At 69.3% G+C, this 88,123-nt stretch carries 80 protein-coding genes, 3 tRNA genes and 1 pseudogene; 50 read left to right on the top strand and 34 right to left on the bottom strand.

Annotation, left to right across the window (positions count from 1 at the left end; all coding sequences use genetic code 11):
• Window positions 1-213: 213 nt before the first annotated feature.
• Complete coding sequence (locus tag OTB19_RS16830) at window positions 214-531, bottom strand: cupin domain-containing protein (RefSeq protein ID WP_267799043.1); 318 nt, start codon at window positions 529-531, stop codon at window positions 214-216.
• Between the two features lie 87 nt (window positions 532-618).
• Between OTB19_RS16830 and OTB19_RS16825 the strand changes: the two genes are divergently transcribed.
• The 5 genes from OTB19_RS16825 to OTB19_RS16805 all read left to right on the top strand — a co-directional run bounded on the left by OTB19_RS16825 (window position 619) and on the right by OTB19_RS16805 (window position 4,299).
• Window positions 619-999 (top strand): phage holin family protein, encoded by a 381-nt coding sequence (locus tag OTB19_RS16825; RefSeq protein WP_267799042.1) that lies wholly within the window; start codon window positions 619-621, stop codon window positions 997-999.
• 11 nt (window positions 1,000-1,010) lie between these two features.
• The gene (locus OTB19_RS16820) at window positions 1,011-1,511 is read left to right on the top strand and encodes a low molecular weight protein-tyrosine-phosphatase (protein WP_267799041.1); all 501 of its coding nucleotides are present in this window, start codon (window positions 1,011-1,013) and stop codon (window positions 1,509-1,511) included.
• Window positions 1,433-2,665 (top strand): cystathionine gamma-lyase, encoded by a 1,233-nt coding sequence (locus tag OTB19_RS16815; protein WP_420716849.1) that lies wholly within the window; start codon window positions 1,433-1,435, stop codon window positions 2,663-2,665. Before OTB19_RS16820 ends, OTB19_RS16815 begins: the two co-directional genes overlap by 79 nt.
• Window positions 2,666-2,841: 176 nt before the next feature.
• Complete coding sequence (locus OTB19_RS16810) at window positions 2,842-3,747, top strand: LysR family transcriptional regulator (RefSeq protein ID WP_267799039.1); 906 nt, start codon at window positions 2,842-2,844, stop codon at window positions 3,745-3,747.
• Between the two features lie 72 nt (window positions 3,748-3,819).
• The gene (locus OTB19_RS16805; RefSeq protein WP_053683995.1) at window positions 3,820-4,299 is read left to right on the top strand and encodes an NUDIX domain-containing protein; all 480 of its coding nucleotides are present in this window, start codon (window positions 3,820-3,822) and stop codon (window positions 4,297-4,299) included.
• Window positions 4,300-4,332: 33 nt separating this feature from the next.
• On the opposite strand, the gene OTB19_RS16800 is transcribed toward OTB19_RS16805, so the two are convergent.
• Together OTB19_RS16800 and OTB19_RS16795 are read right to left on the bottom strand one after the other, a co-directional pair.
• On the bottom strand, window positions 4,333-5,520 hold the full coding sequence (locus OTB19_RS16800) for a globin domain-containing protein (RefSeq protein WP_420716848.1): 1,188 nt from the start codon (window positions 5,518-5,520) through the stop codon (window positions 4,333-4,335).
• 141 nt (window positions 5,521-5,661) lie between these two features.
• The gene (locus OTB19_RS16795) at window positions 5,662-6,312 is read right to left on the bottom strand and encodes an HAD family hydrolase (RefSeq protein ID WP_267799038.1); all 651 of its coding nucleotides are present in this window, start codon (window positions 6,310-6,312) and stop codon (window positions 5,662-5,664) included.
• A gap of 241 nt (window positions 6,313-6,553) precedes the next feature.
• Here OTB19_RS16795 and OTB19_RS16790 point away from each other — a divergent pair, with 241 nt between their 5' ends.
• The 3 genes from OTB19_RS16790 to OTB19_RS16780 all read left to right on the top strand — a co-directional run bounded on the left by OTB19_RS16790 (window position 6,554) and on the right by OTB19_RS16780 (window position 9,178).
• Window positions 6,554-7,450 (top strand): GNAT family N-acetyltransferase, encoded by an 897-nt coding sequence (locus tag OTB19_RS16790; RefSeq protein WP_267799037.1) that lies wholly within the window; start codon window positions 6,554-6,556, stop codon window positions 7,448-7,450.
• Between the two features lie 17 nt (window positions 7,451-7,467).
• Window positions 7,468-7,932, top strand: a complete 465-nt coding sequence (locus OTB19_RS16785; protein ID WP_267799036.1) for a GNAT family N-acetyltransferase — start codon at window positions 7,468-7,470, stop codon at window positions 7,930-7,932.
• 70 nt (window positions 7,933-8,002) lie between these two features.
• Window positions 8,003-9,178 (top strand): winged helix DNA-binding domain-containing protein, encoded by a 1,176-nt coding sequence (locus OTB19_RS16780; protein WP_267799035.1) that lies wholly within the window; start codon window positions 8,003-8,005, stop codon window positions 9,176-9,178.
• A gap of 11 nt (window positions 9,179-9,189) precedes the next feature.
• Here the strand turns inward: OTB19_RS16780 and OTB19_RS16775 are convergent, their stop codons facing one another.
• A complete protein-coding gene (locus OTB19_RS16775; RefSeq protein ID WP_267799034.1) occupies window positions 9,190-10,572 on the bottom strand; it encodes a serine hydrolase domain-containing protein in 1,383 nt (460 codons plus the stop codon).
• 376 nt (window positions 10,573-10,948) lie between these two features.
• On the bottom strand, window positions 10,949-11,419 hold the full coding sequence (locus tag OTB19_RS16770; RefSeq protein ID WP_267799033.1) for a DIP1984 family protein: 471 nt from the start codon (window positions 11,417-11,419) through the stop codon (window positions 10,949-10,951).
• Between the two features lie 131 nt (window positions 11,420-11,550).
• On the opposite strand from OTB19_RS16770, the gene OTB19_RS16765 reads away from it, so the two are divergent.
• A complete protein-coding gene (locus tag OTB19_RS16765; RefSeq protein WP_267799032.1) occupies window positions 11,551-12,336 on the top strand; it encodes a DUF6193 family natural product biosynthesis protein in 786 nt (261 codons plus the stop codon).
• Between the two features lie 78 nt (window positions 12,337-12,414).
• Here OTB19_RS16765 and dnaB read toward each other — a convergent pair whose 3' ends face one another.
• Window positions 12,415-13,896: a replicative DNA helicase gene (gene dnaB, locus OTB19_RS16760; RefSeq protein WP_267799031.1), complete on the bottom strand. Its 1,482-nt coding sequence runs from the start codon at window positions 13,894-13,896 to the stop codon at window positions 12,415-12,417.
• Between the two features lie 435 nt (window positions 13,897-14,331).
• On the opposite strand from dnaB, the gene OTB19_RS16755 reads away from it, so the two are divergent.
• A complete protein-coding gene (locus OTB19_RS16755) occupies window positions 14,332-15,669 on the top strand; it encodes an MATE family efflux transporter (protein WP_267799030.1) in 1,338 nt (445 codons plus the stop codon).
• Between the two features lie 225 nt (window positions 15,670-15,894).
• On the opposite strand, the gene rplI is transcribed toward OTB19_RS16755, so the two are convergent.
• The 4 genes from rplI to rpsF form a co-directional block, all read right to left on the bottom strand.
• Window positions 15,895-16,341: a 50S ribosomal protein L9 gene (gene rplI, locus OTB19_RS16750; RefSeq protein WP_053683975.1), complete on the bottom strand. Its 447-nt coding sequence runs from the start codon at window positions 16,339-16,341 to the stop codon at window positions 15,895-15,897.
• Window positions 16,342-16,359: 18 nt separating this feature from the next.
• A complete protein-coding gene (gene rpsR, locus OTB19_RS16745) occupies window positions 16,360-16,596 on the bottom strand; it encodes a 30S ribosomal protein S18 (protein ID WP_003956534.1) in 237 nt (78 codons plus the stop codon).
• Between the two features lie 43 nt (window positions 16,597-16,639).
• Window positions 16,640-17,239 carry a single-stranded DNA-binding protein gene (locus OTB19_RS16740; RefSeq protein WP_267799029.1) on the bottom strand — a complete coding sequence of 200 codons (600 nt, stop codon included), beginning with the start codon at window positions 17,237-17,239 and terminating at the stop codon, window positions 16,640-16,642.
• A 71-nt stretch (window positions 17,240-17,310) separates the two neighbouring features.
• Window positions 17,311-17,601 (bottom strand): 30S ribosomal protein S6, encoded by a 291-nt coding sequence (rpsF, locus tag OTB19_RS16735; protein WP_004950685.1) that lies wholly within the window; start codon window positions 17,599-17,601, stop codon window positions 17,311-17,313.
• Between the two features lie 251 nt (window positions 17,602-17,852).
• Between rpsF and OTB19_RS16730 the strand changes: the two genes are divergently transcribed.
• From OTB19_RS16730 to OTB19_RS16720, 3 genes are all read left to right on the top strand, one after another.
• Window positions 17,853-18,167 carry a hypothetical protein gene (locus OTB19_RS16730; protein WP_053683972.1) on the top strand — a complete coding sequence of 105 codons (315 nt, stop codon included), beginning with the start codon at window positions 17,853-17,855 and terminating at the stop codon, window positions 18,165-18,167.
• A gap of 130 nt (window positions 18,168-18,297) precedes the next feature.
• Complete coding sequence (locus OTB19_RS16725; RefSeq protein ID WP_053683970.1) at window positions 18,298-19,416, top strand: lipid II:glycine glycyltransferase FemX; 1,119 nt, start codon at window positions 18,298-18,300, stop codon at window positions 19,414-19,416.
• A 73-nt stretch (window positions 19,417-19,489) separates the two neighbouring features.
• Window positions 19,490-20,521, top strand: coding sequence for an alanine racemase (locus OTB19_RS16720; protein WP_267799028.1), 1,032 nt, complete (start codon window positions 19,490-19,492; stop codon window positions 20,519-20,521).
• A gap of 10 nt (window positions 20,522-20,531) precedes the next feature.
• Here the strand turns inward: OTB19_RS16720 and OTB19_RS16715 are convergent, their stop codons facing one another.
• Window positions 20,532-21,992: a glycosyltransferase family 87 protein gene (locus tag OTB19_RS16715; protein ID WP_267799027.1), complete on the bottom strand. Its 1,461-nt coding sequence runs from the start codon at window positions 21,990-21,992 to the stop codon at window positions 20,532-20,534.
• 88 nt (window positions 21,993-22,080) lie between these two features.
• The gene (locus OTB19_RS16710; protein WP_267799026.1) at window positions 22,081-24,732 is read right to left on the bottom strand and encodes a transglycosylase domain-containing protein; all 2,652 of its coding nucleotides are present in this window, start codon (window positions 24,730-24,732) and stop codon (window positions 22,081-22,083) included.
• A gap of 272 nt (window positions 24,733-25,004) precedes the next feature.
• Here OTB19_RS16710 and OTB19_RS16705 point away from each other — a divergent pair, with 272 nt between their 5' ends.
• The 3 genes from OTB19_RS16705 (at window position 25,005) to OTB19_RS16695 (ending at window position 28,147) form a co-directional block, all read left to right on the top strand.
• Entirely contained in the window at window positions 25,005-25,607 is a 603-nt protein-coding gene (locus OTB19_RS16705) for a PadR family transcriptional regulator (protein WP_267799025.1), read from the top strand.
• A 49-nt stretch (window positions 25,608-25,656) separates the two neighbouring features.
• Window positions 25,657-26,739, top strand: coding sequence for an inositol-3-phosphate synthase (locus tag OTB19_RS16700; RefSeq protein ID WP_267799024.1), 1,083 nt, complete (start codon window positions 25,657-25,659; stop codon window positions 26,737-26,739).
• 139 nt (window positions 26,740-26,878) lie between these two features.
• Entirely contained in the window at window positions 26,879-28,147 is a 1,269-nt protein-coding gene (locus tag OTB19_RS16695; protein ID WP_267799023.1) for an MFS transporter, read from the top strand.
• 66 nt (window positions 28,148-28,213) lie between these two features.
• On the opposite strand, the gene OTB19_RS16690 is transcribed toward OTB19_RS16695, so the two are convergent.
• Window positions 28,214-29,656 carry a CCA tRNA nucleotidyltransferase gene (locus OTB19_RS16690; protein ID WP_267799022.1) on the bottom strand — a complete coding sequence of 481 codons (1,443 nt, stop codon included), beginning with the start codon at window positions 29,654-29,656 and terminating at the stop codon, window positions 28,214-28,216.
• A 186-nt stretch (window positions 29,657-29,842) separates the two neighbouring features.
• Here OTB19_RS16690 and OTB19_RS16685 point away from each other — a divergent pair, with 186 nt between their 5' ends.
• From OTB19_RS16685 to trxA, 7 genes are all read left to right on the top strand, one after another.
• Window positions 29,843-32,110, top strand: a complete 2,268-nt coding sequence (locus OTB19_RS16685; RefSeq protein ID WP_267799021.1) for a DUF6049 family protein — start codon at window positions 29,843-29,845, stop codon at window positions 32,108-32,110.
• A gap of 48 nt (window positions 32,111-32,158) precedes the next feature.
• Window positions 32,159-34,336, top strand: a complete 2,178-nt coding sequence (gene murJ, locus OTB19_RS16680) for a murein biosynthesis integral membrane protein MurJ (protein WP_267799020.1) — start codon at window positions 32,159-32,161, stop codon at window positions 34,334-34,336.
• A gap of 117 nt (window positions 34,337-34,453) precedes the next feature.
• Window positions 34,454-36,184 (top strand): protein kinase family protein, encoded by a 1,731-nt coding sequence (locus tag OTB19_RS16675; RefSeq protein ID WP_267799019.1) that lies wholly within the window; start codon window positions 34,454-34,456, stop codon window positions 36,182-36,184.
• A gap of 164 nt (window positions 36,185-36,348) precedes the next feature.
• A complete protein-coding gene (gene sigM, locus OTB19_RS16670) occupies window positions 36,349-37,047 on the top strand; it encodes an RNA polymerase sigma factor SigM (protein WP_267799018.1) in 699 nt (232 codons plus the stop codon).
• The gene (locus OTB19_RS16665) at window positions 37,044-37,982 is read left to right on the top strand and encodes an anti-sigma factor family protein (RefSeq protein ID WP_267799017.1); all 939 of its coding nucleotides are present in this window, start codon (window positions 37,044-37,046) and stop codon (window positions 37,980-37,982) included. Before sigM ends, OTB19_RS16665 begins: the two co-directional genes overlap by 4 nt.
• Before the next feature lie 124 nt (window positions 37,983-38,106).
• Window positions 38,107-39,066, top strand: coding sequence for a thioredoxin-disulfide reductase (gene trxB / locus OTB19_RS16660; protein WP_053683943.1), 960 nt, complete (start codon window positions 38,107-38,109; stop codon window positions 39,064-39,066).
• A 54-nt stretch (window positions 39,067-39,120) separates the two neighbouring features.
• Window positions 39,121-39,465 carry a thioredoxin gene (gene trxA / locus OTB19_RS16655; RefSeq protein WP_053683941.1) on the top strand — a complete coding sequence of 115 codons (345 nt, stop codon included), beginning with the start codon at window positions 39,121-39,123 and terminating at the stop codon, window positions 39,463-39,465.
• Window positions 39,466-39,550: 85 nt separating this feature from the next.
• On the opposite strand, the gene OTB19_RS16650 is transcribed toward trxA, so the two are convergent.
• The 9 genes from OTB19_RS16650 to rpmH all read right to left on the bottom strand — a co-directional run bounded on the left by OTB19_RS16650 (window position 39,551) and on the right by rpmH (window position 45,997).
• On the bottom strand, window positions 39,551-40,174 hold the full coding sequence (locus tag OTB19_RS16650) for a GNAT family N-acetyltransferase (RefSeq protein ID WP_267799016.1): 624 nt from the start codon (window positions 40,172-40,174) through the stop codon (window positions 39,551-39,553).
• Between the two features lie 90 nt (window positions 40,175-40,264).
• Complete coding sequence (locus tag OTB19_RS16645) at window positions 40,265-41,353, bottom strand: ParB/RepB/Spo0J family partition protein (RefSeq protein WP_267799015.1); 1,089 nt, start codon at window positions 41,351-41,353, stop codon at window positions 40,265-40,267.
• The gene (locus OTB19_RS16640; RefSeq protein ID WP_324290525.1) at window positions 41,350-42,438 is read right to left on the bottom strand and encodes a ParA family protein; all 1,089 of its coding nucleotides are present in this window, start codon (window positions 42,436-42,438) and stop codon (window positions 41,350-41,352) included. Before OTB19_RS16640 ends, OTB19_RS16645 begins: the two co-directional genes overlap by 4 nt.
• Before the next feature lie 285 nt (window positions 42,439-42,723).
• On the bottom strand, window positions 42,724-43,440 hold the full coding sequence (gene rsmG / locus OTB19_RS16635) for a 16S rRNA (guanine(527)-N(7))-methyltransferase RsmG (protein WP_267799014.1): 717 nt from the start codon (window positions 43,438-43,440) through the stop codon (window positions 42,724-42,726).
• A gap of 110 nt (window positions 43,441-43,550) precedes the next feature.
• Window positions 43,551-44,060, bottom strand: coding sequence for a protein jag (locus tag OTB19_RS16630; protein WP_053683933.1), 510 nt, complete (start codon window positions 44,058-44,060; stop codon window positions 43,551-43,553).
• A gap of 14 nt (window positions 44,061-44,074) precedes the next feature.
• Window positions 44,075-45,181, bottom strand: a complete 1,107-nt coding sequence (yidC, locus tag OTB19_RS16625; protein WP_267799013.1) for a membrane protein insertase YidC — start codon at window positions 45,179-45,181, stop codon at window positions 44,075-44,077.
• A 3-nt stretch (window positions 45,182-45,184) separates the two neighbouring features.
• Complete coding sequence (gene yidD / locus OTB19_RS16620; protein WP_078950077.1) at window positions 45,185-45,466, bottom strand: membrane protein insertion efficiency factor YidD; 282 nt, start codon at window positions 45,464-45,466, stop codon at window positions 45,185-45,187.
• The gene (gene rnpA, locus OTB19_RS16615) at window positions 45,463-45,837 is read right to left on the bottom strand and encodes a ribonuclease P protein component (RefSeq protein ID WP_267799012.1); all 375 of its coding nucleotides are present in this window, start codon (window positions 45,835-45,837) and stop codon (window positions 45,463-45,465) included. The genes yidD and rnpA overlap by 4 nt, the downstream gene beginning before the upstream one ends.
• Before the next feature lie 22 nt (window positions 45,838-45,859).
• Window positions 45,860-45,997 (bottom strand): 50S ribosomal protein L34, encoded by a 138-nt coding sequence (gene rpmH, locus OTB19_RS16610; RefSeq protein WP_008741645.1) that lies wholly within the window; start codon window positions 45,995-45,997, stop codon window positions 45,860-45,862.
• Window positions 45,998-46,363: 366 nt separating this feature from the next.
• Between rpmH and dnaA the strand changes: the two genes are divergently transcribed.
• The 11 genes from dnaA to OTB19_RS16555 all read left to right on the top strand — a co-directional run bounded on the left by dnaA (window position 46,364) and on the right by OTB19_RS16555 (window position 60,817).
• On the top strand, window positions 46,364-48,166 hold the full coding sequence (gene dnaA, locus OTB19_RS16605; RefSeq protein WP_267799011.1) for a chromosomal replication initiator protein DnaA: 1,803 nt from the start codon (window positions 46,364-46,366) through the stop codon (window positions 48,164-48,166).
• 902 nt (window positions 48,167-49,068) lie between these two features.
• On the top strand, window positions 49,069-50,199 hold the full coding sequence (gene dnaN, locus OTB19_RS16600; RefSeq protein ID WP_267799010.1) for a DNA polymerase III subunit beta: 1,131 nt from the start codon (window positions 49,069-49,071) through the stop codon (window positions 50,197-50,199).
• 179 nt (window positions 50,200-50,378) lie between these two features.
• Window positions 50,379-51,254, top strand: coding sequence for a phosphogluconate dehydrogenase (NAD(+)-dependent, decarboxylating) (gnd, locus tag OTB19_RS16595; RefSeq protein WP_053683925.1), 876 nt, complete (start codon window positions 50,379-50,381; stop codon window positions 51,252-51,254).
• A gap of 100 nt (window positions 51,255-51,354) precedes the next feature.
• Window positions 51,355-52,491 carry a DNA replication/repair protein RecF gene (recF, locus tag OTB19_RS16590; protein ID WP_267799009.1) on the top strand — a complete coding sequence of 379 codons (1,137 nt, stop codon included), beginning with the start codon at window positions 51,355-51,357 and terminating at the stop codon, window positions 52,489-52,491.
• Entirely contained in the window at window positions 52,488-53,063 is a 576-nt protein-coding gene (locus OTB19_RS16585) for a DUF721 domain-containing protein (protein ID WP_385647186.1), read from the top strand. Before recF ends, OTB19_RS16585 begins: the two co-directional genes overlap by 4 nt.
• Before the next feature lie 458 nt (window positions 53,064-53,521).
• A complete protein-coding gene (gene gyrB / locus OTB19_RS16580) occupies window positions 53,522-55,585 on the top strand; it encodes a DNA topoisomerase (ATP-hydrolyzing) subunit B (RefSeq protein WP_324290524.1) in 2,064 nt (687 codons plus the stop codon).
• Between the two features lie 40 nt (window positions 55,586-55,625).
• Window positions 55,626-58,238: a DNA gyrase subunit A gene (gene gyrA, locus OTB19_RS16575; protein ID WP_324289494.1), complete on the top strand. Its 2,613-nt coding sequence runs from the start codon at window positions 55,626-55,628 to the stop codon at window positions 58,236-58,238.
• An 87-nt stretch (window positions 58,239-58,325) separates the two neighbouring features.
• Window positions 58,326-58,874: a DUF3566 domain-containing protein gene (locus tag OTB19_RS16570; protein WP_420716847.1), complete on the top strand. Its 549-nt coding sequence runs from the start codon at window positions 58,326-58,328 to the stop codon at window positions 58,872-58,874.
• 153 nt (window positions 58,875-59,027) lie between these two features.
• Window positions 59,028-59,101 (top strand) — tRNA-Ile (locus tag OTB19_RS16565).
• A 145-nt stretch (window positions 59,102-59,246) separates the two neighbouring features.
• Window positions 59,247-59,381 carry a DLW-39 family protein gene (locus OTB19_RS16560; RefSeq protein ID WP_208809277.1) on the top strand — a complete coding sequence of 45 codons (135 nt, stop codon included), beginning with the start codon at window positions 59,247-59,249 and terminating at the stop codon, window positions 59,379-59,381.
• 122 nt (window positions 59,382-59,503) lie between these two features.
• The gene (locus tag OTB19_RS16555) at window positions 59,504-60,817 is read left to right on the top strand and encodes a hypothetical protein (protein ID WP_267799006.1); all 1,314 of its coding nucleotides are present in this window, start codon (window positions 59,504-59,506) and stop codon (window positions 60,815-60,817) included.
• 69 nt (window positions 60,818-60,886) lie between these two features.
• Here OTB19_RS16555 and OTB19_RS16550 read toward each other — a convergent pair whose 3' ends face one another.
• Together OTB19_RS16550 and OTB19_RS16545 are read right to left on the bottom strand one after the other, a co-directional pair.
• Entirely contained in the window at window positions 60,887-62,284 is a 1,398-nt protein-coding gene (locus OTB19_RS16550) for a serine/threonine-protein kinase (protein WP_267799005.1), read from the bottom strand.
• 83 nt (window positions 62,285-62,367) lie between these two features.
• Window positions 62,368-62,916 (bottom strand): helix-turn-helix domain-containing protein, encoded by a 549-nt coding sequence (locus OTB19_RS16545; RefSeq protein WP_267799004.1) that lies wholly within the window; start codon window positions 62,914-62,916, stop codon window positions 62,368-62,370.
• Window positions 62,917-63,076: 160 nt separating this feature from the next.
• Between OTB19_RS16545 and OTB19_RS16540 the strand changes: the two genes are divergently transcribed.
• Window positions 63,077-63,149, top strand: a tRNA-Ala gene (locus tag OTB19_RS16540).
• A 524-nt stretch (window positions 63,150-63,673) separates the two neighbouring features.
• Here OTB19_RS16540 and OTB19_RS16535 read toward each other — a convergent pair.
• Window positions 63,674-64,531: an Eco29kI family restriction endonuclease gene (locus OTB19_RS16535; protein WP_267799003.1), complete on the bottom strand. Its 858-nt coding sequence runs from the start codon at window positions 64,529-64,531 to the stop codon at window positions 63,674-63,676.
• A 122-nt stretch (window positions 64,532-64,653) separates the two neighbouring features.
• On the opposite strand from OTB19_RS16535, the gene OTB19_RS16530 reads away from it, so the two are divergent.
• Complete coding sequence (locus OTB19_RS16530) at window positions 64,654-65,964, top strand: DNA cytosine methyltransferase (RefSeq protein WP_267799002.1); 1,311 nt, start codon at window positions 64,654-64,656, stop codon at window positions 65,962-65,964.
• A 77-nt stretch (window positions 65,965-66,041) separates the two neighbouring features.
• Window positions 66,042-66,764, top strand: coding sequence for a very short patch repair endonuclease (locus OTB19_RS16525; protein ID WP_267799001.1), 723 nt, complete (start codon window positions 66,042-66,044; stop codon window positions 66,762-66,764).
• A gap of 150 nt (window positions 66,765-66,914) precedes the next feature.
• Here the strand turns inward: OTB19_RS16525 and OTB19_RS16520 are convergent, their stop codons facing one another.
• Window positions 66,915-68,270, bottom strand: a complete 1,356-nt coding sequence (locus OTB19_RS16520) for an MFS transporter (protein ID WP_267799047.1) — start codon at window positions 68,268-68,270, stop codon at window positions 66,915-66,917.
• A gap of 332 nt (window positions 68,271-68,602) precedes the next feature.
• On the opposite strand from OTB19_RS16520, the gene OTB19_RS16515 reads away from it, so the two are divergent.
• Window positions 68,603-69,082 (top strand): MarR family winged helix-turn-helix transcriptional regulator, encoded by a 480-nt coding sequence (locus tag OTB19_RS16515; RefSeq protein WP_267799000.1) that lies wholly within the window; start codon window positions 68,603-68,605, stop codon window positions 69,080-69,082.
• 127 nt (window positions 69,083-69,209) lie between these two features.
• Complete coding sequence (locus tag OTB19_RS16510; protein ID WP_267798999.1) at window positions 69,210-69,722, top strand: LysM peptidoglycan-binding domain-containing protein; 513 nt, start codon at window positions 69,210-69,212, stop codon at window positions 69,720-69,722.
• A 107-nt stretch (window positions 69,723-69,829) separates the two neighbouring features.
• Here OTB19_RS16510 and OTB19_RS16505 read toward each other — a convergent pair whose 3' ends face one another.
• Entirely contained in the window at window positions 69,830-70,519 is a 690-nt protein-coding gene (locus tag OTB19_RS16505) for a DUF5324 family protein (RefSeq protein WP_267798998.1), read from the bottom strand.
• A 175-nt stretch (window positions 70,520-70,694) separates the two neighbouring features.
• Between OTB19_RS16505 and OTB19_RS16500 the strand changes: the two genes are divergently transcribed.
• Together OTB19_RS16500 and OTB19_RS16495 are read left to right on the top strand one after the other, a co-directional pair.
• Window positions 70,695-71,246: a peptidylprolyl isomerase gene (locus OTB19_RS16500; protein ID WP_267799046.1), complete on the top strand. Its 552-nt coding sequence runs from the start codon at window positions 70,695-70,697 to the stop codon at window positions 71,244-71,246.
• Between the two features lie 186 nt (window positions 71,247-71,432).
• The gene (locus OTB19_RS16495) at window positions 71,433-72,314 is read left to right on the top strand and encodes a rhomboid family intramembrane serine protease (protein ID WP_267798997.1); all 882 of its coding nucleotides are present in this window, start codon (window positions 71,433-71,435) and stop codon (window positions 72,312-72,314) included.
• A gap of 152 nt (window positions 72,315-72,466) precedes the next feature.
• On the opposite strand, the gene crgA is transcribed toward OTB19_RS16495, so the two are convergent.
• Entirely contained in the window at window positions 72,467-72,721 is a 255-nt protein-coding gene (gene crgA / locus OTB19_RS16490; protein ID WP_267798996.1) for a cell division protein CrgA, read from the bottom strand.
• 91 nt (window positions 72,722-72,812) lie between these two features.
• Here crgA and OTB19_RS16485 point away from each other — a divergent pair, with 91 nt between their 5' ends.
• The 6 genes and pseudogenes from OTB19_RS16485 (at window position 72,813) to OTB19_RS16460 (ending at window position 76,800) form a co-directional block, all read left to right on the top strand.
• Window positions 72,813-73,589: a DUF881 domain-containing protein gene (locus tag OTB19_RS16485; RefSeq protein WP_267798995.1), complete on the top strand. Its 777-nt coding sequence runs from the start codon at window positions 72,813-72,815 to the stop codon at window positions 73,587-73,589.
• The gene (locus OTB19_RS16480) at window positions 73,558-74,310 is read left to right on the top strand and encodes a class E sortase (protein WP_267798994.1); all 753 of its coding nucleotides are present in this window, start codon (window positions 73,558-73,560) and stop codon (window positions 74,308-74,310) included. Before OTB19_RS16485 ends, OTB19_RS16480 begins: the two co-directional genes overlap by 32 nt.
• Window positions 74,311-74,389: 79 nt before the next feature.
• Window positions 74,390-74,566 carry a hypothetical protein gene (locus OTB19_RS16475; RefSeq protein WP_030011120.1) on the top strand — a complete coding sequence of 59 codons (177 nt, stop codon included), beginning with the start codon at window positions 74,390-74,392 and terminating at the stop codon, window positions 74,564-74,566.
• Window positions 74,563-75,201, top strand: coding sequence for an aminodeoxychorismate/anthranilate synthase component II (locus OTB19_RS16470; protein ID WP_267798993.1), 639 nt, complete (start codon window positions 74,563-74,565; stop codon window positions 75,199-75,201). Before OTB19_RS16475 ends, OTB19_RS16470 begins: the two co-directional genes overlap by 4 nt.
• 143 nt (window positions 75,202-75,344) lie before the next feature.
• Window positions 75,345-76,019: pseudogene (locus OTB19_RS16465) on the top strand (class E sortase); the annotation flags it as partial.
• Between the two features lie 43 nt (window positions 76,020-76,062).
• Window positions 76,063-76,800 (top strand): class E sortase, encoded by a 738-nt coding sequence (locus tag OTB19_RS16460; protein WP_267798992.1) that lies wholly within the window; start codon window positions 76,063-76,065, stop codon window positions 76,798-76,800.
• A gap of 182 nt (window positions 76,801-76,982) precedes the next feature.
• Here the strand turns inward: OTB19_RS16460 and pknB are convergent, their stop codons facing one another.
• The 6 genes from pknB to OTB19_RS16430 form a co-directional block, all read right to left on the bottom strand.
• Window positions 76,983-79,010: a Stk1 family PASTA domain-containing Ser/Thr kinase gene (gene pknB / locus OTB19_RS16455; protein ID WP_267798991.1), complete on the bottom strand. Its 2,028-nt coding sequence runs from the start codon at window positions 79,008-79,010 to the stop codon at window positions 76,983-76,985.
• A 192-nt stretch (window positions 79,011-79,202) separates the two neighbouring features.
• The gene (locus tag OTB19_RS16450; RefSeq protein ID WP_267798990.1) at window positions 79,203-80,663 is read right to left on the bottom strand and encodes a peptidoglycan D,D-transpeptidase FtsI family protein; all 1,461 of its coding nucleotides are present in this window, start codon (window positions 80,661-80,663) and stop codon (window positions 79,203-79,205) included.
• Window positions 80,660-82,084, bottom strand: coding sequence for an FtsW/RodA/SpoVE family cell cycle protein (locus OTB19_RS16445; RefSeq protein WP_267798989.1), 1,425 nt, complete (start codon window positions 82,082-82,084; stop codon window positions 80,660-80,662). The genes OTB19_RS16450 and OTB19_RS16445 overlap by 4 nt, the downstream gene beginning before the upstream one ends.
• A 31-nt stretch (window positions 82,085-82,115) precedes the next feature.
• Window positions 82,116-83,573 (bottom strand): PP2C family protein-serine/threonine phosphatase, encoded by a 1,458-nt coding sequence (locus OTB19_RS16440; protein ID WP_267798988.1) that lies wholly within the window; start codon window positions 83,571-83,573, stop codon window positions 82,116-82,118.
• 144 nt (window positions 83,574-83,717) lie between these two features.
• Complete coding sequence (locus OTB19_RS16435) at window positions 83,718-84,215, bottom strand: FHA domain-containing protein FhaB/FipA (protein ID WP_053675567.1); 498 nt, start codon at window positions 84,213-84,215, stop codon at window positions 83,718-83,720.
• Window positions 84,216-84,225: 10 nt separating this feature from the next.
• Window positions 84,226-85,071: an FhaA domain-containing protein gene (locus tag OTB19_RS16430; RefSeq protein ID WP_267798987.1), complete on the bottom strand. Its 846-nt coding sequence runs from the start codon at window positions 85,069-85,071 to the stop codon at window positions 84,226-84,228.
• A gap of 291 nt (window positions 85,072-85,362) precedes the next feature.
• On the opposite strand from OTB19_RS16430, the gene OTB19_RS16425 reads away from it, so the two are divergent.
• The 3 genes from OTB19_RS16425 to OTB19_RS16415 all read left to right on the top strand — a co-directional run bounded on the left by OTB19_RS16425 (window position 85,363) and on the right by OTB19_RS16415 (window position 88,001).
• A tRNA-Leu gene (locus OTB19_RS16425) sits at window positions 85,363-85,445 on the top strand.
• A 226-nt stretch (window positions 85,446-85,671) separates the two neighbouring features.
• A complete protein-coding gene (locus OTB19_RS16420) occupies window positions 85,672-87,333 on the top strand; it encodes a sensor histidine kinase (RefSeq protein ID WP_267799045.1) in 1,662 nt (553 codons plus the stop codon).
• 8 nt (window positions 87,334-87,341) lie between these two features.
• Window positions 87,342-88,001, top strand: coding sequence for a response regulator transcription factor (locus tag OTB19_RS16415; protein ID WP_324289622.1), 660 nt, complete (start codon window positions 87,342-87,344; stop codon window positions 87,999-88,001).
• Window positions 88,002-88,123: the final 122 nt, after the last annotated feature.

The following is an 88,123-nucleotide window of genomic DNA, read 5'->3' as shown; positions in this document are numbered from 1 at the left end:
CCCACCGTGTGCCGGACCGAAGCCGGGTCGTCCGAGGACCGCTTCCCGCAGGATGCCTGCGCGCTCACACAGCGTCACCAATCCAGCCACGCCCAACCGGCAAAGGACCTGCGACGCGCTGCACTAGGAGGCCACGACTTCGAACGGGGCCCCGCGAGCCCCCGGAACCCCCTGATCCGACCCCTAGGGGGATCAGGGGCCCGACCCTCGCCTTCAGCCCTCCGGCGGGGAGAACACCACCAACACCTTGAGCGGCTCGGTGATGTGGTGGAACCTGTGCGGCACTCCGGCCGGCACGTAGACGACGCTGCCGTTGGCCACCGTCTCCGTCTCCTCCCCGACCGTGATCGAGGCCCGGCCGCTCACCACGTAGTACACCTCGTCCTGCCGGTGCGGCTGCTGCGGGTCGCTCTGCCCCGCGTCCAGCGCGTACAGACCGACCGACATGTTCCGCTCCCGCAGGAACTGGAGATAGGCGCCGTCGTTGGCGGCCCGCTCCGATTCGAGTTCATCCAGCCGGAAGACCTTCATCGTTCCTCTACCCCTTGCTCCGTGGTGCCGCGGGATCCGCTGATCTGCCGATGTCCCGCCAGGATCTTCTCTGCAACGATCGGGCACATGACGAATTTCGTAATCAAGACGCTCGCGAACGCGGCGGCCCTGGCCGTCGCCATCTGGTTGCTGGCCGGCATCACACTCGACGACGGCAGCAGCACGGGCCGACGCGCGATCACCCTGATCCTGGTCGCCCTGGTCTTCGGCCTGGTCAACTTCATCGTCAAGCCCGTGGTGAAGTTGCTCTCACTCCCCTTGTTCGTCCTCACCCTCGGCCTCTTCACCCTCGTCGTGAACGCCTTGATGTTGCTGCTGACCTCCTGGCTTGCCAAGCAGTTCGACCTCAGCTTCCACGTCGACGGCTTCTGGACCGCCCTCGTGGGTGGTCTGATCATCTCCATCGTCTCCTGGGCCGTGAACCTGGCCCTGCCCGACAAGAACTGAACGGACGGCCCATGTACCGCGTGTGCTTCGTCTGCACGGGCAACATCTGCCGCTCTCCCATGGCCGAGGCCGTTTTCCGCGCCCACGTCGCCGAAGCGGGGCTCGCCCACCGGATCGCGGTGGACAGCGCCGGCACCGGCGGGTGGCACGAGGGCGACGGCGCCGACCCGCGCGCCATATCGGTGCTGGAGGCCGCCGGGTACGCGCTGGACCACCGGGCCCGACAGTTCCAGGCCTCGTGGTTCGAGCGACTCGACCTCGTCATCGCACTCGACGCCGGTCACCTGCGGGAGCTGCGGGCGCTCGCCCCCACCCCCGAGGACGCCGCCAAGGTGCGGCTGCTGCGTTCCCACGACCCCGATGCCCGCGCCGTGCGGGACGACGGACCGGACGTACCGGACCCCTATTACGGCTCTCTCGACGGTTTCGAGGAATGCCTGGAACTGGTCGAGGCCGCGAGCCCCGGCCTGCTGAACGCCGTACGCGCGGCGGTAAAGGAGCCCAGCCCGTGAACGATCCGCACACCCCCGGAACCGACGGGTACGGCGACGGCACCCGGGCCGTCCGCGCCGGCCTGCCCGAACCCGTCAAGAACGAGCCGACCCTGCCCGGGCCGGTGTTCGCCGCGCACTTCCACCTGCCCGGCGACGTCGAAGGCCCGTACACCTACGGCCGCGACACCAACCCCACCTGGACCCTGCTGGAGAGGGCCATTGGGGAACTGGAGGCGCCCGGCCGCAGCGGTGTCGAGACGATCGTCTTCGCCTCCGGCATGGCCGCGATCTCCGCCGTCCTGCTCTCCCAGGCACGCACCGGCGACACCGTCGTCCTTCCCGACGACGGCTACCAGGCCCTGCCGCTGCTCCGCGAGCAGTTGGAGGCGTACGGAATCCACGTGCGCACCGCCCCGACCGCAAACGAAGCCCAGCTGGCCGAGCTCGAGGGGGCCCGGCTGCTGTGGATCGAGACCCCCTCCAACCCGGGACTCGACGTGTGTGACGTACAGCACCTCGTGGCCGCCGCGCACGCCGGCGGAACCCTGGTCGCCGTCGACAACACCCTCGCCACGCCGCTCGGGCAGCGGCCCCTGGAACTCGGCGCGGACTTCTCCGTCGCCAGCGGCACCAAGGGACTCACCGGCCACGGCGATCTCCTCCTGGGCTACGTGGTGTGCCTCGACCCCGATCTCGCGGCGGCCGTCCGCCGCTGGCGCAAGATCGTCGGTGCGATCCCCGGTCCCATGGAGGCCTGGCTCGCCCACCGGTCCCTCGCCACCATCCAGTTGCGCGCCCAGCGTCAGTGGGCCAACGCCCTGGCCGTCGCCGAAGCGCTCGCCGACCGCGGCGACGTGAGCGGACTGCGCTACCCGGGCCTCCCCTCGGACCCGTCGCACAAGACGGCGGCCCGACAGATGCAGGGCTTCGGCTCGGTGGTCTCCTTCACCTTGGCGGACCGCGAACGGGCGGAACGCTTCATGGCCGCCCTGCGACTGGTCGAGGACGCCACGAGTTTCGGGGGAGTACGGTCCACGGCCGAGCGGCGTGGACGGTGGGGCGGCGACGCCGTGCCGGAGGGGTTCATCCGCTTCTCCGCCGGGGCCGAGGACACCGAGGACCTGGTCGCCGATGTGTTGCGGGCCCTCGACTCCGCCGGTCAGGGCCACTGAACGGCAAGGAGAAGGCGGTCCGAGCCTCCCCCCTGGTGGCTCGGACCGCCTCGGGTTCCATGTGCGAAGAACCACGTCGACAAGGCTAGTTGACTGTCTGTCAGAGTCCAATCACGGTAACGACAGGGGCCTATCGGGATATTTATAGTTGAAGGCCCCCACCGAGAGGGGCCCTCATGGACCTGGCCCTGCTGCGTACCTTCGTCGCCGTGCACCGAGCGGGCTCGTTCACCCGCGCCGCCACGCTCCTCGGGCTGTCCCAGCCGGCCGTCACCTCACAGATACGCACCCTCGAACGCCAACTGGGGCGACCGCTGTTCCACCGCCGCGCCCGGGGAGTCACCCCCACGGCCGTCGGGGACGAACTCGCGCACAAAGCCGCCCCGCACCTGGACGCGCTGCTCCGGATCGCCGAGACCGAACGGGAGGCAACCGGGGGCTTACGCACGCTGCACGTCGCCGGGCCTCCCGAGTTCCTGAGCCTGCGCGTGCTCCCCGCCCTCACACCGCTGGTCGGTCAGGGTCAGACCCTGCGCACCGCCCTGAACCCCGACGCCGAGGAGAACCTCGACGGCCTGGCCTCAGGACAGCACGACCTCATCGTCACGACAGCTCGGCCGCGCGGCTCCCTGTTCACCGCCACCGCCCTCTGCGACGAGGAACAGGTCCTGGTCGCGGCTCCCTACTGGGCCGCACTCGTCGATCCGGAACCGCTGCGCGAGAAGGGGGCCGGCGCGAGCGCCGCCCTCGACGGCATCCCCGTGGTCGAGGTCCACGAGAGCCTGCCCCTCGTCACCCGCTACTGGGCCGCCGTGTTCGACAGCCTGCCCGACACCGCCGCCACCGTGATCGCACCCGACCTGAGGGCGGTGCTGGAGTGCGTCCGCGCCGGCGCGGGACTCGCCGTCCTGCCCCGCTACCTGTGCCAGGACGCCCTCGACAGCCGTCGGATCGTCTCGCTGCTGGAGCCCGCCGTGCCACCCCTGCGCACCTGGTTCCTCGTCGTACGCACCGGGAGCCTGGCCCTCGCCCATCTCGCCCGGGCCCACGACCAGCTCCTGCACTCGGCCGCGGACTGGTGAGCCGCTCCGCCCGGAACCGTCCGTTTCCCGGGCCCGCGTTTCAGAAGCGGAAGTCTGGGCCACTCTTCTCCCATGACCGAACGCCCCGTGGTCAAACGCACCGCCCGCGCGATCCTGCTCGACGGTGACGACCTGATCCTCATCAAGCGCACCAGGCCCGGCGTCGACCCGTACTGGCTCACCCCAGGCGGTGGAGTGGAGTCCTCGGACGCCACCGTCGTCGACGCCCTCCATCGCGAGGTCCACGAAGAACTCGGTGCGAAGATCACCGATGTGGTCCCCTGCTTCGTCGACACCGTCGAGCACATTGCCGATGGTGGCGTCACCGGCGTGAAGGTGCAGCACTTCTTCGTCTGCCACCTCGAATCCATGGACCCGGACCAACGCCACGGCCCCGAGATCGACGAGCCCGAAGGTGAATACGAGATCGTCCGCGTGCCGTTCAGCCGGGTCGGCATCGCCGCCGTGCATCTCGTCCCGCTGTCCCTGCGCCACTACCTCGACGGCAACATCGAAGGCGTGCGCGCCATGCACGCCGCCGACCTGGGCTGAGCCCCTCGACGAGCCGGCAGGCGTCCCGCGGTCTCAGCCCCCGACGCCCGCCAGCTCCTCCACGGCGTCGTAGCGGATCCGCTCCCCGGGAATCCCGATCCGCTTGAGCGCGTCCACACCACTGCGGATCATCGCGGGCGGGCCCGAGATGAACGCGTCGTACGAACTCCACGGCCCGTGCTCTCCGACCGCCTGCGGCAGTTGTCCGTCCAGCCCGCCGCCGATCACGGGACGCACCGACAGCCAGGGGTGCGAGCGCTGCAGTCCGAGCAGGGTGTCCTTGTCGTACAGGTCGTGATCACTGCGCGCACCGAAGAAGACCTCCATCGGGCGTCGTTCCCCGTGTTCGGCCACGTCCTCGATCAGTGCCTTGATCGGGGCGATCCCCGTACCGCCGCCCAGGCACAGCATCCCGTTGTCGGTCGTGTGGTCCACCACCATCGAACCGGCCGGAGGGCCCAGGCGCAGCACGTCGCCCGGCCGGGCGTGCCGTACCAGGGCGTTGGAGACCCAACCCGCCGAGACGGCCTTGACGTGGAAGGACAGCAAGCCGTCCGCGCGCGGGGCGGAGGCGAAGGAGTAGTGCCGCCACACCCGGGGCCACCACGGGGTCTCCAGGCTCGTGTACTGCCCGGCGACGAACGGATACGGCTGGTCGGGCCGGACGGTCAGCACCGCGATGTCCGAGGTGCGCAGGTCGTGGGAGACCACTTCCGCGTGCCACCAGGCCGGTGCCTTGATCTCGTCCTCGGACGCCGCGTCGATCATGATCTGGGAGATCGCCGTGTACGCCCGCACCCACGCAGCCTCGGTCTCCGGCCCCCACGTCAGCTCGGCGTAGCGGGCCAGGGCACCCAACAGCGCCTCGCCCACCACGGGATAGTGGCCCGCCATCGTGCCGTACTTGCGGTGGCCGGTGCCCAGGCGGCGCAGATACGGGCCGAGCACATCCGGGTCGTCAATGTGCTCGGCGGCGGTCAGCAGGGCTTTCAGCAGGCGGTCGCGTTGGGTGTCCATGGCCACGGGGAACATGCCCCGCACCTCGGGGTGCCCGGTGAACACGAGGGCGTAGAAGTACGAAGTCACTCGGTCGGCGACGGGCGCGATCTCCGCCAGGGTCCGGCGGATGAGCACGGCATCGGGGGACGGCTCGACCTCACCTTCCCCGGACGGTATCCGGCCCGTCCGCCGTCTTGCCGATCTGGTGGACGGAGCGTCCATGCGGTGCCTCGCTTCGAGAATCTCGGTAGGTCTGCACACGCCACGGCCTCGAATCCGTGGTTCCGGGCTTCACAGCGTGCCGGCCACCCAAGAGCACTGCGCGGGAATGGGGAAATTCCGAGTCTCGAACCCCCTTTCCCCTTAAGATGCCTGAACTCCCGGGCGCGGCGACCCCAGAAGCTGGTAAGCCTCGCGGAGATCCCGACCCTCATAGACGTACGTCGCGCGTTCCGCCAGATACGGCCTGGCATTGACCGCCACGGACCTCGGCACCGCCTCGAAAAGCACCGCGTCGGTCAAGGAATCCCCGTAGGCCACGCAGTCACTCCGGGTCACCCCGAACCGGGCGCACAGTCGGTCCGCGACATCGACCTTCAGCTCGGGCGTCAGGATCCCCGCCACATCCAGGGGCCGGGTGAACGGCACCTCCGGATAGAGCGAGCCGTGCGCGGCGTCCGCGCCCCACTCCAGCAGCAGTTCCACGAAGAAGGACGGTGACAGGGAGATCACCGCGCAGTGGTCCCCGCGCTCCCGGATCTCCTGCCAGACCTCCCGGATCCCCGCCAACCACGGCGAACCGTCGAAGGCGGCCCTGACGTGCTCGGACGTCAATCCCGACCACAGCGCGTGGGCGGCGACGGAAAACTCGTGCGGTCCGATCTCACGCGCGGCGAACGCTCGCTCAAGCTCGGCGATCTCCTCGCTCACGCCGAGTTGCCGGGAGATCTCCACCGGCGCGGCCGACCCGTACATCAGGGTTCCGTCGAGATCGAAAAGGTGGAGAAGCTTCATAGCGGTCGAGGCTAGCCGGTGTGTTTCACGTGAAACACCGTGTTTCACGTGAAACGAACTCCGTCGTCGCCGGAATCGCGCCACGTTTCACGTGAAACATCGAGCCGTTTCACGTGAAACATCCGCGCCCGGCCCGGACGGCACCGCTCGCCGGCGCCCGCTCCCGCGCTCCGCGTCCTCACGTGAGCCGATTCCCGGAATCCTCTGGACTCCCCACCGACTCATGATCCAGTCTGGTCGGGTGACACCACCACAGCTCACCGACCTGCCGATCCGCGCGCTGGCCATGGACGATCTCCGTCGCTGCGCCGACCTCTCCGAGGACCGCGGCTGGCCCCGCGAGGAGCACAAATGGGGGCTGCTCCTTGCCGCCGGGGACGGCTACGGCATCGACGCCCCCGACGGGCGCGGCCTCGCCGCGGCCTGCGTGGTCACCCGATACGGCGGTACCTCGGCCGCACCGGACCTCGCCGCCATCGGCATGGTCCTCGTGGCCGACCGGTACGCACGTCAGGGCATCGGCCGCCGCCTCATGACGCACGTCTGCGACCACGTTCTCCAGGGCATCGCGCTCACCCTCCACGCCACCCCCTACGGCCGACCGCTCTACGAGGAGCTCGGTTTCGACACCACGGGCCGCGCCGAGATGTTGACGGGCACCTTCCGTGCGGAGCCGCCGACGGCCAGGGGTTCCGGCGCCGGAAAGACCTCGATCAGGCCCGCCACCGCCGAGGACATCGGGCGGATCATCGGGCTGGACAGCGAGGTGTTCGGCACCGATCGCATGCACATGATCACGCGGCTGCCCGCTTTCGCGGATCGACTGCTCGTCGCCGAGGACGGCTCCGGCGAACTCATCGGCTACGCGGCCCTCTGGCCCAACATGGAGACCCATGTCATCGGCCCGTTGATCGCCCGGGACACCCTCGTGGCCCAGTCGCTCGTGACAGCGCTGGCCGCCACCACCGAACGCCCCCTGCGCACCGATGTCGACGTTCGCCACAACGAGCTCCTCGCCTGGCTGAAGGACCGCGGACTCGCCTCGATCGCCTTCAACGCCGTCATGACCCGCGACATCCCCGGTCTCCCCGGTGACTGGGCCCGGCGCTGGGCACCGCTCACCGTCGCCGCGGGCTGAGGAAGGAACCACCACACATGACCGACACCCCCGCCGAACTCACCATCAGGGCGGCCACCGAGGCCGACCTGCCTGCCATCGTCGCCATGCTCGCCGATGACCCGCTGGGGGCGACCCGTGAGTCCCCGGACGATCTCGCCCCGTACATCGCGGCCCTCAAGCACATCGACGGCGACCTCAACCAGCGGTTGGTGGTCGCCGTACGCGAGGACCGGGTCGTGGGCACGCTCCAGCTCACCATCGTCCCGGGACTCTCCCGCAAGGGAGCCTCGCGCTCCATCATCGAAGGCGTGCGCGTCCACGCCGACGAACGCGGCAGCGGTCTGGGCACCCGTTTCATCGAGTGGGCGATCGAGCAGTCCCGTCTGGACAACTGCCAGTTGGTCCAGCTCACCTCGGACGTGACGCGGGTCGACGCCCACCGCTTCTACGAGCGGCTCGGGTTCACCGCTTCCCACGTCGGATTCAAGCTCCAACTCTGACGGACCGGACCGGACCGGACCGCACCGAATGGCCGGGCCGTCCGCGGCGGTCCGGCCTACGATCGGGAGGATGAGCCCCAGCCTCCCCCTCGTCACCACCGCCGAGCGCCGCCACCGGCTCGGCCGTCGGCACCGGCTGGCTCCCTCGGCCCGCGCCACCCGCGTGCACGAAGCCGCGGACGCCGTCGTGGCCCTGCACGCCACCGACGCCGCGACCGTGTTCCTGTCGGCCCGCGCCCGCCTCACCGGGGTGGGTGCCGCGGCCGTCGAGCAGGCGCTGTACGAGGACGTGAGCCTCGTACGGCTGCTGAGCATGCGCAACACGCTCTTCGCCGTCTCCGCCGAGCTGGCCCCTTACGTGGACGCGTCCACGGCCCGGGGGATCGCCGCCAAGGAGCGCCGCACCTTCCTCAAGCACCTCGACGAGGACGGCCAGGGTCTCGACGCGGACTGGCTCGCCCGCGTCGAGATGGCCGCGCTCGACGCCCTCGATCGGCTCGGCCCCTCCACCGGCAGCCAACTCTCCGCGGCCGTGCCCGCTCTGCGGCAGAAGATCACCGTGGGCCGGGGCAAGAAGTACGAGACCGAGACCGGTGTCGCCACCCGCGTCATCAGGCTCCTGGCCGCGGACGGCCGGATCCGCCGTGACCGCCCGCGCGGCTCCTGGACCTCCGGCCAGTACCGCTGGGTCCACACCGACCTGTGGCCGGCCGTGCCGGCCGCCGAGGCGCGCGCCGAGATCGCCCGCCGCTGGTTGCACGCGTACGGGCCGGCCACCGAAACCGACCTCAAGTGGTGGACCGGCTGGACCCTCACCGACGTACGCAAGGCCCTGGTCGTCGTCGGCCCCGACCACGTCCGCCTCGACGACGGCACCGGCGCCCTCGTCAGCCCCGGTGACCTCGGACCCGAGCCGGCCGTCGAGCCCTGGGCAGCGCTGTTGCCCGGGCTGGACCCGAGTGCCATGGGCTGGGCCGACCGCGGCTTCCACCTCGATCCCGCCCACCGGAGCGTCCTGTTCGACTACGCGGGCAACATCGGCCCCACCGTCTGGTGGAACGGCGAGATCATCGGCGGTTGGGCCCAGCGACCCGACGGCGAGATCGTCTGGCGGCTGCTGGGCGATCCCGGCCGCGCGGCCGGTGAGGCGGTCACCACCGAGGCCGCCCGCCTCTCGGAATGGATCGGCGACGCGCGCATCACCCCCCGCTTCCGCACTCCACTGGAACGAGAGCTGGTGGCATAGGTCCGGGGTGCTCAGCCGATGCCTCGCCAACCCTGCGGGTCCACCCCGCCGGGCACCGGAGCCTGGGCGTCGTACGGCTCCCGCGTGAACACGAAGGAGCCCAGGTCGAGATGGCTCACGGAACCGTCCGCCCCACGTACCGCCCGGAGCGTCTCCCCCGCGTAATAGCCGTTGAGGCCCGTCCAGCTCCCGTCCGACTCGGCGCGGAAGCGAGCGGTACGACCCGTCGTCCCGACCGGTGCCAACTCCAGGATTCCGTCGGCGGTCAACCGGACCACCTGGGCCGAGGTACCCCAGTACCAGGGGCCGCAGAGGTCCAGCGCCACCGGATCGGCCTCGCGGAAGGGCCGCCACGGCTCCGGGAACCGGGGCTCCGCCTCCGCCACGATCGCCACCAGGTCCACGGCCACCGTCGTCGCCGACAGGCCCGACGTGCAGTTGGCCAGCACCACCGCCGCCACGTCGTCCGTCTCGCTCAACCACAGCCCCGCGACGAAGCCGGGCAGCGACCCCCCGTGCCCCACGAGTCTGCGCCCGGAGCCGTCCATCAGCTGGAGTCCGAACCCGTAACCGGGCTCGGCGACACCCTCCGTCGGGGCGGCCGATGTACGCATCTCCCGCAGCGACTCGCTGCTCAGCACCCGCTCGTCACCCCGCACGAGGAACATCGCGAACCTGGCCAGGTCCCGCGTCGTGGACCAGAGTTGGCCCGCCGAGACCATCAGACCCAGGTCCTCCGACGGTTCGGGCATCATCACGTCCGCCCACGGATGGACCGCCCAGCCCCCCGCGTGCGGAGCCTTCGGCGCCGCCGTCGTACGGTCCAGCCCGAGCGGCTCCAACACCTCGGCCCGGAGCGCCTCCTCCCACGACATCCCCCGCAGGGCCTCCACCAGGGATCCCAGCAGCGTGTAGCCCGGGTTCGAGTAGTGGAACCGGGTGCCGGGCTCGTGGAGCAGGGGCCGCTCTCCCAGGACGTCGGAGAGCCCAGGGCGCAGGGCGGCCGGAGTCCGCTCCCACCACTCACCCGGTGTCTCGGCGGCCAACCCCGCGGTGTGTGCCAACAGTTGCCGCACCGTCACCTCGCCGACACCCGTCCCCGGCAGGTACTTCTCCACCGGATCCCCGAGGCTCAGCAGACCCTCGTCCCGCAGCCGCATCACCAGCACGGCGGTGAACGTCTTGGTGATCGAACCGATCCGGTACTGCACGTCCCCATCGGGGCCATGGCCCTCGACACTCGTACGAGACCCCTCCCAGACCACCTCACCACCCCGAGCGACGGCCGCCACGACCGAGGGGGCGCGCCCGTCGCGCTGGGCGACGGCGATCCGGTGCCTCAGCGCGCGTCGGGTGGCGGCAAGCAGTTCCAGGTCTTTGGAAAAAGTGTCCATGATCCTCAGGCTCTCAGGCCATGCGCCCCGCGTGCGCGTCATTTCCCGTGCTCCCGCTCCACCGGCCGACACACCTTCCGCCCGGTAGGTCACGCGGCGCTCGTGCGGCCGACCGCAAGGACCGACCGCACGACCGACCGCCACGATGTGGAAAACCCCGAACCCGCCCTCACCGCTTCGGATCTGCACGTGGTGATGTGCCGTGCGATGTGCACCATTACCTGTACGCGGTGCTGAGCTGCGCCGTCGATGGGGAGTCGAACCCCCGCGTTGCTCTCCACGCGCCAGGCGTGGGCCGGAAAACCGCCGGCCCTCGGTGTGTGCACGCCTCCGAAGCGACTACCTGCTCCACATCGCCCTCACTCGCCGGACCCGCTCAGTCCAGCAGGTCGACCGCCCAGTTCGCCCGCTGGATCCGCACGTCCAGCTCGCGAATGTCCCGGGCCAGGGCGTCCGCCCGGCCGCGCAGTTCGGCGACCGGGAGCGCGGAGAGCATCATCAGCTCGGAACGGAGCTGGCGGCCGTATCCCCGTTCGCCCGTGCCCGCCGCCGCGTCCGCCGCGGCGTTGACCACCGAGTGCCGCAGCCGCAGGACGTCCCGGCGCGCGAGCGCGTCGGTGATCGTTCCGTCAGGTCCCATGTCCGCTGCCGCGTTGGTCCGGTTGATCCGCCGGATCAGCGCTTCGAGGGCGTCCAGTACCTCGCCGGTCTCGGCCAGCAGCCGCGCCGCGTCCTCGGCGGGCGTCTCGCCCTCCTGGTACCGCGCGTTGCCGACGACCCGCGCGCGCAACTGCTCCACGCGACGCGTGGCCTCAGCGCGTTCCGCCAGTGCCTCTCCGAGCTTCACCGTCCGCACCTCCCATCGTTCACGAGTTCGGGCGATCATACGTTGCCCCGGTTCATACCCATCTGGAATTTTCCCGGGTGGATATTCCCAAGTGACGGCGAACCTCTCGGCATCGGCGGGAGACTCGGGCGGTGACTTCGAACTCTGCCGACCCGAGCTGCCGCGAGCCGTCGCCCATGGAGCCCGATCCGTATCCGGACCTGATGTCCGCCGGCGGCCTCGCCGCAGCGCTGGAGGCGGTGGCCGCCGAGCTGGCGCTCCCCTGGGGTCCGGTCCTGGTGAAGGAATCGGATCCGTTGCGATCCGCGGGCGTCGCGAGCGAGGTCGTCGGCCGGGAGACGTGCTGGGTCACGCTGGGTTCCGCGGAGCGACAGTTCATCCTCAGTGGGTGGTGCAGGGGAGTTCGACTGATCTCGGGCTCGACCCCGGACCTCGCGGAGATGGCCTTGGCCCTGGAGGGTTGGCGAAACGGCGCGACGCTCGGGGAGATCCACGAGGCGGCCCCGTTCGTCACGGTCACCGAACTGGCACGGGCACACGAACGCGGCCCCGCCGACGCCGTCGCCGTCGGGTGGCGCCTGCTCCTGGAAGGTCTGCGGCGAAAGGAAGACCTGTTCTACTACGCGCGATCGACCCTGAGGATCGCCGAGGCCGCTTACGCCGAACCGAAGTTGCGCCGGCTCTATCCGTTCACCAGCCACCGGTCCCTGCACTTCACGACGTGCGTCGGGATTCCGTACTCACGGGACGTACCGCACGTCGATCCCCTGAGCGACGGCCGGTACCGGGTGTACGCGCCGTCCCGCCGGAGCGTGATCGGCGAGGCCCACACCCCGGAGGCAGCCGTCGCCCTGGTGGTCTCCGGCCTGCCGGCCGGCTGCGGACCTGCGGTCGCCGGCACATCCGGGGATCGGTGACGGCAGACGACACCGGCGACAGGTGTCCGCTGGGACGCCGGGGGAACGGCGGGGACGAGCCCGCCGCACCCCTGCGGATCACGTGTTGGCCATGTCCACGAAGCGCGAGTAGTGACCCTGGAAGGCCACGGTGATGGTGGCGGTGGGGCCGTTACGGTGCTTCGCCACGATCAGGTCCGCCTCGCCGGCACGGGGAGACTCCTTCTCGTACGCGTCCTCGCGGTGGAGCAGGATCACCATGTCCGCGTCCTGCTCGATCGAGCCCGATTCACGCAGGTCGGAGACCATCGGCTTCTTGTCGGTGCGCTGCTCGGGACCACGGTTCAGCTGGGAGAGCGCGATGACCGGCACCTCGAGCTCCTTGGCCAGCAGCTTCAGGTTTCGGGACATGTCCGAGACCTCCTGCTGACGGCTCTCGGGGCGGCGCGAGCCACCCGATTGCATCAGCTGGAGGTAGTCGATGACCACGAGCGACAGGTCGGCGCGCTGCTTGAGCCGGCGACACTTCGCCCGGATCTCCATCATCGACAGGTTGGGGGAGTCGTCGATGTACAGCGGCGCGGCGGACACGTCCGGCATGCGGCGGGCCAGCCGCGTCCAGTCGTCGTCGGTCATCGTGCCCGAGCGCATGTGGTGCAGCGCCACGCGGGCCTCGGCCGAGAGCAGGCGCATCGCGATCTCGTTGCGGCCCATTTCGAGGGAGAAGATGACGCTCGGCAGGTTGCTCTTGATGGAGCAGGCGCGGGCGAAGTCCAGCGCGAGCGTCGACTTGCCCATGGCGGGTCGGGCCGCGATGACGATCATCTGGCCGGGGTGCAGGCCGTTGGTCAGCGAATCCAGGTCGGTGAAGCCGGTCGGAACTCCCGACATCTGGCCGCTGCGCGAACCGATCGCCTCGATCTCGTCGAGGGCGCCTTCCATGATGTCGCCGAGCGGCAGGTAGTCCTCGGAGGTGCGCTGCTCGGTGACAGCGTAGATCTCGGCCTGGGCGCTGTTGACGATCTCGTCCACATCGCCGTCGGCCGCGTATCCCATCTGCGTGATCTTCGTGCCGGCCGCGACGAGGCGCCGCAGAACGGCTCTCTCGTGGACGATCTCGGCGTAGTACTCGGCGTTGGCCGCCGTCGGCACGGACTGGACCAGCGTGTGCAGGTACGAGGCGCCGCCGACCTTGCTGATCTCGCCGCGCCGGGTCAGCTCCGCGCCGACCGTGATCGGGTCGGCCGGTTCGCCCTTCGCGTACAGGTCGAGGATGGCCTGGTAGATGGTCTCGTGGGACGGCCGGTAGAAATCGTGGCCCTTGATGACCTCGACCACGTCGGCGATGGCGTCCTTCGAGAGCAGCATGCCTCCAAGCACCGACTGCTCGGCGTCGAGGTCCTGCGGCGGAACGCGCTCGAAGCCGCCGCCCCCACCGTCCCAGGAGCCTCCCTCGCGGCTCTGGTCCTGCTGGTCGTCCCCGCGGCCGCGACCCTCTCCCTTACGGCGCGAGCGGGCGGGCAGACGGTCACCTGGACCGCTGTCGGCCCAGGGGTCGTCCATGGGCTCGGGCATGCTCACCGGGCCGCCTCCTCCCGTCCGCTGCGCGGACCTCGCCGTGTCACTCTTTCTACGACACGGCTCTGACATTTGGGGTACCCGAATCGGCTGTCGGCACGTCGGGGCAACGCACCACGGTAGGGCCGCGAGCGACCTCAGCCAATCTTGTTATCCACAGGGTGTGTGGATGAGATGTGGACGACGGCGCCAATGCTGTGGGTAACTGCCTCCAAGCTGTGTACGGACCGGGGGACGACGCTGTGGACAAAATCACCCGACCACCCCCCACACCCACTCTGAGCTGCGATTTCTTGCCGATCTAGCCGTGGGGAAGAAATTTCTTCGCCACTGTCTCAAGATCGCCCCCAATGGGGTGGGAAGAACACCCAAGTCAGCGCTTCGGTAAGGATCCAAAGACCCTTGCATCCATTACCTGTGGAAGATTAGATTGAGCACATGACACAGGCCTCCACAGCGCCGAAGGCTGCGCCGAGACGACACGACCGCGAGATCCTCGCCTTGGCAGTCCCCGCGTTCGGAGCCCTCGTCGCCGAACCCCTCTTCCTGATGGCCGACAGCGCCATCGTGGGACACCTCGGCACACCTCAGCTGGCCGGTCTGGGCGTCGCCGCCGCCCTGCTCACCACCGCCGTGAGCGTCTTCGTCTTCCTCGCCTACGCCACCACCGCGGCGGTCGCCCGCCGGGTGGGCGCGGGGGATCTCCCGGCGGCGATCCGCCAGGGCATGGACGGCATCTGGCTCGCGCTGCTGCTGGGCGCCGCCGTCGTCGCCGTCGTCCTGCCTGCGGCCCCCTGGCTGGTCTCCCTCCTGGGAGCCTCCGACAACGCGGCCCCGTACGCGATCACCTACCTGCGGATCTCCGCCCTCGGCATTCCCGCGATGCTCATGGTGCTGGCCGCCACCGGTGTCATCCGCGGCCTCCAGGACACCCGCACCCCGCTGTACGTCGCCATCGGCGGGTTCACGCTCAACGGCGTCCTGAACGTCGCTCTCGTCTACGGGGCCGGTTTCGGCATCGCCGGCTCCGCCTGGGGCACGGTCATCGCCCAGTGCGCCATGGCCGCCGCCTACCTGGTCGTGGTGGTGCGGGGAGCCCGTCGGCACGGCGCCTCCCTGCGCCCCGACCCGGCGGGGATCCGAGCCTGCGCGCAGGCAGGTGTACCGCTGCTGGTCCGCACGCTGTCGCTGCGTGCGGTCCTGATGATCGCCACCGCCGTGGCCGCGCGGCTCGGCGACGCCGACGTCGCCGCCCACCAGATCCTGCTCTCCCTCTGGAGCCTGCTCGCCTTCGCCCTGGACGCCATCGCGATCGCCGGTCAGGCGATCATCGGCCGCTACCTGGGAGCCGGGGACACCGAGGGTGCCAAGGCGGTCTGCCGGCGGATGGTCCAGTGGGGGATCGTCGCGGGCATCGTCCTGGGACTGCTGGTCGCCGTGGCCCGCCCGGTCTTCATCCCCCTGTTCACCGGTGACACGGCGGTCGAGTCCGCCCTGATGCCCGCGCTCCTGGTCGTGGCGCTCTCCCAGCCGGTGTCGGGCATCGTGTTCGTCCTGGACGGAGTCCTGATGGGGGCCGGAGACAGCCGCTACCTGGCCTGGGCCATGCTGCTGACCCTCGCCGTGTTCGCCCCGGCCGCTCTCCTCGTCCCGGCCCTCGGAGGAGGCCTGACGGCCCTCTGGTGGGCCATGGCCCTGATGATGCTGGTCCGCATGGTGACGCTCCAGCTCCGCGCCCGCTCGGGCCGCTGGCTGGTCGCCGGGGCCACTCGCTGAGCCACCGGCCGCCGAGTCCATCAGGGTCCACCGATGGACGGTGTTTCACGTGAAACATCAGCACGCACCGCTTCGCTTGTTTCACGTGAAACCGTGAAACACCGCGTTTCACGTGAAACATCGCGCCGCTCGTCCCCCGCCACGCCCGGCCATTGGCCACAGTGGACGTCCGGAAACGATGAAGGGCCGCACCCCCAAGGGGGTGCGGCCCTTCATGCGCAGCACTTAGGCGGCGACGACCTCGACGCCCACGTTCGCGAGGACCTCGGTGTGCAGACGCACGGAGACCTGGTACGAACCGAGGGTCTTGATCGGCGAGCCCAGCTCGACGCGGCGCTTGTCGACCTTCGGGCCACCCGAAGCCTCGATCGCCGTGGCGATGTCGGACTGCGTGACGGAACCGAAGAGACGGCCGGCGTCACCCGAGCGGGTGGCCAGACGGACCTTCACGCCTTCGAGCTTGGCCTTGATCTCGTTGGCCTGCTCGATGGTCGCGATCTCGTGGATCTTGCGGGCGCGGCGAATCTGCGCCACGTCCTGCTCGCCACCCTTGGTCCAGCGGATCGCGAAGCGACGCGGGATCAGGTAGTTGCGAGCGTAGCCGTCCTTGACGTCAACGACGTCACCTGCGGCACCGAGGCCATTGACCTCGTGGGTCAGGATGATCTTCATTGTTCGGTCACCCTTTCCTTATCGCGCGGTGGACGTGTAGGGCAGCAGCGCCATCTCACGGCTGTTCTTGACGGCCGTGGCGACGTCACGCTGGTGCTGCGTGCAGTTGCCGGTGACGCGGCGGGCACGGATCTTGCCGCGGTCGGAAATGAACTTCCGCAGCATGTTCGTGTCCTTGTAGTCCACGTACACGGTCTTGTCCTTGCAGAACGCGCAGACCTTCTTCTTAGGCTTGCGCACAGGCGGCTTCGCCATTGTGTCTCTCCTGTGTGATCAAGAAGTGGGGGTTCGAGCTGCCCTAGAAGGGCGGCTCGTCCGAGTAGCCACCGCCGGAGCCGCCGGAGCTTCCGCCCCAACCGCCCCCGCCGCCGCCCTGCTGCGCCTGGCCACCGGCCGGCGCGCTGGACGACCACGGGTCGTCGGAGGGAGCTCCGCCGCCCTGCGGCGCGCCGCCACTGGGGGCTCCGCCCCAGTTGCCACCGCCGCCACCCTGCTGCTGACCGCCGCCGCCGTATCCACCCTGGCCACCGCGACCGCTGGTCTTGTTGACCTTGGCCGTGGCGCTCTTCAGGCTGGGGCCGACTTCCTCGACGTCCAGCTCGTAGACCGTGCGCTTGACACCCTCACGGTCCTCGTACGACCGCTGCTTCAGCCGGCCCTGCACGATGACGCGCATGCCCCGCTGAAGGGACTCGGCGACGTTCTCCGCCGCCTGACGCCAGACCGAGCAGGTCAGGAACAGGCCTTCGCCGTCCTTCCACTCATTGGTCTGCTTGTCGAAGATGCGGGGAGTGGACGCGACACGGAACTTCGCGACCGCCGCACCCGAGGGGGTGAAGCGCAGCTCGGGGTCGTCGACGAGATTGCCGACGACCGTGATGACGGTCTCGCCTGCCATGGATGAACCTCTCGGCGGGGATTGCTGCTGGGCTGCTGTGCTACTCGGTCCCGATTACCGCTGACCGAAGTTCAGTGGGTCTCGGGGCGAAGGACCTTGGTCCGGAGAACCGACTCGTTCAGGTTCATCTGTCGGTCAAGCTCCTTGACGACCGCAGGCTCGGCCTGAAGGTCGATGACCGAGTAGATGCCCTCGGGCTTCTTCTTGATCTCGTAAGCGAGACGACGACGGCCCCAGGTGTCGACCTTCTCGACCTTTCCGTTGCCCTCACGGACGACGGAGAGGAAGTTCTCGATCAGCGGGGAGACAGCGCGCTCCTCGAGATCGGGGTCGAGGATGACCATCACTTCGTAGTGACGCATGTGGAACCCACCTCCTTTGGACTCAGCGGCCACGGTCGTTCCGTGGCAGGAGGGTCGTGATGCGTACGCACGGCATCCACAGAGCAGACACCGCGCAGACCGTACAGACTACCTGCTCGACTCCTTCCGGTTGAAATCCGGCGGGAGAGGGCCACACTCTGTATGCATCGGGTGTGCTCGGTGCTATGCCCCCGGCTCCGCCGGAGGAGGCCCCGCAGCACCGCTCTGCTTCAGCCAGGAGGTGCCTTCCGATGGCACAGGCAACGCGGCCCCAGTCCGCCATCTCGCTCTTCGCGACCGACGGCAAGCCCCATCCGCTGCAGGACACCCTGCTGGCGGCCACCCTGATCCTCGGCGCCGTGGCGTTCGTCACGGGCTTCTTCGACAATCTGCACCTGCTCAGCTCGTGGACCGGGCTGGTCGGGATCCTCACGGGCGCCTACGGACAGTTCATCTCGGTGACGACACGCGAGCGCTTCGCGCTGATCATCGGGCTTGGCGCCTCGGCCATCGGCTTCTACCTCGGCATGGCGCACGGCGGTCTCTTCGGCGGCTGGCTGAGCTGATCGGGTTACCTCCGCCACAAGGGCACCGGCCGTCGGCGGCCGGTGCCCGGCCCGTCCCCCAGAAGGGTGGTGCCCCCGTCGCAGTAGGCTTCGCGCCATAGCCAGCGAAGCCGCCGGAGGAGCACCCCGCATGAGCCTGTCCCTGAGGACCATCAGCCGAGAGCAGCATCTGGGTTTCCTCCAGAGCCTGCCCTCCGCTAGCCACTGCCAGGTCCCGGCGTGGGCCGACGTGAAGAACGAGTGGCGCTCCGAGAACCTCGGTTGGTTCGACGGATCCGGCGAACTCGTCGGTGCCGCACTCGTGTTGTACCGCCAACTGCCCAAGGTGAAGCGGTACCTCGCCTACCTCCCCGAGGGCCCGGTCATCAACTGGTACGCCCCGAATCTGGAGGAGTGGCTCCAGCCGATGCTGAGCCACCTCAAGCAGCAGGGCGCCTTCACCGTGAAGATGGGTCCGCCCGTCGTCATCCGTCGCTGGAACTCGGCGGCCATCAAGGCGGGCATCCAGGACCCCGACGTCAAGCGCCTGCGTGACGTGGAGGCCTCGGTGATCGAGCCCCGCGCCTTCGAGGTGTCCGACAAGCTGCGCCGCATGGGCTGGCAGCAGGCCGAGGACGGCGGCGCCGGATTCGGCGACGTCCAGCCCCGCTACGTCTTCCAGGTACCGCTGGCCAACCGCTCGCTGGACGACGTCCTCAAGGGCTTCAACCAGCTGTGGCGCCGCAACATCAAGAAGGCCGAGAAGGCCGGCGTCGAGGTGGTCCAGGGCGGCTACGACGACCTGCCGACCTGGCAGCACCTGTACGAGATCACGGCCGAGCGCGACAAGTTCCGCCCGCGTCCGCTCAGCTACTTCCAGCGCCAGTGGACGGCCCTCAACTCCGAGGACCCCAACCGGATGCGGCTGTACATCGCGACGCACGAGGGCGAGCCCTTGGCCGCGGCCACGATGATCACCGTCGGCCAGCACGTCTGGTACTCGTACGGGGCGTCCGCCAACCACAAGCGCGAGGTGCGGCCCTCGAACGCGATGCAGTGGCGCATGCTCCGCGATTCGTACGCGCTCGGCGCGAGCGTCTATGACCTGCGCGGCATCAGTGACACGCTGGACGAGAACGACCACCTGTTCGGTCTGATCCAGTTCAAGGTCGGCACGGGCGGCGAGGCCGTCGAGTACGTCGGCGAGTGGGACTTCCCGCTCAACAAGGTGCTGCACAAGGCGCTCGACATCTACATGTCCCGCCGCTGACCCGCACTTTCGCCCCACCCCCATACACAGCACCGCTGTACCAAGCGGCTTTCCAGAGAGGCTCCGGACGGGCATGGCGCTCACGCTCTACGTCGACACCGCGCGCTGGCGTGCGCACCAGAAGCAGGTCGCTGACCGGTTCCCCGGGTTGATCCCGGTCTGCAAGGGCAACGGCTACGGCTTCGGCCACGAGCGGCTCTGCGAGGAGGCGACCCGGATGGGCGCCGACATCCTCGCCGTCGGGACGACCTACGAGGCCGCGAACATCAAGGACTGGTTCGGCGGTGACCTGCTCGTCCTCACCCCGTTCCGGCGCGGCGAGGAGCCGGTGCCGCTGCCGGACCGGGTGATCCGCTCGGTGTCCTCCGTGGACGGGGTCCGCGGTCTGGTCGGCGCCCGCGTGGTCATCGAGTGCATGAGCTCGATGCGCCGCCACGGAGTCTCGGAGCAGGACCTGGGCCAGCTCCACTCCGCCATCGAGGACGTCCGCCTGGAGGGCTTCGCCCTGCACCTGCCGCTGGACCGCCCCGACGGCTCGGACGCCGTCGAGGAGGTCATCGGGTGGATGGATCGGCTGCGCGCGGCCCGGCTGCCGCTGCACACCATGTTCGTCAGCCACCTCAAGGCCGAGGAGCTGACGCGGCTCCAGCAGCAGTTCCCGCAGACCCGTTTCCGGGCCCGCATCGGCACCCGACTGTGGCTGGGCGACCACGAGGCGACCGAGTACCGCGGCGCCGTCCTCGACGTCACCCGCGTGGCCAAGGGCGAGCGGTTCGGCTACCGGCAGCAGAAGGCCGCGTCCGACGGCTGGTTGGTCGTCGTCGCCGGCGGTACGTCGCACGGAGTGGGTCTGGAGGCCCCCAAGGCCCTGCACGGGGTGATGCCGCGTGCCAAGGGCGTCGCGCGCGCGGGTCTGGCCACCGTGAACCGCAACCTGTCCCCGTTCGTGTGGGCGGGCAAGCAGCGCTGGTTCGCCGAGCCGCCGCACATGCAGGTGTCGATCCTGTTCGTGCCCTCGGACGCGACCGAGCCGAAGGTGGGCGACGAACTGGTGGCGCACCTGCGGCACACCACCACGCAGTTCGACCGGGTGTTGGACGCCTGATCCGTTCCGGTCAATGACCGGGGTTCTGACCCCAGTCGACCCGCTGTCCCTCCGAGGGCGTCGCCTTGTGCGGCGCCCTCGCCGCGTCCGACAGCACGAACACGTCCTCGGCCCTGTCCAGGACGCCTCCCGAGGGATCGTCCGATCCGTCGCGGCGCACGACGTCGCGCTCGGGCAGCAGGATGTCCCGTACGACCACGGCGCAGAGGTAGAGCGTCGCCAGCAGGTGGGCGGCGATCGCCACCTGGTAGCCCTCCACGGGCAGGCCCTGGTGCTTGTCCCCGCTGGAGGTGTAGGCGAGGTAGAACCAGATCCCGAGGAAGTAGACGACCTCGCCGGCCTGCCAGATCAGGAAGTCGCGCCAGCGCGGCCGGGCCAGGGCGGCGAGCGGGACGAGCCACAGGACGTACTGCGGCGAGTAGACCTTGTTGGCCAGGATGAAGGCGGCGACGACGAGGAACGCCAGCTGGGCGAAGCGGGGGCGTCGGGGGGCCGTCAGGGTGAGGAGCGCGATCCCGCCGCAGAGCAGCAGGGTCAGACCCGTGGCGTAGGTGTTGGCGTCCTCCAGGGGGTTCCCGGAGCGCTGGGAGATCAGCAGCCAGACCGAGCCGAAGTCGATGGGCCGCTCCTGGCTGAACGTGTAGAACTTCGTCCACCCGTCCCAAGCGAAGATCATGACGGGCAGGTTCACCACGAGCCAGGCGCCGACCGTGCCGAGGAAGGCACCGGCGAACGCGCGCCATTTCCCGGCACGCAGGCAGAGCACGAAGAGCACCCCGAGCAACAGCACCGGGTAGAGCTTGGCCGCGGTGGCCAGACCGATGAAGACACCGAAGAGCACCGTCCGCCCGCGGGACCACATGAGCATCGCAACGGCGGTCAGGGCGAGGGCGAGCAGATCCCAGTTGATCGTCGCCGTGAGCGCGAAGGCGGGCGCCAGGGCCAGCAGCAGCGCGTCCCACGGCCGGCGGCGGTGGGTGCGGGCGACGCACACGGCGATGATCGCGGCGCAGACCATCAGCATGCCCGCGTTGACCATCCAGTACATCTGTTCGCGATGCTGCATGGAGCCGCTGCCGGGCGTCAGCCAGGAGGCCACCTGCATGAAGAGCCCGGTCAGCACCGGGTACTCCAGGTACTCCATGTCACCGGTGAGCCGGTCCCAGTAGGGGACGAGACCGTCGGAGAAGCCGCGTACGACGTACAGGTGCGGGATGTCGGAGTAGCAGGCGTGCGTGTACTGCGAGCCGGCCCCCCGGAACCACGCCCACTCGTAGCAGGGCAGTTTCTGCGCCATGCCCAGCGCGAACATCCCGAGGGCCACGAGGACCACCACCCGTACCGGGGTCAGCCAGTGGCCGCCCAACCGGGCATGGCGGCCCAGCGGGCCGCCGATGAGCTCGCTGCCGGCCGCGGCGACCTCGTCCTGCTGGGTGGGCAGTACGGGCCGGTCCTCGTGCACCTTCGTCATGCGCTCATCCTGCCGTACCGGGCCGGGCACGGACGAGGGCCGCCGCACGGTGTGCGACGGCCCTCGTCGAGCAGTGGTGGCGGACCGGTCAGCCGCCGACACCGGTGGTGGTGCCCCAGCTGCCGCCGCCCGGACGGCCCGGCCTGCCCGTGGTGGACGGGGACGGGTCTCCGCCTGCCCCGCCGTCGGATGCCCCGCCGGCTCCCGCGCCACCTCCGTTGTCGCCGCCGTTCCCGCCGCCGATCAGGCCACCGATGTCGTTGCCGTTGGTGGTGCCGCCGTCGGGGTCCCCCTCACACACCTGCCAGGGACGGCAGGTCGGCTTGTCGTCGCTCTTGGAGGGGGACGGCGACACCTTGGGCGGGGAGCTCGACGGGGAGGGCGAGGGCGAGGGGGAGGCCGAGGGGGAGGGCGCCGGAGGCGTGGGAGTCGGCGCCCCGGAGGCGTGGGCGATCACGCCGATCTCGTCGGGCTCCGGGAACTGCTTGATCGGCACCCCCTTGAGGGCCGCGCGCATGTACTCGGTCCAGATCACGGTCGGGATGTCACCACCGTGGATGGAGTCGATGCCTCCGACGCCGTTCATGGACTGCAGCGCCTGCCCCTTGGCGTTGGGGTCGCTGCGGAACAAGGTGACGGCCGTGGACAGTTCCGGGGTGTAGCCGACGAACCAGGCCGACTTGTTCTTGTCGGTGGTTCCGGTCTTGCCGGCGGCGGGCCGCTCCAGCTTCTTGGCCTTGATCGCGGTGCCGTTCTGGACGACGTTCTCCAGGACCTTGGTGATGTTGTCCGCGATGGCATTGTCCATGGCCCGCTGCGGCTTGGGAGCCTCGAAGCCGGGAAGCTCCACGCCGTCCTTCTTCACGCTGGTCACGGAGAACGGCTCGTGATGCGTGCCCGAAGCGGCGAAGGTGGCGTACGAGTCGGCCATCCGGATCGCGCTCGGGGTCGAGGTTCCCAGCGCGAACGAGGCGTTGTCGTTCGGATCCATCGAGTCTTCGAGGATGCCGGTGGACTTGGCCACCTCGCGGACCTTGTCGTGGCCGACGTCGAAGACGAGCTGGGCGAACGGGACGTTGATGGAGCTTTCCATCGCCTTGTTGAGGGTCACGTACCCGTAAGGCGTGGTGCTCTCGTTCTTCTGCTTGAACGGCTCGCCATTCTTGCCGCGCAGGGGCTTGCCCGCACGGTTGTTGATCACGGTGAGGTCGTCGGCCTTGTACTTGCTGTCGACCGAGATCCCCTCACCGTCGGAGTTCTGGGTCCCGTACTCCATCGCGGCCGCCAGCACGTACGGCTTCCAGGTCGAACCGACCGGGACGCCCTGGGTGTCGGCGTTGTTGGTGAAATGCTTCTTGTCCATGCCCGGCCCGCCGTACAGGGCCACGATCGCCCCGGACTTCGGGTCCACCGACGCGGCGCCGAACTGGACGTGGGTGTCGGTGTTGGGCCGGTGCTTCTCGTCGAGGAAGTCCTTGCGGGTCTCGTCGACGGCCTTGGACAGGGCCTCGACCTTCGCCTTGTCGAAGGTGGTGCGGATCTGGTAGCCGCCCAGGGCCATCTTGTCCGCGCTGATGTGCAGCTTCCTCATCATGTACTGCTTGGCCGTCTCGACCAGGTAGCCGGTCTGGCCCGACAATCCGCGCGCCTGCTCCGACTCGACGCGCGCGGGGAACTCCGTGTACTTGGCGCGCTCGGCCTGGTCCATCCGACCCACGACGACCTCGCGGTCGAGCACCCAGGCCCAGCGCTGGCGGGCGCGTTGTTCGTTGAGCTCGGGGGTGGCCGCCGTGCCGAGGCCGCCGTCCGGGTTGTACAGGTTCGGCCCCTTGAGCACGGACGCCAGGAAGGCGCTCTCCGAGGGGGTCAGGTTCTTGCAGTCCTTGCCGAAGTAGGCGCGTGAGGCGGCCTGGATGCCGTAGGCGTCGCGGCCGTAGTAGGCGGTGTTGAGGTAGCCCGCGAGCACCTCGTCCTTCGGCGCGGTGAGACCGAGCCTTATCGAGATGAAGAGCTCGGTCACCTTCCGCTTGAGCGTCTGCTCGGAGTCCAGGAAGTTGTTCTTCACGTACTGCTGCGTGATGGTCGAGCCGCCCTGGGTGGAGCCGCCCTTGGCCATGTTCACCACGGCCCGGGCGATGCCCATCGGGTCGACGCCCTTGTCCGTCTCGAAGGACTCGTTCTCCGCGGCGATGACCGCGTTGCGCATCGAGAGCGGGATCTCGTCGATCTGCACGATCTGGCGGTTCATGGAACCACCGGTCGCGACCATCTGACTGCCGTCGGCCCAGTAGAAGACGTTGTTCTGCGCCTGGGCCGCCTTGTTGGCGTCCGGCGTGCTCACCATGGCGATACCGATGCCGGCGCCCGCGATGATCACCGCGAAGAACCCCAGCGTGGTGCCGCTCACGAGCTTCCAGGACGGGACGAACCGTTTCCACCCGTACCTGTCGGACCGGGGGTAGTTGACGAGCCGGCGGTTCGGGGGGTTCGCGCCGGTTCCGGATCTGCCCGGCCGGCCGTCACCTCGACCGCGCCCGGCCGAACCTCTCTGGGCGGCTCTTCGGGCCTCGCCCCGGCTGCGGGAGGGGGACTGCTCCGCGTACGAAGCGCTGGGAGACGCCGCGCGGGCGTCATGCCCCGCCCCGGCGCCGCGGCCAGGGCGCTGCTGCGCGGGCCGGCGGGACGCGGCGCGACCGCCGCCCTGGGCTTGCTGCGGCGGTTTACGGCGATGCTCGCTCATCGAACGACTACTCCTCGGGCAGGCGAGTGGCCTGGCAGCGGCGGTGCATTCCGGTTCCCCCCGGTGTCATGCCGCACAGACTACGCACGGTCAAAACCCAATCAGTGCCGAAGTTCACCCCAAATCAGGCAACTTGCGTACGTCGAATTAGTGATGTGACGCCGGTCACCACGTCACCCCTTGTCGCCGGGGGCCACCCGTTCTATCGTCTGGATGTATCGAGTCGATACATCAGCTCGACATAAACTCAGGGGCAGAGGAGAGGCAGGCGGATGAGCAGGCGCTCAGGCATCCTCGAATTCGCCGTCCTCGGCCTGCTTCGCGAGTCCCCCATGCACGGCTACGAGCTCCGCAAGCGGCTCAACACCTCGCTGGGGGTGTTCAGGGCGTTCAGCTACGGAACCCTGTACCCCTGCCTCAAGACGCTCGTCGCCAACGGCTGGTTGATCGAAGAACCGGGCAACGCCCCGGAAGACGCTCTCGCCGCTTCACTCGCAGGGCGCCGCGCCAAGATCGTCTACCGGTTGACGGCAGCAGGTAAGGAGCACTTCGAAGAGCTCCTCTCCCACACCGGCCCGGACACCTGGGAGGACGAGTCCTTCGCTACCCACTTCACCTTCTTCGGTCAAACCGAACGAGAAGTGCGCATGCGGGTGCTGGAGGGTCGCCGCAGCCGGCTGGAAGAGCGTCTGGAGAAGATGCGCGCCTCGCTCGCCCGTACACGGGAGCGGCTCGACGACTACACGCTTGAGCTGCAGCGCCACGGCATGGAATCCGTGGAGCGCGAAGTGCGCTGGCTGAACGAGCTCATCGAGAGCGAGCGGGCGGGACGGGATCAGAGACGACCCGGTCCGTCCGACGAAACTGCAAAGTGAGGCCTGCATCTCGCAGGCCTCGTCCGAGAACAAACAGGGAGCAACCGGAATGGGTTCGGTTCGCGTAGCCATCGTCGGCGTAGGCAACTGCGCCGCCTCGCTGGTGCAGGGCGTCGAGTACTACAAGGACGCCGACCCGGCGGCCAAGGTCCCCGGTCTGATGCACGTCCAGTTCGGCGACTACCACGTGAGTGACATCGAGTTCGTCGCCGCGTTCGACGTCGACGCGAAGAAGGTCGGCCTCGACCTCTCGGACGCCATCGGCGCCAGCGAGAACAACACCATCAAGATCTGTGACGTCCCGAACGCGGGCGTGACCGTGCAGCGCGGCCACACCCTGGACGGCCTGGGCAAGTACTACCGCCTGACGATCGAGGAGTCCGCCGAGACTCCGGTCGACGTGGTCCAGGTCCTCAAGGACCGCGAGGTCGACGTCCTGATCTGCTACCTGCCCGTCGGCTCCGAGCAGGCGGCGAAGTTCTACGCGCAGTGCGCCATCGACGCCAAGGTCGCCTTCGTCAATGCTCTTCCGGTCTTCATCGCCGGCACCAAGGAGTGGGCGGACAAGTTCACCGAGGCCGGTGTCCCGATCGTCGGCGACGACATCAAGTCGCAGGTCGGCGCCACCATCACGCACCGCGTGATGGCGAAGCTGTTCGAGGACCGCGGTGTCCGTCTTGAGCGCACCATGCAGCTCAACGTCGGCGGCAACATGGACTTCAAGAACATGCTGGAGCGTGACCGCCTCGAGTCGAAGAAGATCTCGAAGACGCAGGCCGTCACCTCGCAGATCCCGGACCGCGACATGGGCGAGAAGAACGTCCACATCGGCCCGTCCGACTACGTCGCCTGGCTCGACGACCGCAAGTGGGCCTACGTCCGCCTCGAAGGCCGCGCCTTCGGCGATGTTCCGCTGAACCTCGAGTACAAGCTCGAAGTGTGGGACTCCCCGAACTCCGCCGGTGTCATCATCGACGCCCTGCGCGCGGCGAAGATCGCCAAGGACCGCGGCGTCGGTGGCCCGATCCTGTCGGCTTCGAGCTACTTCATGAAGTCCCCGCCGGTGCAGTACTTCGACGACGAGGCCTACGCGAACGTCGAGAAGTTCATCAAGGGCGAGGTCGAGCGCTAAACCGCTCACCGCGTCCGCGCGGCGCGAAGCGAAGCGAAGCACCAAGATCCTTCCGGACACCTGGTCTTCGGCTGCTCTTCCACCGAGGGTCCCCGGGCAATGTGCCCGGGGACCCTCGGTGTGTGTGACCCTTTCCCTCATGCCCGTCGTACGTGATCTGCGCGTACTCCTGCGCCTGAGGGATTTCCGCAACCTGCTCGCCGTACGGCTGTTCTCCCAGGCCGCCGACGGGGTCTACCAGGTCGCACTCGCCACCTACGTGGTGTTCTCCCCGGAGAAGCAGACCTCGCCCGCGGCCATCGCCTCGGCCATGGCGGTACTGCTGCTGCCCTACTCGGTGATCGGCCCCTTCGCCGGAGTGCTGCTGGACCGTTGGCGGCGACGCCAGGTCTTCCTCTACGGCAACCTGCTGCGGGCCTTCCTCGCCTGTGTCACCGGCGTGCTGATCGTCGCGCACGTCCCCGACTGGCTGTTCTACGCCTCGGCTCTGTCGGTCACCGCCGTCAACCGCTTCGTCCTGGCCGGACTCGCCGCCTCCCTGCCACGGGTCGTCGGCCCCCACCAGTTGGTCACCGCGAACGCCCTCTCGCCCACCGCCGGAACCCTCGCGGCGACCGCCGGCGGCGGCCTGGCCTTCCTCGTACGGCTGCTGGCCGTCGAGTCCAACGCCCTCGTGGTGCTCCTCGGCGCCGCGTTCTATCTCTGTGCCGCGCTCGTCTCCCTGCGACTGGCCGTCGATCTCCTCGGCCCGGACCAGCCCCCCGGGCGGGTCCACCCCTCCATCGGCGAGGGGGTGGCCCTCACGGTGCGGGGCATGGCCGAGGGCCTGCGTCACCTCGCCGGCCGCCGGGACGCCCGCCTGGCGCTCACCGCGATGACGATGATGCGCTTCTGCTACGGCGCGCTCCTGGTGATGCTGCTCATGCTCTGCCGCTACTCCTGGTCGGACAACGAGTCCGATGGGCTGGCCCTCCTGGGGATCGCGATCGGGGTCTCCGGCGCCGGGTTCTTCGCGGCCGCCCTCGTCACGCCCTGGATCGTCGAACGTCTGGGCAACCTCGGCTGGATCACCGTCTGCGCCGGGACGGCGGCGCTGCTCGTCCCGGCACTCGGTCTGTTCTTCGCCGTCGGACCGATGCTCGTCGCGGCCTTCGTCCTGGGACTCGCCACCCAGGGCGCCAAGATCTCCACCGACACCGTCATCCAGTCCCGGGTGGACGACGAGTTCCGCGGTCGGGTCTTCTCCGTCTACGACGTGCTCTTCAACGTCGCCTTCGTCGGCGCGGCCGCCGTGGCCTCGCTCATGCTTCCCGCGGACGGGCAGTCCGTCACCCTGATCGTGAGCGTGGCCCTGCTCTACGGCCTCACTGCGGCGCTGCTGCGACACCAGGAGCGACGTTTCACGTGAAACATCAGGGGGCGATGGGTCGGGGCGGTCGATGTTTCACGTGAAACATCGACCGCCCCGGACGCCTCAGGCCTGGCCGGCCCACCACTCCTTGAGCGCCGTGACGGCGGCGTCACGCTCCATCGGACCGTTCTCCAGCCGCAGCTCCAACAGGAACGCGTAGGCCTTGCCGATCACCGGGCCGGGCCCGACGCCCAGCACATGCTGGATCTCGTTGCCGTCCAGGTCGGGCCGGATCGAGTCCAGCTGCTCCTGCTCCTGAAGCTGCGCGATGCGCTCCTCCAGACCGTCGTAGGTACGGGAGAGCGCGTTGGCCTTGCGCTTGTTCCGGGTGGTGCAGTCGGACCGGGTCAGCTTGTGCAGCCGTTCCAGCAGGGGACCGGCGTCGCGTACGTAGCGCCGCACGGCCGAGTCGGTCCACTCCCCGTCCCCGTAGCCGTGGAAGCGCAGGTGCAGCTCCACGAGCCGGGACACGTCCTTGATCATGTCGTTCGAGTACTTCAGCGCGGTCATGCGCTTCTTGGTCATCTTCGCTCCGACCACCTCGTGGTGGTGGAAGGAGACCCGGCCGTCGCCCTCGAACCGGCGGGTGCGCGGCTTGCCGATGTCGTGCAGCAGGGCGGCCAGACGCAGAACCAGGTCCGGGCCGTCCTCCTCCAGGTCGATCGCCTGCTCCAGCACGATCAGCGAGTGGTCGTAGACGTCCTTGTGACGGTGGTGCTCGTCACTCTCCAGCCGCAGGGCGGGCAGCTCGGGGAGCACCCGGTCCGCCAGCCCGGTGTCCACGAGCAGACCCAGACCCTTGCGGGGGTGTGCGGACAGCAGCAGCTTGTTCAGCTCGCCCTGCACCCGCTCCGCCGAGACGATCTCGATCCGCTCGGACATCTCCTTCATCGCCGCCACGACCTCCGGAGCGACCTCGAAGTCCAGCTGCGCCGCGAACCGGGCCGCACGCAGCATGCGCAGCGGGTCGTCCGAGAAGGAGTCCTGCGGGGTGCCGGGGGTGCGCAGAACGCCCTCCCGGAGGTCCTCCAGGCCGCCGTGCGGGTCCACGAACACCTTCTCGGGCAGCGCGACCGCCATGGCGTTCACCGTGAAGTCCCGGCGGACCAGATCCTCCTCGATCGAGTCGCCGTAGGAGACCTCGGGCTTGCGCGAGGTCCGGTCGTAGGACTCCGAGCGGTAGGTGGTCACCTCGATCTGGAAGCCTAGTTTCTGCGCTCCCACGGTGCCGAAGGCGATGCCCACGTCCCAGACCGAGTCGGCCCACGGCCTGATGATCTTCAGGACGTCCTCGGGGCGGGCGTCGGTGGTGAAATCGAGGTCGTTGCCGAGACGCCCGAGCAGCGCATCGCGAACGGACCCTCCGACCAGGGCGAGGCGGAAGCCGGCCTCCTGGAATCGGCGGCCGAGTTCGTCGGCGACAGGGGCGACCCGCAGCAGTTCACTGACCGCGCGGCTCTGCACCTGACTCAGGGCACTGGGGCTGTCTTCATTGGCGTTCGGCACAACAGAAAAGGGTACGTGGCCCGCCCGCCCCGGGCCGCCGCGTTTTGCGGCCACCCCGCCCCACACCGGCCCGGAGGCGGAGCCGATCATGTGGAGCAAGGCGCGGCACTCGCGCACAGCGGGCCTCGTTACCATGCGTGGACGCACAAAGGACGACCACTGACACTTCGAGGACGGGCGAAACGCGTGGCCGAGGCGGCAGAAATCCAGGGGGCGGTTCCGGCCCCTGCCCGGCGCCGCTGGCTGCGGCGGGCAGTCGTCATGCTCGCCGGGACACCGGTGCTGGCCGCTCTGGTCTATGCCCCCGCCCCGCCGGCCCAGGCGGCCGAGTCCCCCGTGGACGTCCAGCTGAGCGAGGTGGCACCCAGCGCTCCGGTCAAGACCGACACGCTGACCATTTCGGGCACCGTGGTGAACAACGGCAGCGAACCGATCAAGGGCGCACACGTCGGTCTGCGGGTCGGTCCCGTCGTCGGGGACCGCTCGGCGATCGACGACATCGCGGACCGCAGCGGCTTCCGGCCCGGCACCGATCCGGCCGAGATCGATCCCGCCTTCGCCGTGAAGATCGACTCGCTACCGTCCAAGGTCAGCCGGGAATTCACGATCAAGGTCCCGGTCAACAAGCTGGACCTGGGCAAGGACGGCGTGTACCAGCTCGGCGTCTCCGTGTCCGGTGAGACCGCCGGCCAGCCGTACGAGCAGGTCCTCGGCATCCAGCGGACCTTCCTCCCGTGGCAGCCCGAAGCCGCGGCCAAGCGCTCCAACCTCAGCTACGCGTGGCCATTGATCTCCACCACCCGTGTGACGGCGGAGACCGGCTCGGACGAGACCCAGACCCCGGTCTTCATCGACGACTCCCTCGCGGCCGAGCTGGGACCCGCCGGCCGGCTCGGGCAGATGGTCTCGCTCGGCAAGGACCTCCCCATCACCTGGGTCATCGATCCCGACCTGCTCTACACGGTCGACGCGATGGCCAAGGGTTACCGGATCCGCAACCCCGACCCTGCCGGGAAGCCCCTCCAGGGCAAGAACAAGGCCGTCGCGGAGAAGTGGCTGAGTGATCTCGAAACCGCGGTGCAGGGCAAGAAGGTCGTCGCGCTGCCCTTCGCCGACCCCGACATCGCCTCCCTCGCCCATCACGGCAAGGACGTGTCGGGCACCCTGGGCCAGCTGAGGCCTGCCACCGACAAGGCGAAGCAGGCCGTCGAGACGGTCCTGCACGTCACCCCGTCCACGGACTTCTCCTGGCCCGTGGACGGAGCCATCGACCCCTCGATCGTCAATGTCGCCACCTCGGCCGGTGCGCACAACGTGCTCACCCGCAGCGACAGCCTCCAGGAGAACGGCTCCCTCGGCTACACGCCCTCGGCCGCCCGCCCCATCGGCGCGGGCACCACGGCCGTCGTCGCCGACGCCCAGCTCTCCACGGCCTTCCAGGGCGACATGCTCAGCGCCGGGAACTCCACCCTCGCCGTGCAGCGGTTCCTCGCGCACACCCTGGCCCTCAACCTGCAGAACACCGAGGAGCAGCGCAGCTTCGTCGTCACCCCGCAGCGGATGCCGTCCGTGAGCCAGGTGGGAACGATGGCCGCAGCCCTGCGCGGGCTCCAGAACGGGCGCTGGGCCCAGCCCTCCGACCTGGAGGCCGCGGCGGCCGCCAAGCCCGACCCGGGCGCGGCCACGCAGGTCCCCGGCGCCGGCCAGTACCCGGAGTCGTTGAGCAAGCAGGAACTGCCGGTCTCGGCGTTCGAGAAGATCCGCACCACGCAGAACACCCTCGACCACTTCAAGGTCATCCTGGCGGCGCCGGAACGCGTGGAGATCCCGTTCGGGAACACCACCAACCGGGAGATGTCCACGTCCTGGCGGGGCCGGCCCGAAGAGGCCCGCGTGTACCGGGACCAGGTACAGGAGTATCTGCTCGGCCTGACCGAGAAGGTCAAGGTCATCCCCAAGTCGGACGCCACCCTGTCCGGACACAGCGCGACCATCCCGGTGAGTGTCCAGAACAGCCTGGTCCAGGACGTCCACAACCTGGTCCTGCGGGTGCGGTCGGCCAACCCGACCCGTCTGATGTTCGACGACAGCGGTGTCGCCGAGCAGGAGGTCACCGTCCAGGCCGACCACAGCCAGACCCTGAAGTTCACCGCCAACGCGACCGCGAGTGGTCCCGTGGAGGTCACCGCGCAGCTCTTCACCAAGCAGGGCGTGCCCTACGGCAAGGAGCGCAAGTTCACGGTCGAGGCGACCGAGGTCACCCCCACCGTCATGCTCGTCATCGCAGGTGGTGTGCTTCTCCTCGTGCTGGCCGGCATCAAGATGTATGCCAGTCGCAAGCGCGTGGCGGCCCGTACCGCGGCCGAGGAGAGCACGCAGCCGAGTGACGAGTCCCCGGACACCGAACCGCAAAGCACCGGCGGGTCCGGCGCGGGTGAGACAGTGGACCGTTGATGCGATGCCGTGGCCGGTCGGGCCTGGGGACGATGAGGTGGGGTTTCGATGAACGCGCCGTACGACGGTGACCGCGCGCAGGGCACTGGTGGGCCGTCGCCCGCGCAGGGCGCTGCTCCGGGTACCCCGGTGCCCGGGCAGGTTCCCCCGCCCGCACCCGCGCCGGATCACGACCCGTATGTCCAGGATGCCTACGACTACGACCCGTACCGGTCGCAGGACCTGTCCGCACAGGACCCGGTCACCGAGGTCATGTACGACCGGGCCTCTCACCCCCCGCCGCCGCCGGGTACCTACCAGGAGGCCGGACCGCTCTACGCGGCCCCGCAGGCGCCCTCCCACGGCCCGGATCCGCGTGTCTGGGCCCAGACCCCGCCGCCCGAGCCGGACGGTCCGTCCCGCCACATGCCGTACGGGGACCACGCCACAACCACCCGGTTCGTCGGTGTCGACTCGCTCGTGACCGAGACCGCGGACGACCAGCCGGCCCCCGACGCCTTCGCGCACCTCTACCGGGACCAGGAAGCCGTCCCGCGGACGGTCACCGAAGAGGCGCCCGTCGCGACCCCGGCCCCGACCAAGCCCGCCGGGAAGGCCTCCGGCCTGCTCAAGTCCAGCGCGCTGATGGCCGCCGGCACGATCGTCTCCCGCATCACCGGTTTCCTGCGCACCCTCGTGATCGGCGGCGCCATCGGCGTCGTCACCCTGAACGACACCTACCAGGTCGCCAACACCCTGCCGACGATGATCTACGTCCTCGTCGGCGGCGGTGCGCTGAACGCCGTCTTCATCCCGCAGCTCGTCCGCGCGATGAAGAACGACGAGGACGGCGGGGAGGCGTACGCCAACCGGCTGCTGACCCTGGTCATGGTCCTGCTGGGCGCGGTCACCGTCATCTGCGTGCTCGCCGCCCCGGTGTTCATCACGATGATGTCGCCGACGATCGCCGACAACCCGGACCGGATGGACGTCGCGGTCTCCTTCGCCCACTACTGCCTGCCCACCATGTTCTTCATGGGCGTGCACGTGGTCCTCGGTCAGATCCTCAACGCCCGCGGCCGGTTCGGCGCGATGATGTGGACTCCGGTCCTCAACAACGTCGTCGTCATCGCCACGTTCGGCGCCTTCATCTGGGCGTTCGGCGGATTCACCTCCACCGGCATGAACGAATCCGGCATCACCCCCGAGGGCGTGCGCCTGCTGGGTCTGGGCACCCTGCTCGGCCTCGTGGTCCAGTCCCTCGCGATGATTCCGTACCTGCGCGACGCCGGATTCCGGCCCCGCCTGCGCTTCGACTGGAAGGGCCACGGGCTGGGCAAGGCCGCGGGCCTGGCCAAGTGGACGTTCTTCTTCGTCCTCGCCAACCAGATCGGTCTCGTCGTCGTCACCCAGCTCGCCACCTGGGCGGGCGAGGTCGCCGCCAAGCAGGGCCACGGCGGTACCGGCATCACCGGCTACAACTACGCGCTGCTGCTGTGGCAGATGCCCCAGGCCATCATCACCGTCTCGGTGATGACCGCGGTCCTGCCGCGCATCTCCCGTTCCGCCCACGACGGCGACGCCGCCGCGGTCCGCGACGACATCTCCTACGGTCTGCGGACCTCCGCCGTCGCGATCGTGCCCTGCGCCTTCGCGTTCCTCGCGCTCGGCGTCCCGATGGCCACGCTGCTCTACGCCGGCTCCGGCGCGGACGACGCCCAGAACATCGGCTTCATCCTCATGGCCTTCGGCCTGGGCCTGATCCCGTACTCCGTGCAGTACGTCGTCCTGCGTGGCTTCTACGCCTACGAGGACACCCGGACGCCCTTCTACAACACGGTCATCGTCGCCGCCGTGAACGCGGGCGTCTCGGTCATCGCCTTCCTGGTCCTCCCCGAGCGCTGGGCCGTCGTCGGCATGGCCGCCGCCTACGGCCTCGGCTACGCGGTCGGTGTCGGCGTGGCCTGGCGCCGGCTGCGCACCCGGCTCGGCGGTGACCTCGACGGCGCCCACGTGATGCGCACCTACACCCGTCTCATCGGAGCCTGCGTCCCCGCCGCCGCCGTGGCGGGTGCCGTGGCGTACGGGGTCACCCAGTGGCTGGGCAACGGAGCCGGCGGTTCCCTCGCGGCGCTGGTCACCGGCTTCATCGCCCTGGCTGCCGTCTTCCTCGTCGCCGCGAAGCGGATGCGCGTCGAAGAGCTCAACTCGATGGTCGGAATGGTCCGCGGACGTTTGGGTCGCTGATGCGCACAACCGTCGGGCCCCATCGCGTGTCGTGCATAGCGTCGGACTGTGGGCACAATTGGCATGGCTTCGCAGACTGGCCGACAGCGCGCAACGGATGGGGAGGCAGGGACGACGGTGGCGGAACGTAGCACAGCTGCCGTCGACGTGGCCGACAACGGCGGCGACGAGCCGTCGGCCGCAGAGGCGGCCAAGGCCACGGCCGACGGGGTGGACACGCAGAACGGACGAGCCGCGGACAGTTCCATGCCCGAAACGGATGGCGAACGCATCAACCCGGCCCCGGTGGCCGCACCCGGACTCCACAGCGGCCACAAGCTCGCCAGACGCTACCGGCTCGAAGAGTGCGTCACCCGTCTGGACGGATTCAGCAGTTGGCGCGCGATGGACGAGAAGCTCCGCCGCGCCGTGGGCGTCCACCTGCTGCCCGCCGACCACCCCCGGGCGCGGGCCGTCCTGGCCGCCGCCCGTTCCTCCGCCCTGCTCGGTGACCCCCGGTTCGTCCAGGTCCTCGACGCCGTGGAGGAGAACGACCTCGTCTACGTCGTCCACGAGTGGCTGCCCGACGCCACCGAGCTGACCTCGATCCTCGCGCTGGGACCGCTGGAGGCCCACGAGGCCTACCAGCTGGTCAGCCAGGTCTCCCAAGCCATGACCGCCGCGCACCGCGAGGGCCTGGCCCATCTGCGGCTGACGCCCAGCGCGATACTGCGCACCTCCTCGGGCCAGTACCGGATCCGCGGGCTCGCCGTGAACGCCGCCCTGCGCGGCATCACCAGCGACACCCCGCAGCAGGCCGACACCGAGGCCGTCGGCGCGCTCCTGTACGCCGCCCTCACCCAGCGCTGGCCCTACGAGAACGACGCGTACGGCCTCGCGGGCCTACCCAAGGGCGTCGGCCTGATCGCTCCCGACCAGGTACGCGCCGGCGTCCACCGGGGCCTCGGCGAGCTCGCCATGCGGGCCCTCGCCAACGACGGGGCCACGGCCTCCCGCCAGGAGCCCGCCTTCACCACCCCGGAGGAGCTGGCCAAGGCCGTCGCGGCGATGCCCCGCATCCGGCCGCCGGAGCCCGCCTTCACGGCGCCGCCCGAGTACCAGCACACCACCTACCAGCAGGGCAGCTACGGACGGCCCACGCCCACGGGCCTGCCGACCGTCCAGAGCCACTCCGTCACGCCCCCGCCGCCCCCGTTGCAGAGCCGCACCGGCCGCGCCCTCAAGTGGAGCGTCGCCGCCCTGCTGATCGTCGCGCTCGGTCTGGGCAGCTGGCAGCTCGCCGACACCCTCCTGGACCGCTACAACAAGGGCGGCAACAACGGTGGCGAGACCGACACACAAACGGACACGACCGACGACAACCCGAAGAAGGCGGAGCCGGCCAAGCCGCTCAAGATCACGCAGGCTCAAGTGATCACCTTCGGCGGGTCCGGGGTGAAGCCCGAGACGGCCGGCAACGCCGTCGACGGTGACGCCTCCTCCGCCTGGATCACTCCCCGCTACCAGAACTACCCCAAGTTCGGGAACCTCGAAGAGAACGGCAGCGGCATCGTCGTCGACCTCGGGAGCGTCCAGAACGTCTCCGAGATCGACGTGGACTTCTACGTGGCCGGACAGCGCGCCGAGATGCGCGGCGCGGCGCCGGAGGCTTCCGCACCCGACTCCCTGTCCGCGTTCCCCCAGCGGATCACCAAGCTGGAGAAGGCGAACAAGAAGCTCCAGACCACCTTGGACACCCCGGTTCGAACCCGCTACGTGCTGATCCACATCACGGAACTGCCGGACGACGGAACGGGCGGGTACCGCGGTGGCATCAGCGAGATCAAGGTCCTCGGCCGCCCCTCCTGAGCCCCACCCCCACACGACGAAGCCGCCGCACCGAAAGGCCCTCCACCCCTTCGGCAGCGCGGCTTCCTCATGTGGGCCGCGACCCGCGCACCTCCCCGATCACCCGGGGGCCCTCGTGCTCGACCGACGCAGGCCCTAATCTCCATCCCGGAAGGGAGCGAGGTGTGACGCACGAAGCAACGGCCGACGGCCACAGCGACCAGGAACTCCTGGCCCTGCACGTCGACGGGGACCCCGACGCCTTCGGCGAACTCGTACGCCGTCACCGCGACCGGATGTGGGCCGTCGCCCTGCGCACCCTCGGCGACCGCGAGGAAGCGGCCGACGCCGTGCAGGACGCCCTGGTCTCCGCCTATCGGGCCGCCCACACCTTCCGGGGGGACTCGGCCGTCACGACCTGGCTGCACCGGATCACCGTGAACGCCTGCCTGGACCGCGCCCGCAAGGCTGCCACCCGCAAGACCTCCCCGCTCGACGACACGGAGCGGCTGGAGCGGCTCCTGGAGCCCCACGAGTCCGCGGAGGCCCCTGCGGAGCGCCAGGACCTCCATCGCGAGCTGCTGGCCGCCCTCAGCACCCTCCCGGCCGATCAGCGGGCCGCGCTGGTCCTCGTCGACATGCAGGGATACCCCGTCGCCGAGGCCGCCCGTCTCCTCGACGTGCCGACGGGCACCGTGAAGAGCCGCTGTGCGCGGGGCCGGGCGAAACTCGTCCCGATGCTCACTCATCTGCGCACGAATGCCGGGGATAACACCGCCACCGAGCGGGGAAGGAACCGGACGCCGGGCACATCCGTCCCACCAGCGGCAGACCCCCGGCATCCAGACCCAGACGCAGTGAAGGGCGGAGGTGGACGTCCGTGAACCCCCCAACCGGCACGATCCGGCACCCGGACGTCTCGGAGATCTCCGACCTGACCGAAGGACTGCTCTCGCCGTCGCGCACCGCCGAGGTACGCCGGCACCTCGACACGTGTGCCCTGTGCGCCGACGTCCGTGCCTCCCTGGAGGAAATCCGCGCCCTGCTCGGCACGCTTCCCGGCCCCGCCCGGATGCCGTCCGACGTCGCGGGCCGGATCGACGCGGCTCTCGCCGCCGAAGCGCTGCTCGGCTCCACGGCGCACCGCGCCGAGCCCGCCCAGATGCCCGACCACACGCGCGACAACGCGAGCGACAGCGTTGTTTCACGTGAAACAACGCCCTCCCGGGTCCCCGGATCCGAGGCCCGCCGACCCGGCGGTCACCCGGCCGGCCCAACCGGACCCGGCCGTCGCCGCGCACGCCGCCGGATCGCTGTCATCGCCGGGCTGGCCGGAGCGGCGGCCTGCGCCCTCGGAATCCTCCTCGTCAACGGACTCGACGGCACGCGCCCCCAGAGCACCGCCGGTCGCAGCGACGCGGCGACCTCGACCGGCCGATCCGACGAGGGCACCTACACCGCGCAGGGGCTCCAGGACAGCGTCCGGCAACTGCTCGCCTCGGGGAAGCAAGACCCGGGCGTACAGGGGGAGAAGAACAACACGTACGGAATGGAGAACGCTCCTCCTTCCGGGGTGGCGCCCTCCGACCGGCGGGCCGCGCCGGTCCCCCCGTGCGTACAGGCCGCCACCGGCCGGCCGGACACCCCGATCGCCACCGAACGCGGCACCTACCGGGGCACCGACGTGTACCTCGTGGTCCTTCCGCACCCCGGTGACCTCGCCAGGGCGGACGCCTACCTGGTCGACGCCGGCTGTGGTGACACCGCCGCGGCGGCCCCGGGGAAGCCCCTCCTGACCAGGACCTACCCGCGGACCTGAAACGTTCGGGACGGCATGGGGAAAAGTGGGGAATGCGCGCGCCGTAGGATCCGTTGGGTGGGGTGAAGGTCCGCACCGGCCCCCGGTAGGCAGCACGCAGTCCGCAGAGACGAGGAAAGAACCCGTGAGCGACGTACGAAACGTGATCATCATCGGCTCCGGGCCGGCCGGTTACACGGCCGCCCTGTACACCGCACGCGCTTCGCTCAACCCCTTGGTCTTCGAGGGAGCCGTCACCGCCGGCGGTGCGCTCATGAACACCACCGAGGTCGAGAACTTCCCCGGGTTCCAAGACGGCATCATGGGTCCTGACCTCATGGACAACATGCGCGGTCAGGCCGAGCGCTTCGGCGCCGAGCTGGTCCCCGACGACGTCGTGGCCGTGGACCTCACCGGCGACATCAAGACCGTCACCGACACCGCCGGTACCGTGCACCGCGCCAAGGCCGTCATCGTCACCACCGGTTCCCAGCACCGCAAGCTCGGCCTGCCGAACGAGGACACCCTCTCCGGCCGCGGAGTCTCCTGGTGCGCCACCTGTGACGGGTTCTTCTTCAAGGACCAGGACATCGCCGTCGTCGGCGGCGGCGACACCGCGATGGAGGAGGCGACCTTCCTCTCCCGCTTCGCCAAGAGCGTCACCATCGTCCACCGTCGTGACAGCCTGCGCGCCTCCAAGACCATGCAGGACCGCGCCTTCGCCGACCCGAAGATCAAGTTCGCCTGGGACAGCGAGGTCGCCGAGATCCACGGCGAGCAGAAGCTTTCCGGTCTCACCCTGCGCAACACCAAGACCGGTGAGACCTCCGAGCTGCCCGTGACCGGCCTCTTCATCGCCGTCGGCCACGACCCGCGTACGGAGCTGTTCACGGGGCAGTTGGACCTGGACGACGAGGGCTACCTCAAGGTCGCCGCGCCGTCCACGCGCACCAACCTCACCGGTGTCTTCGGCGCCGGCGACGTCGTGGACCACACCTACCGTCAGGCGATCACCGCCGCCGGCACCGGCTGCTCGGCCGCCCTCGACGCGGAGCGCTTCCTCGCCGCGGTCGCGGACGCCGAGAAGGCCCACGCGGCCGTCTGATCCAGCACCACCCCACACCCCGCACACCCCGCAGAAGGAAATAAGGAGGCCGCTGTGGCCGGCACCCTCAAGACCGTGACCGACGCCAGCTTCGATCAGGACGTCCTGGCCAGTGACAAGCCCGTCCTGGTGGACTTCTGGGCCGAATGGTGCGGCCCGTGCCGCCAGATCGCCCCGTCCCTGGAGGCCATCGCGGCCGAGTACGGCGACGAGATCGAGATCGTCAAGCTGAACATCGACCAGAACCCGGACACCGCCGCCAAGTACGGCGTCATGTCCATCCCGACCCTGAACGTCTACCAGGGTGGCGAGGTCGTCAAGACCATCGTCGGTGCCAAGCCGAAGGCCGCCATCCTGCGCGACCTCGATGGTTTCGTGACCATCAAGCCCGTCGGCTGATCCACTGCTTGTTTCACGTGAAACGGGGCCGCCCCCTCAAAGGGGCGGCCCCGTTCGCATACCCGGTTCACTTCACATACCCGGTTCACAACGGGCGCAGTGCCGGCTCCTTGCGCGCCCGGGCCCCGCCCAACAGCCGGTCCAGCGCCAGCTCCACGTCTTCCTTCCACGACAGCGTCGACCGCAGCTCCAGCCGCAACCTCGGGTGCGCCGGATGCGGCCGTACCGTCTTGAAGCCCACCGACAGCAGATGGTCCGCCGGCAACAGACAGGCCGGGCGTTCCCAGCGTGCGTCCCCGAACGCCTCGATCGCCCGGAAGCCCCGCCGCAGCAGATCCTTCGCGACCGTTTGGACCATGACCCGCCCCAGGCCCTGGCCCTGGTATCCGGGCATGATCCACGCCGTGATCAACTGCACCGCGTCCGGAGACACCGGGCTGGTGGGGAACGAAGCGGCCCGCGGCACGTACGCCGGTGGCGCGTACAGCACGAAGCCCACCGGCACCTCGTCGACGTAGACCACCCGACCGCACGAGCCCCACTCCAGCAGGACGGCGGAGATCCACGCCTCCTTCTCCAGCTCCGGAGTACCCGCCTTCACGGCGGCCTCACCGGTGACCGGATCGAGCTCCCAGAACACGCAGGTGCGGCAACGTCGGGGCAGGTCCTGGAGGTTGTCCAGCGTGAGCGGCACCAACCGACGACCCATACACGCATCGTATCCGCTGCGACAAAAGGGCGGGTCGTACCGGACACCCGGCACGACCCGCCCCTCGGCTCCGCTGTCGAAGCCCTGCTTCTACTCCCCGGAGAGCCCCTGGTCGAGCACCCGGCCCTCGCCCGGTGCGAGCGTCCCCAGAATCCGCTCCAGATCCTCCATCGAGGCGAACTCGACGGTGATCTTGCCCTTCTTCTGGCCCAGGTCCACCTTCACCCGGGTCTCGAACCGGTCCGACAGCCGCGTCGCCAACTCGCTGAGCGCCGGCGCCACCCGGGCACCCGCCCGAGGACCCTTCGGCTTCACACTGCTCGACGGCTCCGAGCCCATCAGCGTCACGATCTCCTCGACCGCGCGCACCGACAGCCCCTCGGCCACGATCCGGTGTGCCAGCTTGTCCTGGACCTCGGAGTCCTCCACGGACAGGAGAGCCCTCGCGTGACCGGCGGACAGGACACCCGCCGCCACCCGCCGCTGCACCGAGGCGGAAAGCCTCAGCAGCCGCAGCGTGTTCGACACCTGCGGACGCGAACGCCCGATCCGGTCGGCCAGCTGATCGTGCGTGCAGTTGAAGTCCTTGAGCAGCTGGTCGTACGCGGCCGCCTCCTCCAGGGGATTGAGCTGCGCCCGGTGCAGGTTCTCCAGGAGCGCGTCCAGCAGCAGCTTCTCGTCGTCCGTGGCCCGGATGATCGCCGGGATGGAGTCCAGCCCCGCCTCCCGGCACGCCCGCCAACGCCGCTCGCCCATGATCAGCTCATAGCGACCCGGCGCGGACTGCCGCACCACCACCGGCTGGAGCAGGCCCACCTCCTGGATGGAGGTCACCAGCTCCGCCAACGCGTCCTCGTCGAACACATCACGGGGCTGCCGCGGGTTCGGCACGATCGCGTCCATCGGAAGTTCCGCGAACGTCGCCCCGGCCACCTCATTGGCCGGCGGCGCCGCCTGCTCCGGCACACGCACCGGCGCGGCCGCCTCCGAGGTTTCACGTGAAACATCGGCCTGCGCCAGCGCCGCGAGCTTCGCCGCCGCGATACCGCGATCGGACGTCAGCACCTGCCCGGCCGCCTGAGGCGTCGAACCTTCCTCGGCCGCCGGTGTCCTCTCCTGCGGAGCTGCGGGAATCAGCGCGCCGAGCCCCCGTCCCAGCCCCCTACGTCGCTCACTCACTGGATCCCCTCCGCCATGCTCTGCGTGCTGTTCGTGCCCGCGCCCAGATGGGCATGCTGGGCGTCGTAATGGATTCCGGCCCCCCGCAGCGCGATCTCCCGCGCGGCTTCCAGGTAGGAAAGGGCTCCGCTGGAGCCCGGGTCGTACGTGAGAACCGTCTGACCGTAGCTCGGGGCCTCGGAGATGCGCACCGAGCGCGGGATGCTGGTCTTCAGCACCTCCTTGCCGAAGTGCGTGCGCACCTCGTCCGCCACCTGCGAGGCCATCCGCGTTCTGCCGTCGTACATGGTCAGCAGGATCGTGGAGACGTGCAGTGTCGGGTTCAGGTGGGCCCGCACCAGATCGACGTTGCGCAGCAGCTGCCCCAGACCCTCCAGCGCGTAGTACTCGCACTGGATCGGGATCAGTACCTCGGCGCCCGCGACCATCGCGTTCACCGTCAGCAGCCCCAGGGAGGGCGGGCAGTCGATCAGGATGTAGTCCAGCGGCTGCTCGTACGCCTGGATCGCCCGCTGGAGCCGGCTCTCGCGAGCCACCAGCGACACCAGCTCGATCTCCGCACCCGCCAGGTCGATCGTCGCCGGGGCACAGAACAGGCCCTCCACGTCCACCACCGGCTGAACGACCTCCAGCAGGGGCCGGCTGTCCACGAGCACGTCGTAGATGGACGGCACGTCCGCGTGGTGGTCGATCCCCAGCGCCGTGGAGGCGTTGCCCTGCGGGTCGAGGTCGATCACCAACACCCGCGCACCGTGCAGGGCCAGCGAGGCCGCCAGATTCACGGTCGTGGTGGTCTTGCCCACGCCGCCCTTCTGGTTCGCCACCACCATGACCCGCGTCTGCGCGGGTCGGGGCAGGCGTTCACCCGCACGGCCCAGCGCGTCGACCGCGATCTGGGCGGCTCGACCGATGGGTGTGTCTTCGTTGTCCACCAGGGGGGACGATGTTTCACGTGAAACATCCTCGCCCGGCGATTCAGAGCGGGGACCAGGGACCGGATCGGCCATCGGCCCCGCGAGGTTGGCGTCGGACCGCACGGTGTCACTCTCCTCGACATCAGGCTCGCGATGAACAGAGCCTGCCATGTCACCGGGGCCGCGAACCAGCGGGGCCCGAACTCCTGTGGATGAATCCACCGATGTGGACAACTCCGTCCCCCCTGCGGCCTTGCGTTCGCGAGGGGACGCAGCCGCACGACCGCGGCTGATGATTCCGTGCAGCAGAGAGCGACGTTTCACGTGAAACACGATGCCCGGACGGAGTCTCAAGCTCCCTCCGACACTCCGGCGCCCCTGCCGATAGGCCCCCAACACGCCTGAAATCCCCGCAGTACTCACGGGGATTTCAGTGATCGGTGGCGCTCGGCGTGGTCAGCGGCGCCGGCGCGTACGGCTCGTCCGGGCGGCCTTGGCCCGTTTGGCCGCGAACCTCACCCCACCGGGGCTCTCACCCACCTCGACCCGCACGACCGTCGACAGGGGGTCCACGACACCCTCGCCCACGTGCAGCACCGAGGTCTTCACCACACCGAGCTTCGCCAGCGCGACCTTCGCCGCCACCAGCTCCTCCTCGGCGGTGTCACCCTTGAGCGCCAGCATCTCTCCGTACGGGCGCAGCAGGGGGACACCCCAGCCGGCCAGCCGGTCGAGCGGGGCCACCGCGCGCGCCGTCACCACGTGCACGGGCTGCACCTTGCCGAGGACCTCCTCGGCCCGGCCGCGCACCACGGTGACGTGGTCGAGGCCCAGCAGTTCCACGGCTTCCTGGAGGAAGTTCGTCCGACGCAGCAACGGTTCCAGCAACGTGATCTTCAGATCCCGGCGCACCAGCGCCAGGGGGATGCCGGGGAGGCCGGCGCCGGAGCCCACATCGCACACGGTGACGCCCTCGGGCACGACCTCGGAGAGGACCGCGCAGTTCAACAGGTGCCGCTCCCACAACCTGGGCACCTCACGCGGGCCGATCAGACCGCGCGTGACTCCCGCGTCCGCCAGCAGCTCCGCGTACCGCACGGCTTCCGGGAAAAACTCGCCGAATACCGCACGCGCCTCTTCGGGCGCCGGGGGAAGCTCAGCTGCCTCCGTCACGGGGACCGTCCTTCCGTACAGAACTCACTCTTCGAACAACGGGCACTGCCAGGCTTACAAACATCGGCCCCGCCTGCGACACAGGCGGGGCCGACCTCACGCTCTTCCGGTCAGGCCGGGAGTACGACGACGAAGCGCTGCGGCTCCTCGCCCTCGGACTCGCTCTTCAGACCGGCGGCCGCCACGGCGTCGTGGACGACCTTCCGCTCGAAGGGGGTCATGGGAGCCAGCTTCAGCGGCTCACCGGAGGCCTTCACGTCCGCCGCGGCCTGGGCGCCGATCACGGCCAGCTCCTCGCGCTTCTTCGCGCGGAACCCGGCGATGTCCAGCATCAGCCGGCTGCGGTCCCCGGTCTCGCGGTGCACGGCGAGGCGGGTCAGCTCCTGAAGGGCTTCCAGTACCTCACCGTCGCGGCCCACGAGCTTCTGCAGGTCGCGGGCGGAGTCGCTGACGATCGACACCGCGGCGCGGTCCGCCTCGACGTCCATGTCGATGTCGCCGTCCAGGTCGGCGATGTCCAGCAGGCCCTCGAGGTAGTCGGCCGCGATCTCACCCTCCTGTTCGAGGCGGGTCAGGGTGTCGCCGCCCTCAGCGGCGGCGGTGGTGGTGCCTTCCGTCACGGGAGGGGCTCCTTCTACTTCTTGGAGGGCTTGCTGGGGGGCGTCTGACGCTTCGACTTCGTCTGCCGCTTCGGCTGCTGCCGCTTGGTCGCGACACCGCCGCTCGCCGCGTCCTCATCGGCCGTGGCCTCAGAACTCTTGATCACGGAGCCGTCCGCCTGCGCGGCCATGCCCTGCTTCGTCAGCGCGGTGATGAACTTGCGCTCGTTGTCGTTGCGGTCCGGGCCCTTGGCCACGATCGCGGCGACGATCTTCTTCTTGCCCCGGCCCTTGATGGCACCGTGCGTGGTGACGTGCTTCACCAGGCGGGTCAGGTACTGGTCCTGGGCCTTGCTTCCCGGCGTCGGGTTCTGGTTGATCACGTACATCTGCTGGCCCATGGTCCACAGGTTCGTGGTCAGCCAGTAGACGAGGACACCGACGGGGAAGTTGATGCCCATGACGGCGAAGATCACCGGGAAGATGTACATCAGCATCTTCTGCTGCTGCATGAACGGCGTCTTGACCGAGAGGTCGACGTTCTTCTGCATCAGCTGGCGCTGCGTGTAGAACTGCGACAGCGACATCATCACGATCATGACCGCGGTCACGACGCGAACGCTGGTCACCGAGGCGTCCAGGCTGGCGATCTTCTCGGCGCTGTCCGTGAACTTCGCGGCGAGCGGGGCTCCGAAGATGTGCGCCTTCTGGGCGCTCACCAGCAGCGACTCGTTGATGTAGCCGATCGGCTTGCCGTTGGCGATGTTCGCGAGCACGTGGTAGAGCGCGAAGAAGAACGGCGACTGCGCGAGGATGGGAAGGCACGAGGAGAGCGGGTTGGTACCCGTCTCCTTGTACAGCTTCATCATCTCTTCGGACTGACGCTGCTTGTCGTTCTTGTAGCGCTCCTGGATCGCCTTCATCTTCGGCTGGAGCGCCTGCATGCCACGCGTCGACTTGATCTGCTTCACGAAGAGCGGGATCAGGCAGATACGAATCAAGATCACCAGGGACACGATGGACAGGCCCCAGGCCCATCCACTGTCGGCGCCGAAGATCGCGCCGTACACCGTGTGGAACTGGACGATGATCCATGACACGGGTGTGGTGATAAAGCTGAACAGACTGGCAATCGTGTCCACTAATCAGGCTCCTTGAGCATTGCGAGATCTACGCAACGCACTGCGCAGCTGCTCGTGCCAACGCGGGCGTTTCCGGGGTGGGACATGATCCACACCACCCGGGGACCACGGATTGCACCGCAGGATCCGCCAGGCGGTCAGAACCGTCCCCTTCACCGCACCATGCCGGTCGATGGCCGTGAACCCGTAGTGCGAGCACGAGGGGTAGTAACGGCACACCGGCCCGAGCAGCGGACTGATCGTCCACTGGTACAGCTTGATCAAAGCGAGCAGCGGGTACTTCATCGAGCCGCGCCTCCCAGTAGCCGCTGCAGGGCGGCATCCAGGTCACGGGCCAGCTCGTCGAGGCCGGCATCACCCGAACCGGGCAAGGCCCGCACCACCACCAGGCTACCGGCGGGGAGCTGAGGGAGCCGTTCGCGGACAAGATGGCGCAAACGGCGCTTGACCCGGTTGCGTACGACAGCGTTGCCGACAGCCTTGCTGACGACGAAACCCGCACGCGTCGAGGGATCGATCTCCCCCGGCTCGTGCGGGTCCGTTGCACCGCTGGTACGTAGGTGTACGACGAGAAGCGGGCGTCCTGCCCGCCGGCCCCGTCGTACCGCGCTCGCGAAGTCCTCGCGCCGCCTCAGCCGATTTTCGGGAGACAGCACGACGTCACGACCTGCGTGTGGGTTACGCGGAAAGGGCGGCGCGGCCCTTGCCGCGGCGGTTCGCGAGAATCGCGCGGCCGGCACGGGTACGCATCCGCAGGCGGAAGCCGTGGGTCTTGGCACGACGGCGGTTGTTCGGCTGGAAGGTGCGCTTGCTCACTCGGGGGCTCCAGAGAATGAATCGTTGTGGCGGGACATCGCCTGGCTGTCACCGTGCGCCCACGAAGGAGATGAAACTCGCGTGTTCGCCCGAGTGGCACCGCTACATGATCACTGTGTGTGATCTTCGCCCATCGGTAGGCAGGCGGCAGCAGCCATCGACAACTCGACCTCGTCACGGTACGCGCGGCTACGCCATCCGGTCAAACCGAGCCTCGGTGGCCCCACACTGTGCACAGGCTGTGGACAACGACTTGAACCCTACCCACCGGCCTGACTACCGTTGCCTGATCCCGGATTTTTTTGTCCCGACCGTCCCAAAGAACCACACATTCGTGGGACCGGGACCTGTGAGAGAGCGTGCTCTGTGGCTGACGTACCTGCCGATCTTGCCGCAGTGTGGCCACGCGTGCTCGAGAAGCTCCTCGGAGAGGGGCAGCAAGGTATCGAGCCGAAGGACAAGCAGTGGGTCGAACGCTGCCAGCCCCTCGCGCTCGTCGCCGACACCGCCTTGCTCGCCGTCCCCAACGAATGGGGCAAACGCGTTCTCGAAGGTCGCCTCGCGCCGCTCATCAGTGACGCGCTCAGTCGCGAGTGCGGGCGCCCGATCCGGATCGCGATCACGGTGGACGACTCCGCCGGCGAGCCGGCGCCCACCCCCTCCTCCCAGCAGCGCGAGTCCTACGAGCCGTACGGCGGCCAGCGCCCCGGCGGCCACACCGGTCATACGGGTCACAACGGTCCCGGGGGCCACACCGGTCCCAGCGACGACCAGTTGCCGACCGCCCGGCCCGCCTACCCGGACTACCAGCAGCAGCGCCCCGAGCCCGGCGCCTGGCCCCGCGGTGGTCAACAGGACGACTACGGCTGGCAGCAGCCCCGTCTCGGCGGCTTCCCCGACCGTGACCCGTACGCCTCTCCCCAGCCCGGCTACCTCCAGCAGTCCGAGCCCTCGGGATACGACCAGGGCGGCTACGAGCAGCAGAAGTACGAGCAGTCCTCGTACGAGCAGCAGGACTCGCACCAGCAGCACGGGTACGAACGACAGCAGTACGAGCAGCCGCAGCAGCGCCAGATCCCCAACCGGCCGGCGCCCTCGGCCCCGTCCGGCGGCTCCACCTCGGGCCCGCTGGAGCCGACCGCCAGACTGAACCCCAAGTACCTCTTCGACACCTTCGTCATCGGCGCCTCCAACCGCTTCGCGCACGCCGCCGCGGTGGCCGTCGCCGAGGCGCCGGCGAAGGCGTACAACCCCCTCTTCATCTACGGGGAGTCGGGGCTCGGCAAGACGCACCTGCTGCACGCCATCGGGCACTACGCACGGAGCCTCTATCCCGGTACCCGGGTGCGCTACGTGAGCTCGGAGGAGTTCACCAACGAGTTCATCAACTCCATCCGCGACGGCAAGGGCGACGCCTTCCGCAAGCGCTACCGCGAGATGGACATCCTGCTGGTCGACGACATCCAGTTCCTCGCGAGCAAGGAGTCGACGCAGGAGGAGTTCTTCCACACCTTCAACACGCTCCACAACGCCAACAAGCAGATCGTGCTGTCCTCCGACCGGCCGCCCAAGCAGCTGGTCACCCTGGAGGACCGGCTGCGCAACCGCTTCGAGTGGGGCCTGATCACCGACGTCCAGCCGCCCGAGCTGGAGACCCGCATCGCGATCCTGCGCAAGAAGGCCGTACAGGAGCAGCTCAACGCCCCGCCGGAGGTGCTGGAGTTCATCGCCTCACGCATCTCGCGCAACATCCGTGAGTTGGAGGGGGCGCTGATCCGGGTCACCGCGTTCGCCAGCCTCAATCGGCAGCCGGTGGACCTGGGCCTGACGGAGGACGTCCTCAAGAACCTGATCCCGGGCGGAGAGGACAGCGCGCCCGAGATCACCGCCTCCGACATCATGGCCGCCACCGCGGACTACTTCGGGCTCACGGTCGACGACCTCTGCGGCTCCTCGCGCAGCCGGGTCCTGGTCACCGCCCGACAGATCGCCATGTACCTGTGTCGGGAGCTCACCGACCTCTCCCTCCCCAAGATCGGGGCGCAGTTCGGCGGCCGCGACCACACCACCGTCATGCACGCGGACCGCAAGATCCGCGCCCTGATGGCGGAACGGCGCTCCATCTACAACCAGGTCACGGAGCTCACCAACCGCATCAAGAACGCCTGACGCCGGCTCTCCGGAGCCGTGCGCGGGCCCCACGAAGGTCCCGTGAGGGCCCCTCAAACCCGTTTACAGGGCGCTCCCGGACCACAGCGGGGGCGCCCTTCTTCGTCCGTGCGCCCCTCCCCTGTTCGAATACGCCCCCAACGGAGCGCGTCATCCACAGATTGGCTGACTTTCTTCCGTCCACAGCCTGGGGACAGGTTCCGTCACCCACAATCTGTCCACAGGAGTGCAGGTTGAGGGGCCATCAGCGCAGCTCAGCCGCCTGTGGAATTGTGCGCAAAGGCCATCCACAGCCTGTGGGCAAAGAAAATATCCACAGCCCCGTCCACCTCTCTGTCCACCGCCGACCCACAGGTTCCCGCATCCTGTGCACAGGGGTGGAGGACTTCTCCACACCGTTGTCCACTGTTCGGCAACGAGGAGCCCCCTGTCACCGTCCGGAGTGAAAGCGGTCACACGGAAGTCGACGTTTGGTCTGTGGAGTACTGGGGAAAAGCTGGGGACACACCTGTGGAGTAGTGAGGGTCATCTGGGGATGGCCTGTGCAGAACTTTTCGTTCTCCACAGAGACACCGTGTTGTCCACCGGTGTCGCCCACAGGGTGTGGGGATAAAAAACGCGGGCTGACCTGCGAGAACGGGCTTATCCACCGTTTCCACAGGCCCTACTACTACCCCCATAGAGAGTTAGCTCGGATTCGGTTTTCAAGCAGGTCCTGTGCACAACTCGGAGGACAGCCGCCCCGACACCTCGCTTCCGACTTGACCGCCGGCAGCAACGAGTGTCGGCGCCGTACGTCAGACTGGTCCCCGGCATCGAGGCCTCGGTCCGTCGGGACAGCGAGCCATCGAGCCGACGACGAAGGCCGGCAGACGAGCGAGCAACAGCAGGAGGCGGTTCCGGTGAAGATCCGGGTGGAGCGCGACGTACTCGCGGAGGCGGTGGCTTGGGCGGCCCGCAGCCTCCCGGCCCGGCCGCCGGTGCCCGTTCTCGCGGGCCTGCTGCTGAAGGCCGAGGAGGGCACCCTGTCGCTCTCCGGCTTCGACTACGAGGTCTCGGCCCGCGTCTCCGTCGAGGCGGACGTCGAGGAGGACGGCACCGTCCTGGTCTCCGGCCGGCTGCTCGCCGACATCTGCCGGGCCCTCCCGAACCGCCCGGTGGAGATTTCCACAGACGGTGTACGGGCGACCGTGGTCTGTGGCTCCTCGCGATTCACACTCCACACCCTGCCTGTGGAGGAATACCCGACGCTGCCGCAGATGCCGACCGCGACCGGCACCGTGCCCGGCGAGGTCTTCGCCTCCGCCGCGGCCCAGGTCGCCATCGCCGCCGGCCGTGACGACACGCTGCCCGTGCTGACCGGTGTCCGCATCGAGATCGAGGGCGACCGCGTCACCCTGGCCTCCACCGACCGCTACCGCTTCGCGGTCCGCGAGTTCCTCTGGAAGCCGGAGAACCCGGACGCCTCGGCCGTGGCCCTGGTGCCCGCCAAGACGCTCCTGGACACCGCCAAGTCCCTGACCAGCGGCGACACCGTCACCCTGGCCCTGTCGGGCTCCGGCGCCGGTGAGGGCCTCATCGGCTTCGAGGGCGCGGGCCGCCGCACCACCACCCGGCTGCTCGAAGGCGACCTGCCGAAGTACCGCACGCTCTTCCCGACGGAGTTCAACTCCATCGCGGTGATCGAGACGGCGCCCTTCGTCGAGGCCGTCAAGCGCGTCGCCCTGGTCGCCGAGCGCAACACCCCGGTTCGCCTGAGCTTTGAGCAGGGCGTGCTGATCCTGGAGGCCGGCTCCTCCGACGACGCACAGGCTGTGGAGCGCGTCGACGCGAAACTGGACGGCGACGACATCTCGATCGCCTTCAACCCGACCTTCCTGCTGGACGGTCTGAGCGCGATCGACTCGCCCGTCGCGCAGCTCAGCTTCACCACGTCGACCAAGCCGGCGCTGCTCAGCGGCCGCCCGGCGATCGATGCGGAGGCCGACGAGGCCTACAAGTACCTGATCATGCCGGTGCGCCTGTCCGGTTGAGTCCGTCCCGTCGGGCCCGGCCTCGCCACCGCGAGGCCGGGCCCGACGGCGTCCGGCGCCCGCCCCGGGGCGTCCGTGGCGCCCCGGGGCGCGGCCCGGCGTAGGCTCGGATCCCGGGGCGGACCCCGATACTCCAGGGCCCCCGGCACAGACGGCCACAACGCTTAAGGAACCACCTGATGGAGCTTGGTCTCGTCGGTCTCGGCAAGATGGGCGGCAACATGCGCGAGCGCATCCGCCGCGCAGGCCACACCGTCATCGGATACGACCGCAACCCTGACCTCGCCGATGTCCACAGCCTGCGGGAACTCGTGGACAGCCTGCAGGCCCCCCGCGTGGTGTGGGTGATGGTCCCGGCAGGTGCGGCGACGCAGTCCACCATCGACGAGCTCGGCGAGCTGCTCTCGCCCGGCGACGTCGTCGTGGACGGCGGCAACTCCCGCTGGACCGACGACGAGAAGCACGCCGAGGAGCTCAAGGCCAAGGGCATCGGCTTCGTCGACTGCGGCGTCTCCGGCGGCGTGTGGGGCCTGGCGAACGGCTACGCGCTGATGTACGGCGGCGACAAGGACCACGTCGCCGCGGTCCAGCCGGTGTTCGACGCCCTCAAGCCCGAGGGCGACTTCGGCTCCGTGCACGCGGGCAAGGTCGGCGCCGGCCACTTCGCGAAGATGGTCCACAACGGCATCGAGTACGCCATGATGCAGGCCTACGCCGAGGGCTGGGAGCTGCTGGAGGCGGTGGACTCGGTCACCGACGTCCGCGAGGTGTTCCGGTCCTGGCAGGAGGGGACGGTCATCCGTTCCTGGCTGCTGGACCTCGCCGTGAACGCGCTGGACGAGGACGAGCACCTGCAGCAGCTGCGCGGCTTCGCGGCGGACTCGGGCGAGGGCCGCTGGACGGTCGAGGCTGCCATCGACAACGCCGTGCCGCTGCCCGCGATCACCGCGTCGCTGTTCGCCCGCTTCGCGTCCCGTCAGGACGACTCCCCGCAGATGAAGATGATCGCCGCGCTGCGCAACCAGTTCGGCGGCCACGCGGTCGAGAAGGTCTAGCCGGCAAGGCCCGGTGGCCGGCGCGGCCGTGCCACCGGGCCGCACCAGACGACCACAGCACCACAGCGAGAAGCAGGAAGCCGGGGGAGGTCGGCGCCATATGCACGTTTCGCATCTCTCACTGGCCGACTTCCGCTCGTACGCCCGGGCCGAGGTTCCCCTCGGTCCGGGCGTCACCGCTTTCGTGGGCCCGAACGGTCAGGGCAAGACCAACCTGGTCGAGGCCATCGGCTATCTGGCCACCCTGGGCAGCCACCGGGTGTCCTCGGACGCCCCGCTGGTCCGAATGGGCGCGGAGCGGGCCGTGATCCGGGCCGCCGTCACCCAGGGCGAACGGCAGCAGCTCGTCGAACTGGAGCTGAACCCGGGCCGCGCGAACCGCGCCCGGATCAACCGGTCCTCGCAGGTCAGGCCCCGGGACGTGCTGGGGATCGTCCGGACGGTGCTGTTCGCGCCCGAGGACCTGGCGCTGGTCAAGGGCGACCCCGGTGAGCGCCGCCGCTTCCTCGACGAGCTGGTCACCGCCCGCTCGCCCCGCATGGCCGCCGTCCGCTCCGACTACGAACGCGTGCTGAAGCAGCGCAACACCCTGCTCAAGTCGGCGGCCATGGCGCGCCGGCACGGCGGCCGGTCCATGGACCTGTCCACCCTCGACGTGTGGGACCAGCACCTCGCCCGCGCGGGCGCGGAACTCCTGGCCCGGCGCCTCGACCTGATCGCCACCCTGTTGCCGCTGGCCGACAAGGCGTACGAACAGCTCGCGCCCGGCGGCGGACCGCTCGGGTTGACGTACAAGTCCTCGGCCGGCGAAGCGGTGGACAGCGGCGAGGCGCGCACGCGAGAGGCCCTGTACGAGGTCGTCCTGGCGGCGCTCGCCGACGTGCGCAAGCAGGAGATCGAGCGGGGCGTGACCCTGGTGGGGCCGCACCGCGACGACGTGCTGCTGCGGCTCGGCGAGCTGCCGGCGAAGGGCTACGCGAGCCACGGCGAGTCCTGGTCGTACGCGCTGGCGCTGCGCCTGGCCTCGTACGAGCTGCTGCGCTCCGAGGGCAGCGAGCCGGTGCTGATCCTCGACGACGTGTTCGCGGAGCTGGACAGCAGGCGCCGGGAGCGGCTGGCCGAACTGGTGTCCCGGGGGGAACAGGTCCTGGTGACCGCGGCGGTGGACGACGACGTCCCGGGGGTGCTGGCGGGCACGCGGTTCGGGGTGTCCGGCGGTGAGGTGACCCGACTGTGAGCGATCACGAGAAGAGCCCGGGCGAGAAGAGCCCCGGGGCGAAGCGGCCGGAACAGAAGCAACCGGAGCGCAAGGTCCCGGAACCCTCCGGGGTGGACCTGGCGCGACAGGCGCTGGCGGCGGCGCGCGAACAGGCTCGGGCCCGCGGCAACGCGGCGACGGGCAGGAAGCGGCAGCAGCAGCCCGGCCTGCGGTCCGGCGCCCGCGCCGACGGCCGGGACCCGATGCCGTTGATGGCCGCGCTGGACCGGCTGCGCACGGAACGCGGCTGGGAGATGCCGATGGCGGTGGCGGGCGTCATGGAGCGCTGGTCGGAGATCGTCGGCCCGGAGATCGCCGCGCACTGTGAACCGGAGCGGTACGAGGACCGTGAGCTTCATGTGCGGTGTGACTCCTCGGCATGGGCGGCGCAGCTGAAACTGCTGGCTCCGCAGCTCGTGGCGCGGCTGAACGCCGAGCTGGGGCAGGGCACCGTACGGATGATCAAGGTGTCGGGTCCGGGTGGCCGGCCGAAGCGGCACGGGCCGTGGCGCGCGCCGGGCAGCACGGGGCCGGGCGACACCTACGGGTGAGCGACGGTCACCCGCGGGCGACCGGTGATGCCGCGGGCTGCCGGGTCGGCCGCGGGCGGTCCCCTCGCGCGCCCGCGCGGCGCCCGACCGCTCGGGTGATCACGGCGCGGAGACGGTCCGGCGACGGGCGGGTTTCGGCCGGGTCGGGGCGGGTGCCCGAACGGCCCCGCGGGCGCTTCCGCGGGTGGTGTCCCTCACCGTAGCGAGAGGTTGACAGGCCGAAGCGCTCAATGCCCGTGTGAGCCTCTTTGAGCCCCTCCCCGGATATGGGGAGTCGGAGAGAGAGGGTTCAGGGCGGCACATGCGGACTCAGGTACCCGCAAACCCCCATTCAGGTCCGTGGTACCGGTAGACTGAACCGAATCCCGCGCGTTCGCGGGATTCAGCTGATACACGCTGACAACGCAGATCGACGCAGCCGCTCCTGCTTGCATGCCTGCTGGCCCGGAGTACGGCCTGTGCTGTGCCAGAAAGGGCGCTTCGTGGCCGATTCCGGCAACCCCAACGAGAAGAACGAGTCCACAGTCGGCGAGAACGGCGAGGTAACCGCCTCGTACGACGCCAGCGCGATCCAGGTTCTGGAGGGCTTGGACGCGGTCCGCAAGCGTCCGGGCATGTACATCGGCTCGACCGGTGAGCGCGGGCTGCACCACCTTGTCTACGAGGTTGTGGACAACTCGGTCGACGAGGCCCTGGCCGGGCACGCGGACACCATCGACGTGACGATCCTCGCCGACGGCGGTGTGCGGGTCATCGACAACGGCCGCGGCATCCCGGTCGGCATCGTGCCGTCCGAGGGGAAGCCGGCCCTCGAGGTCGTGCTGACGGTCCTGCACGCGGGCGGCAAGTTCGGCGGCGGCGGCTACGCCGTCTCCGGCGGTCTGCACGGCGTGGGCGTGTCCGTCGTGAACGCCCTGTCGACCAAGGTCGCGGTCGAGGTCAAGACGGACGGTTACCGCTGGACCCAGGACTACAAGCTCGGTGTTCCGACGGCGGCCCTCGCGAGGAACGAGGAGACCGACGAGCACGGCACGTCGGTGACGTTCTGGGCCGACGGCGACATCTTCGAGACGACCGAGTACTCATTCGAGACGCTCTCGCGCCGCTTCCAGGAGATGGCCTTCCTCAACAAGGGCCTGACCCTGACGCTGACGGACGAGCGCGAGTCGGCGAAGGCGACCGTCGGTGCGGACGACCCCGACGCGGACGTGGTCGAGCCCCCCGCGCGCACGGTGAAGTACTACTACGAGGGCGGCATCGTCGACTTCGTGAAGTACCTCAACTCGCGCAAGGGCGAGATGATCCACCCGACCGTCATCGACGTCGAGGCCGAGGACAAGGAGCGCCTCCTCTCGGTCGAGATCGCGATGCAGTGGAACTCGCAGTACACCGAGGGTGTCTACTCCTTCGCCAACACGATCCACACCCACGAGGGCGGAACGCACGAGGAAGGCTTCCGTGCGGCCCTGACGGGTCTGGTGAACCGTTACGCGCGCGAGAAGAAGCTGCTCCGCGAGAAGGACGACAACCTCGCCGGCGAGGACGTCCGCGAGGGTCTGACGGCGATCATCTCGGTCAAGCTGGGCGAGCCCCAGTTCGAGGGCCAGACGAAGACCAAGCTGGGCAACACGGAGGCCAAGACCTTCGTGCAGAAGGTCGTCCACGAGCACCTCAACGACTGGTTCGACCGCAACCCGGTCGAGGCCGCGGACATCATCCGCAAGTCGATCCAGGCCGCCACGGCCCGCGTCGCCGCCCGCAAGGCCCGCGACCTCACCCGTCGCAAGGGCCTGCTGGAGTCGGCCTCGCTGCCCGGCAAGCTGTCCGACTGCCAGTCGAACGACCCGACCAAGTGCGAGATCTTCATCGTCGAGGGCGACTCGGCCGGTGGCTCCGCGAAGTCCGGCCGCAACCCGATGTACCAGGCCATCCTGCCGATCCGCGGCAAGATCCTGAACGTCGAGAAGGCCCGTATCGACAAGATCCTCCAGAACACCGAGGTCCAGGCGCTGATCAGCGCCTTCGGTACCGGTGTGCACGAGGACTTCGACATCGAGAAGCTCCGCTATCACAAGATCATCCTGATGGCGGACGCCGACGTCGACGGCCAGCACATCAACACCCTGCTGCTGACCTTCCTGTTCCGCTTCATGCGGCCGCTGGTCGAGGCCGGGCACGTCTACCTCTCGCGCCCCCCGCTGTACAAGATCAAGTGGGGTCGCGACGACTTCGAGTACGCCTACTCCGACCGCGAGCGCGACGCCCTCGTCGAGCTCGGCAAGGGGCAGGGCAAGCGGATCAGGGAAGACTCGATCCAGCGCTTCAAGGGTCTGGGCGAGATGAACGCCGAGGAACTGCGCATCACCACCATGGACGTGGACCACCGCGTGCTCGGCCAGGTCACCCTGGACGACGCCGCGCAGGCCGACGACCTGTTCTCGGTGCTGATGGGTGAGGACGTCGAGGCCCGACGCTCCTTCATCCAGCGCAACGCCAAGGACGTTCGGTTCCTCGACATCTGAGTCGGCTCAGCTGACCGCCTGAAAGGACTTCTGACCAGCAATGGCCGACGAAACCACCCCCACCGCGGAGAACTCCGCGGAGGAGCAGCCCGTCATGCGCATCGAGCCCGTCGGGCTCGAAACCGAGATGCAGCGCTCCTACCTCGACTACGCGATGTCCGTCATCGTCTCCCGCGCACTGCCCGACGTACGGGACGGCCTCAAGCCGGTCCACCGTCGTGTGCTGTACGCGATGTACGACGGCGGCTACCGGCCCGAGAAGGGCTTCTACAAGTGCGCCCGCGTCGTCGGTGACGTCATGGGCACCTACCACCCGCACGGCGACAGCTCGATCTACGACGCCCTGGTCCGTCTGGCCCAGCCGTGGTCGATGCGCATGCCGCTCGTGGACTCCAACGGCAACTTCGGCTCCCCGGGCAACGACCCGGCCGCCGCGATGCGCTACACCGAGTGCAAGCTGATGCCGCTGGCCATGGAGATGCTCCGGGACATCGACGAGGAGACCGTCGACTTCCAGGACAACTACGACGGCCGCAACCAGGAGCCGACGGTCCTGCCGGCGCGCTTCCCGAACCTTCTGGTCAACGGCTCGGCCGGCATCGCCGTCGGCATGGCCACCAACATCCCGCCGCACAACCTGCGCGAGGTCGCCGCCGGTGCCCAGTGGGCACTGGAGCACCCCGAGGCCTCCCACGAGGAGCTCCAGGACGCGCTCGTCGAGCGGATCAAGGGCCCGGACTTCCCGTCGGGCGCCCTCGTCGTGGGCCGCAAGGGCATCGAGGAGGCGTACCGGACCGGGCGCGGCTCCATCACGATGCGCGCGGTGGTCGAGGTCGAGGAGATCCAGAACCGCCAGTGCCTGGTGGTCACGGAGCTCCCGTACCAGACCAACCCCGACAACCTGGCGCAGAAGATCGCCGACCTGGTGAAGGACGGCAAGGTCGGCGGCATCGCCGACGTCCGCGACGAGACCTCCTCGCGGACCGGCCAGCGCCTGGTGATCGTCCTCAAGCGCGACGCCGTCGCCAAGGTCGTGCTGAACAACCTGTACAAGCACACCGACCTCCAGTCGAACTTCAGCGCCAACATGCTGGCGCTCGTCGACGGAGTGCCGCGCACCCTGTCGATCGACGCGTTCATCCGCCACTGGGTGACGCACCAGATCGAGGTCATCGTCCGGCGCACGCGCTTCCGGCTGCGCAAGGCGGAGGAGCGCGCCCACATCCTGCGCGGTCTTCTCAAGGCGCTGGACGCGATCGACGAGGTCATCGCCCTCATCCGGCGCAGCAACACGGTCGAGATCGCCCGTGAGGGCCTGATGGGCTTGCTGTCGATCGACGAGATCCAGGCGAACGCCATCCTGGAGATGCAGCTCCGCCGCCTGGCGGCCCTGGAGCGGCAGAAGATCGTCGCCGAGCACGACGAGCTCCAGGCCAAGATCAACGAGTACAACGCGATCCTGGCCTCCGAGGAGCGCCAGCGTCAGATCGTCAGCGAGGAACTGGCGGCGATCGTCGAGAAGTTCGGCGACGACCGGCGTTCCAAGCTGGTCCCCTTCGACGGCGACATGTCCATGGAGGACCTGATCGCCGAAGAGGACATCGTCGTCACGATCACCCACGGCGGCTACGTCAAGCGGACCAAGACCGAGGACTACCGCTCGCAGAAGCGCGGCGGCAAGGGCGTGCGCGGCACGAAGCTGAAGCAGGACGACCTGGTCGACCACTTCTTCGTGTCCACCACGCACCACTGGCTGCTGTTCTTCACGAACAAGGGCCGCGTCTACCGCTCGAAGGCGTACGAGCTCCCGGACGCCGGCCGTGACGCGCGCGGGCAGCACGTGGCGAACCTGCTGGCCTTCCAGCCGGACGAGAAGATCGCCCAGATCCTCGCGATCCGCGACTACGAGGCGGCGCCCTACCTGATCCTGGCCACCAAGGGCGGCCTGGTGAAGAAGACGGCCCTCAAGGACTACGACTCGCCCCGTTCGGGTGGTGTAATCGCCATCAACCTCCGCGAGACGGAGGACGGCAGCGACGACGAGCTCATCGGCGCGGAGCTGGTGTCCGCCGACGACGACCTCCTGCTCATCAGCAGGAAGGCGCAGTCGATCCGCTTCACGGCGACGGACGACTCCTTGCGGCCCATGGGACGCGCGACGTCCGGCGTGAAGGGCATGAGTTTCCGAGGCGGGGACGAACTGCTCTCCATGAGCGTGGTGCGGCCGGGTACGTTCGTGTTCACCGCGACCGACGGCGGCTACGCCAAGCGGACGGCAGTGGACGAGTACCGCGTCCAGGGTCGTGGTGGACTGGGCATCAAGGCGGCGAAGATCGTGGAGGATCGCGGTTCGCTCGTCGGCGCGCTGGTGGTCGACGAAACGGACGAGATTCTCGCCATCACGCTCAGCGGTGGTGTGATTCGTACGCGAGTCAACGAAGTCAGGGAGACCGGCCGTGACACCATGGGCGTTCAGCTGATCAACCTGGGTAAGCGCGACGCCGTGGTCGGCATCGCGCGCAACGCGGAGGCCGGTCAGGAAGCTGACGAGGTCGACGAGATCGAGAACGAGATCGGGACCGAGGCGGCCGACGGACAGGCCGCCGAGGCCGCCGAGGGCACGCAGCCCTCGGCTGGGGAGCACGAGGAGTAAGTCGTGAGTGGAGCCGCGGGCGCCGGACCGGCCAAGACTGGAGCGAACGGTGCCCGTGGCCCCGCCGCGGACTCCCAGGGGGGAACCGTGACGGATACCCGAGGACCGCAGCCGAAGTCGCCGACGGACGCCGGTCAGAACCGGGACGGTCAGCCCTACCAGCCCCCGCAGGCCTACTCGGCGCCCTCGGGCCCGGGGGCGGCGCGCGGGAGCCAGGGCGGGGACGCGCAGCGCCGGCCGCGCACCGGGGCCCGTACGGCGCCCCGGACGCGCAAGGCGCGACTGCGGGTGGCCAAGGCCGACCCGTGGTCGGTGATGAAGGTCAGTTTCCTCCTGTCGATCGCGCTGGGCGTCTGCACGGTCGTCGCGTCGGTGGTGCTGTGGATGGTCATGGACGCGATGGGCGTCTTCTCGACCGTCGGCGGCACGATCAGCGAGGCGACCGGCTCGAACGAGAGCAACGGGTTCGACCTCCAGTCGTTCCTCTCGCTGCCCCGCGTGCTGATCTTCAGCTCGGTGATCGCGGTCATCGACGTGGTGCTCATGACGGCGCTGGCGACGCTCGGCTCGTTCATCTACAACCTGTCGGCGGGCTTCGTCGGGGGCGTCGAGCTGACGCTGGCCGAGGACGAGTGACCGACCGGTTCGAGGGTCCGCCCACCGGCTGACTGACCTGCGGGGACGCCCATCCGGCGTCCCCCGGGTCGACCACCGCGGGGCCCCCGGGAACGGATTTTGGACCTACCGGGTGTGTGCGCTAACCTTCAGGAGTCAGCGCGCAGCGCGGATGGGGCTATAGCTCAGTTGGTTAGAGCGCATCCCTGATAAGGATGAGGCCACAGGTTCAAATCCTGTTAGCCCCACAGTGTCGAAGACCCCCAGGCCCCCGGCCTGGGGGTCTTTGTCGTTGGGCCAGTTGAGGCGTTCCCAGATAACCGATCGGTATCGGTCGGTGTGTATTGTTGGGCGCCAGAAGTCCCCAACGTCAACGAAAGACGAGGTCGCGCGGTGAAGAAGCTGCTCCTGGTCGCACTGGCCGCCATCGGCGGGCTCCTCGTGTACCGCCAGATCCAGGCGGACCGTGCCGAGCAGGACCTGTGGACGGAGGCAACCGACTCCGTGCCTTCTGGTTCTGGCGTGTGAGACCCACGATTGATCCCATGAAGCCCCGGCTGCCGCTGCTGCCGGGGCTTTGTGCTGTTCTGTGACGAAAACTTGCGGTATGCAAAGATTTGGCTTGCGCTAGCAAACTCGGGGTGCGTGTGATGGATCGGGGACGTCAGGTACGGAGCGTCGTGCTGGCGGGGGCCGCCGGGCTGGGGCTCGTGGCGGCACTTCCGGGGGCCGCGTGGGCGGCGGGCCCGGCGCCGCAGCCGGTGCCGACGTACCGCGCGGCGGACGGGGCGAAGCAGGTGGAGGGCAGGCCCTCCACCGCGGACACCGCGCCGCTGGAGACCGGGACGGTCTACGAGGACACCATCGGCCCGGAGGAACGCTTCTACCAACTCCGGCTCGACGCCACGTCCGACGTGTACGTCTCCGCGGTGGTCCGGCCGCCCGCCGGCGCCAAGGTCGGCTACAGCGACGGCATCGAGGTCGAGATCATCTCCGGCGCGGGGACCCGCTGCCCCGGCTACGCGCGGGCCGGCTTCGGCGCCGACCCCGTCCCGGTGAGCGCGGCGGCCGTCCGGCGGGTCAAGGAGGACGGCGAGTGCCAGCCCGCCGCCACCTACTACGCGAAGGTCACGCGCACCGCGGCCAAGGACTCCGACCGGGGGCGGTGGCCGGTCGAACTCCTCGTCCTGCGCGAGCCGGCCCTCGGTGGCGGCTCCCCCACGGTCGCGCCCAGCGTCTGGCCCTCGGCCTCGCCCACCCTGCCCGGCGGCGCCTCGCTCGACCGGACCGGCGGCACCGGCTTCAACGACGCGCGCGCCCTCGGAACGGGGGTGTGGCGCGACGACCTGCGGCCCGGACAGACCCGGTACTACCGCGTCCCGCTGGACTGGGGACAACAGTTGGGGATCGGCGCGGAGATCGCGGCCGCCCGGATGACGAAGGAGTACGGCTCGGCGTCCGACGGCCTCACGGTCTCGGTCTACAGCCCCTACCGGGCGCTCGTCGACTCCAAGGACGCCTCCTACGACGGCAAGCAGGCCGGGGTCACGCTGCCCAAAACGGCTCCGGTGGCGTACGAGAACCGTTTCTCCGACGACGCCGAGATGCGCGGGACGCGGGTGGCCGGCTGGTACTACGTCGCCGTGACGCTGGGCGGGAAGGTCGGGGAGTTCACCGAGGACGTCGTGCCGGTGCCGCTGACCCTGCGGATGGACGTCCTCGGCACCCCCGGGAAGGCGCCCGTGTACCGGGAGAGCCTGGGCGCGGCCGGGTTCGGGGTGGACGCAGCCGACCGCACCGCCGCCAAGGAGGGGCTCACCGGGCCGGAGGCCGCCGCGGCCGAGGACACCCGTTCGGTGATGCGGGCGGTGGCCACCGGAGGCTTCGGGGCGGGAACGGCGCTGCTGCTCGTGCTCGGCGGATGGATCCTGCTGTCCCGGCGGGGCGGGGCGGGACGCCCGTAGCTTCAGGGGCGTTCGGGGGCGTTCGGGGGCGTTCGGGGGGACGGAGGGGCGCGGGCGGGCGCGGGTGGCTCAGACGCGGGTCAACGCCCAGACGCCCACCGCGAAGCAGAGGAGCGCGGCGGCGAGGACGGCGGCCGTGACCTTGGCCGGGGGCGGGGGGATCCGGAAGGCGCGGGACGTCGCCGACACGGGCGCGGCCCGGTCGGTGGGTGTGGTCGGTGTGGTTGGTGAGGTCGCTGCGGGATGCGCCGGTGCCTCGGCGCCGAGCGGGGTGGTGACCGGCTCGGGCGCGGCCGGCGGGGGCAGGTGGAAACTGCCGGTCCCGGAGGGGCCGTACGCCGTCGGGGGCGGCCCGAACGCGTCGAGGGGCGCGCCGTACCCGGCGGGGGCCGACGTCGGGGTGGGAGCGGGCGTCGGGGCGTGGGCGGGTGCGGCCGTGGCCGACGACGGGGTCGGGCCCGGCGGCCGGAACGGGGGCGGGGGCAGGGCGCCCGCGCGCGGGTCCGTCGGAGTGGTCCCCGCGGGCCCCGGACGCGCGGGCGGGACCACGGCGGCGGTGGGTCCCTCGGGGGTCACCGCGGCGGTGTTCTGCGGGCCGTGGGGGCCGAAACCGGCCGGGAGCGGGCCGAGTTGGTCGAACACCTCCACCGGGTCCTCGTCCGGAGCGGCGGGTGGAAGCAGCTCCACGGCCTCGGCAAGGGCCTTGCGTGCCCCTGTGGCGGTCTTGAACCGGCTCTGGGGGTCCGGTTGGAGGAGGTTCGCGATGACGTCCCACAGGGGCGCGGGGACGCCTTCGGGGGCGTCGGGGGTGCCGTGCGCCAAGAAGTGCTCCACCAGGGCCTGGGCGTCGGGCTTGCGCCCCTGGAGCAGGTACAGGGCGACCAGGCCGGTGGCGAAGAAGTCGGCGGGGAAGTCGGGCTCCGCGCCGAGGAGTTGCTCGGGGGCGAAGTAACCCGGCGTACCGACGACGTAGTCGGTCTCGGTGAGTCGCGGCTCACCCTTGCGCATGGAGATGCCGAAGTCGGACAGCCGCAGGTGCGGCCGCCCGGTTCCGGTGGCCGCCATCAGTATGTTGGCCGGTTTGATGTCACGGTGGACGACGCCCTCCGCGTGCACCGCCGCCAGGCCCGCCAGGAGCTGGTCGAGGAGCGTGCACACGAACCGGGGCGGCAGGGCGCCGTAGTCCCCGATCACGTGGGCGAGCGAGCCCCCGGCGACCAGGTCCATGGTGAACAGGACCTTGTCGTCGTCCGCCGCCCAGCTGGCCGGCGCGAGCACGTGCGGATGATCGATCCGCAGGGCCTGCTCGCGCACGAACCGCAGCAGGGTGTGGGCGTCGCTCTGCAGGAGGACCTTCGCGGCGACGTACCGACGACGACGGTGGTCCCAGGCGCGCCAGACGGCGCCCGCTCCACCCCGACCGATCGGGTCGATCAGTTCGTACCGGCCCGCGAAGACCTCACCCATCGCTGTGCCCGTCCCCCGTCGTCCTCTGTCGTCCGTGGCCTGCCGTCGGCCGTCGAGCGTCGTCGTCTGTCGTCTGTCGTGACTCAGTTCTGGTGCGACTCGTAGTGCGCCACCGCGTCGGCGGTGCGACCCGCTCCGTACACCCGGAGGAACTCTGCCAGTTCCGGATGGCTGGGGACGAGGGTCTCCGCCGCGTCGATGATGTCCCCGGCCGCCGAGACCGAGCGCAGCAGCGACTGGATCTCACGGACGACCCGCTTGACGGTGGGCGCGCCCGAACTGGACGTCGTCTGGCCGCTGTTGCTGAGGACGGATCCCCCCTGGGTCTTCTTGATCTCGTCCATCCGGTCGGTGGCCTCCGCCGCGCTGACGCTTCCGTCGGCCACCTGGCCGGCGAGGTCCTGGAGGGCCTGGACCCGCTGGACCACGGCCGGGTTGCCGATCTTGGCGCGCTGGCCGCTCATCAGCTGGGACAGCATCGGCGCCGAAAGCCCGAGGACGGCAGCGAGGCGAGCCTGGTTCAAGCCGAGGTCATCTATGAGTCGGCGGAAGAGCGCCCCCAACGGCTCCCCGTACCAACTGCGCTGAAGCTCTCTGGCTCTGGCCGTGGCCTCTTGCTGTACAGCGTCCACTCTTACTACTCCCCTTCGCTGGTGCGAACCTCGCGAGCATCTTACGGAGAGTGGTCGCGGGGCGGGAGTCCCTATCATTTTGCGGGATGAGGGGGTACACCCGGTACTCTGTTCTGCGGAACGACCACTCCTTCTCCGGGAGAGGCCGTGTCCACTTTTCGGGGCCTTAGCTCAGTTGGTAGAGCGCTGCCTTTGCAAGGCAGATGTCAGGAGTTCGAATCTCCTAGGCTCCACCCTCAAAAGACCTTCCTGACCTGCGGAAACGCAGATCGGGGAGGTCTTTTTTCATGCCCCTGGCGGGGTGGATAGGCAGGCGCGGAGCCCGGAGGGTCCTGGTCACGCAGGGGATCTGCTCATACCTGTCTCTTTGTTGGGCGCGCTTCCCTCGCCACCGGCACCCCTCGTCAGTCGCGGCCGAGGAAGGCGGTGCCGCCGTCCTCGGCCTGCGGAGCCCCAGTTCGTAGCCAGTCTGTCGAGGAAGGACAGCAAGCGGCCGTAGCGGAGGTCACAGCCTCGACCTGGGCGCAGTATCGAAGCCAGTTGGACGGCATCGCCACTACTCCGGACCCGCTCCACGATCACGAGGAACGCGTCCATCGCCCCTGAGCCCACCTATGACCCTGGCCCATGGTCGCGGTACCCGCCACCTTCAAGATCATCCTCGTGCCGCGTGGCAACTCAGCACCGCGTAACGCGAAGCGCCCCCATCCCGACATCAAGCCGAGGCAGGGGCACCACGGTCGTTCCGAGTCGGTGACTACAGCTCGTCATCCTCATCGTCTTCGGAATCCTCGTCGGCGTCGTCAGCCGCCTTCGCTGCCGGCTGTGCCTCAAGTACCTCATCGCCACGGTAGTAGCGCCAGGCGCTCGCGTAGTCCGTGTGACGGTCGTCATACATGATCGTGTACCCCATCAGGGCGCTGATCTGCCACGAGTCGGGAAGAGCCTTGGCGACGAGTTCGAACACGCCATCCGCTGTAATATCGCTGTCAGGAAGCGCTATGGCGACCTTCTTGAAATGCGCCGACTCCATGTAGCGGAAGTTGTAAGGCAGGCCCTGCTTTATCCGCTGGAGCAGGTCGAAAAGAGACTGCTCCCCGGGCGTTAGCCCCTCAACCGCGCGACCAAGGTCGATTGGGAACAGCATGTCGAAGTGGTTGGCTTTGAGGACTGTCCTGTCCCGATTTCGGCCAGGGTCCTTGTTGCCGAACCCGTTTGCATTCCAGGGGATATGGCCAGATGCCTTGTACTTCTTGATGAGCAACTTTTCCGGGGCGACTGCGGAGAAGTCTTCGGCTACGTACAGACACTTGAAAGTCATCTCGTCAATCGAGATATTACGTCGCCCGGAAATCTTGCGCAGGTGGTTGCCCAGGCGTGATGAAAGAGGCTTATCGGCCTTGCCTACGTATACCAATTTCCGATCGGGCCCATGGTGAAGCTGGTAGACACCGGATCGGCTTTGGAGCTTCTCTACCTTGGCGCGTTCGTCCAGCTCGTCAAGGTTGGCCTGGGTGAGAGGCGCGGGGGTCAGTTTGTCCAAAGCTTCTGCCAGCTGATCACCGAGCGCCCTTGTGATGCTGAGGCGGAATTGATCGCTGAACTGGCCGGTCATTTAAGCACCCATCTTCCGCGAAACACGTGATCACGGTCACTCTAACCGGTGGTTCTGGGGTGCATGCGGGCTAATTGGCGGGATGTACCACATGATCAACAACTCCGCGGTACGCTTTACTCATGTCTGAGCTGCGAGAAGAGCGCCAAGAGGTGGGGACGTGTGTCGAGCTGTTCGCCGGTGGTGGGGGGCTCGCGATGGCTGTGCACGCTGCGGGGTTCCGTCCGCTCCTGGTGAACGAGTACGCCAAGCGGGCGTGCGAGTCCCTCACGAAGAACCCGCCCAACCCCGATGAGCCGGAGAAGCGTTGGCCGCTCGTGCCGGGCGACGTGCGTGAGGTCGACTTCAAGCTTCTCGTGACGGACGAGGTCGACGTCCTCGCCGGTGGACCGCCCTGTCAGCCGTTCAGCCTCGGCGGAGTCGCCAAGGGTATGGAAGATGAGCGGAACATGTTCCCGGAGATGTTCCGTGCTATTCGGGAGATGAGGCCCAAGGCCGTCATCTGTGAGAACGTTCGTGGTCTGCTTCGACCCTCATTCAAGCCGTATTTTGACTACATTCTCAATGAAATGCGACTGCCCTTCGTCGAGCGGCACAAGGATCATGCCTGGGAAGAACACAATGAGATCCTTGAAAAGCTGCTCGCAAACGAATCAGTTGATCCGAAGATGCGCTATGACGTCAAGGAAGTGGCCGTCAACGCAGCTGACTATGGAGTTCCCCAGATTCGCCAACGCGTGATCATCGTCGCGTTCAGGGCCGACCTGGATGTTGATTGGGATAATTACCTGCCAAAGCAGGAATATTCCGAAGAAGCCATGATTCATTCCATGCGGGAGGGTGGGCCATACTGGAAGCGACACAAGGTCTCTCCCGAGGTCCGCAAGCGTGTTATCGACAACCTTCCCGAACTCGACTACGAGAACAAGAAGGTCAAGGCGAAACTCGAAATGAAGCCGTGGCGCACGCTGCGGGACGCCATCGCGGGAATCGACGAGAACGAGGGAAATCCCCTTCCGTCCGTTCCCGAAGTGGCGGTCAAGAACAAGATCGAAGTGGGCGGCATCGCCGATCACATCGGTTGGCCCGGAGCTCGTATGTACGCCGGGCACACCCCGAACCTGTTGGACCGGCCCGCGAAGACCGTGAAGGCGGGCGTGCATGGAGTGCCCGGTGGGGAATCCGTCATGCAGCTTGACGACGTCAACTTTGCCAACTTCGGGGGCGGAACCGGATACCGATACATGACCGTGCGCGAGACTGCACGGGTCATGACGTTCCCCGACCATGTCGTTCTCGAAGGTCCGCGCGGCGAGAAGATGCGCCAACTGGGCAACGCCGTGCCGGTCAAGCTCGGGAAGGCGTTCGCGGATGCCGTGGCCAACGCCCTCGCGTCGGTTGGAGCCCTGGAGGCCCCGGAGAAGCGCAAGTGACCGAAGCCACGAACGATCGGCAGAGGCGTTGGAACGAGCGGATGCCTCCCGATAGGGCGTGGAAGCCACGAGCGGGGATGAACAGGGAGGCACGCGCGGCCGAACAGGACCGAGCCGCCGGCGGTCGCCACACGCGAGCGGTGGATGTCGGTGAAGGACGGTACGCTCGCGCCTCGGTCGCGCTGCGCCTCTACCGCAGCACTCGTCGAATCCGCGCCTACCTTCGGTGGTCGCAAAGCGGTGAGACGCGAGAGCGCTACGTCGGAGAAGTGGACGCCGAGACCCGCGCCGCCAACCTGGCGCAAGCGTGGGTGATGGCGCGTACCGCTGGATACGTGACTCCCGAGACCGTGCCGCCGGGCTCGTGGGCGTCGTCGCCGGCCTCCCGCGCGGTCATGTCCGCGAACAAGGGGCGGGACACGAAACCGGAGCGTGTCCTACGTTCCGCTCTATACCGCAAGGGACTCCGCTATCGCGTCTCGGCGAGGCCTATCGCGGACCTTCGGCGTACGGCCGACGTCGTATTCACCAAAGCCAGAGTGGCTGTGTTCGTCGACGGCTGTTACTGGCACGGCTGCCCCGAGCACTATCGACCCGCGACCAAGCGAGCCGAATTCTGGCAAGCGAAGATCGCAGGGAATCGGGCCCGCGACGCCGACACGAACGCGGCGCTGAACGCGCAGGGGTGGACTGTCGTGCGGATCTGGGAACACGAAGATCCGGAGATGGCAGCTGAGCGGATCAACCAAGTTGTTCGAGAACGGGTGGCGGACTCCCATCGCCAGGCGAAGGCAATGTAACGGAGCCCGTCAATATCGGAACTTAGATGAGCGCGCCTGCGACCCCGGATGGGAACCTACTGGGCTCCCACCCTCAAAGGCCTCCCTGACCTGTCGAAACGCAGGTCAGGGAGGCCTCTTTCCGTGCCCGCTGCGAGGTCGGTCACAGCACTAGAGGGTGCGGGTCCCGGGGGATCTCGGGAGGGTGGCGGTCAGGGCGAGGGACGTGAGGAGCAGGGTCGCGCCGGTGGCGAAGGCCAGGTGGTAGCCGCCGGTGAGGGCTGCGGCCGGGGTGTGGCCGGCCGCGGCCAGGGTCTCGGTCCGGGAGGCGGCGAGGGTGGACAGGACGGCGACGCCGAGGGCCATGCCGATCTGTTGGGTGGTGTTGAACAGGCCCGACGCGAGCCCCGCGTCCCCGTCCCCGGCGCCGGACATGCCGAGGGCGGTCAGCGCCGGCAGGACCAGGCCGCCGCCGGAGATCAGGAGCATCACCGGGAGCAGGTCGCTCACGTAGTCGGCGTCCACGGGCAGTCGGACGAGCAGGAGCAGGGCCAGGGCGAGCAGCGCGAGACCGGCCATGAGCACGTTGCGGGGCCCGAACCGGGAGTTGAGCCGGGCCGAGACGCCGAGTGAGACGGCGCCGATCATCACGGCGGCGGGGAGCATCGCGAGTCCGGTGTCGGAGGCCCCGTAGCCCAGGACCTTCTGCATGTGGAGGGCGATCAGGATCTGGAAGGAGAACAGGGCGCCCATGACGAGGATCTGGATCAGGTTGGCGCCGACCACGGCGCGGGAGCGCAGGACGCGCAACGGCATCAGCGGGGTGCGGGCCTTGGCCTGACGCAGGACGAAGGCGCCGAGGAGGGCCAGGGAGAGCGATCCCGCGCCGAGGGTGTGGGCGGAGGACCAGCCCTGTTCCTCCACCTTGACCACGGCGTAGATCCCGATCATCAGCCCGGCGGTGACCAGGGCGGCGCCGACGACGTCCGCTCCGGCGCGCAGGCCCAGACCGCGGTCGGGGGGGAGCGCGGGCAACGCGAGGAGCAGCGCGGCGAGTCCGACGGGCAGGTTGATGAAGAAGATCCAGTGCCAGTCGAGGGCGTCGGTCAGCACACCGCCGACGACCTGCCCCAGGGAGGCGCCGACGGCACCGGTGAAGGAGAAGACGGCGATGGCCTTGTTGCGTTCCCGGGCCTCGGTGAACAGCGTGACCAGGATGCCGAGGCTGACGGCCGACGTCATCGCGCTGCCGACGCCCTGGAGGAAGCGGGCCGCCGTCAGCGTCGCGGGGGAGTCGCAGACGCCGGCGAGCAGCGAGGCGGCGGTGAAGACGGTGGTGCCGACGAGGAACATCCGCTTGCGGCCGAGGAGGTCGCCGAGTCGGCCGGCGAGCAGCAGCAGGCTGCCGAAGGCGATCAGGTAGGCGTTCACGACCCAGCTGAGGCCCGCGGGGGTGAAGCCGAGGTCGCTCTGGATGGCGGGCATCGCGACGGTGACGATGCTGCCGTCGAGGACCGTCATCAGCATGCCGGTGGATATCACGGCGAGGGCGGTCCAGCGGGAGCGCAGACCCCGGGTGGGCGCGGTGTGGGAGGGGGTGACGGCGGCGGTGTCGGCTTCGCGGTCCTCGCCGGTGCGGGTGGCGGCGGTAGTGGGCGCGGGGGGTGTGGTGGGGGTGGTGGCGTCCGTGGGCGTGGGCATCGGGTCCTCCAGCTCGGGTCCGGCTCGGGTTCGGGTCGCATCCGGCTCGGTGCGGGGCCTGTTGGCGCGGGGCGGGTTGGTGCGTGGCGATGATTGGACCGTAACAGATGGTTCCGTTGCAGACTATTTACTTCGGACCGGATTGTTAAAGTGGATCCATGACTGCCATGGCGCCCACCCGGACCGAACCCGACCTCTCCTACCTCCTGGACCACACCAGTCACGTCCTGCGCACCCGCATGGCGGCGGCCCTCGGCGAGATCGGTCTGACCGCCCGCATGCACTGCGTCCTCGTGCACGCGGTGGGCGAGGAACGCACGCAGATCCAGCTCGCGGAGATCGGCGACATGGACAAGACGACGATGGTGGTGACCATCGACGCCCTGGAGAAGGCGGGCCTGGCGGAGCGGCGGCCGTCCACCAAGGACCGCAGGGCGCGGATCATCGCCGTCACCGAGCGGGGCGCGCAGGTCGCCGAGGAGAGCCAACGGATCGTCGACGGGGTGCACCGCGACGCGCTGGCCGCCCTGCCCGCGACCGCCCGCGACGCCCTGCTGCACGGATTGAAGCTGCTCGCCGACGGCCCCCTGAACGCTCCCTCCGAAGGCCCCCGCCCGGCCCGCCGCGCCCGTCAGTAGACCGGAACGCCCGGGCCCCGGGGTGTCCCCCGGACGGCTCAGTCACCCGGCCGGTCGGCGCCGGGTGACCGAGAGTGGAGGGAGGCACTGTGCCAGGGGGCGACACCACGCCGGAGGCGTACACACCATGGGAATCTTCGACTTCCTGAAGTCCGACAAGAAGAAGGCGCACGACGCCGCCGAGACGGCGAAGGAGCAGGTGGAGCAGCAGGCGGCGGCGAAGCCCGCCACCCCGGACGCGCGCAACGACCTCGGCGGGAAGTACACCGACGCCGCCGCGGCCACCAAAGCGGCCGCCGACCGGATGGCTGCCGCCGCTCCCCCGAAGCCCGCGCCGGCTCCCCCGCGGCCCGCCGCCGCGATGCCGCCGAAGCCCCCTGCGCCCGGACCGGTGGCGCACCACACGCCCACCCCCGCGTCCGCCGCGCACAAGGCGGTCCCGTCGGCGCCCATGCCGAAGCCGGCGCCCGTCGCGAAGCGGATGTACACCGTCAAGTCCGGCGACTCGTTGTCCGCGATCGCCCGCCGCGAGCTCGGCAACGAGGCCCGTTGGCGCGAGCTCTACGCCATGAACCGGGGAGTCGTCGGCTCCAACCCCGACCTGATCCACCCGGGGATGGTGCTCACCCTCCCCAACTGACCGCGGGGTGACGGACAGGGCGAAGGGGCCCGGATCGGATCGATCCGGGCCCCTTCGCCCTGTCTTCCGTACGGCTCGCGCTCTTGCCGTACGGCTCGCGATTCCCGCTACTGCTGGTCGTCGCCGGCCGAGCGGGCCTCTTGCTCCTTGGCCGCCAGCTCGTCGTCAAAGCTCGCCGGAGCGGAGTCGCGGGCCGACAGCTCGGTGGCCGCCGGCGGTTCGACGAGCCAGTCCGGGTTGGACTGCCGGTCCCACCACTTCCAGGCCGCGTACGCCCCGCCGGCGACGACGCCGACCAGCAGAACGCCCTTGAAGACCCGGCCCGTGCGGGCTCGGCGCTTCTGGCGTCGCACCAGCTTGCGCACTTCCTCCGCCGACACCTGGCCGCGCAGGGCGGCGAAGGCGGCGGTCGACCGGGAAGCGGCCTCCTCGGCCACCGGCTGCGCCGCGGCGAGCGCGCTTTCGAGTCGCGGCTGGGTGTACTCGGCTGCCTGTCGCGCGGCTCGTCGGGTCTGCTTCACCGCCTTCGTCGCGGCCCGGTCCACGTTCGGCGGCACGTGGGAGCGCGCCGCCTTGATGTGGGGGTGCAGATGGGAGTCGTACGTCGTACGGGCGTGCCGGGCAGCCTCGCCGGCCGCGTACGAAATCTTGGGCGCCAGCAGCTCGTTCGCCTCTTGCGCATAGTGCACAGCGGCGTCCTTGGCGGTTCCTGCGTACGGCGCCACCACTTCCGCTGCGTGCCGCATGCTGTCCCTGGCGCTCTCGGCTGCCGCGTGCACGCTGTCCTTGCGGGTCACGGGGTTCCTCCTCCTCGGTGGCGGACACAGTTCACCTTTCCACCCTTTGTCGGATCATGCCTGCCTTACCGTCGACCGGCATGCGTGACAGGGCATCCGAGTGGAGGATTTCTGTGCGTGGAAGCACCCCGTGGGAGTATCTGTACCGACAGTGATGACTATGGAAGGCAGATCCGTGGCCGAGAAGCTCTACGCCACCCTGAAGACGAACCACGGCGACATCGAGATCGAGCTGCTGCCGAACTTCGCCCCCAAGACCGTGCGGAACTTCGTGGAGCTCGCCACCGGCGCCCGCGAGTGGACGCGGCCCACGGACGGCCAGAAGACCACGGACCCGCTGTACGACGGCACGGTCTTCCACCGGATCATCAGCGGATTCATGATCCAGGGCGGCGACCCGCTCGGCAACGGCACCGGTGGTCCCGGCTACCAGTTCGCGGACGAGTTCCACCCCGACCTGGCCTTCACCAAGCCGTACCTGGTCGCCATGGCCAACGCCGGCCCGGGCACCAACGGCTCGCAGTTCTTCATCACCGTCGCGCCGACCGCCTGGCTGACCCGCAAGCACACCATCTTCGGCGAGGTCACCGGCAAGGCCGGCCAGAAGATCGTGGACGCGATCGCCGGACTGCCGACCAACCCGCGCACCGAGCGCCCGCTGGACGACGTGATCCTCCAGTCCGTCGTGATCGAGAAGCGCGGAACGGTCGCCTTCGACAAGAGCTGAACGGTCGCCTTCGACAAGCGCTGAACCCCAGGGCGCCCGAACCCCCGGGTGCTGCCTTCGAGCGGACTTTGCCGCGCCGCTGCCCGGGAACCTTTTCGCCCCGCCCGTCCGTCCTGGATACATACCTGGACGCCTACCGGACCGGCGGGGTGGCACCCTCCGCCTCGCCGCCGATCGAGGGGACCGATGGACACCGACCGTCTGCCGGGCTGTTACCGCCACCCGGACCGAGGCACGGGCATCCGCTGCACGCGCTGCGAGCGTCCGATCTGTCCCGAGTGCATGATCAGCGCATCGGTGGGCTTCCAGTGCCCCGAATGCGTCCGGGAGGGCTCCGGCACGGGCCACCGTCCCGCCGCTAACGTCCCGCGCACCGTCGCCGGCGGTGTGGTCGCCGCCGACCCGCACCTCGTCACCAAGATCCTCATCGGCGTCAACGTCGCCGTGTTCTTCGCGACCCTGCTGGCGCCGGCCATCGCCGTCCCCCTGGAACTGCTCGGCAGCTACGTCGACTACTGGGGCGGACCGCTCCACGGCGTGGCCAACGGCGAGTACCACCGCCTGTTGACCTCGGTGTTCCTGCACACCGAGTGGTGGCACATCATCGGCAACATGCTCGCCCTGTGGGTGATCGGCGGCCCCCTGGAAGCAGCCCTCGGCCGGGCCCGCTACCTGACCCTCTACCTGCTGTCGGGGCTGGGCGGCAGCGCCCTCGTCTACCTGCTGACCACGCCGTCCACCCCCACCCTCGGCGCGTCGGGCGCCATCTTCGGGCTGCTCGGCGCCACCGTCGTGCTGGCCCGGCGGCTGCGCTACGAGATGCGCCCGATCCTGATCATGGTCGGCCTGATGCTGTTGCTGACCTTCGTGCGGATCGGGAGCGTCGAGGTGTCCTGGCAGGCCCACATCGGCGGCCTGGTCACCGGTGCGTTGGTAGCACTGGGGATGCTCTTGCCCACCGCGGGCAGAAAGCGGGCGCTGATCCAGTGGGTGACGTGCGCGGCGGTATTTCTCCTGGTCATCGGCCTGATTGTGGTCCGTACGGCCGAGCTGACCGCACTCACCTGATCACACCGGCGTCAACTCTCCACAGAGTTATCCACAGATCTTCTGTCTTTTCCTCAGGTGTGGATGACGCTGTGGATAACTCATGGGGAGAGCTTCCCTCGGCAGTCCCGCTGCGCTAAGCGCGCGGGACTACCCGCACCGCGTGGGGAGGGCTACTTCCACTGCGTGGAGACGCCGAACCCGGCCGCGATGAACCCGAATCCGACCACGATGTTCCAATTGCCCAGCGCCTCGATCGGCAGCTGGGTATCGGTCACGTAGAAGACGACGATCCAGGCCAGACCGATCAGGAAGAAGGCCAGCATGACCGGGGCCACCCAGCTCCGGTTCGTCAGCCTGATCGTCTGCGCCTGCCGCGTGGGCGGCGGGGTGTAGTCGTCCTTCTTGCGGATACGTGACTTCGGCACGAGGGGCTCTCCTGTCGATGCGCTGGGGACCTTGCCTGCCCCGGGCGTCCGTTAGCGTAGTGGACCTGTGGCGTTGAAGGAGAAGGCTACGTTGAGCAATTCCGACGACTCCTCCGCGGGTCCCCGTGGCCGGGCCAGGCCCGTCCGGTTGTTGACCGCTGCCGTTTTCGCCCTGGCCGGCCTCATCTTCGTCACCAGTTTCAACACGTCCAAGGGTACGAACATTCGCACGGACGGCTCACTCCTGAAGCTGTCCGACCTCATCCACGAGCGCAGCCAGGACAACGCGGAGCTGGAGCGGACCACCGCGGCCGTGCGCGAACAGGTGGACGCCCTCGCGGAGCGCGACGACGGGAGCACCAGGGCCGAGGACGCCAAGCTGGCCGCCCTGCGCACAGCCTCGGGCACCGAGGAGCTGTCCGGCAAGGGTCTGACGGTCACGCTCAACGACGCGCCGCCGAACGCCACGGCCCGCATCCCCAACGTTCCCGAACCGCAGCCCAACGACCTCGTCATCCACCAGCAGGACCTCCAGGCCGTGGTGAACGCGCTGTGGCTCGGCGGCGCCCAGGGCATCGAGGTCATGGACCAGCGGCTGATCGCCACCAGCGCCGTGCGCTGCGTGGGCAACACGCTGATCCTCCAGGGCCGGGTCTACTCGCCCCCCTACAAGGTGTCCGCGGTCGGCGACCCGCGCGCGTTGCGCAAGGCCTTGGCGGCCTCGCCCGCCCTGCAGAACTACCAGCTGTACGTGAACGCGTACGGGCTCGGCTGGAAAGTGGAGGAGCACAAGGAGCTGACACTCCCCGCCTACTCCGGCACAGTGGACCTCCACTATGCGAAGCCCGTGGAATCCGCCACGCCCTGACGTCGTACTGCGTCTGCTGGTACGGACGTTCAGCGAGGTGTGTCTGACCGTCGGCACGGTGATCGTGTTGTTCGTCGCGTACGTGCTCCTGTGGACCGGGGTCAAGGCCGACCGGGCCATGGACGGGGAGATGGCCCGGATGCGCGACCGCTGGGCCGCCCCCGCCGCCCACGCACCCGCATCGGTGCCGACGACCGCCGCCCCGAGACCCTCGACGAGCCCCTCGACGCGGCCGGCGCCCGCGCGGATCCCCGAGGGCCGGGCCTTCGCCGAGATGTACGTGCCCCGCTTCGGTCGGGACTGGAACAAGCCCGTGCTGGAGGGCACCGGCACCGAGCTGCTCAAGAAGGGCCTCGGCCACTACCCGGGCAGCGGCCGGCTCGGCGAGAGCGGGAACTTCGCGGTCGCCGGGCACCGGCGGACCTACGGGGACCCCTTCAAGGACATCCCCGAGCTGCGCCCGGGGGACGACGTGATCCTCAAGGACGCGACGACCTGGTACACGTACACCGTCCGGGCCGCGCCGCTGCGCACCCTGCCCGGCGAGACCGGGGTGGTCGACGCGGTGCCCGCGCGCTCCCCCTTCACCACCCCCGGCCGCTACCTGACCCTGACCACCTGCGATCCGGAATGGGGCCACAGCCACCGGCTGATCGTCTGGGCCGAACTCACGGGCACCAGGGCAGCCGCCGAGGGCGAACCCGAGGGTTTGTCGAGCTGACCCCTGTCGTCGGGCCGCTGCCTTTAGTCTGTTGCGGTACCGCCCCCGCGGTGCGTGGGACGAAAGGGACGCGGACGGAATGTACGGCTGGATCTGGCGGCACCTGCCCGGCAACGCGTGGGTCCGCGCGCTGATCTCTCTCGTACTGGTCCTCGCGGTGGTCTTCGTGCTCTTCCAGTACGTCTTCCCCTGGGCCGAGCCGCTCCTTCCGTTCAACGATGTGACGGTGGACGAGGGATCGGGAGCCACTCCGTGAGCGCGCGCATTCTGGTTGTCGACAACTACGACAGCTTTGTCTTCAATCTGGTCCAGTACCTCTACCAGCTCGGCGCCGAATGCGAGGTGCTGCGCAACGACGAGGTCGAGCTCGCGCACGCGCAGGACGGCTTCGACGGGGTGCTCCTGTCGCCCGGACCCGGTACCCCCGAGGAGGCCGGCGTCTGCGTCGACATGGTGCGGCACTGCGCGGAGACCGGTGTGCCGGTCTTCGGCGTCTGCCTCGGCATGCAGTCCATGGCCGTCGCCTACGGAGGGGTCGTGGGCCGGGCGCCCGAGCTGCTGCACGGCAAGACCTCGCCCGTGACGCACGAGGGGCTCGGGGTCTTCGAGGGACTGCCCTCGCCGTTCATCGCGACCCGCTACCACTCGCTCGCCGCCGAGCCGCAGACCCTGCCGGACGTGCTGGAGGTCACCGCGCGCACCGAGGACGGCATCATCATGGGGCTCCGGCACCGCGAGCACGACGTCGAGGGCGTCCAGTTCCACCCCGAGTCGGTACTGACCGAGTGGGGCCACCGGATGCTCGCCAACTGGCTCGTGCGCTGCGGTGACACCGGGGCCGTCGGGCGTTCGGTGGGGCTGGCCCCGGTGGTGGGCAAGGCCGTCGCGTGACGGCGGTCGCGCCGTCCGTGCCCACGGAGGGACGGGCCGCGCGGCGCAGGGCGGCACAGGAGGCCGCGAAGCGCTCCCACGCGCGGGGGCGCAGGCGGGGCGGACGCCGGCGTCGGCCCCCGCGCTCGGGCGGCCCGCTGGTGGTGCTCAGCCGGGCGCTCGGGGAGCTGTTCATCACGACGGGCCTCGTGATGCTGCTGTTCGTCACCTACCAGCTCTGGTACACGAACCTGCTGGCGGAACGGGCGGTGGACGGAGCCGCCGGATCGCTGCGCCAGAACTGGGAGCGAGACCCGGGCGCCGCCGCCGCGCCGCAGGTCGAGGCCTTCGAGCCGGGACAGGGCTTCGCGATCATGTACATCCCGAAGCTGGACGTGAAGGTGCCGGTGGCCGAGGGCATCAGCAAGCCCAGGGTGCTGGACAAGGGGCTCGTCGGGCACTACTCCGAGGGCGCGCTGAAGACGGCGATGCCGGCGGACAAGCAGGGCAACTTCGCGGTGGCCGGGCACCGGAACACCCACGGGGAGCCGTTCCGCTACATCAACAAGCTGGTGCCCGGGGACCCGATCGTGGTGGAGACGCGCGACACGTACTACACGTACGAGATGACCTCGGCGTTGGCGCAGACCTCGCCCGCGAACGTGTCGGTGATCAAGCCCGTGCCGGAGGGTTCCGGCTTCACGACCCCGGGCCGGTACCTCACACTGACGACCTGCACCCCCGAGTTCACCAGCACCTACCGGATGATCGTATGGGGCAGGATGGTCGAGGAACGCCCCCGCAGCCAGGGCGCTCCGCCCGCGCTGAAGAGCCCGTGAAGAGCCGCCCGAGCGCTCGTACGTCGTAGAGGACGAATCCGCAGTGTCCCGTGCCCGCCGCCGCCGTTCCGCACCGCCGACCCGCAACCGCGGCGTGCTCGCCGGTTTCCTGAGCCTGCTGGGCGAACTCCTGATCACCGTCGGACTGGTCCTGGGCCTGTTCGTCGCCTACTCGCTGTGGTGGACGAACGTGCTCGCCGACCGGCACGCGTCGGCCAAGGGCGACGCCGTCCGCGAGCAGTGGCAGCGCACGCCCGCGCCCTCCGACCAGAAGCCCGCCGGGCCGGGGGCGCTCGACACCCAGGGCGGCATCGGCTTCCTCCACGTGCCCGCGATGAAGAACGGCGAGGTGCTGGTCAAGCCCGGCATCGCCCCGGACGTCCTGAACGACGGGGTCGCCGGCTACTACACGGAGCCGGTCAAGTCCGCGCTGCCGTGGGACGCCAAGGGCAACTTCTCGCTGGCGGCGCACCGGGACGGGCACGGCGCCAAGTTCCACAACATCGACAAGCTGCGCAACGGCGACGCGATCGTCTTCGAGACGCGCGACACCTGGTACGTGTACAAGGTCTTCGCGGAGCTGCGCCAGACCTCGAAGTACAACGTGGACGTACTCGGCCCGATCCCCAAGGAGTCGGGCCGGACCGTCGCCGGCCGCTACATCACGCTCACCACCTGCACGCCGGTGTACACCTCGAAGTACCGGTACATCGTCTGGGGCGAGTTGCAGCGGACCGAGAAGGTGGACGGCGACCGCACCCCGCCGGCGGAACTGCGCTGACGTCCCGCCCCGGCCGCCCCCGGGGCATCCCGGCCCCCGGGGGGCCCCGGGGCATCCCCCGGACGGCCCTGGAAGGGGCCTGTGAGCCCCTCTGGGGCACAAGTGACGGAAAGGGGCCCGGCCCCCTCCCATCGGGAGGGGGCCGGGCCCTTCTGCGTGTCGCGCCGGCGGGGCGGGGTCGGTCAGCGGCCGAGGCCGCCGATGAAGCCCCCGTTGCCGCCGTTGTTGCCGCCGTTGCCCCCGTTGTTACCGCCGCCCTTGGGGAAGGTACGGACGTTGATGACGGTGCCGCCCGGGACCTGGCTGCCGACGCCGGGGTTGGAGTCGAACACCACCGCGTCGTCCTCCGACGGACCGCTGAGCACCGCGCCGAAGGACAGGCCGACCCCCTGGAGGGTCTGCTTCGCCTGACCCACGGTCTGACCGGTCAACGCCGGCACGGCGACCGGGGCCACCTGCTCCTTGGCGACGGTGATGTTGACCGTGGTGTCCTTGTCCAAGGCCTCGCCCGGCTTGTACTGCTGCTTGAAGACCGTCTTCGCCGGCGTGCCGGCGGGGGCGTCCTCCTCGGTGACGCTGCCCAGCTTCAGCTTGGCGTCCTGGAGCGCCTTCGCGGCCTGGGCCTGGTTCTTGCCGGTGAGGTCCGGGACCGTGCCCTTCGAGAACTCCTTGGCCACCGTCAGCGTGACCGTGGAACCCTTCTCGGCCTCGGTGCCCGACTTCGGGTCCTGTTCGAGGACGATGCCCGCGGGACGGTCCGACTCCACCGTCTTCTTCTGGACCTCGAAGCCCTTGGCCTTCAGATCCGCCTCGGCCTTGTCGAACTCCAGGCTGCGCACGTCGATGACGGCCACCTTGGGCGCGCCCGAGGAGATCTTGACGGTGACGCTACTGCCCTTGTCCACCTTGGTGTCGGCGGCCGGATCCTGCTCGCAGATCTTGCCCTTCGGCTGGTTGTCGCACTCCATCTCGCCGCCCTGGACCACCTGGAGGCCGATGTTCTTGCCCCGTTCCTGGGCCGCGGCCAGGGTGTCGCCGACCAGCTTGGGCACGCTGGGCCGGTTGTCGGTGCCCTTCCCCTCGAAGAGGGTCCTGCCGATGAGGATGGCGCCGACCAGGACGAGGATGCCCGCCAGGACCAGCAGGATCGTCGAGGCGCGGCTCTTCTTCTGCGGCCGGCGGCCGTGGCCCTGGTCGCCGTACCCGTACCCGCCGTCGCCCGAACCCGTCGGCGGCATCATCGACGTCTGGCCGGAATCCGCCGTGCGCAGGGCGGTGGTGGGCTGGTCGTAGCCCCCCTGGTGGCCGTAGCCGCCCTGGTCGGGGTAGCCGTAGCCGGCCGCGCCCATGGAGGCGGTCGCGGTGACGGGCTGGCCGTCGAGGCAGGCCTCGATGTCCGCGCGCATCTCGTCGGCGGACTGGTAGCGGTAGTCGGGGTCCTTGACCAGGGCCTTGAGGACGATGGCGTCCATCACGGGCGTGATCTCGGGGTCGAAGTTCGAGGGGGGCTGCGGCTCTTCCCGGACGTGCTGGTAGGCGACGGCCACGGGGGAGTCGCCGACGAACGGCGGCCGGACGCTGAGGAGTTCGTACAGCAGGCAGCCGGCCGAGTAGAGGTCGGAGCGTGCGTCGACCTGCTCGCCCTTGGCCTGCTCCGGGGAGAGGTACTGGGCGGTGCCGATGACGGCGGAGGTCTGCGTCATGGTCATGCCGGAGTCGCCCATGGCGCGGGCGATGCCGAAGTCCATGACCTTGACCTGGCCGGTGCGGGTCAGCATCACGTTCGCGGGCTTGATGTCGCGGTGCACGATGCCGGCGCGGTGGGAGTACTCCAGGGCCTGGAGGATGCCGATGCACATTTCGAGCGTGCGCTCGGGCAGCAGCTTGCGCCCGGAGTGCAGCAGCTCGCGCAGGGTGGACCCGTCGACGTACTCCATCACGATGTACGGGATGGAGATGTTGTCGACGTAGTCCTCGCCGGTGTCGTAGACGGCGACGATCGCCGGGTGGTTCAGCGACGCGGCGGACTGGGCCTCGCGGCGGAACCGGGCCTGGAAGGACGGGTCGCGGGCGAGGTCCGCTCGCAGGGTCTTCACGGCGACGGTACGGCCGAGCCGGGTGTCGTGACCGAGGTAGACCTCGGCCATGCCACCACGGCCGAGCACGTGGCTCAGCTCGTACCGCCCGCCGAGGCGACGCGGCTCTTCCATAACTTGCAGCCCTCTCCGTCAGTCCCGACCGCACCGGTGTGTGGTCCGGCGGTGTGCTGTTCGCGCAAAGGCTACCGGCCGATCGTGGGTGATCGGTTCGTGACCACAGGCTGATACCCGACCGGTACCGTACGCTCCGATCCGGACCGGATCAGTGGTCCGGATCACCCTCCCCGCCGTGCCGGCGGACGCTCATCCCTTGCTCTTCAGTACGGCTTCCATGACGGCCTTCGCGACGGGCGCGGCCAGGCCGCCGCCGCTGATGTCCTCGCGTTCGGCGGCGCTGTCCTCGATCACGACGGCGACGGCGACGGGCGAGGTGCCGTCCGGGTTCTCGGCGTAGGAGATGAACCAGGCGTAGGGGCGCTTGGCGTTCTTCTCGCCGTGCTGCGCGGTGCCGGTCTTGCCGCCGACGACGACGTCCTTGATCTTGGCCGGAGTGCCCGTGCCCTTCTCGACGACGTTGACCATCATCTGCTGGACCTTCTGCGCGTTCGCGGCCGAGAGCGGGCGGCTCATCTCCTGCGGCTCGTGCTTCTCGACGGTGTCGAGATTGGGAGCGGTCAGCTCGTCGACCATGTACGGCTTCATCAGCTTGCCGTCGTTCGCGATGGCGGCGGTGACCATGGCCATCTGGAGCGGGGTGGCGGCGGTGTTGAACTGGCCGATGGAGCTCTGCGCGTTGCCGTCCTTGCCCATCGTCTTGTCGTAGACGCTGGCGAAGGCGCGGACCGGGGTGTCGACGGTGCTGTTGAAGCCGAACTTCTGGGCGGTCTCGACCATCTTGTCGCGGCCGACCTTGTCGCCCATGTTCGCGAACACGGAGTTGCAGGAGACCTGGAGCGCGAAGTTCAGCGTCGCCTTCTCGCAGCCGCTCGCGTGGTTCACCATCGGGGTCCGGGTGCCCGGCAGCATGTACGGCTCGGGAGTGTCCGTGGCGGCGTTGACGTCGCTCACCACGCCGTGCTCCAGGGCGGCGGCGGCCGTGACCACCTTGAAGGTGGAGCCCGGCGGGTAGGTCTCGCGCAGGGCGCGGTTGACGAGGTTCTTGTCCTCGCTGTCCTTCAGCTGGACCCAGGCCTTCTCGTCGTTCTTCGAGAAGCCGGCGAAGCTGGACGGGTCGTACGAGGGCGTGCTGACCAGGGCCAGGATGGCGCCCGTGCGCGGGTCGAGCGCCGCGACGGCACCCTTCTTGTTGCCCAGCTTCTCGAACGCGGCCTTCTGCGCGGCGGCGTTCAGGGTGGTGACGACGTTGCCGCCCTGCTTCTTCTCGCCGGTGAACATGCCGATGGTGCGGTCGAAGAACAGCCGGTCGTCGTTGCCGGTGAGGATGCCGTCGTCCAGGCTCTCCAACTGGGTGGAACCGAACGCCTGCGAGGCGTATCCGGTGACGGGCGCCCACAGCGGGCCGTCGAGGTAGGTCCGCTTGTACTTGAAGTCGCTGCCGTCGGTCACGGAGGAGCCGGTGATCGGCTTGCCCCCGACGATGATGTTGCCGCGCTCCGTCGCGTACTGGGCGATCTGGACCCGGCGGTTCTCCTTGCGCGTGCTGAGGTCCTCGGCCTGGACGTACTGCAACCAGTTGGTCCGCACGAGCAGCGCGAGGACGAGGAGACCGCAGAACAGCGAGATGCGACGCAGGGGCTTGTTCATGACGGACGAACCACCTGGGTCATCTCGGAGTCGGGGGACGGGGCGGGAGCCGGAGCGGGGCGCCGTGCGGTGTCGCTGATCCGGATGAGGATGGCGATGAGCACCCAGTTCGCGAGGACGGAGGAGCCGCCCGACGCGAGGAAGGGCATCGTCATGCCGGTGAGGGGGATGAGGCCCATGACTCCGCCGGCGACGACGAAGATCTGGATCGCGAAGGCGCCGGAGAGACCGATGGCGAACAGCTTGCCGAAGGGGTCCCGGGCGGCGAGGGCGGTGCGGGCACCGCGCTCGATGATCAGGCCGTAGATCAGCAGGAAGGCCATCACGCCGGCCAGGCCGAGTTCTTCGCCGACCGTGGAGAAGATGAAGTCGGAGTTGGCGGCGAAGCCGATCAGGTCGGAGTTGCCCTGCCCCCAGCCGGTGCCGAGCACACCGCCGGAACCGAAGCTCATGATCGACTGGCCGACCTGCTCGCAGGCACCGGACTTGGCGTAGCACGCGAAGGGGTCGAGCCAGGCGTCCACACGGGCCTTGACGTGGCTCGCGGTGGTGCCGACGACGACGGCGCCGCCGACCGACATGAGCAGACCGATGACGATCCAGCTCGTGCGCTCGGTGGCGACGTACAGCATGATCACGAACATGCCGAAGAACAGCAGCGAGGTACCGAGGTCGTTCTCGAAGATGAGGACGAGCAGGCTCATCGCCCAGATCATCAGGATCGGGCCGAGGTCACGGCCGCGCGGCAGGTAGAGACCCATGAAGCGGCGGCTGGCCAGGGCCAGGGCGTCACGCTTGACCATCAGGTAGCCGGCGAAGAAGATCGCGATGACGATCTTCGCGAACTCGCCCGGCTGGATGGAGAAACCGCCGACGCTGATCCAGATCTTCGCGCCGAACACGTCGGCGCCGAGGCCCGGGACGACGGGCAGGATCAGCAGGACCAGCGCGGCCGCCATCGAGATGTACGTGAACCGCTGGAGCACCCGGTGGTCCTTGAGGACCAGCAGCACGCCCACGAACATGGCCAGCGCCATCGCCGTGTACATCATCTGCCGCGGCGCCGACTCGGAGAACGCGCCGAAGCTCCGCTTGGCGAGGTTCTGCAGCCGCTCGGACTGGTCGAGCCGGTAGATCAGCACCAGCCCGAGGCCGTTGAGCAGGGTGGCCAGCGGCAGCAGCAGCGGATCGGCGTACTTCGCGTAGCGACGCACGGCGACGTGCGCGAGACCGGCCAGGACGCCGAGGCCCAGGCCGTACGTCACCATGCCCGGGGGCAGGGAGCCGTTCATGGCCAGGCCCACGTTGGCGTAGGCGAAGATCGGGATGACCACGGCGAAGCCGAGCAGCAGGAGCTCGGTGTTCCGCCGGCTCGGCGCCTCGATGGCGCCGATGGTGGTCGTGTTGGTGACAACGCTCATGGTGTGGCAGGCCCCCTGCGCCCGCGTATCTCTACTGCTTTTCGCACTGGCCGGCCAGTTGCTGCTCGGCGGCAGTCAGGCTGGGGCCGGGTGTCGTGCTGGGCTTCGCCTCGGCGGCGCGGCGGGCTTCGTCCTTCTTGCAGGCGGACACCTGCGTGCTGAGCTCGTCGATCTTCTGACGTGCCCCGTCGAGGCTGTCCTCGCTGATGGTGGCCTCGACCTGCTTGCGCTTGAAGGGCGGCAGGTACTTGAGTTCGATGTCGGGGTGATCCACTTCGACCTTCGAGAGGTGGATCCACGCGAGGTTCTGGCTGATGCCGCGGTACAGCGCGACGTGCTCGTCCTTGACGCCCACGTAGAACTGGGTCTGCGTCCACCGGTGCCCGGCGTACACGCCGCCGCCGACGAGCCCGGCCACGAGCAGCAGGAGCAGCGTGCGCACGGTCCACTTGCGCCCTTTGCCGCGACGTCTGCGCGGGTGGTCGTAGGTGTCCTCTTCGGCGTCGTAGGCGTCGGGTTCGCCGAAGCCGCCGTACGCGCCGCCGCCCTGGCCCTGCTCCTGTTCGGGGTAGCCGTAACCGGTGGCCTCGCCGCTGCCGGGAGGGCCGAAGGAGCCCGCGGGCGGGGAGGCCTGGCGGCCGAGCCCGGAGGCGCGACCGGCCGGGGTCTGCATGGCGTTGCCGTCGAACAGCTGGTGCTGGTTCTCGGCGACCGCGCCCACCACGACCGGGCTGTCGTTGATCTGCGCGGCCAGGGTGTCGCCGCTGTCGGTGTCGAGGACGTCGGCGACGATGCAGGTGATGTTGTCGGGTCCGCCCCCGCGCAGGGCGAGTTGGATCAGCGCCTGCACCGTCTCGTGAGGGCCGTGGTAGTCGGCGAGGGTCTCCTCCAGGGTCTGGTGGGAGACCACGCCGGAGAGCCCGTCGGAGCAGATGAGGTAGCGGTCGCCGGCGCGGACCTCGCGGATCGACAGGTCGGGTTCGACGATGTCGCCGCTGCCGAGCGCACGCATCAGCAGCGAGCGCTGCGGGTGGGTGGTGGCTTCCTCCTCGGTGATCCGGCCCTCGTCGACGAGCCGTTGCACCCAGGTGTGGTCCTGGGTGATCTGCGTGAGGACACCGTCGCGGAGCAGGTAGGCACGGGAGTCGCCGACGTGCACGAGGCCGAGCCGCTGACCGGTCCACAGCAGGGCGGTGAGCGTGGTGCCCATGCCTTCGAGCTGGGGGTCCTCCTCGACCATGACGCGCAACTGGTCGTTGGCGCGCTGCACGGCCACGCTGAGCGCGGTGAGGATGTCGGAGCCCGGGACGTCGTCGTCGAGCTGCACGAGCGTGGAGATCACCTCGGAGCTCGCGACCTCACCGGCGGCCTGGCCGCCCATGCCGTCGGCGATCGCCAGGAGACGGGGACCGGCGTAGCCGGAGTCCTCGTTCCCCTCGCGGATCATGCCCTTGTGCGATCCGGCGGCGAACCGCAGGGACAGACTCATGCGCACCTGCCCTGTCGACGATGCCTCCGGGTACAACCGGTCTCGAGCCACACTGCCCACCCTCCGGTCGGGAGCGCGCTCCGGTCGCAGTCCCCGGTGGGACGGACCGCCGCGGCTCGCTCGCTCCGCTCGCTCATTCTCGTACTACTTCCGCAGCTCGATGACGGTCTTGCCGATGCGGATCGGGGCGCCCGGCGGGATGGGCGTCGGGGTGGTCAGCCGGGTCCGGTCGAGATACGTGCCGTTGGTGGACCCGAGATCCTCGACGATCCACTGGCCGTCACGATCCGGGTAGATCCTGGCATGACGGCTCGACGCGTAGTCGTCGTCCAGCACGATCGTGGAGTCGTGTGCGCGGCCGAGCGTGATCGTCTGCCCGGCGAGGGCCACGGTGGTGCCCGTGAGGGTGCCCTCCGAGACGACCAGCTTGGTCGGCGCACCGCGCCGCTGGCGCTGCTGCGGCGGCGCGGACTGCCGCCCCGCCTGTTGCGGAGCGCTGTTGGCGCCGCCCCGGCGGGAGCCGCGTTGCGTGACTCGCGTTCCGAAGAGGTCGCTGCGAATGACCTGGACGGCCACGATGACGAACAGCCACAAAACGGCCAGGAAACCCAACCGCATGACCGTCAGGGTCAGCTCTGACATTGCCCCCGCTTCACCCTTCGGCTTGCCGATAAATGATGGTGGTGCTGCCCACGACGATCCGCGAGCCGTCGCGGAGCGTAGCGCGGGTGGTGTGCTGCCCGTCCACCACGATGCCGTTGGTGGACCCCAGATCCTGGATCGTCGGGGGCGTTCCGGTCCGGATCTCACAGTGCCGGCGGGAAACGCCGGGGTCGTCGATCCGCACATCGGCCTCGGTGCTTCGGCCGAGTACGAGCGTGCCGCGCGAGATCTGATGGCGGGTGCCGTTGATCTCGATCCAGCGGCGCGTGGTGCCGGCGCCGCCGGAAGTCATGGGGGCCGCTCCGCCGGGGCCGCCTGGGGCGGCCCTGCGGGCGCCGGGTCCGCCGGGGGGCGGGGCGCTGGGCATGGGCGGGGCGGCGACCGGGGGGTACCCGTATCCGCCCTGCGGGCTGTCGGGAGCCGGGGCCTGCCCCTGGGGGCCGCCGCCGGGCTGTGAGGTGCTGGAGGCGAGCGTACGGCTTCGGACGCGGTAGAGGCCCGTGTCGAGGTCGTCGGCCTTCTCCAGGTGGACCTTGATCGGTCCCATGAAGCTGTAGCGCTGCTGCTTGGCGTAGTCGCGGACGAGGCCCGCGAGCTCGTCGCCGAGCTGACCGGAGTAGGGACTCAGGCGGTCGTAGTCGCCGGCGCTGAGTTCCACGATGAAGTCGTTGGGTACGACGGTCCGCTCGCGGTTCCAGATGGTGGCGTTGTTGTCGCACTCCCGCTGGAGGGCGCCGGCGATCTCCACCGGCTGGACCTCGGACTTGAACACCTTGGCGAAGGTGCCGTTCACCAGACCTTCGAGTCGCTGCTCGAACCGCTTCAGGACTCCCATGGGGCACCTCCTCCGTCGTTGTCGCCCTGTACTGCTTACTGATCGTATCCACGCGTGGCGGATTCGGCTGGTTCCCCTTCGGCCTCGTGCCGATGAGTGTTGGTCCTCACAAGCGATCGTAGGGGCGCTCAAGGGACAGTGTCCCGCACCGGGACGGGAGTACGGGAGGGGCTGTCGAGGGTGAGGTGGGGGGAGCGGGAAATGGGATGTGATTCCACCCCGTCTGGCGTGCTAATCTTTCGACGTCGCCAGGGGAACGGCCCGAAAGGGAAGATCCACTGGTAGCCGCTCGGGCGAGTGGCGGAACGGCAGACGCGCTGGCTTCAGGTGCCAGTGTCCTTCGGGACGTGGGGGTTCAAATCCCCCCTCGCCCACTTCGAATGGTCCTCGAACCACTCGGTGCGAATTGAGAGAACCCCCACTCCGGAGAGATCCGGAGTGGGGGTTCTTTCGTCATGTCCGGAAGTCGATGTATGACGGCGCTCTCTCCCCGGGTCTTCTCGTCGTCGTCAGACTTTCGTCGGGCGGGGCGCGACGAAAGAGAGCGGTGGGCGACGCGTGCGGGTGTCTAGGGTCGGGCGCGTGGAAGCGACGGCGAGGATGCGGGCGGGCCGGGACTGGCTGAGGGGGCCGGAGCCCTGGTCCCCTCGGACGGTGGCGGGGGACCTGGCGCTGGCCGGTGTGGTCGCCCTGCTCGGCCTGGGGATCGAGGAGCTGGACAACGGCACCACGCTGCGGATGCTGACCGGTGCTCTCGTGGTGGTGGCGCTGACGCTGCTGCGCCGGCGGTTGCCCGCCACGACGTTGATCGTGGGTGCGGCGGTCTCGCCGTTCCTGCCCGGAACGTTCCTGATCACGGCCCTGCTGGGCTGGTCGGCGGGGCGCCGGATCGAGGACGTCGGTCGGGCCCTGGGAGCCTTCACGGCCGCCTTCGTCGCCGAGGTCGGCTTCAGCGTGGTGGTCGAGTGGTCGCACACGCGGCTCCTTCTGACGATCGTGTTCTCCACGCTGATGTTCCTTGCCGTCACGGTCATGCCGGGTCTCGCCAGCCGGTACTGGTCCCAGCGCCGTACGTTGCTGCGCGCCCTCCAGGAGCGCAACGGACAACTGATGCGCGAGCGGGCGATGGTCGCCGGGCAGGCCCGGCTGCGGGAACGGCAGCGCATCGCGCAGGACATGCACGACAGCCTGGGCCACCAACTCGCGCTGATCTCCGTGCACACCGGCGCCCTTGAGGTGGACCCGAAACTCACCGACCGGCAGCGCGAGGCGGTGGGTGTGCTGCGGCACGCCTCGGTGGCCGCGATGCACGAACTGCGCGAGGTGGTCGGGATCCTGCGTGACGGGGTCGAGGCACCGGTCCCCATGGAGGAGGCGTCGCAGCCCGCCGCCCGCGGGGTGGCCGGCATCGCCGGGATCGTGGAGGCGGCCCGGCTCGCGGGCACCGACGTACGGCTGACCGTCTCGGGCCGGCAGCGGCCGCTGGTGGCGGCGTGCGACCACGCGGCGTACCGGATCGCGCAGGAGGCACTGACCAACGCCTACAAGCACGCGCCGGGGGCGCGGATCACGGTGGAACTGCGGTACGAGGACGACTCCCTGGTGGTGGAGATCGCCAACGGCCCGGCGAAGGGCCCGGGAGCCGGCGAGGTGGTGTCCGGCGGGCAGGGGCTGACGGGGCTGCGCGAGCGGGCCCGCCTGGTCGGCGGCATGGTCCACACGGGGGCCACCGAGGGCGGCGGGTTCCGGGTGGCGGGCGTCCTGCCGTACGGCGCGGAACCGGCCGGGACGGTCGAGGACATGGCCGACGACTTCGGGCAGCAGACGCAGGCGATGGGTCTCAAGGGCGCGCCGCCGATGGACTGGGCGGCCGTCGACCGGGAGTTGGCGGTCCGCAGCCGCACCGGCGGGGTCGCGTTGGGCTGCGGCATCGCGGTCGCCGCGGTGATCCTGCTCGTCATCGTGATCGGGGCGGGCGTGGCCCTGCTGGTGGGTTCCGCGAACAACGCCATGATCAGCGAGTCCGAGTACGACGCGACGCACGTGGGCGAGGCGGAGGACGCGGTCCGCGGGCGCCTTCCCGACGGGGACAGCATCCTCACGTCGGGCCTGGAGGGGAAGGGGCCGAAGCAGCCGCCCGGCACGGACTGCGTGGCGCTGCTCTCCACGGAGGAGACGCGCCTGAACACCGATACGGTTTACCGGTTCTGCTTCAAGGACGGGAAGCTCGTCGACAAACAGACGTACGAGGTCAAGCAGTAGGAGCACGGGTGACACCCAGAGTGATCCGCGTCGTGATCGCCGACGACGAGCCGCTGATCCGGGCGGGCATAAGGATGATCCTGACCTCGGCTTCGGACATCGAGGTCGTGGCGGAGGCGGCCAACGGCCGGGAGGCGGTGGAACTGGCACGGGCGCACCACCCGGACGTGGTGCTGCTCGACATCCAGATGCCGGTGATGGACGGGCTGACGGCCCTGGGTGAACTGGGCCGCGCCGTCCCCGAGGTCCGGGCCCTGATCCTCACCACCTTCGGCGAGCGGGAGAACGTCCTGCGCGCACTCGGCGAGGGCGGCGCCGGGTTCCTGCTGAAGGACTCCGCGCCGGGTGAACTGATCGGCGCGGTACGGGCCGCGGCGGCCGGCGACGCCTACCTCTCGCCCGCGGCGACCCGGCACGTGGTGGATCAGCTGGCCTCCGGGCAGTCCACCGGGCGGGGCGAGGAGGCCCGCCGACGCGTGGCCGGGCTGAGCGAGCGGGAACGCGGGGTGCTCGCGTTGCTCGGCGAGGGACTGTCCAACGCGGAGGCCGGACGGCGACTGCACATGAGCGAGGCCACGGTGAAGACCTACGTCAGCCGCATCCTGGCCAAGCTGGAGTGCGAGAACCGGGTACAGGCGGCCCTGCTGGCCAGGGACGCGGGCCTCTAGTGCTGCACCGCGAAAGTTCGTGGAGGGGGGTTGGGCCGGTCAGGCCGGGCTGCCGAGGTAGAGGGTGCCGGCGCAGGTAAGGCAGTCCTCGGGACTGCCGATGGGGAGGCCGGTGGGGAGGA

The sequence above is a fragment of the Streptomyces sp. H27-H5 genome (assembly GCF_026627505.1).
In the GTDB taxonomy this organism is placed as follows: Bacteria; Actinomycetota; Actinomycetes; order Streptomycetales; family Streptomycetaceae; genus Streptomyces.
This window is presented reverse-complemented; position numbering and strand designations above follow the sequence as displayed.

Coding starts and splice junctions, on each gene's coding strand:
- OTB19_RS16830 (WP_267799043.1), bottom strand. CDS start 531: ATGAAGGTCTTCCGGCTGGATGAACTCGAATCGGAGCGGGCCGCCAAC.
- OTB19_RS16825 (WP_267799042.1), top strand. CDS start 619: ATGACGAATTTCGTAATCAAGACGCTCGCGAACGCGGCGGCCCTGGCC.
- OTB19_RS16820 (WP_267799041.1), top strand. CDS start 1,011: ATGTACCGCGTGTGCTTCGTCTGCACGGGCAACATCTGCCGCTCTCCC.
- OTB19_RS16815 (WP_420716849.1), top strand. CDS start 1,433: ATGCCTGGAACTGGTCGAGGCCGCGAGCCCCGGCCTGCTGAACGCCGT.
- OTB19_RS16810 (WP_267799039.1), top strand. CDS start 2,842: ATGGACCTGGCCCTGCTGCGTACCTTCGTCGCCGTGCACCGAGCGGGC.
- OTB19_RS16805 (WP_053683995.1), top strand. CDS start 3,820: ATGACCGAACGCCCCGTGGTCAAACGCACCGCCCGCGCGATCCTGCTC.
- OTB19_RS16800 (WP_420716848.1), bottom strand. CDS start 5,520: ATGGACGCTCCGTCCACCAGATCGGCAAGACGGCGGACGGGCCGGATA.
- OTB19_RS16795 (WP_267799038.1), bottom strand. CDS start 6,312: ATGAAGCTTCTCCACCTTTTCGATCTCGACGGAACCCTGATGTACGGG.
- OTB19_RS16785 (WP_267799036.1), top strand. CDS start 7,468: ATGACCGACACCCCCGCCGAACTCACCATCAGGGCGGCCACCGAGGCC.
- OTB19_RS16780 (WP_267799035.1), top strand. CDS start 8,003: ATGAGCCCCAGCCTCCCCCTCGTCACCACCGCCGAGCGCCGCCACCGG.
- OTB19_RS16775 (WP_267799034.1), bottom strand. CDS start 10,572: ATGGACACTTTTTCCAAAGACCTGGAACTGCTTGCCGCCACCCGACGC.
- OTB19_RS16755 (WP_267799030.1), top strand. CDS start 14,332: ATGACACAGGCCTCCACAGCGCCGAAGGCTGCGCCGAGACGACACGAC.
- rplI (WP_053683975.1), bottom strand. CDS start 16,341: ATGAAGATCATCCTGACCCACGAGGTCAATGGCCTCGGTGCCGCAGGT.
- rpsR (WP_003956534.1), bottom strand. CDS start 16,596: ATGGCGAAGCCGCCTGTGCGCAAGCCTAAGAAGAAGGTCTGCGCGTTC.
- OTB19_RS16740 (WP_267799029.1), bottom strand. CDS start 17,239: ATGGCAGGCGAGACCGTCATCACGGTCGTCGGCAATCTCGTCGACGAC.
- rpsF (WP_004950685.1), bottom strand. CDS start 17,601: ATGCGTCACTACGAAGTGATGGTCATCCTCGACCCCGATCTCGAGGAG.
- OTB19_RS16730 (WP_053683972.1), top strand. CDS start 17,853: ATGGCACAGGCAACGCGGCCCCAGTCCGCCATCTCGCTCTTCGCGACC.
- OTB19_RS16725 (WP_053683970.1), top strand. CDS start 18,298: ATGAGCCTGTCCCTGAGGACCATCAGCCGAGAGCAGCATCTGGGTTTC.
- OTB19_RS16720 (WP_267799028.1), top strand. CDS start 19,490: ATGGCGCTCACGCTCTACGTCGACACCGCGCGCTGGCGTGCGCACCAG.
- OTB19_RS16715 (WP_267799027.1), bottom strand. CDS start 21,992: ATGACGAAGGTGCACGAGGACCGGCCCGTACTGCCCACCCAGCAGGAC.
- OTB19_RS16710 (WP_267799026.1), bottom strand. CDS start 24,732: ATGAGCGAGCATCGCCGTAAACCGCCGCAGCAAGCCCAGGGCGGCGGT.
- OTB19_RS16705 (WP_267799025.1), top strand. CDS start 25,005: ATGAGCAGGCGCTCAGGCATCCTCGAATTCGCCGTCCTCGGCCTGCTT.
- OTB19_RS16700 (WP_267799024.1), top strand. CDS start 25,657: ATGGGTTCGGTTCGCGTAGCCATCGTCGGCGTAGGCAACTGCGCCGCC.
- OTB19_RS16695 (WP_267799023.1), top strand. CDS start 26,879: ATGCCCGTCGTACGTGATCTGCGCGTACTCCTGCGCCTGAGGGATTTC.
- murJ (WP_267799020.1), top strand. CDS start 32,159: ATGAACGCGCCGTACGACGGTGACCGCGCGCAGGGCACTGGTGGGCCG.
- OTB19_RS16650 (WP_267799016.1), bottom strand. CDS start 40,174: ATGGGTCGTCGGTTGGTGCCGCTCACGCTGGACAACCTCCAGGACCTG.
- OTB19_RS16640 (WP_324290525.1), bottom strand. CDS start 42,438: ATGGCAGGCTCTGTTCATCGCGAGCCTGATGTCGAGGAGAGTGACACC.
- yidD (WP_078950077.1), bottom strand. CDS start 45,466: ATGAAGTACCCGCTGCTCGCTTTGATCAAGCTGTACCAGTGGACGATC.
- gnd (WP_053683925.1), top strand. CDS start 50,379: ATGGAGCTTGGTCTCGTCGGTCTCGGCAAGATGGGCGGCAACATGCGC.
- recF (WP_267799009.1), top strand. CDS start 51,355: ATGCACGTTTCGCATCTCTCACTGGCCGACTTCCGCTCGTACGCCCGG.
- gyrA (WP_324289494.1), top strand. CDS start 55,626: ATGGCCGACGAAACCACCCCCACCGCGGAGAACTCCGCGGAGGAGCAG.
- OTB19_RS16555 (WP_267799006.1), top strand. CDS start 59,504: ATGGATCGGGGACGTCAGGTACGGAGCGTCGTGCTGGCGGGGGCCGCC.
- OTB19_RS16550 (WP_267799005.1), bottom strand. CDS start 62,284: ATGGGTGAGGTCTTCGCGGGCCGGTACGAACTGATCGACCCGATCGGT.
- OTB19_RS16535 (WP_267799003.1), bottom strand. CDS start 64,531: ATGACCGGCCAGTTCAGCGATCAATTCCGCCTCAGCATCACAAGGGCG.
- OTB19_RS16530 (WP_267799002.1), top strand. CDS start 64,654: ATGTCTGAGCTGCGAGAAGAGCGCCAAGAGGTGGGGACGTGTGTCGAG.
- OTB19_RS16525 (WP_267799001.1), top strand. CDS start 66,042: ATGAACAGGGAGGCACGCGCGGCCGAACAGGACCGAGCCGCCGGCGGT.
- OTB19_RS16520 (WP_267799047.1), bottom strand. CDS start 68,270: ATGCTGATGACGGTCCTCGACGGCAGCATCGTCACCGTCGCGATGCCC.
- OTB19_RS16515 (WP_267799000.1), top strand. CDS start 68,603: ATGACTGCCATGGCGCCCACCCGGACCGAACCCGACCTCTCCTACCTC.
- OTB19_RS16510 (WP_267798999.1), top strand. CDS start 69,210: ATGGGAATCTTCGACTTCCTGAAGTCCGACAAGAAGAAGGCGCACGAC.
- OTB19_RS16495 (WP_267798997.1), top strand. CDS start 71,433: ATGGACACCGACCGTCTGCCGGGCTGTTACCGCCACCCGGACCGAGGC.
- OTB19_RS16480 (WP_267798994.1), top strand. CDS start 73,558: ATGCGAAGCCCGTGGAATCCGCCACGCCCTGACGTCGTACTGCGTCTG.
- OTB19_RS16475 (WP_030011120.1), top strand. CDS start 74,390: ATGTACGGCTGGATCTGGCGGCACCTGCCCGGCAACGCGTGGGTCCGC.
- pknB (WP_267798991.1), bottom strand. CDS start 79,010: ATGGAAGAGCCGCGTCGCCTCGGCGGGCGGTACGAGCTGAGCCACGTG.
- OTB19_RS16450 (WP_267798990.1), bottom strand. CDS start 80,663: ATGAACAAGCCCCTGCGTCGCATCTCGCTGTTCTGCGGTCTCCTCGTC.
- OTB19_RS16445 (WP_267798989.1), bottom strand. CDS start 82,084: ATGAGCGTTGTCACCAACACGACCACCATCGGCGCCATCGAGGCGCCG.
- OTB19_RS16440 (WP_267798988.1), bottom strand. CDS start 83,573: ATGAGTCTGTCCCTGCGGTTCGCCGCCGGATCGCACAAGGGCATGATC.
- OTB19_RS16435 (WP_053675567.1), bottom strand. CDS start 84,215: ATGTCAGAGCTGACCCTGACGGTCATGCGGTTGGGTTTCCTGGCCGTT.
- OTB19_RS16430 (WP_267798987.1), bottom strand. CDS start 85,071: ATGGGAGTCCTGAAGCGGTTCGAGCAGCGACTCGAAGGTCTGGTGAAC.
- OTB19_RS16420 (WP_267799045.1), top strand. CDS start 85,672: ATGCGGGCGGGCCGGGACTGGCTGAGGGGGCCGGAGCCCTGGTCCCCT.